Here is a 104,672-nt window from a genome sequence, read left to right as displayed (position 1 = left end):
GGTGCCCGGGAGCGGGTTGAACGGGTGCACGGCGTCGGCCTTGATCATTCTTCGCCGTCCGTTCGGGGGCTGCTCCGGGGACGGAGCCGGACGGCCGTGATGGCGTGGTGGTCGACGCCGGTGACCTCTATGGTCCATTCGCCCAGGTCGACCCGGTCTCCGGGGCGGTCGGGGATGCGGCCGAGAGCGGCCAGGGTGAGCCCGGCGATCGTGGCGTACTCGCCCTGGGGCCGATCGACGAGCTCCACCCCGAGATCAGGCAGATCGTGCAGCGGGAACGTGCCCTGCAGCAGCAGCGATCCGTCGGAGAACCGCTGAGCTTTCACGAGGTCGCGGTCGGTCTCGTCGTAGAACTCTCCGACGATCTCTTCCAGCAGGTCTTCCATGGTGACGATGCCGCTCACCGCGCTGCCCTCGTCGACGACGAGCGCGAACTGCTGCCCCTCCGCCTTGAACCTGCGCAGGGCCTCGGCGATCGGGAGGGTGTCGGGGAACATGACGGCCGGCCGTGCGGCGTCCTCCACGGTTCCCTCCTGGGTGAGCAGGTCGCGCAGGTGGACCACGCCGACGACGTCCTCCGGGCTCGGCGACGCCAGCACCGGGGCGCGCGAGTGCCCGGAGGCGGCCAGCGCCGTGCGGGCCGCGGCGGCCGGGGCGTCCGCCCGGAGGGTGAAGACCGCGGTACGGGGGACCACGATCTCCCGCAGCATCCGCTCGTGCAGTTCCATGACGCCGCTGATCATCCGGCGCTGCTCCCGGCTCAGTCCGCGGTGCTCGATCACCAGGTCCTTCAGCTCTTCGAAGCCGACCTGGCCGCCGGACGCCCGCGGGTCGCCGCCGAGCACCCGCACGGTGGCATCGGTGGCTTTGCCCAGGACCCACACCGCGGGCCGGAAGATCGTCGCGAGCACGTCCAGCGGCCTGCCGGCCAGCAACGCCCACCGCTGGGCGTACTGCATGGCCAGTCTCTTCGGGGCCAGCTCCCCGAACACCAAGGTCATGAAGGTCAGGGCCGCCGTCACCAGCACGACCGCGGTCGTCTCGGCGGCCCCGCCGAGGAAGGCCAGCCGTGGCGCCAGCGGTTCGGCCAGGGACACCGCCGCCGTCGCGGAGGCCAGGAAACCGGCCAGGGTGATCCCGATCTGGATGGTGGCCAGGAAGCGGTTCGGATCCCGCTCCAGCCGGGCCAAGGCGCGGACACCCGCCGCACCGCGCCGCTCCAGCCGCCGCAGCTGGCTTTCGCGGACGGAGACCAGCGCGATCTCGCTGCCCGAGAACAGGGCGTTGAGGGCGACCAGCACACCGATCAGCACCGCACTGGACCAGTATTCGGCCACGATCATCCCCCGGCTCGCATTGGTGGGCCCGCGACCCAACGCTAACCGTGCGGGTCGGCGCACCGCCGGGCCGCCGGCGTGCACGCAATCGCGGCGGTAAGAGAAGTTCAGATCTTCTTTTGCCTTGTGTCCGCTCTCAGGCGGGACGTGGAAACTTTCATGGATGAAACCAACGTAGATCGTGACTTACTTAATCGTATGGTCACCCGCCGGTGTGGGAGCAATGGTCGACGTGCAGTGCCCAGGCTGGCGGGTATAGGGCGTCGGTATGAGCTCAGGTGCGGATTCTGAACGGGAGCGAATCATTCAGGTCGCGACCCGCCTGTTCGCCGACCTCGGCTTCGACGGCACCACAGGCGCGATGATCGCCAGCGCGGCCGGCGTGGACACCGCCGCACTGCTGGACCTGACCGGCGGCACGCTGGATCTTTATCACGAGGTGATGCGGCGTGCGCACACCCTGGAGCAGGCGATGCTCGAGGACGCGGTGGAATCCCTGCGCATGACCGCGGGAGGGCTGCGCGATTTCGCCGACGCCTACCTGGACTTCCACCTGTCCCATCCCCACGTGGCCCGCCTGTGGCTGCACCGGTGGGTGGGGGACGCGGCCGGCAGCGCCGACCTGGAGTCGAAATACGAGCGCCCGCTGACCGACATGGTCGCCGACGCCGTGCGCCCGATGGTCCCCTCGGACGTGGACATCGACTACATGCTGTGGACCGTGGCATGGGCGACGACCGGGTTCGTCACCTACGGCGTGCCCAACCACGATGATCAACCTACGCCGTGGCGCGGCACGACCGCGTGCCCGCACGGCCACCGGGACACCCTGGCCCTGCCGGAGGTCGCCCGGTTCCGGTCCCACCTGCACTTGCTGATCGACCGCGTCCTCCAGACATCGGGCTCGGGCAATCCGGCGTCTCCATGACCGCCGTGCGCTCGGATTCCGGCAAATGAAAAGGCATGACCGAACGAAGGTGGGGGAGTAGGGAAATGCGGATCAGCAACGTTTACCGCCCGATGGTCTTCGGGTGCCGAGCCGATGAGCCGCTCGGTGAGGTGGCGCGGTGGATGAAGGACAACGAGATCGGGGCCCTGGCGGTGGTCGACGGCGACCAGGTCCTCGGCATCATCACCGAACGCGACCTGGTCGGGGCACTGGCGACTTCGGCCGAACCGGCCGCGCAGCCGGCCGAGGCATACGCGTCGACGCAGATCAGGACCGCTGGGCTGGAGGAGGACGTGCAAGACGTGGCCCGGCGGATGCTGGATGACGGAATCCGCCACCTGCCGGTCCAGGACCAGGGCGGCCGCGTAGTCGGCATGGTCTCGATGCGCGATCTGCTCGCTCTGGAGATCTGGACGTCGTGACGTCCTCCGCCGACCGGGCCTGGGCCGTGCTGGGCTCACCCCGCGGATTCCCCTGTACCCCTAGGGGTATTTGTGCATCGGCTCGGGTCTCGGTTACGCTGCTCCCTGATACCTCCGGGGGTATGAAGGGGAGAGAGGGCCGGCCAGGCCGATGTCCGGTCGAGCGCCTCCTGGGGAGGCGCGGAAGGCGGCGATCCTCCCGAACCATCGACTCCCGGTTCCGGACCGGCCCGCACCGGCTCCGGAACCGGGACTCCGCTACGAAAGGCCGATATCGCCGCCTGGCCGGAAGGCCGGCCGGAACTTGGGGAGCATGGGACGACGCGGCCGGGAGCACCGGTCGGCCGGGTGTCGAGTCCACGCCCCGGCCGGGACGGGCGCGCCGATCGCCGGCGGGCTCAGCCGCGCAGGGACTCCAGCGCCGCGGTGAGCTTCTCAGCGGCCTCATCGGCGACCGGTTCGAGGCCGGGCTGCTCGCTCACCTTGGCCATGACCTGCGGGTCCAGTGCCTCGACGAGGGTGTCGCCGCCGTCGGACCGGACGACGACATTGCAGGGCAGCAGCAGGCCGATCCGCCGGTCGACCCCCAGCGCCCGGTGGGCGAGCGGTGGATTGCAGGCACCGAGGATGAGGTAGTCCTCCATCGTCTCGCCGAGCTTCTCCTGCAGCGTGGCGCGCACGTCGATCTCGGTGAGCACGCCGAATCCCTGCTCCTTGAGCGCCGCCCTGACCCGTTCGACGGCCTCGGCGAACGGTTGACGCAGTCTGATGGTCATGCCGTAATCCACGGGATCGTCCTTTCGTTGTCGTAGGCCCGAGCACCGGCCCGGCGGCCTGCGCGCCCGATGAAGCCGGTGCCGAACTCGGCGTTCAGCGCCTCGGCCACCTCCTGCGGGATCGTCCAGCCGAGGACGGGCAGGACGGCGCCCAGCCCGAAGGACTCGTCATCCGGATGGGCCACCACGGCGAGGACGGCCCGTACGCCGACGGGCGGGGCCGGATGCCTTCGTCGTCCAGCGGTCATGATCCCTCCCCGATGCTTCCACTATACCCCTACGGGTATATGGCAACGCGGAATCAAGGAGGAAGAGGCGATGTTGCAATACCCGTAGGGGTATTCAGGAAGGTGGAGGAGACCAGCATGGCCACGACCGAACTGACGCGCGAGAACTTCGAGGACGTCCTCGCCGGCGACGACATGATCCTGATCGACTTCTGGGCCGGCTGGTGCGGGCCCTGCCGCTTCTTCGCGCCCGTCTACGAGCGGGTCTCCGAGAAGTACCCGGACATCGTGTTCGGCAAGGTCGACACCGAAGCCCAGCAGGAGCTGGCCGGCGCCTTCCAGATCTCCTCGATCCCGACCCTGGTGATCATCCGCGACCGGGTCGTGCTGTACGCGCAGCCCGGCGCGCTGCGCGAGCCGGAGCTGGAGAAGCTGATCGAGGACGCCCGCGCCGTGGACATGGACGACGTGCGCCGCCGCGTCGCCGAGCACCGGCACAGCGCCTGAGAAGGGGCGGCGGCGATGGAGCTTGACAAGTACTCCCTGGCCGAGGTCGCCCTGCGGCTCCGCCGCGCGCAGGGGCAGATCGGCGGCGTCATCAGGATGATCGAGGAGGGCCGCGACTGCGCCGACCTGATCAACCAGCTCGCCGCCGCCTCCCACGCCCTGCACCGGGCCGGATTCAAGATCATCGCGACCGGCCTGGAGCAGTGCGCGGCCCGCGAGGAGGACGGCGGGTCGGAGCAGGCCGGCCTGGACCGGGCCCGGCTGGAGAGGCTGTTCCTCACGCTCGCCTGACGCGGCGAGCCCACGTGACCTGTAAAACGAGACACATATGTATCATTTTGTTCGGATGCTGATGCTCTCGGTCAAGGCGCGATGGGAGGCGGGGCGATGCCGGTTCCGGTGCCGCCCGGCGCGCCCGCGGTGAGGCGCGGCTCAGCGCGCTGCCGCGACGCCCTCGATGAGCGTGCTGTAGACCAGACCGGCGATCGCGGTGCCGGGAGTCGCGGGCGAAGTCCCGACCGCCGCGGCGAGGGTCGCCGCCATCACGGTCAGCACCCACGTGGCGGGGACATCGGCTCGGAGCGCGCCGTCCCGCTGCCCCCGTTCGATGACACGGAGCACGGGCGCGAGGAGTTCGGCGCGCTCGCGCACGAACTCCGGATCCAGGACGTTCCCCTCGGCCAGGATCGCCCGGAAGCGCAGGCCGAGAGGGACGAGGGCGTCGACGGCCCGGCGGAGGGCGTCCAGGGCGGAACCTTCGTCCAGCCGGGCGTCGATGAGCGCCAGGCGTGCGCGCTCGAGCAGTTCGGAGCGCATCGCGTCGATCAGCTCGGCGCGGTTGCCGAAGTGCCGGTACAGCGTCGCCCGCGTGAGCTTCGCGGCCCGCGCCACGTCCGTCATCGACGCGCCGGGGTTCTGCGCCAGGGCCTCGGCCGCGGCCTCCAGCAGCGCACGGCGGTTCCGCCGGACGTCGCTGCGCTCGCGCGGGATGGGCGGTCGGGTCGGCACACCTCACTTACTAGCAGAGGACGCCGGCGGCGGCGGCGACGGCGGGAAGGGGGTCCGCCATGGCACGCATCGGCAGGCGCCCGGGAGAGTCGACCACACGGGCGGCGATCCTGGCGGCCGCGCGCGACGCGTTCTCGGCGAGCGCCTACGACGCGGTGACGGTCCGGCGGATCGCAGCGGCCGCCGCCGTGGACCCCGCGCTGATCCACTACCACTTCGGCACCAAGGAACGGCTGTTCAGAGCGGTCGTCCACGACGCGCTGCCGCCGGCCGATCTGCTGGCGCGGGCCTTCGCGGACGGTCCGGAGACGTCCGGCGAAGAGCTGGTGGAACGTTTCCTCGCGCTCTGGGAGCAGGGCGACGGCGCCGCCGCGGGGACCCTGCTGCGCAGCGCCATGTCGGGCGAGCCGGGTGCGCGGCTGGCCGGGCAGATCGTCCTGCCGGTCCTGACGGACGCGCTGTCGCGGACGGCGGCGACGCCGCCCGTCGGCCTTCCCCTGCGCGCGTCCCTGATCGCGGGGCAGATCTGCGGCCTCGTCGTCGCCCGCTACGTCCTGGAGTTCGAGCCGCTGGCCGGGGCGTCCCGCGAGGAGGTGGCGCGAGCCGTCGGACCCGCCCTGGACTGGTACCTCACGGGCGATCTCCCCCGGGCCGGGTCGCCCTGCCGGGGGCGGGCCCGGCAGGGCGGGGCGGGCGCCGGTCAGGCCCCGGCCGGGGCGTAGGCGGCGGCCCAGGCGCCGTAGCCGCCGATCAGGTCGGCGACCCGGGCGCGGCCGGCCCGGCGCAGCAGGCTCGCGGCGGCCGAAGAGCGGACGCCGCCCGCGCAGTGGACGACGATCCGCCGGGCGGCCGGGACGGCGTCCAGGCGGCCGGGCAGCTCGGCCAGCGGGATGTTGACCGCTCCCTCGATGGAGCCGTCCGCCAGCTCGCCGGCGTTGCGGACGTCGATGATCAGCGGCGGCTCGGGCCCGTCGAGCTCCTCGCGCAGCTCGGCGAAGGTGATCCGCTCGGCTCGGGCGACGCTCCCCTCGGGCGCCCGCGCGAAGGCGTCCTCGGGGTCGGCCAGGTAGCCGGCCGCCGTGTCCAGGCCGATCCGGGCGAGGCGGGTGATGATCTCCTCCGCGCGGTCGCCGGGGGCGACCACGACGATCTCCCGGCCGGGCTCGATGAGCATCCCGGCCTGCTCGGCGAACCGGCCGTCGGCGGGGACGTTGATCGAGCCGGCGAGGTGCCCGGCGGCGAACTCCTGCGGGTCGCGGGCGTCGACGACGACCGCGCCGGCGTCGCGGCGCGCCAGGACGTCGCCGAGCGGCAGCTCCCGCAGGTGCTCCTCGACCTTCAGCAGCTCCCGCTCCTTGCGGTTGAGGATCGCGTCGTAGCCGAAGTAGTTCGGGGCGGGGGGCTGGCCTTCGGTGACGATGTCGACGAACTCCCGCTCGCCCATGGGCACGCAGGCGTAGTTGGTGAGCCGCTGCGCGCCGATCGTCGACTGCAGTTCGGCCGACAGGTTCTTGCCGCAGGCGGAGCCGGCCCCGTGCGCGGGGAAGAGCCTGGTCTGGTCGGGCAGCGCCATCAGCTTGCGCTGGACGGTGTCGTAGAGCATCCGGCCGAGCTCGTCGGCGCTGAAGCCGATGGAGGCCAGCAGGTCCGGGCGGCCGACGTCGCCGATGAACAGCGCGTCCCCGGTCAGGACGCCGTAGGGCGTGCTGTCGCCGGAGCGCTCGAAGACCAGGACGCTGATCGACTCGGGGGTGTGCCCCGGCGTCTCCATGATCTCCAGGGTCACGTCGCCGAGGCTGATCCGCTCGCGGTCGTGCAGCTTCCGGATCGGGAACTCGGCCTCGGCGCGCGCGCCGTAGCCGATCCACGCCCCGGTGCGCGCCGCCAGTTCGAGGTGGCCGGAGATGAAGTCGGCGTGGAAATGGGTGTTGATGACACCCTCGATGTGCAGGCCGTTGGCCGCGGCGTCGTCGAGGTACTCGGAGACGTCCCGGCGCGGGTCGACGATGACGGCGCGTCCGGTCCGCTTGTCGCCGATCAGGTAGGACGCCTGGGACAGGCACTCCAGGTAGTGCTGGGCGAAGTACATGGGCGTCTGCATCGCTACGGGTTCCTTTCGCAGATCACGGTCGGCGGCCCTGTGCCGGGACCGCCGGGCGGTCGAGGCGAGGGCCCGGACGAGGGCGGCGAGGGCGGCGAGGGCGACGGCCGCCAGGAAGAAGGGCCTGGCCCGCGCGGGAAGCTCCTGCGCGACCAGGAAGACGGACATCACCAGGACGAACCAGCCGAAGGCCTTGCGCAGCCGCTCGGGATCGACCCTTCCGGCCAGCCGGGAGCCCAGCAGGCCGCCGGCGGCCGCCAGCGCGGTGACCGACAGGGTGAGCGTCCAGTCGATGTGGACGCTCTGCAGGTACCCCGCAAGCCCCGCGAAGGACTTCAGCGCGATGACCAGTAGGGACGTGCCGACGGCGGCCGGCATCGGCAGGCCGCCCAGCAACGCGAGGGCGGGCACGACCAGGAAGCCGCCGCCCGCGCCGACCAGCCCGGTGACCAGGCCGACCGTCGCGCCCTCCAGGACGATCCTGGCCAGCGGCCTCTTACCGGCGCCGTGACCGGGCTCGATCTCCTTCCGGCCGCGGAGCATCGCCGCGGCCGTGACGGTCATCATGACCCCGAAGGCGATCAGCAGCACGTTCGCGGGGACGAACGCGGCCAGCCGCCCTCCGGCGTAGGCGCCGGCCATGCCCGCGGAGCCGAACAGCAGCCCGGTGCGCCACCGGATCCGGCCGGCCCGCGCGTGCGGGACGGCCCCCGCCACGCTCGTCACGCCCACGACGAACAGCGACATGGCGATCGCCTGCTTGGCGTCGACGCCGGCCAGGTAGATCAGCACCGGGGTGGTGAGGATCGAACCGCCCCCGCCGAGCATCCCCAGCGTGACCCCGATCAGCACCGCCGCGGCGAGCGTGAGCGCGAGGGTCATGCCGCTCGTTCCTCGCCCGCCAGCTGCGCGCTGATCGTGCCGAGGTCGCAGCTCGCGCCGCGGTTGAAAGGCAGCTTCGCCAGCAGCATCCCCATCGCGCAGGTGTTGGTGAGCGCCGCGAACGCCAGCCCGCCGCCGATGAGCGCCGCCGCCCACTTCAAGCCGGGCACGGCCGCACTGCCGAGCACCGCCGCCAGCACGATCGTCCCGGCGACGAGCCGGACCTGGCGCTCCAGATCCCAGCGGTTGCGGCCGTCCCGGTTGAGCGGCGCCCCGGCGGCCTCCCAGGCCGCGATCCCGCCCTCCAGTACACGGGTGTTGCGCAGCCCCGCCCCGGCCAGCGCCCGCTCCGCCTGCCCGGCGCGGACGCCGGAGCGGCAGATGAGCACGACGTCCTCGTCCAGGTGCCGGCACAGCTCGTCGCGGTGCTCCCGGAGCATGTCGAGCGGCACGTTGTAGGAGCCGGGGATGTGGCCGGCGGCGAACTCTCCCGGCGTTCGCACGTCGAGAAGGCGGGGCGGCGCGGGACCGTCCAGCCGGGCACGCAGGCTCGCGGCGTCCAGCCGCGCGGGCAGCTCGTTCATGGTCCTCTTTCGAGTCGGCGGAGAACGCGGCCGTCCGGCCGCGGCAGATACCCCCAGGGGTATCCACGGGCGCCAAAGTAGCCCACGAACGACTGAACTGCCAAATACCCCCGGGGGTGTCTACTCCCGCGCGACCCGGCTACAGGCCCTTCACCGGACGTCCGGCGCGCACGGCCGTCGGCCGCCGCGCCGGGGCCGGGCCCGCGGTCACGCGCCGGGACGGTCGAGGGTGATGCGGAAGACCGGGTACCGGGCCGCGACCTGCTCGAAACTCGCCAGCGGGGCATGCCGGTCCACCGGGATGTGCGGCCGGGCCCCCGGTGCCAGTTCCAGGTAGCGGCGCAGGATCGGGGCGCGGAGGCCGGGGGAGACCTCGACCAGGCGGACGGCCCGGCGGCGCCTCCTGAGCAGGACCGCGCGGCCGTCCGCCGCGCGGACGTTGCGGACCCAGTTGGTGTCGTCCCCGAGCATCGACACCAGGTAGTACTCGCCGTCGTAGTCGGCGATCACCACGGGGAACGAGATCGTGCGCCCCGTCCGGCGGCCGCGCACCTCCAGCGTCGCCCACCGGCTGGGGGCCAGCACGCCGCTGCCGAAATGCAGCGCGCCGATACGGTTCAGGACGCGTGCCAGCGCGTTCGGCCGCCCCTCCCGGTACATCCAGCGGCTGAACCGGCGGAAGGGGCTGCCCCCGGTGGCCTGAACCGGGGCGGTCATGACCGCCCCCCGTCGCGCCGCTGCTCCGCCGACCCCTTCGTCCCCGTCATCGCACGCATTGGCCATCCCTTCCACTCCACGTGAATCCAGGATGGAGACCGGCGTGAGACGGAGGCAGGGCCGAAGGTCCCGGACAGACCAGCGCGCCCATGCCGGGCTCAGTCCGCAGGCGGCTCGGCGGGTCAGCGGATTTCGGGGGGCGGGCCGCTGCGGGTCAGGTCTTCGGGGGCGATCTCTTCGGCCAGTGCCGCCAGGTCGGACCTTCGGACGTAGGCTTCGCCGCTCATGATCGGCCGCACGGTGCGGGCGAAGGCGGCGTGTTCGACGACGCACTCGCCCGCGTCCTCGCGCACCTTCGCCTCGACGCGCATGGTGCCGGACGGGTGGCCGATCAGCACGGTCCCATCCTCGTGGGGCCGCGCGGCGTAGAGGTCGTGGACGACGGTGCCGCGCGCGACGGCCGCGACGGCCGTGCAGCAGCTCGCGGTCCCCGGGTACGCCTCGTGCATGGTGTCGCGCATCGGCTGGATGCCGGCGAACCGCACCGCGAAGTCGTAGGCGCCCGCGGCGAGCTTCCCGCCGCTCACCGTGGTGTAGGACGCGGGCGGGGCGACGGCGACCGGCCACGGCGTCGTCTTCCGCGGGTCGACGCCGAGCAGGCGCTGCGCGGACTGCCGGACGGCGATGAAGGCGCCCACGACGTCCGGACCCTGGTCGAACGTCTCGTAGCCGGTCAGGCCGGCCTGCTCCGCCGGGAAGAACACGCACATGTTCGCCAGGTCGACGATGGAGCAGGTGACCGCGCCGACGCCGGGGACGTCCAGGACGTCCGAGCGGTTGCCGGTCGGGAACAGGCCACCGCCCAGGGAGGCGCCGACCGTCGCGGAGAAGTCGGTGCGGACGGGGGCGGCCGTCCCGGAGACCCCGGCGACCTCCAGATCGCCGTCCATGAGGAGGCTGCCGTCGTCGGCCGTCGGCACGTCGACGTTCAGCAGCATCCGGGTGTTCGTCTGGTTGATCCGCACCCTGGTCGTTCCCGGGCGGGCGGGGACCAGCCCTTTGAGCACCGCGTACGTGCCGACGCCGGGCGTCAGGTTGCCGCAGTTGAAATCCCAGTAGACCTTCGGCTCGCCGATGCCGACCTGGGCGAAGGTGTAGTCGACGTCGGCGCCGGGGCTGGAGCCCGGGCCGACGATGCAGCATTTGCTCGTCGTCGGCATGGCGCCGCCGAGGCCGTCGAGCTGCCGGACGTCGCGTGCCCCGAACAGCGCGATCAGGAACGGGCCCCAGAGCGCGCGGTCGGCGGGCAGATCGCTTTCGAGGAGGTAGACGCCCCGGCTGGTGCCGCCGCGGATCAGCATTGCGGGGACGGACTGCAGCTCGCCGCTCGATGTGGCTGAAAGGGTCACCATTGGGCGCTCCTTGGCTCGTGGACGCGGTCCGGCGCGCAGTGGACGACGCCGCGTTCTTCCAAGTCGTCGATCTCATCGTCGGGCATTCCGCCCAGGTCGCGCAGCACTGCCCGGGTGTGGGCGCCCAGGGCGGGCGCGGTGAGGTCCGGTTCCGCGGTGTACCCGTGGAAGATCATCGGCAGGCCCTTGACCGGCCCGCGGGCCGTGGGCAGGACGACCCGCCGCGCGGCGAAGCCGGGCTCGGCGCGCCGGTCGGCCGCGTCCAGGACGGGCACGGCGGGGACGCCCGCGGCGCGCAGCTCGGCGAGCGCCTCCCGCCTGGTCCGCCGCCGCGTCCAGGCGGTCACCTCGGTGTCGACGAGGTCCTCGTGGGACCACCACCAGGCTTCGTCGTGACCGCGGAGGGACGTGACGCAGGAGGCGAGGGCGTCGCGGTGCCGGTCGGTGAAGCATGAGACGGCGATCCACGTGCCGGGGACGGCGCAGGGATAGGTGTCGTGGGGGGTGCGGCCGGGGCGGCGGTTCCCGCGCGGCACCGCGTCGTGCCCGTTGACCAGGTAGTCCGCGATGTCGGCCGCCAGCGTCCAGCTCACCACCTCGCGCTGGGAGACGTCCAGGTGCACGCCCTTGATCCCCTGCTGCACGCAGTAGGCGAGGAAGGCGGCGCCGAACAGGGACACCAGCTGGTCGGGATAGTTGACGTCCGAGGACGACCAGAGCGGACGGCCGGCCTCGTACCCGGTGACGGACGCGAGACCGGACAGCAGATCCAGGGTGGACCCGTACGAGCTGTTCCCCGCCTCCGGACCGTCCTGGCCCTGGCTGGACAGCGACAGGTAGAGCAGATCGGGGTTGATCCCGTGGATCGTCGCGGCGTCGATGCCCAGCCGCCGTGTGACGCCGACGCGGAAGTTCTCCACGAGGACATGGCTGCGGCGGGCCAGCCGGTGGACGACCCGGCGCCCCTCGGGGGTCTTGAGGTCGACGGCGACGCCGAGCTTCCCGACGTTGTTGGACGGGAAGTACGGCGATGCCGGGGGCGCGGACCCGTCGCCGGGGTCGGGCATCTTCCAGGAGCGGAAGGTGTCGGGCCGGTCCGTCCACTCGATTTTCAGGACGGTCGCGCCGTAGTCGGCCAGGAGCCGGGTGACGGCCGCGCCCGCCGTGATCGTGCCGAAGTCGAGCACGACGATCCCGCTGAGCGGCGCGGCGTCCCCCGCGGCGCCGGGCTCGGGGGAGGCGTCCGGCGTCCGGGACGTCCAGGTCACGGGAACCCGGCGCGCGGCCGCGGGGGCGGTGCCCGACCGCCACGGCAGCCCGGCCGTGTGGACGGGCGTCCCCACGGCGGGGGCCGCGCCGCCGGGATCCGGCTCGGGCGCGATGAATCCGCGGTGGCGCAGCTGCGGCGAGCGCACGAGGTCGGATGCTCGGGGCGTCCACCCGAACGGCAGCCCGAGCCGCTGCGCCTCCCGGTAGATCTCCTCTGCGGACCGTTCCGCCGCCCATTGCTCGACGATCGGCCACCACTCGGCCGCACGGGCCTGCCGGACGGACTCGTCCGCCAGCAGCGGGTCTTTCAGGCCGGGCGCCCCCACGAGTTCGACGACCTGAGGCCAGTGCTTCTGCTGGAAGATGAATCCCACCCAGCCGTCGCGCGCCCGGACCAGCCGCCAGTCACCGGGGTCGGCCCCCGACCTCATGGGCGGGCGGCCGGTCATGGACTGGACGATGTCGCTCTTCCAGTCCATGTACGCGACGACGTCGCACATGGCCACCTCGACCAGGTCGCCCCCGTGCCCGGCGTCCCGCCGGCGCAGCGCCAGCATGGCGCCGAGGAACCCGGTCACGCCGGCGCAGTGCGCGGCCTGCTCGCCGCCGAGGCTCAGCGGGCGGCGGTCCGGCTCGCCGATCATCGTGGCGAGGCCGCCGTAGGACTCGGCGAGGAGGCTGTCGCCGGGAATGTCGCGGTAGGCGGTGTCGCGGCCGAAGCCGGTGATCCAGACGGTGACGAGGCGGGGCCGGCGCCGCCGCACCGCGTCGGGGGTGAGGCCGAGCTCGGCGGCGGCGTCCGGGGTGAGATCGAGGATGGCGACATCGGCCAGGCCGAGCAGCCGGCGGACGGTCCGGGCGCCGTCGTCGCCGGAGCCGGCGGCGACGGCGCTCTTGCCGGCGTTGAGCGCGACGAACTCCAGGCCGGTCCCGGCGGCGTTGAGCGGAGGGCGGCGCCGGAGCGGGTCGCCGCCCTCCGGCTCGCACCGGACGACGTCGTGGCCCAGCCCGGCGAAGAGCCGGCCGCAGACCGCGCCCGCGACGCCGCCGGCGATCTCCACGACCCGCAGGCGCGTCGGCTCGGTCGTGGTCACGCCGCCCCCTGGCCCGGGTTCGGGCGGCCCGCGGTGAAGTTCTCCAGCCCTTGGCGGTGGCTGTCGGTCCGCGCGTGGATCTGGGCGTTGGTGTAGGCGCCGAATTCGAGCGCCGTCCGCCATTCGCTGACGTGCATGGGGATGTGCCAGAGGGCCTTCTTCGACCACTCCAGCGCGACGGCGTCGAACCGCGCGATGTGGCGGGCGAGCTCCAGCGCCGCGCCGTCGACCTCGTCGGCGCCGACCGCCAGGTTGGCCATCCCCCAGTCGACGGCCGTGCGGCCGTCGATCCGCTTCGCCGTCAGGATCATCCAGGCGGCGCGCTTCGGGGCCAGCCTGAGCTGAGCGGCCGGGCCGGCCAGGCCCGGGTAGAAGCCGAAGCCGATCTCCGGCATGCCGATCTGCGCGTCCTCCGCCACCACCGCGAGGTCGCTCGCGTTGATCAGCGTGGAGCCACCGCCCAGCGCGTATCCGCGCGCCGCGGCGATGACGATCGCGGGATGGTGCCGGATGTCCTCCTGCACCCGCAGCCAGGAGGCGTTCAGCTCGTCCTCCTGGTCCGTGCCGCCCTCGGCGAGCTGGTTGAGGTCCATGCCGGCGCAGAACGCGGTCCCGGCGCCGGCCAGGATGATCACTTTCGCCGTGGCCCTGGCGGCGTCCAGGGCGGCGATGAGGGCCTGCCGCGCCGCCGCGTCGAGGGCGTTGCGCTTCTCGGGCCGGTTGAGGGTGATGCGGACGATCCCCTCCCCGGCCTCCGAGACGAGGATGCTCGGGGAGGTCTCCTGGTCTGGTTCCGCCACGCCGTGCCCCTCCGATGCCTCAGAATATTGTCTGACAGTCAGACGAAGTTCCTTCATTTTGCCTCGCGGGACGGCACCCGTCAAGGCTGCCGTGGACACGGTGGCGCCGAGGCCCGCGAAAGACGGGAAATGGGAAGTTCAACGCCCATGAGCTGCGGATGGGCGCCGCTCGGTGCTGGGTGTCCGCGGGGTCGGGCCGGCCGTCGTGGGCCCATCGACACCCGTCGACACCGCGGGGCGGATGTCAGACACTTTGCCGTCCCGGAAGCGGATGTACGCGTGCAGGACGCTGTCATGCGGCGGCCCGAAGGAGCGGTTACGCGACCGTCCGGCTCGGGTGCGGTGCCGCGGGAGCCGTCACGCGCCGCCCTGCGCCTCGCCTGCGCCGTCCGCCGTGCCGTCGGCCTCCGCCATCCGCGCCAGCGCGATCGCCGCGGCGTTGCGGACGTGGATGTCCGAGGCGGCCATGGCCCGGCTGACGTCCCGCTCCTCGATCGCCTCGACCAGGATGCGCATCTCGGCGATGGTCCGCTCGAGCCGCCCGGGAGCGGACAGGGACGTCCAGCGGAGCCGCCGCAGCCGCCCCTGCAGGCTGCCCAGCATCTGGGTCAGCGGGGGGCTCGCGGCGCCCTCGAACAGGGCCTTGTAGAACTCGTCCTTGGCGATGAGCTGCGCGAGCTCCTCGCCGCTGCCGCCGTCCTTGAGCGCCTCGAGCTGGTCGAAGGCGGCCCGCAGCCGCGCCATGTGCTCCTCGGTGGCCCGCTCCACGAACCGCCGGACGGCCAGGGCCTCCAGGGCGACGCGCATCTCGTAGATGTCGGCTGCCTCGTCGGTCGTCAGGACGCTGACGATGGCGCCGCGCTGCGGGATGTTGGTGACGAGGCCCTCGGACGCCAGCTGCGCGAGCACCTCGCGCACGGTCGCGCGGGACACGCTGAGCTGCTCCATCAGCTCCCGCTCGATGAGCCGCTGCCCGGGCCGGAGCCGGAAGTCGAGGATGGCCTCGCGGACGACCTCGAGCACCTGGTCGCGCAGCGGCGCCGCCACCCGGCCGATCGGCGCGCGCAGCCCCATTCCGGTCGCGGACGGCGAACTCCCGCCCCCCGGCTTGTTCTGCTCCGCCATGACCGGACTCCTCCTGCGCGATGCGGAACGCCGCCGCGCGGGCCGTGAGGCCCATCTGTCGGACGGCCAGACCAACTCCTGTTTCTTGGACGATATCGGAAGAGAGAGCGCCGTGCGGACGACGGGTGCCGGAAGTCCCGCGGCTCGCGGGCCTGTGGCCGATCACCCGGCGGCGGGATTGCACTTCCCGGACATAGCGCATAATGTCTGATGGTCAGACAATCCATGCCGGACGGCTGGGGACCGGTTCACCCGGAGAGCGATGGGAGACGGCAGGTGGGAACGCGCGCACGCACCGCGATCGTAGGGGTGGGCGCCACGGAGCAGGGCGAGATCCCCGGGGAGTCGCCCGAGGAGATCGCCGTGCGCGCGGCGGTGCTCGCGCTGGCCGACGCGGGGCTCGACAAGCTCGCGGTCGACGGGCTGATCACCTGCAAGGCGCCGCTCACCGCGCACGGCACGGACGAGAGCATGGGGCCTCTGCTCGGGATCAATCCCGCGTTCAGCACCACCCTCGACTACGGGATGGGCGGCTTCTCCCTCCATCTGGCCTCGATGGCCATCCAGGCGGGGCTCGCCACGACCGTACTGCTCACCTTCGGGACCAACGCGCGCAGCGCGAGAATCGGCTTCTCCCGCCCGATCGGCGGTGCCGCCGACTGGCTCCGCCTCGCCGGGCTGGTGCACGTGGCCGGTCCGGCCGCGCTGGCCTTCCGGCGGCACATGCACCTGTACGGGACCACGGAGGAGCAGCTCGGGTGGGTGGCGGTCGCGCAGCGCGAGTGGGCGCGGCTGAATCCGCGGGCCGTCTTCCGCGACCCGATGACGATCGACGACTACCTCCGCCACCCGTACATCGTGGAGCCGCTCCGCCGCCCCGACCTGACGCTGATCTCCGACGGCGGCGCCGCGGTCGTCGTCACGTCCGCGGAGCGGGCCCGGGACTGCCGCGCCGCCCCCGTGCACCTGCTCTCGACGGCCCAGCAGTCGGCCATCCGGAACGAGCAGAACGAGGACAAGCTCATGCGCCCCTGGCTCGGCGACATCGCCGAGCGGCTGTACGCCGCGGCCGGTGTCGGCCCCGCCGACATCGACGTGGCGTACCTCCAGGACGGCACATCGGTCTGGGTGCTGCAGATGCTGGAGTGGTACGGCTTCTGCGGTGTCGGGGAGGCCGGCCCGTTCCTCGCCGAGGGGCGCACCAGGCCGGGCGGGTCGCTGCCGGTCAACACGCACGGCGGGCAGCTCTCGGAGAGCTACACGCACAACTGGATGCATCTGTACGAGGCCGTCCGCCAGCTCCGGGGAGAGTGCGGAGACCGTCAGGTGGACGGTGCCACGCTGGCCCTTCACGCACAGACACATGACTTCTGGAAGGGCGCGGCGACACTCCTCTCCACCCGGGACTCCGCATGACCGACACCGCCGAGACGCATCCCGTCCACGCCAAGCCGCTTCCCGACGTCGACGATCCGCTCACGGCGCCGTTCTGGGCGGCGACCCGTGAGTCGCGGCTCGTCCTGCCGCGCTGCACGAACTGCTCCTACCTGCAGTGGCCGCCCGAACCCGTCTGCCCCGAGTGCCAGCACACCGGGCGCGAATGGCGCGAGTTCCCCGCCCGGGGGCGGCTGTGGAGCTTCGCCGTCTACCACCGGGCGCTCGACCCCGCCTTCGCCGCGGACGTCCCCTACGCGGTCGGCCTCGTCGAGCTGGACGCCGGCCGGAAGATGTACGGGCTGATGGAGGGGGACGCGGAGGCCCTCCGCGTCGGCGCCCGCGTCCGAGGCGTGTTCGACGCGGTGAACGAGGACGTGACGTTCATCCGCTGGCGCATCGACGACCGGGATTGACCCCCCGGGGGGCGCATCGCCGCCCGAGGGCGCGGGTGATCTCGCGGCGGCTCGGCGTTCACGCCCTCTTGGCGAGCCAGAGGGCGCACCTCAGCAGCGCGTCGTCCCGGTCCGGTCCGGCGACCAGCTGCCAGCCGATCGGCAACCGGGTCGCGCCGACCGCGCCGGGGAGGTTCATCGCGGGGAAGCCGACGGCCGTCCACGGCGAGCAGAACACCGGATCGCCCGTCGACGCGAGCCCGCTCGGCGCCTCACCCGTCGCGGACGGCAGCAGCAGCGCGTCCACCGCCTCCAGCTCCGCGGCGAGCTTCGCGCCGAGCTCCCGCAGCGCCGCGTGCGCCGCATCCCGGTCCGCCGCGCCGACCGCCGCGCCTTCGGCCAGGAAGTCCCGTAGCGGCGCGGAGAGCAGTTCGCGGTGGTGCTCCAGTTCCGGCCGCAGGCTCTCCGCGATCTCGGCGGACGCCGCCGTGTGATGCGCCTCTCCCGTGCGCAGGAGCAGGTCCGAGAGGTCGAGGTCGACCACGGTGGCGCCGCGCAGCGACACCACTTCCCGCAGCCTCGCCAGGCTCGCGGGGACCTCCGGTTCCAGCCCCGGCCAGGACGACACGTCCAGGAAGCCGAGACGCGGCGGCGACGAGGCGGACCGGACCGGCGGCGCGCCGGTGACCAGGCGGTTCACCACCACGAGGAGCGCCGGCGACCCGGCGTACCAGCCGACCTGGTCGAAGCTCGGCGCGAGCGGCTTCACCCCGCCGGCCGGAACCCTGCCCCGGGACGGCTTGAACGCCCACACCCCGCAGAAGCCGGCCGGCCGGATGAGCGACCCGTAGGTCTGGGTCCCGACCGCCACGTCCGCCATGCCGCACGCGACGGCGGCCGCGGAGCCGCTGGACGAGCCCCCCGGCGTGTGCGTCAGCCGCCACGGATTCCTGGTCGGGCCGGGGGTCATGAGCGCGAACTCGGTCGTCACCGTCTTGCCGAGGACGAAGCCCCCGGCGTCCCCGAGCAGGGTCACGATGTCGGCGTCGGCGGACGGGCGGTGGTCCGCGTAGATCGCCGACCCGTACGACGTCGGCATGCCGGCGGTGTCCACGAGGTCCTTCACTCCGACCACCACGCCGGTCAGCGGCCCGGCCGGCCGCCGGTCGGCCAGGGCGGCCCGCTCCAGGGCGCCCCGCTCGTCGAGATGCGCCCACGCCCGGACCCTCGGCTCCAGGCGGCGGACGACCCGCAGCGAGCGGGCCACCGACCGCGTCACCGGCCCCTCGCCGCCGGGGACCCCCCGGGCTCCCCGCGGGGAAGCTTCCTTCTCCATGTCAGTCGAAGTACGCCGAGGCGGCCTCGGGCGCGGCTCTCCACGGCTCGACGCGCCCGTCCTTGAGCAGGAACATCCGGTCGCAGTGCTCCTCCAGCATCCGGCTGTTCTGGTCGACGATCAGCATGCCGACCCGTTCCGCCCGCCCGAACGCGACCAGCGTCTCGATCGCGGTGCGCAGCGCCCGCGGCGACAGCCCGAGGCTCATCTCGTCGACCAGCAGGATCTTCGGCCGGCTGACCAGGCCGCGGACGAGCGCCAGCATCTGCTGCTCGCCGCCGCTCAGCCGCCCGGCCTTCTGGTCCCGCAGCCGGGCCACGGCGGGGAACGCCTCCTCCAGCCTGCGCCGCAGCCCCTCGTCTCGCCCGCGGCCGGCGAGCATGCCCAGCCGGATGTTCTCGTCCACGGTCAGGTCGGCGAAAACGCCCCGCCCCTCCGGGACGTGGGCGACGCCGGCGCGGGCGACGTTCTCCGGCCTGGTGGACAGCGGCCGCCCGTCCAGCCGGACCGACCCGCCGCTGCGGCCGGCCATCCCGGAGATGGCGCGGAGCGTGGTGGTCTTGCCGGCGCCGTTGCGCCCGGCCAGCCCCACGATCTCCCCGACCGGCACCGACAGCGACAGCCCCTCGATGATGCGCGCTCCCGAGATCCTGACGTACAGGTCCTCGACGACCAGTCCCGACGACGTCACCGCCTGCTCCCCGTTCCCATGAAGACCTCCTTGACCCGCGGGTCCTGGAGCACCTGCCCGGGTGTCTCGCAGACCAGCACCTTCCCGAAGTCCAGGACGGTGCACCGGTCGGCCACCTGCCGGACGAACCCGACATGGTGGGCGATCACCAGGATGGACACCCCCGAGTCGCGGACCGTTCTGATCGCCTTCGCGACCGACGCGATCTCCTCCGTCCCTAGGCCGGCCGTCGGTTCGTCGAGGAGCAGCAGGGTCGGCTCGCCGCCCATGGCGCGGGCGATGTCGACGTGCTTCTGCTCGCCCATCGTGATGTCGTCGGCGAGGACGTGCCACCGCGCGCGTGGGAACTCCAGCCTTTCGAGCGCCGCCACGGCCCGCGCCCGCGCCCGCCGCTGCAGGCGCCGCTTCCGCCGGGTGCCCGCCAGCTCCGTCCAGACGGTGCCGTCGTGGCTCTCGTAGGCGCCGATCGCGACGTTGCCCAGCACGTCGAGGTCCCCGACCAGCGAGGGGTGCTGGAACGTCCGGGAGATGCCGAGCTTGCGCCGGGACGAGACCGACAGGTTCCCGAGCGGGCGCCCGTTGAGGACGATCGTTCCGGACGAGGGCGCCTGGACCCCGCTGATGCTGTTGAGCAGGGTGGTCTTGCCCGCGCCGTTGGGCCCGATGATCGCGTGCACCTCGCCGCGGCGCACGTCGAGGGAGACGCCGTCCAGCGCCTTGACGCCGCCGAACTGCACGGTGAGGTCCTCCAGCCGCAGGAGCACGTCGTCGCTCGCACCGCGGATGACCTTCGCCCCGTCCGGCCCGCCGGACGCCTGCGGCTCGCCCGCGCCCCGGGCGTGCCGCCCGGCCGCCGCCCCGGCCGGTGAACCGGGTCCGCCTCCCGCCCGCCCGGCCCGGGACGGCAGGGACGGGCCCGCAAGGGTCCGGACGAGCCGCGCCACCCGCTCGCCGAGGTCGTACAGCCCGCCGTTGAAGAAGATCACGATCGCCAGCAGGATCAGCGCGAAGAACAGCTCCGACACCCCGTCGTACATGAGGGACAGCGCGTACGTCGCGACGAAGAAGAACACCGAGCCGACGATCGGGCCGCCGATGCTGCCGAGCCCGCCGACCACGACGATGCCGAACAGCATGATCGAGTGGGTGACGTGGAAGGTCTCGGGCGACAGGTAGCCCAGGTTGATCGCGAGCATGCAGCCGCCGAGGCCCGCGACCGATCCGGCGAGGACGTGCGCCCGCACCTTCTCCCGGACGACCCGGATCCCCATCACCGCGGCGACGACCTCGTTCTGCTTGATCACCCGGGAGGCGATTCCGGCCCTCGTCCTGGTGTAGCGGAGGCAGACCAGTGCGGACGCGGTCAGCGCGAGCAGCGCGCCGAAGTACAGGCCCATCCCCGAGCTCAGGTCGATGCCGCCGAGCGACACCGGCGGCGCCACCAGCCCGTTGGAGCCGCCGGTCCACTGCTCCAGCCGCTTCCCGCTCAGCAGGTCGACCGCGACGGCGCCGAGGAAGAAGGTGCCGACGGCGGAGCCGAAGAACCGCAGCCGGACCAGGGCGGACGCCACCAGCGCGGCCACCGCCCCGGCGGCGGTGACGCCGATCACCAGCGCGGCGGGCCAGGGCACCCCGCCGAACTCGCGGAGCGAGCTCATGACGTACGCGCCGATGGCGAAGTAGACGAACTGCCCGAAGGAGAACTGGCCGGAGTAGCCGGTCAGCACGTCCAGCCCGACGGCGCCGATCGCGTAGATCATGGCGACCACGAGCACGGACCGCATGCTCACCTCGGTGACGACCAGGGGCGCGAGGCCCAGCAGGACCAGGATGCCCAGCAGGGGCCATCCCACGTTCTCGCGTGCGCGTGCCAGCATCAGAGCCTCGCCACCTGAGCGGTCCCGAACAGCCCGTTCGGCCGGACGGCCAGCGTGACCAGCATGATCGCCAGCGCGCTGGCGAGCGCCAGGTCGCCGCCGAGGTAGGTGGAGACCAGGTTGGTGACCACCCCGATGACGATCCCGCCGGCGAAGGTGCCGAGCAGGCTGGTGAAGCCGCCGACGACGGCCGCCGCGAACGCGTACAGCAGGATCGGGTCCATCATCTGGGAGAACAGCAGCTGCTTCGGCGCCATGAGCAGGCCGATGAGCAGCGCCAGCGGGCCCGCGATCATGTAGGCGATGGCCGACAACCGCCCCACGCGGACGCCGAGCAGCCGCGCGATCGGCGCCTGCTGCGCGACGGCGAGGAACTGCAGCCCCAGGTCGGTGAAGCGGAACATCGCCACGAACAGGGCGCCGATGGCGACGACCAGGCCCACGCTGATCAGGTCGGACCAGGCGATGACGATACCGCCGAGGGACGCCCCGCCCTTGGGCAGCAGCGTGGGGAACGTGTACGGCTGCTGCTTTCCGAAGAACACGTTCGCCATCGCCGCGAGCAGCAGGTACAGCGCCACGGTCCGGACCAGGATGTTGGCCGTGCCCGCGCTGCTGAACGGCCGCAGCACCACCAGGTAGAGCAGGGCGCCGAAGAGCACGCTCAGCGCGAGCCCGAGCCCTGCCGCCACGTACGCGTCTCCCTGGTAGAGGTAGATCCGGTAGACGATGAACGTCTCGAACATTCCGATGTTGCCGGCGGCGAAGTTCGCGACACCGGTCGTCTTGTTCAGGAAGACGAGGACGAACGACAGCAGTCCGATCACCAGGCCGAACGCGATCCCGCTGATGATCACTGATAGTGCGAGCACGGTGACTCACCGACTCCTTGCGGTGGGGGACATGATCATTCGCCGAGCTGCCCGATCTGCTCGAACTCGCCGTCCTTGACCCCGAGGACGTACAGCGAGCTGACGCCGACGTGGTTGGTCTTGGAGAAGGTCAGCTCGGGGTAGATCTCCGACGCCTTCACGTTCTTCCAGGACTCCAGCTCCGAGACGATGGCGGGACCCGTCACCTTGTCCCCGACCCGCTTCAGCACCTCGGTGACGACCTGGGCCGTCCCGCAGCCGCGCAGCGTGACGCCCTCCACCTCGAGGCCGGCGGCCTTGACGACCTTCGTGCACTCGGTGTTCTCCGCCGCGGACGGCGCCAGCGTGTCGGAGGTGACCACCAGCTTCGGCATGACGGCCGGGTCGACGGTGGACAGGAAGGTGGCCTGCGAGACGGCGGAGCTTCCGAGCAGCTTCTTGGTCGGCGCGAGCTTCTGCGCCGTCATCGCCTTGGTGAAGCGCGCCGCGTCCTGCGGGATCTGGTTGAGCACGATGTAGTCGGGGTGCAGCCCCTTCATCTTGAGCACGTAGGGGGAGAAGTCGGCGGTCCCCGGCGGGGCGGTGAACGTTCCCGCGACGGTGCCGCCGGCCTTCTTCACCGCCTCCGACACCGAGCTCGCGGTGTGCTCGGAGTCGGGCGTGGTCGTGCTCATGATCGCCACGCTGCCGGTGCCGTGGTGCTGGAAAATCCACGGCACCGCGGCGACCAGCTGGTCGCCGTAGGTCGGCATGAGGTTGAAGTACATGGGGTTCAGCGGGTCCAGCAGTTTCGTGGACGCGCCGAACACGAACAGGAAGGGGATCTTCGCCGCGCCGAGCAGCGGCACCTGCGCCGGCGGCTGGAGGCTCCCGCACTGGCCGGTCACCGCGACGACCTTCTTGGCGATGAACGCCTTGGTGTTCGTGACCGCCCGCGCGGCATCGTAGCCGTCGTCCCGGTTGTCGATCTTGATCTGTCGCCCGTTGACGCCGCCGGAGTCGTTCACGTGCTTGAACCAGGCGAGCATGGCCTTGTTCATCGGGGTGCAGCTCGACCCGACGGCGCCGCTCAGCGGTACGGAGATGCCGAGCTCGATCGGGTCGTCCGACCCGGCCGAGGCGCTGTCGCCGGTTCCCGAGCCGCAGGCGCTCACCAGGAGCGCGAGCGTCGCGCCGACGGCGCCGGCGCCGAGCAGGGCGCGGGACCTCGGGCGGCCGCCGGGGCGGCGGCGGATCGTGCGGGCCCGCGGTTCATACGACATGGTCGTCTCCTGTCATCGCTTCTGACGGGGATTTCGTGGGGTTGCCGTGCTGGTGCGACATGGATCCGTCGGCCGCCGGATGCGGCCCGTCCGGCCCGTGGGGGAGGCGCCGGAGTCCGTGGCCGCAGAACCGGTTCCTCGGCCCTGCCTGACCGCGCAACGACCGCACCGGGGCCTCCGAGCGTTTCGTTGGACTGTCGGCTCGTCTGACAATTAATGCGTGCAGTGTAGCCCTCGGCCCCACGCAGCGGCAATAGCCTCTTCGCGAGATCGGCGAAGGGGCCGTCCAATGACGCTGGCCAGGAACTTCGGCCTCAGCGGGGGTGTGGTGGCGCCGCCGTCGCTCCGGCCCTGACCCTGCCCCGGGGTCCTGCGAGCGGGCAGAGATGGCCCTTGAATTTCTTCGTCAGACGATCGTATTGTCTGACATCACGGACGGCTCCGGCGGAACAACCGCCGCCGGCCCGCCGGCGCCGCACCGGCGCCGCGATCCCGAAGGAGTCACGCCATGGCGCTCAGCGCCCGTCAGGAAGAGATCAAGGACGAGTTCATCCGGGTGCGCGGAACCTGGGGCGACGCCTGGCAGGCCATGCTGGAGCTCGACCCCGAGTTCGTGAGGGCCTACACCGGCTTCTCCGCCGTCCCGTGGCAGAAGAACCACCTGGACGGCAAGGTCAAGGAGCTCGTCTACATCGCCGTGGACGCCGCGGCCACGCATATGTACCTCCCGGGCGTCCGGCAGCACGTCCGGGCCGCGCTGCGGCTCGGCGCGGCCCCCAGGGAGATCATGGAGGTGCTCGAACTGACCTCCACGCTGGGCATCCACGCGATGAACATCGGCGTGCCGACCTTGGTGGAGGTCCTGGAGGAGAAGGGCCTGCGCGACGGACCGGCGCCCCTCACCGAGCACCAGGAGAAGCTCAAGGCCGAGTTCACCGAGACGCGCGGCTACTGGCACTCCTTCTGGGACGAGATGCTCGAACTCGACCCCGAACTGTTCGCGGCCTACACCGAGTTCTCCTCCGTGCCGTGGCGGACCGGCACCCTTGAACCGAAGGTCAAGGAGCTCATCTACATCGCCTTCGACACCGCCGCGACCCACTTGTACGTCAAGGGTCTCAAGCTGCACATCGAGAACGCCCTGGGCCACGGAGCGACCGCGCAGGAGATCCTCGAGGTCATGGAGATCGCCAGCGTCATCGGCATCCATGCGGCCACGTCCGCCGCCCCCATCCTGGTGGAGGAGATGGCCGACCCGGAGAACCGGCCCGTGAGCCGGCGATGAGCGGCGCCGCCTACGAAGTGGTCGCGCTCCGGTACGGCACGCGAGCCGGGGCGAAGGCAGAGATCTACCTCAACTACGCCATATACGGCGAGCCGGACGAGCCACTCGGGATGGACTACTACTGCTGGATCGCCCGCGCCCCAGGCCGCACGGTCGTGATCGACACCGGCTTCGGCCCGGAGGGCGGGGCCCGCAGGGGCCGGACCACCCTGGCCGACCCCGTCGAGGCGCTGGCCCGCGCCGGGGTGGACGCCGCGGCGGTGCCGCAGGTGATCGTCACCCACGCGCACTACGACCACATCGGCAACCTCGCGCGGTTCCCGGCCGCGGAGGTGATCATGGCCCGGCGGGAGTTCGACTTCTGGACCGGTCCCTACGCCCGGCGCGCGCAGTTCGCATGGTCGGCGGAGGCGCGGGAGACGGCGCACCTCGCCGAGGTGCGGGCGCAGGGCCGGATGACCCTGGTCGACAAGCCGTACACGGCCGCCCCCGGCATCGAGGTGATCCCCGTCGGGGGCCACACACCGGGGCAGGCGATCGTCGTCGTGGAGACGGCCGGCGGGCAGGCGGTGCTCGCCTCCGACTCCGTCCACTACTACGAGGAGATCGAGCGGGACCGGCCCTTCGCCTTCGTCGCCGACCTGGAGGCGATGTACCGCGGCTTCGACATGCTCAAGGAGATCGCCGCGGAACCCGGCAGGGTCCTCGTGCCCGGTCACGACCCGGAAGTGATGCGCAGGTTCCCCCCGCTCGGCGGGCTCGACCCGGGCATGGCGGTCCGCATCGGCTGACCTCCTCCGCCCTCCGCCGGAGAACGGCTCCCGCCGGACGACCAGCCGGGCCGCGCGAGCGGCACCGGCCGACACGAAAGAAAGCAGGCCATGGCTCTGAACGGACTCGACGGCAAGGTCGCGGTCGTCACCGGCGCGGGCGGCGGCATCGGCGCCGCGAGCGCCCGGCGCCTGGCCGGGGAGGGAGCGCGGGTCGTCGTCGTGGACATCGACGGCGCGGCGGCGGAGGCCACCGCCGCGGCTCTGCCCGGCGAGGCGATCGCGGTCCAGGGCGACGTGTCGCGGGAGGCGGACGTCGACCGCTACGTCCGCGCCGCGGTCGACCGCTACGGGCGGATCGACCTGCACCACCTGAACGCCGGGATCTTCGGGACCTTCGCCCGCCTCCCCGACCTGCCGGCCGAGGACTTCGACCGGGTGATCGCGGTCAACCTGCGCGGCCCGTTCCTCGGCCTGCGCGCCGCCTTCCGCCGGTACGAGGAGCAGGGCGGCGGCGGTGCGGTGGTCGTCACCGGGTCCATCGCCGGGCTGCGCGGCAGCTCCGACCTGCTGCCGTACCAGGCGTCCAAGCACGGCGTCGCCGGGCTCGTGCACGGCGCGGCCGTGTACGGCGGGCCGCGGGGCGTGCGGGTGAACGCGGTCGCCCCCGGGCTCGTCCCGACCGGGCTGTTCGCGGCGGGCGGGGCCGCCAGGGGCGGCGGCGGGGACATGGAGCAGCGCGGCACCACGACCCCCATGCGCCGCGTCGGTACGCCCGAGGAGATCGCCGGGGTGGTCGCCTTCCTGCTCAGCGCCGACGCGGGCTACGTCACCGGCGAGATCGTCTCCGCGGACGGAGGGGCGTCCGTGGTGAACACCGTCCGGCCGTCCGGGGGCGCCGGCGCCTGGGTCCCGGAGGACGGCGCATGACGAGGACACGGCATGTTCCCCGCGGGGGCCGCGCGCCCACCGCGGGGGGAGAGGAGGCGGGGAACGTGACCGGACAGCGCATCGGGTTCATCGGGCTCGGGAACATGGGGGGCCGCATCACGCGGCGCATCGTCGACGCCGGGCATCCCGTGCTCGGGTTCGACCTGGACGCCTCGCGGGCCGCGGCGGCGGGCGCGGCCGCCGCGGCGAGCGCCGCCGAGGTCGCCGAAGGCAGCGACGTCGTCCTGCTGTCGCTTCCCGACAGCAGGGCCGTCGAAGCGGCCGTCCTCGGCGGCGACGGGATCCTGGCGTCCAGCCGACCGGGCCAGATCGTGGTGGACCTCAGCACCGCCGCCCCGTCCTCGACCGTCAGGCTGCACGCGGCGTTCGCCGAGCGCTCCGTCGAATACCTGGACGCGGGCGTCACCGGCGGCGCCGCGGCCGCGGAGAAGGGCACGCTGACGCTCATGGTCGGCGGCTCGGCGGAGGCCCTGGCGTCGCTCGACCGGCTGTTCCGCCTGTTCGCCGCCAAGGTGTTCCCCATGGGCGGCAGCGGCGCGGGCCACACCGCCAAGCTCCTCAACAACTTCCTCAACGCGGTGGCGCTCTCGGCGACCGCCGAGGTGATGGTCGCCGGCCGCAAGGCGGGACTGGACCTGCGGACGCTGCTGGAGGTGTTCAACGCCGGCAGCGGCGTCAACTTCGCGACGCTCAACCGCTTCCCCCGCATCGTCGAGGGCGACTACCTCGAAGGCGGCCTCACCAGCGCGCTGATGATGAAGGACGTCGTCCTGTACGTCGACCACCTGCGCGAGCTGGGCGTCCCCAGCCTCAACGCCCCCGGGCCGCTGGCGAGCTTCGGCCTGGCCGGCGGCACCGGGTACGCCGACGCGATCAGCAACCGCGTCGTGGACGCGATCGGCGACATCGCCGGCGGGGTCCGGTTGTACGACGCACCGGCCCCGGCCGAGACGGACTGAACGCCGCGCACCCGCGGCACGGCGACGAAAGGGCTCACCATGAAGATCATCCGCGGCCGCGCCCCGGACGGGGTCTCCGGCCCGCGCACGGCCACCTTCACCGGGACCGTCTGGGCGGATCCCGTGCTCCCGGCGACCGACGGCACCACGATCAACAACGTCTTCTTCGCCCCGCGCTCGCGCACGCACTGGCACAGCCACGAGCGCGGCCAGGTCCTGCACGTCACCGCCGGAAGCGGCCTGGTGTGCACCCGCGGCGAGGCGCCGCAGCCGCTGCGCGCCGGCGACACCGTCTGGGTCCCGCCCGGTGAGGTCCACTGGCACGGCGGGAGTCCCGTGAGCTGCCTCCTGCACCTGGCCGTCTCCCTCGGGACGACGAGCTGGCTCGAACCGGTCGGCGACGACGAGTACGGCGCCGCGTCATGACCGGGCGGGTCCGCCGGCGGGCACCGGCCGGGCGGCGAGGGAGTCGGCAGCGAACACCACAGGAGATGGGGACATGGGCATGACGGAGCAGCAGGCCGACGGTCGTTTCGAGCGCGGTCTCCGGACGCGCCGCGAGGTTCTGGGCAGCGAGCACGTCGACCGGTCGATGGCTCAGGTGACCGATTTCGCGCGACCCGTCCAGGAACTGGTCACCGAGTACTGCTGGGGGGAGATCTGGACGCGCGACGGCCTTGACCGCAGGACGCGCAGCCTCCTGAACCTTGCCATGCTCACCGCGCTCGGCCGGATGCACGAGCTCGCCGTCCATGTGCGCGGCGCGGTCGCGAACGGCTGCACGGAAGAGGAGATCCAGGAGGCGCTGCTGCAGACGCTCGTCTACTGCGGCGCTCCCGCCGCCCTGGAGTCCTTCCGCGTCGCCGAGAAGGCGCTGGCGGAGGTCCGCTCGCATGGCTGACGTGCGGATCCTCGCGCCCGGCGCCGCCGTGGGCTTCGTCGGGCTGGGCAACATGGGCTCGCCGATGGCCGGCCGCCTCGCCCGCGCGGGCTACGCCGTGCGCGGGTTCGACGCCGACCCCGCGGCCCGCGCCAGGTTCGCCGAGACCGCCGCGGCGTCCGTCACCGGGACGGCGGCGGAGGCGGCGGACGGCGCGGAAGCCGTGGTGATGATGCTGCCGGACTCGGCGATCGTCCACTCCGTGGCCGTCGGGGACGGCCTGCTCGCCCGCATGGCGGAGGGCGCCGTCCTGATCGACATGGGGTCCTCGGACCCCGTGCGCACGCGGGAGCTGGCCTCGGCGGCCGCAGACCGGGGCGTCCCCCTGGTCGACGCACCGGTCTCCGGCGGAGTGACCGGCGCCCGGCAGGGCACTCTGACGATCATGGCCGGCGGCTCACCGGAAGCGGTGGCGGGCGTCCGGGGCCTGCTGGAGGCCTTCGGCAGGGTGCTGCACGTCGGCCCGGTCGGCGCCGGCCACGCCCTCAAGGCGCTCAACAACCTGCTGTCGGCGACCCATCTCCTGGTCAGCTCCGAGGCGATCCTGGCCGGCCGGGAGTTCGGGCTGGACCCCGAGGTGATGCTCGATGCGATCAACGGTTCGAGCGGTCGCAGCGGTTCCACGGAGACCAAGTGGCCGCGTTTCATCCTCAACGGCGGCTTCGACTCCGGTTTCGCGCTGCGCCTCATGCTCAAGGACATGCGCATCGCCGTCGGTCTCGCGGAGGCGGCCGGGCGGCCGTCGCGTCTCGGGGAGGCGGCCACCGGGCTGTGGGCACGCGCCGCCGAGCTGCTGCCGGAGGACGCCGACCACACCGAGATCGTGCGCTGGCTCGAAGCCCAGCATGATCCGTCCGCCCCGGGATCCTGACATGGCGAGCGGCGAGAACTCGCTGACGGGCGCGCTGAGCGGCATCCGGGTGGGCCGTGTGGCCGCCCCGCTCCGCGAACAGGTCCTGGACGGGCTGCGGGACGCCATCCTCAACTTCGAGCTGAAACCGGGCGAGCGCCTCGTCGAGCGTGAGCTGATCGAGCGGATCGGCGTCTCGCGGACGACCATCCGGGAGGTCCTCCGGGAGCTCACCGCCGAGGGGCTGGTCGTCGTGGTCCCGAAGAAGGGCGCGGTGGTCTACGCCCCTTCCACGGAGGAGGCGAAGGACCTCTACGCGGTCCGGGCGTCCCTTGAGGCGCTGGCCGTCCGGCGCTTCATCGAGCGCGCCCCCGCGGACGCGGTGGAGGCGCTCCGCGAGACCGTCGACGAGATGGAGAAGGTGGTCGCCGAGGGCGGGGACATGCTCGCGCTGCTCCACGCGAAGGACCGCTTCTACAACGTCCTGCTCGCGGGGGCCGCGAGCCCCACCATCCAGGACATCCTCGGCCGCGTGCAGGCCCGGGTGCGGCTCCTGCGCGCCACCTCGCTGTCCCAGCCGGGCCGCCCGCGGCAGGTCGTACAGGAGATCCGAGCCCTCGTCGAGGCCGTGGCGTCCCGTGACGCCGCGAGCGCGACCATGCTCTGCGACGCACATCTGGACAAGGCGGCCGCGACGGGCATCAAGGCTCTGGACGCCGACCCCACCACGTGACCGACCGGGCGCTCTCACTACCGAGGCCGGGTCCAGGCCCGGCGGCAGGAGGCTGCCCGAGTGGTTCGGCGACGACGTCGGGGGGCATGCTTGTCCGAGCCGCGGCGGGCATGTGCGGCGAGGCGGTGTGCGGTGCCGTTCTGGAGGTGTTCAGTGTCAGTGGTCTTCATGGACGGGAGCGCCGCCGCGCCGGCTGATCGCACGGCCCCGCAGGCGTCTCGCCGGCTTCGGGGCTCCTGCCTGCGCCGCCTTCGCTGAACCATGCCGGCCAGACGCCACCACGCGGGCGACGCGGCCGGCGCGGCCGGGATCAGCGCCGATCCGCGGGAGCCGTTGCCGCTGCTCCGGAAGGAACTGGGCACAGGTGAGCGGGGTCTGTCGGGGCGCGAGGCAGCCCGCCGGCTGGCGGTGTACGGGCCCAACCAGGTCCGCAGACGCGAGAAGCGGTCTCTGGTCCGGCTGCTCTCCACCCAGCTCCTGCATCCGTTGGCGCTGCTTCTGTGGGGCGCGGGCGCTCTGGCCTTCGTGGCCGGGATGTCGGTGCTGGGCTGGGCGATCCTGGCCGTGATCCTGGTGAACGCCGTCTTCGCCCTGCTGCAAGAGCATCAGGCGGAGCGGGCGGTCGAGGCGCTTGCGGCATACCTCCCCGAACAGGCTCATGTCGTTCGGGACGGGCGGCGGCAGGCGGTGGATGCGGCCGAACTCGTTCCGGGAGACCTGATCCTCCTGGAAGAGGGCGACAAGGTTCCCGCCGATGCCCGGCTGACCGACGGGGCGCTGGAAGTGGACCTGTCCATGCTGACCGGTGAGTCGGCGCCGGTGGAGCGCATGGCGGCTCCCGCCGAGGAAGGCGTCGGGCTGCTGCGCGAACCGAACCTGGTGTTCTCCGGGACGACGTGCACCGGGGGAGAGGCGCGGGCGATCGTGTTCGCGACCGGCGGGCACACCGAGCTGGGCCGGATCGCCGCGCTCAGCCAGCGCGCCCCTCGCGGCGACAGCCCGCTGGAGACCCAGGTCAAGAAGGTCGCCTGGCTGATCGCCGCGGTCGCCGTCGGGATGGGCGCGGTGTTCCTTCTCATCGGCGCGCTGGTCGGCCTGCCGCTGACCGACGCGCTGATGTTCGCCATCGGGCTGCTGGTCGCCAACGTCCCCGAGGGTCTCCTGCCGACAATCACACTCGCCCTGGCGGCCGGGGTGCGGGTCCTCGCCCGGCAGGGCGCCGTCGTCAAACGGCTCAGCGCGGTCGAGACCCTCGGCTCCACGAACGTCATCTGCACCGACAAGACCGGCACCCTTACGCAGAACCGGATGCGGCTGCAGGCGTATTGGACGCCGCAGCACGGCGTGACGGCGTCCGGGGGCACGCCGCCTCCCGAACTCGTGCGGGCGATGACCGAATGCACCACGGTCTCCTACGACCAGGGCGGCGACCTGCAAGGCGACCCGACCGAGATCGCCCTCGTCCTGGGCAGCGGTCCGGACCTGCCGGCACGCCTCGCGGCTCGCGACCACCGGCGCCGTGCCGTCCTCTCGTTCGATGCGCGCCTGCGGCTGATGTCCGTCATCGCCCAGAGCGGTGATCACCTCGCCGTGTACGTGAAAGGCGCGCCCGAGGCGGTGCTGGCTCGCTGTTCCGGTATCGATCGTCCCGCGGTGATGGCCGTCGTCGGCGAACTCGCGCGGAAAGGGCTCCGGGTTCTCGCGGTCGGGACCCGGGACCTGCCGCCCGATGCCGCGACGCCGAGACGCAGGGAGGACGCGGAGACCGGCCTCCGGCTCGTCGGGCTCGTCGGGCTGTACGACCCGCCTCGTCCGGAAGTCGCCGGCGCCGTGCGCCGCTGCCACGACGCGGGCCTGCGCGTGCACATCGTCACCGGTGACAACGGCGCCACCGCCGCGGCGGTGGCCGGGGAGGTCGGCATCGGCGTCCCGCGCCTGCACGTCGTCCCCGAGTCGGAGAAGGTCCACGACCACGAGCTGGACGGGATGCTGACCGGCGACGCGGAAATCGTGTTCGCCCGATCGTCACCCGAGACCAAGCTCAAGGTCGCCGACGCCCTGCGCGCTCATGGCCAGATCGTGGCCATGACCGGGGACGGCGCCAACGACGCCCCTGCACTGCACCAGGCCCACATCGGCGTCGCGATGGGACGCTCGGGCACCGACGTGGCCCGCGAGGCGTCCACGATGGTGCTGACCGACGACAACTTCGCCACGATCGTCACCGCGGTCGAATCCGGCCGACGCGTCTACGACAACGTCCGCAAGTTCATCCTCTACATCTTCGCCCACACCGTCCCGGAGATCGTCCCGTTCCTCGTGTTCGCGCTCAGCGGCGGCCTGGTACCGCTGCCCCTCACCGTGCTGCAGATCCTCGCGATCGACCTCGGCACCGAGACCCTCCCCGCGCTGGCACTCGGCCGCGAACCCGCGGAACCCGGCATCATGAACCGCCCGCCCCGCCCCTCCTCCCGGGGAGTCATCACCCGCGACATGCTGATTCGCGCCTGGGGTTACCTCGGGCTGGTCTCCGCCGCGCTGGTCATGGGGGTGTTCTTCTACGTGCTGTGGCGAGCGGGCTGGCATCCGGGCGATCCCACCGGTGACGGCGCCGCCCTGCACCACGCCTACCTGACCGCCACCACCGCCACCTTCGCGGGCCTCGTCACCTGCCAGATCGGCACCGCCATGGCCGCCCGCACCGAGCACGCCTCCCTCCGCCAGGTCGGGCTCACCACGAACCCGCTCCTGCTCGCCGGCATCGCCTTCGAAGTGCTCTTCGCCGCCGCCCTGATCTACGTGCCGCCCCTCCAGCGCCTCTTCGGCACCGCCGCCCTGCCCTGGGACGTCCTGGCCGTCATCGCCGCCTTCCCGGTCATCGTCTGGGGCACCGACGAACTCCGCCGCCGGCGCGCTCGCCTTTCCAGGGACGTCACGGGGCCGTGATGATCGGCCGCCGGCGAGGGTTCCGATGGGACGGCTCACCGATCCCGAGGCCGTCAAGGAGCGGTCACGATGTCCCCGAAGCGTTCCGGGTCGGCTTCTCCCGGCGTCAGGTGGCGTTCCGTAGCAGCTCGTGGGGATCCCGGTCGGCGAGAGCGGGGACGCCGGGAAGGCCGTTGGGGACCGGGGTCAGCCGAGTTTCGGGGTTGCTCGGTCGATGATCGGGGCGAGGTCCAGCCCCGGAGGGAGGGTGCCGTAGGCGGTGCCCCAGTCGCCGGCCAGGCGGGTGGTGCAGAAGGCGGCGGCGACCGCCGGGTGGCCGTGCCGGAGCAGGAGGGACGCCTGCAGGGCGAGCGCCATGCGTTCGACGATGCGGCGGGCGCGGAGTTCGATGGTGTCCAGGTCGGCCAGGGAGGTCTTGATCTCCCGGACGGCGGCGTCGAGGCGGGGGTCGGCTCCGGCGGCCCGGCCGACCTCGGCGAAGTACGCCTCGATGGTCTGCGGCTCCTTCGCCATCGCGCGCAGCACGTCGAGCGCCGCGACGTTGCCGGAGCCCTCCCAGATGGAGTTCAGCGGGGACTCGCGGAACAGGCGGGGCATGCCGGACTCTTCGACGTAGCCGTTGCCGCCGAGGCATTCGAGGGACTCGGCGGCGTGCGCGGGCCAGCGCTTGCAGATCCAGTACTTGCTGACCGCGAGGGCGAGGCGCTTGAACGCCGTCTCCGACTCGTCGCCGCGCACCGAGCGGTCGGTGGCGCCGGCCAGGCGGAGCATCGTGATCGTGGCCGCCTCCGACTCGATCGCGAGGTCGGCGAGGACGTTGCGCATCAGCGGCTGGTCGATCAGGTACTTCCCGAACGCCTTGCGGTGGGCGGCGTGGTGCGCGGCGGACGTGACGCCGTGCCGCATCCCGGACGCCGCGCCGATCACGCAGTCGAGCCGGGTCATGTTGACCATTTCGATGATGGTGCGGACCCCGCGGCCCTCGTCCCCGACCCGCCAGGCGACCGCGTTCTCGTACTCCACCTCGGAGGACGCGTTCGACTTGTTGCCGAGCTTGTCCTTCAGGCGCATCAGGCGGACCGGGTTGAGGGTGCCGTCGGGCAGGACGCGGGGGACGAGGAAGCAGGTCAGGCCGCCGGGGGCCTGGGCGAGGGTGAGGAACACGTCGCACATCGGGGCGCTGGTGAACCACTTGTGGCCGACGAGCCGGTACGTCCCGTCGGGCTGCGCCGCGGCCTGGGTGGTGTTGGCGCGGACGTCCGAGCCGCCCTGCTTCTCCGTCATCGACATGCCCGCGAGCAGCGCGTTCTTGGTGAGCGGGGCGCGCAGGCCGAAGTCGTACTCGGGCTTGGTGAGGAGCGGCTCGTACTGGGCGGCGAGCCCGGGGGACTGGCGCAGCGCGGGGACGGCCGCGTACGTCATGGAGATGGGGCAGCCGTGGCCCGCGTCGACGCGCCAGGCGTAGAACTTCGCGGCGCGTGCGACGTGGGCGCCCTCGCGGGAGTCGGCCCACGGCGAGGCGTGCAGGCCGTGCGTCACCGCGACCGTCATCAGCTCGTGCCAGGCGGGATGGAACTCGACCTCGTCGATGCGGTGCCCGTAGCGGTCGTGGGTGCGCAGGACGGGCGGGTTCTCGTTGGCGAGGCGGCCCCACTCCTGGGCCTCCTCGGTGCCCGCCAGGCGGCCCAGCTCGCGCACCTCGGCCTCGGCCCAGCCGGCGCCCTCGCGCGCCAGCCCGTCCAGCAGGACGGCCTCGTCCGCCACGTCGTGCCCGGTGAGCGGGGGAACCTGATTGACCACCTCGTGCGTCACGGCGCCGCCCTCCACGTTCGCTCCCGATGTCCGCGCCCTCGCGGTGAAGGATACAGAACCTCGTTCGGGCAACGGACGATCTTGCCCGGACCGGGGCGGGACGTCCATCCTCCTGAAGTGGTGGGACGATCTCGTCCCCCCGGCGGATTGTCGTGCAGCGGCGGGGGCATACCTTCGGAATATGAGTCAGTCCAGTCCGCAGCCCGAGCGGTCCCGCCCCGGCCGCCCGGCGGCGCGGCGGCAGGACGCCCAGCCCGCCCGGCCGGTGCCCGAACCCCTCGACGTCACGAGCGCGCCTGACACGGTCCGCGCGTCGGACGCCGAGCGGGAGGCCGTCGTGGAGCGGCTGCGGATCGCCTCCGTCGAGGGACGGCTCACCTTCGAGGAGCTGACCGAGCGCACGGAGGCCGCCTACGCGGCCGTGAGCCGCGGCGACCTCGAGCACATCACCGCCGACCTGCCCGGGATGGGCGCCCCCGGCGCCTGCCCCGCGCCCATCCAGGTGAAGCGCCGGTTCAGCGCGGTCATGGGCGACTGCAAGGAGCGCATCGCCGGGCGCATCGACGGGCCGCTGGAGGCCGTGTCGGTGATGGGCGACGTCGAGCTCGACCTGCGCGGCGCGCAGGTGACCACCGGCGAGGTGCTCATCACCGCGACCGCCGTGATGGGCGACGTCAAGATCATCGTCCCGGACGGGGTGAGCGTCGAGCTGTCCGGCCACAACTTCCTCGGCGACCGGAAGGTCAACGTCCGGGACCCGCTCCCCGGCGCCCGCGTCCCCGTCGTCCGGGTCAACGCGACCGCCGTGATGGGCGACATCAAGATCGTCGACGATGAGCACCACGCGCCCGTCCGCCGCGCCATCGCCGAATGGTGGAAGGGCCGCGACGGCCGGCGCTGAGCGCCGCGTCAGCGGGAGTCGTCGCCCCGCTCCGCCTCCTCGACGCCCGCCTCGTCGGGCGGCAGCGCGTCGGGATGCCCGGACCGCACGCCGGGCGTCCCCGTCCCGCCGGTCCCCGTGCCGCCGGGGCCGCGCGTGCGGCCCCGGGCGTCGGAGCCCTCGTTCACCGGGGCGAACTGGCGGTCGTGCGTCTCTTCGGGCTCGTGCCCGGGATCGTCGCGTTCCATGGCGGTCCGCATACCCGCGGACGCCCCGGCTAGACCGCTCTGGCCGTGCGGGGCGCCTCCAGGGCCTCCTCGTAGCGCTGGACGATCAGGTCGGCCAGCTCCGGGGCGGCGCCGAGGGCGGGGGAGACGGCGGATGCCCCGGCGGCCAGGGCCTCGCCGCGGACCTTGTCGGCGAAGTATCCGGGCGCCAGGAAGTAGGACGCCACCGCGACGCGCGGCGCGCCCGACTCCAGCAGCGCCGCCACCGCCTCGCCCGGCTTCGGGCCGGCGGCCGACGCGTACGCCGGGACGGCGTCCCGCCAGCCGCGGGCGCGCCACTCGCCGGCGAGCCGCGCGATCACGGCGTTGGCGGACGCGTCGCTGGACCCCGCCGAGACCAGCACGACCGCCGTGCCCGGGTCGCCGGGCTCGACGCCCGCGTCCGACAGCCGGCGCTCCAGCGCGGCCATGAGGAGCGGGTGCGGGCCCAGCGTGTCCGCCGTGCGGAGGCGCAGCCGAGGATGCCGGGCGCGCACCCGGTTCAGGACGCCCGGGACGTCGGTCTTGCTGTGGTACGCCGCGGTGAGCAGCAGCGGCAGCACGACCGCCTCGTCCGCGCCGTCCCGCGCCAGGCCGTCCAGCACCCGGTCGGGCGCCGGCGGCGCGTGGTCGAGGAACGCGGCGTGCACGGGCACGTCCGGGCGGCGCGCCCGGACGGCGCCGAGCAGCCCGGCGACGGTCGCGGCGGCGCGCGGGTCCCGGCTCCCGTGCGCCACGGCCACGGCGGGGGGAGCGCTCACAGGTGGATGCCGCACTCGGTCTTGCCCATCCCGGCCCACCGGCCGCTGCGGGGGTCCTCGCCGGGCGCGACCGGGCGGGTGCACGGCGCGCAGCCGATCGAGGGGTATCCGTCGTAGTGCAGCGGGTTGACCAGCACCCCGTTGTCCTCGATGTAGTTGTCCATGTCCTCCTGGGACCAGTCCAGGATCGGGTTGACCTTGACCATGCCGCGCTTGCGGTCCCACTCGACGACCTTCCGGTCGCGGCGGCTGGCGGTCTCGTCCCGGCGGATGCCGCTGAACCAGGCCATGTAGCCCTCTAGGGCGCGGCCGAGCGGCTCCACCTTGCGCAGGTGGCAGCACAGGTCGGGGTTGCGGCCGAACAGCCGGGGGCCGAGCGCGGCCTCCTGCTCCTCGACCGTCCGGGACGGGGTGACGTTGATGACGTTCACCGGGTAGACGGCCTCGACGGCGTCCCGGGTGCCGATCGTCTCGGCGAAGTGGTAGCCGGTGTCGACGAACAGGACGTCGATGCCGGGCTTCACCTTCGACACCAGGTGGATGAGCGCCGCGTCCGACATGGACGAGGTGAGGCAGATGCGGTCGCCGAACGTGGCCACGGCCCACCGGATGATCTCCAGCGTGGGCGCGCCCTCCAGCGCGGCGGCGGCCGACTCGACGACGTCTTCGAGATCGAGGGCAGGTCTGTCGGTCTCCAGCAGGGTCACCGAGGGATCTCCTTGCTCGCGGTGCGGGGAGCTCCGACACCGAGGAACTTCAACGTGAAGGAACGAAGGCAGTCGGGGCAGAACCAGGAGCCGTGCTCCTCGCGGGGCTCCAGGTTCTCCTCGCCGCAGTACGGGCAGTAGAACGGCGCCATGCGCTCGCTCATGAGCGGCCGCCCCCGCTACTTGAGGTCGGCGTCGTCGGCGCGCTGCACCCAGTCGGCGAAGGTCTCGCCCTCGGCGCGCTGCTCGTCGAACCTGCGGACGACCCGTTCGATGTAGTCGGTCAGCCCGGCCGACGTCGTCTTCAGCCCGCGGACCTTCTTGCCGAACGACTGGCCGAGCCGCCCGCCGAGGTGGACCTGGAAGCCCTCCACCTGGTCGCCGTTCTCGTCCACGACCAGCTGGCCCTTGAGGCCGATGTCGGCGACCTGGACGCGGGCGCAGGAGTTCGGGCAGCCGTTGACGTTGACGGTGAGCGGCTGGTCGAAGTCCGGGAGGCGCTTCTCCAGCTCGTCCATCAGGTCCATCGCGCGCTGCTTGGTGTCGACGATCGCGAGCTTGCAGTACTCGATGCCGGTGCAGGCCATCATGTGCCGCCGGAACGTGGACGGCCGGGCGTGCAGGTCGTGCTCGGCGAGCGCCTCGACGAGCGCCTCGGTGTTCTCCTCCGGCACGTCCAGGATGATCATCTTCTGTTCGAGCGTCGTGCGGACCCGGCCCGAGCCGTAGCGGTCGGCCAGCTCGCCGATGACGCCGAGCAGCTCCCCGTTCAGCCGGCCCACGCGGGGCGCGAACCCCACGTAGAAGCCGCCGCCCTTCTGCGGGTGGACGCCCAGGTGGTCGCGGTGGACGTCCGGGGCGGCCGGCTCCGGGCCGTCGGGCAGCGCGTACCCGAGGTACTCCTTCTCCAGCACCTCGCGGAACTTCTCCGCGCCCCAGTCCTTCATCAGGAACTTCAGCCGGGCGCGGCTGCGCAGCCGCCGGTACCCGTAGTCGCGGAAGATCGAGGTGACGCCGTGCCACACCTCGTGGGCCTGCTCGGGCTTCACGAACACGCCGAGGCTCCGCGAGAACATCGGGTTGGTGGACAGCCCGCCGCCGACGAACAGCTGGTAGCCGGTCTCGCCCTGCTCGTTCACCACGCCGACGAACGCGATGTCGTTGATCTCGTGGACGGTGCAGTGCGAGGCGCACCCCGACAGCGCGGTCTTGTACTTGCGCGGCAGGTTGGAGAACTCGGGGGAGCCGATGTAGCGGTCGTGGATCTCGCGCAGCTGCGGCGTCGCGTCGATCACCTCGTCGGCGGCGATCCCGGCCAGCGGACACCCGATGATCGTGCGGGGCACGTCGCCGCACGCCTCGGTGGTGTGCAGCCCGACGGCGGCGAGCGCGTCCCAGATCGCGGGGACGTCCTCGATGCCGACCCAGTGCAGCTGGATGTTGTGCCGGTTGGTGATGTCGGCGGTGCCGCGCGCGTAGTTGCGGGAGATGTCGGCGATGGTCCGCAGCTGCGGGCCGCTGAGCTGCCCGCCGTCGATGCGGATCCGCATCATGAAGTAGCGGTCCTCGATCTCCTCGTCCTCCAGCGCGCCGGTCCTGCCGCCGTCGATGCCGGGCCGCCGCTGGGTGTACAGGCCCATCCAGCGGAACCTGCCGCGCAGGTCGGACGGGTCGATCGAGTCGAACCCGCGCTTGGAGTAGATGTCGATGATGCGGCGGCGGACGTTCAGCCCGTCGTCGTTCTTCTTGTTCTCCTCGGTGGCGTTCAGGGGTTCCCGGTAGCCGAGGGCCCACTGGCCCTCGCCCTTCTTGCGCTTGATCGCGGGTGGCACGGCGCGCGTCCTCATCTGTTGGTCGTGAGGGACGCGTAGCGCACCGGCAGTCGAAGACGGCCGGCTCAACGCTGAGCAGGTTCAAATCAAAGGCGACACCGATGCACCACGCGCCCGCTGAGCAGGGGGCGTGGTCGGGGCGTCACCGACAGATCGCGCTGCGGACGCGCAGAAAGTCCACGTGGCGGCGCTTGGCCAGCAACGGGTCCGCAGCAGTCATGATTGAACTGTTACATGACGCCTCGGGGGCTGTCCAGTCACGTCCGGCATGCGGACGCGTGAGATGCGTCATCCCTGCCGCCTCCAGTTCACCCCGGGCTCGGCGTTCTCGCCGGCCGCCGGCCCGGCCCCCGGCTCGGACGGGCGCCCGGAACGGCGCCGCCCCTCCGGCGTGGCGGGCGGCGGGAGGTGCTGGCAGTCGCACCAGGAGCCGCCGCGGCACTCCTCGTGGCGGCGCTCTCGGCACGACGGGCAGATCATGCCTCCATTGTCGCCCATGGAGGCAAACGCAACTGATGATCATGGTCCGGGCGACGTTCCGGCCCGTCCAACCGGGTATGGGCAAGGAGATGGACGGGGATGCGGGCCGGTGGGGAGACGATCGAACGGGGGAGGCGATCGCCACGCGACGCGCGGAGTGGACCACTGAAATGGGCGATGCGGCATGTTCCGGGCGCGTAACGCTCTACGGTGGGGCGGTGTGACGACCGTCTCCGACGCCGAGGGCGTCCCCTCGGCCGGGGACTCCGACTCCGAGCGGGACCCGCGGGGCCCCCGCCCGACCCTGCGCCGCCGGGTGCTCGCGCGGGGCGGGGCGGCGGCGCGCACCGGCGGCCGCGTCTGCTGGCTGCTGACCAAGGGCACCGCGGTCGGCGCGTTCCGCTACCGGGTCACCGGCCTGGCTGCCGAGGCCGCGTTCTTCGCGCTGCTGTCGCTGCCGCCCCTCGTCATCGGGCTCATCGGCACGATGGGCCACCTGCGCGGCCTGTTCGGCGCGGACACCGTCGGCGAGATCCGCTCCTGGGTGATCGAGCAGGCGCGGACGGTGCTGACCGGCCCGGCGGTCGACTCGGTCGTCGTCCCGCTGATCGACGACGTGATCCGCGGCGGCAGCCCCGACATCGTGTCCGTCAGCTACCTGATCTCGCTGTGGGCGGGCTCCCGGGCGACGAACGTCTACGTCGACACGATCACCATCTCCTACGGGCTGTCCGGCGTCCGCGGGGTGATCCGCACCCGGACGCGCGCCTTCGTGCTCTACCTCATCGGCCTGCTGGTCATGATCGTCGTCATCCCGATGCTGGTGGCCGGGCCCGCGCTGGTGCGGCAGGCGCTGCCGGAGAGCGCCGAGGCCGTCCAGCTGCTGTACTGGCCGGTGGTGGTGACCCTGTCGATCGTCTTCCTGGCGCTGCTGTACCACGTGAGCGTCCCGGTGCGGACGTCCTGGTGGCGCGAGGTGCCCGGCGCCGTGCTGGCGCTGCTGATCTGGATCGGCGGCAGCGCCGGCCTGCGGTTCTACCTGGCCGGGTCGCTGAGCGGCGTGTCGGTGTACGGGTCGCTCTCCGCCTCGATCGCGGTGCTCGCCTGGCTGTACGTGGCGGCGCTCGCGGTGCTGATCGGGGCCGCGCTGAACGCCGAGATCGACCGGCTGTGGCCGAGCGGCGACACCGCCCGTGCGCGCGCCGTGCGGGAGAAGCAGGGCGAGCAGGTGCCGCGCGACCTCGGGGCCACGGGTAAAAACAAACCCGAATCCGGCTCTGAATAGGTCAAACATGTCGTAACCTCGCGTGGCATGACCCCCAGTGAGGAGCCGCGCAGGCTGCGCACCGTCACCGGCACGATCGCGACGTCGGACGTCACCGGGCCCGTGCTCTCCCACGAGCACCTGCAGATGGACCTCCGCTGGCCCGCGCGCCCGCGGCTGGTCGACTCCGACCCGGGCCGCTGGCTGGACGAGGAGAAGCCCGTCCAGCGCGAGCTGTCCGCGCTGCGCAAGGAGCACGGCCTCGGCCTGGTCGTCGACCTGACGTGCTCGGGCATGGGCCGCAACGCCGCCGCGCTCGCCCGGATCAGCGCCGGCTCCCGGGTGGCCGTGGTCGCCGGGACGGGCGTGTTCACCGAGCCGTTCCACCCGGCGTTCGTCCGCGAGACCCTCGCCGCCGGGGCCGGCCCGGACGGGCCGTCGGGCGTCGAGCGGCTCGCGGAGCGGCTGCTCGCCGAGGTCGGCTTCGGCATGGACGGCACCAACTGCCTCCCCGGCGTCATCGGCGAGATCGGCACCTGGGGCGAGGCGCCGACGGAGACCGAGGAGCTGTGCCTGCGCGCCGCCGCGCGGGCGGCCCGCTACTCGGGGCTGTCGGTGGCGACGTACGGCCGGGCGGGGCTCGCCCAGCTGGAGATCCTCACCGCCGCGGGGCTGCCCCCGGAGCGGGTCGCGGTCGGCCAGCAGGACCGGGTGGACGACCCCGGCCAGCACCGCAAGATCGCCGAGACGGGCGGCTACGTGTCGTTCGGCACCCTCGGCCGCGCCGGCGAGGACCACGCCGCCATCGGGCGCCGCGTCCGCTGCGTGCTGGACCTGCTGGAGGCCGGGCACGCCGACCGGGTGCTGCTGAGCACCGGCGTCTCCCGGATGGCGCAGCTCGGCCGGTACGGCGGCGCCGGCTTCGGCTACCTCTTCGAGACGTTCCTGCCCGCGCTGCGCGCCGCCGGGGCCGACGACGCGACCCTGGACGCGATCCTGCGCGACAACCCGCTGAGGTGGCTCGCCGGGGCGTGATTGGGTAGGGGAGACCCCGGAAGGGGGTGCTCCCCATGTCCCGGAACAGATCCGCGCCGGAGGACTTCCAGCGGGCGGAGACCGTCCGGCTTCCCTACACCGACCGCAGCGAGGCGGGCCGCGTGCTCGCCGAGCGCCTCGTCCCCCTGGGGCTGGAGGGCGCGGTGGTCCTCGCGCTGCCGCGCGGCGGCGTCCCCGTCGGCTACGAGATCGCGCGGCGGCTCGGCTCGGTGCTCGACGTCCTGGTGACCCGCAAGATCGGGTATCCGCCGCAGCCCGAGCTCGGCGTCGGGGCCATCGCCGAGGGCGGCTCGCCGGTGTTCGACGAGGAGCTGCTGCTCCGGCTCGGCCTGCGCGAGGAGGACCTGGCCGCCACGGTGCGGGCCGAGCGCGCCGAGCTGGACCGGCGCGTGGCGGTGTACCGGCGCGGCCGCCCGCTGCCGGAGGTCGCGGGGCGCCGGGTGGTCGTGGTGGACGACGGGCTGGCGACCGGCGGCACCGCCCGCGCGGCGGTGCGGGCGGTGCGCGAGCGCGGCCCGGCCCGGCTGGTGCTCGCGGTGCCGGTGGGCGCCGCGGAGACCGTCCGCGCGCTGGAACCGGAGGTGGACGTCCTGGTCGTCCCGGCGGCGCCGTGGGAGTTCCGCGCGGTGGGCCAGTGGTACCGCGACTTCGACCAGCTCACCGACGAGGACGTGACGGCCTGGCTGGACCGCGCCCGGCGCGCCGGCGCCGGCGGCGGACCGGGCGCCGGGGGCCGGCCCGGCGGCCCGCTGTGAAGCGGCCCACATGAAAATGGCGGGAGCGAATTTCGGTGAATGGGGTACATCGCCGAGTCGTTTGCGCTAAAGAGCGTGCCCGGCGGAATGTCGTGGTGCGATGTAACCCGTCCGCGGCGCCGATGTGACTCCGCGCCCTGACCCGGCCGTGATGCGGCGGCCCCGGGCACGCAAACGGCCCCGCGGGGCGGGGCCGTGTCGTTTTTCAGGGTGGCGTGCCGGGGATCGCGATGGGAGCGTTTCGGCGCCTCCGTGCTCGCCTAGGCGGCGTTGGCGCGGCGCATCCGGCGACGGCGCTCGGAAGCGCGCTCGTCCTCGTTGAGGCCGCCCCACGTGCCGTACTTCTCGGGCCGGGACACCGCGTAGTCCAGGCACTCCGTGCGGACCGGGCAGCCCATGCAGATCTGCTTGGCCTTGCGCTCGCGGATCTCGCGCTCGGGCTGGCGCTCGCCGTCGGGACCGAAGAAGAGGACGAGGTCTTCCCCCCGGCACGCCGCGGCGTCCTGCCAGCCCCAGCTGGGACGAGGGAGGTTTGCCTGCCGACGTACCTGAGCCATGGAACACCCACCTTGATTGGTTTCGAACAAAAATCGGGACATGGACGCTCGACGTACTTCGGGTGACATGAGTCAGAAGCGCCGAATGTTCCAACGTCTGGAGTTGCCGCTCTGTTCCCCGCCCGGTTACTCCGGAAACCTGGGGACGTGCGACAGGGAGACCCTCGAATGGGGCCTCAGAGAGATTACACGAGGGCCGCCTCGTTGAGAAGGGTGAGTTCCCTAACAACATGGGTTCGCAGGTTCTCCCCGCAGTCCGGGCCGCAGGGATCCGACTGCTGGACGGTCTCGAAGGTGACCCGGTAACGGCTCTGCCGCGCGACAACGACTGCTTCGTACCGAGATGTCCCGGTGATCGATTCCACCGTCACCTCGTCCACTCCGAGGGCGCCGGTGTGCGCCCGGACGAAGTGCTCGGCGGCCTGCGCCGGCTCGGGCGTCCCGGCCCGCCCGCGGAACCGGTCGAGGGCCACCTCGCCGCGCAGGTAGGCGTCCGCGGCCCGCACGGCCTCGGTCTCGCCGAGGTCGCCGTAGTAGAGCCCGTGGGGAAGACACACCAAATTCGCCGCAAATCGGTCACCGCCGACATGGGTGGTTTCCCATACGAGGCGGTCGAAACGCCCGGCGAGGGCGCGGGCCAGCGGCGCTCCGGTGCGCGCGCAGCAGGCGTTGTGCCGCCCGTGCGTGCAGGCCAGCAGCAGCGGCCCGGCCACCCGGTCGCCGAGGCCCGGCGACCGGCCCGCGGCCAGCGCGGCGAGGTCGAGCGAGGCCAGCTCCGCCGGGTCGGCCAGCTCGCGCCCCTCCGCCCAGACCTCGGCGCCCCGCGAGAACGCCGCGTAGACCTGGATCGGCGGGGTGCCGCGGCGGCGCCCCGGCCGCCGGATCAGCTGCGGCCGGACGCCGGCCTTCTTCGCGGCGCGCACCGCGCCGCCCACCGCGTCCGCGGCGGGCAGGTCGGTGACGTTCTCCGGCCAGGGGCCGGGGTGCTCGACGAGCAGCCAGGCGCGCGCCTTCGCCGTCGCGCTCGCCAGGCACGGCCGCTCGCCCGTGTGGCTGCCCGGGCAGTGCCCGCAGCCCTTGCCGCGCGTCAAATGGTCCCCCCGGTCGATCTTCAATCGATTAGGTAAGGGTAACCTAACGGTTCGCGATCAAACCAGAAGGGGCGATGCGGAAGGGGTGACGGAGGTCTCAGTTGCCCCGGGTCTCAGTGCAGGGCCGCGCGGGGCAGCAGGGCCTCCGCGGCCGGCAGCGCGGCCTCCCGGTCGGCGGCCACCAGCCCGATCCGGGTGCGGCGGTCCAGCAGGTCGCCCGCGTCGAGGGCGCCCTCGTGCCGCACGGCCCAGGCCAGCTCCGCCCCCGTCACCGGCAGGCCCGGGACGACCCGCTCCAGCAGGGCCGGGTCCTCCCTGCCCAGCGCGGTCAGCAGCGGCGCCTCGGTGCCGTACCGGTGGACGAGGCGGGACGGCGCGTCCAGCGCGTCCAGCCGGGCCCGCGGCGCCGCCCCCACCAGCGGGAGCCGGGCGGTGCGGCTCGGCCCGGCGGCGAGGCCGCGGGCGCGCACGGCCGCGTCGACGGCGTCCTGCGCCATCCGCCGGTAGGTGGTGAGCTTGCCGCCGACGACCGTGACGACGCCGTCCGGCGAGGTGAGCACCGCGTGGCGGCGGGAGATGTCGGCCGTCTCGCGGCCGCGGCCCCGGTCGAGCAGGGGGCGCAGCCCGGCGTACGCGCCGATCACGTCCGCGCGGCGCACCGGCGTGTCCAGCGCCGAGCCGAGCACGTCGAGCAGGAACCCGATCTCGCCCTCCGTCGGCTCCGGCACGTCCGGGATCGGGCCGTCCGCCGGCTCGTCGGTGAGCCCGACGTAGACGCGGCCGTCGCCCTGCGGGAGCACCAGCATGAACCGGGCGCCGCCGCCCGGGATCGGCACGTGCAGCCCGGCCTGCAGCCCGCGCAGCGTCTCGGCCCGCAGCACCAGGTGGGTGCCGCGCGACGGGCGCAGCCGCACGCCGTCCACGAGCCCGCCCGCCCAGACGCCGGCCGCGTTCAGCACCGCCCGCGCCCGGACGGTGATCTCCCGTCCGGTCAGCTCGTCCCGGACGAGGGCGCCGTCGCCGGCCAGCTCGACGGCGCGGCACCGGGTGAGGATGCGGGCGCCGTGCCCGGCGGCGGTCCGGGCGATCGCGGTGACCAGGCGCGCGTCGTCGCACAGCTGCCCGTCCCAGGACAGCAGCCCGCCGCGCAGGCCGTGCGGGCGCAGCGCGGGCGCGAGCCGCAGCGTCTCGACCGCGGACAGCCGGCGCGGGCCGGGCAGCACCGAGCGCGGGGTGCGCGCGGCGAGCCGCAGCAGGTCCCCGGCGCGCATCCCGCCGCGCGAGGCGAACTCCTGCGCGCGCGGCACCAGCGGGGTCAGCGGCAGTACGAACGGTAGCGCCCGCACCAGGTGCGGCGCGGTCCGGCGCATCAGCACGCCGCGCTCCACGGCGCTCTCGTGCGCCACGTCCACCTGCCCGGACGCGAGGTAGCGCAGCCCGCCGTGGATCAGCTTGGAGCTCCACCGGGACGTGCCGAACGCCAGGTCGTGCGCGTCGATCGCGGCGACCGACAGCCCGCGCGAGGCGGCCTCCAGCGCGGCGCCCGCGCCGGTCGCGCCGAGGCCGACGACCAGCACGTCCACCACCTCGTCCGGCAGGGCGGCGAGCTCGCGCTCGCGGCGCGCCGCGTTGAGCGACGTCCGCGGTTCCGGTCCGGTCATGAGAGTTCCTCCGTAGGCGCGCCCCCGTCGTCCGGCGAAGGCGGTGGCGGGGCGGTCAGGGCGCGAGCATCCGGTCCAGGACGTGCCGGAGCTCGGCGTCGAAGGCGTCGGAGCCGAGGTCGGGGTCGGCCTCGTCGAGCATCGTCGGCGCGGACAGGGCGTAGGACTGGACGACCAGCAGCAGCGCCCGCGCCTGCCGCGGCGGGTGGCCGGCGCGGACCGTGCCGTCCCGCTGCCCGGCCCTGATCGCCTCCTCGAACCACGCCAGGAACGCCCGCTGGCTGGCGCCGCAGCGGTCCAGGACGTAGGGCAGCAGCAGCTCCGGGTCCACCTCGATGATCTTGCGGAGCAGCGGGTGCTCGCGGAACGTGCGGACGCCGGTGACCAGGCCGTCCACCATCCGGGGCCGGACGGGGCGGCCGTCGTCCGGGGGCTGCAGCGCCTCGCCGATGTCCGTCCATTCGCGGGTCATCAGGTCGGCCACGATCGTGCGGACGTCCGGCCAGCGGCGGTAGAGCGTCATCCGGGAGACGCCCGCGCGGCGGGCGATGTCGGTCAGCGTCGTCCGGCGCACCCCGACGGCCAGCACGCAGTCGCGCGCGGCGTCCAGCACGGTGTCGTCGGCGGTCCGCGCCGCCGCCCTGTTGTGACGATTCGACGTCATGTGTCACAGTGTAAGCCCAAGCGACGGGACCGGGGCGGAGAGGGAGGCCGGCGTGGAGACGCGGGACATGCTGTGGAGCGGCTGGGGGGATCCGGCCGAGGCCGCGCCGCTGCCCGAGCCGACGGTCGCGCTGCTGCGCGACATGCTCGGCGTGCGGCCGGCCGCGGCGCCGCCGGTCGCGCTGGCGGCGATGAAGGTCGCCGAGCCCCGGCTGCCCGGGGAGGACCTGACCGCGCTCGCCGGGGTCGTCGGGGACGGGAACGTCCGCGCCGACGCCGAGTCGCGGATCCGGCACACGCGCGGCAAGTCGACGCCCGACCTGCTGCGCATCCGCGCCGGCGAGACCTCCGACGCCCCCGACGCGGTCGTCCTGCCCGGCTCGCACGACGAGGTCCTCGCGGTGCTGCGGATCTGCGCGGCGCGGCGGATCGCGGTGGTGCCGTTCGGCGGCGGCACGTCGGTCGTCGGCGGGCTGGCGCCGCGGGGCGCGGACGTGTTCGTCGCCCTCGACCTGCGGCGCATGGACCGCCTCGTCGCGGTCGACGAGGTCTCCCGCACCGCCGTCCTGGAGCCGGGCCTGCGCGCCCCGGCCGCCGAGGCGCTGCTCGCCGAGCGCGGCTTCACGCTCGGGCACTTCCCGCAGTCGTTCGAGTGGGCGACGATCGGCGGGTTCGCGGCGGCGCGGTCCAGCGGCCAGGCGTCCGCCGGGTACGGCCGGTTCGACGACATGGTGGTCGGGCTGACCGCGGCGACCCCCGAGGGCGCGCTCGACCTCGGCCGCGCGCCGAAGTCGGCGGCCGGCCCCGACCTGCGGCAGCTCGTCCTCGGCTCGGAGGGCGCGTTCGGCGTGATCACGTCGGTGACCGTGCGGATCCGGCCCGTCCCGGAGGCGCGGGAGTACGAGGGCTGGCGGTTCGCCTCGTTCGGCGAGGGCGCCGCCGCGCTCCGCCGGCTCGCGCAGGACGGCCCGCTGCCCACCGTGCTCCGGCTGTCGGACGAGGCCGAGACCATGGTCGGCCTGGCCGACCCGTCGGCCGTCGGGGCGTCGGGCTCCTCCGCGGGGTGCCTCGCCGTGGCCGGCTTCGAGGGCGCGCCGGACGACGTGGCCGCACGGCGCGCGAAGGCGGCGGAGGCGCTGTCCGCGGCCGGCGGCGAGCCGCTCGGCGCCGCGCCGGGCGAGAAATGGGAGCGCGGCCGCTTCAGCGCGCCCTACCTGCGCGACTCCCTGCTGGACGTGGGCGCGTTCGCCGAGACGCTGGAGACCGCGACGTTCTGGTCCAACGTCCCGCGGCTCTACGAGGCCGTGCGGCTCGCGCTGATCGGGGCGCTCTCCGGTGCGGGGACGCCGCCGCTGGTCATGTGCCACATCTCGCACGTCTACCCGTCCGGCGCGTCCCTGTACTTCACGGTGGTGTCCGCGCAGGGCGAGGACCCGGTCGGGCACTGGGCGAAGGCGAAGCGCGCGGCCTGCGACGCGATCGTCGAGGCGGGCGGGACGATCAGCCACCACCACGGGGTGGGCACCGACCACCGCGACTGGTACGCCGCGGAGATCGGGCCGCTGGGCGCCGCCGTGCTGCGCGCCGTGAAGGACCGGGTCGATCCCGCGGGGATCCTCAACCCGGGCGTCCTCGTCCCGCCGGCCCCGGAGGAGTAGCCGCCATGAGCACCCCGCGCGCGTTCACCGCGATCGTCAACCCGGCGGCGGGCGGCCCGGCGCCGGCGTCCTGCCTGATGCCGCTCGGCCGGCTGCTGCGCGAGGCGGGCGCCGAGCTCGACGTCGAGTACAGCCGGAGCATGGAGCACGCCGCCGGCGTGGCCCGCGACGCGGCCCGGGCCGGGCGGGTCGTGCTCGGCGTCGGCGGCGACGGCCTGGTCGGCTGCGTGGGCGGCGCGCTGGCGGGCACCGGCGCGCTCTTCGGCATCGTCCCGGCCGGGCGCGGCAACGACTTCGCCCGGCAGCTCGGCGTCCCGTCCGGCGCGGCGGAGCTCGCCCCGCTGCTGCTGGAGGGGGAGCCCCGCGCGGTGGACGCCGTCGAGGCCAACGGGACGGCCGTCCTCGGCAGCGTCTACGCGGGCATCGACGCGATCGCCAACGCCAACGCCAACAGGACGCGGCTGCTGCGCGGCTCGGCCGCCTACTACGTCGGCGCGCTGCGGGCGGTCGTCTCGTGGCGGCACGCCGACTACCGGATCACCGTGGACGGAGAGGAGCACCGGCGGGAGGGCTACACGGTCGTCGCGGCGAACTCCGGCTACTACGGGTTCGGCAAGCACATCGCCCCGGACGCGCGCGTGGACGACGGCCTGCTCGACGTCGTCGTCATCCGCAGGGCGCCGCGGACGCTGTTCTTCGCCGTGATGCGCGAGCTGGCGGACGGGACGCACGTCCGGCGCCCGGAGGTGGAGGTCATGCGCGGCCGGGAGGTGCGGATCGAGCTGGCCGGGCCGCCCGGCCGGACGCTGCCGTACGGGGCGGACGGCGAGCTGCCCGGGGTGCTTCCGGTCACCGCGCGGATCCTGCCGGGCGCCCTGCGGGTCCTGGCCCCCTGAGGTTTTGGCCCCTCGTTTGGGCCGATTTACGCGAGCATTACGGCCCTCCGTATAGCGTCGGTTACGTCCCGCTTTCGGGACCTTGGGGCCGTCCAAGGAGGCATCATGAGAGGCGACTGCACGCTCGCCGTTCTGGGGGGACTCATGATGACCGCGGCGGCCCCCGACGTGGTGGCGCCGGCGTCCTTGGGGGTGGCGCCGGCGTCCACCACGCGCACGCGCGCATCCGCCTGACGGCGGGGCCGCGCCGCATCCCGCGCCGCACCCGATGCCGCGCTTGACGCCGGGATCGCCTCCGGACAGTCTGTGAGGATTCCCTCACCGCTGCCGGAGGCGTTCTGTGTCCGAGGTTTCCCCCGCACCCGACAACTCACGCACCTCGGAGGAGGGCGCGGGGTGGGTGTGCGGAAGACCCGGCACGTTCAACGACCTGCTCCCGGCCCGCGTCCCCGACTTCTCCTGGCGCCGCCCGGCGGTGCTGTGGCGGTCCCGCAACGACGTGATCGCGCGGCTGTTCGGCGACCCGACCGACGCGATCCGCCGGCGCTGCGTCGCCGCGCTGCGCGAGCGCGGCACCCCGGCCGCGTTCACCGTGCACCGCTCGTCCCCGGAGTTCTCGTTCGCGCTGCTCGGCGACACCGGGGAGGGCGACCGGTCGCAGTACGCGGTGGTGCCGCCGCTGCTGCACGCCGCCGCGGACACCGACTTCATGATCATCGCCAGCGACGTGATCTACCCGACGGGGGACGGGAGCCAGTACCCGGAGAAGTTCTTCCGCCCCTACAAGGACTATCCGGCGCCCATCTACGCGGTCCCCGGCAACCACGACTGGTACGACGGGCTGCGCGGCTTCCTGCGCGTCTTCTGCGACCTCGACGCGGACTGCTCGCCGCCGCCGTGGCGCGGCCCGCTCGCGTTCATCCCCAGGCTGCTGTGGCGGCGCCCCGGCACGATCGACCCGGAGGTCCTCGCGGAGGCGCGCCGCACCCTGCGGGGCGCGCCCGGCCAGCAGGCCGTCCAGCCGGGGCCGTACTGGGCGATCGACACGCCGCCGCTGCGCATCATCGGCATCGACACCGGCATCACCGGCGGCCTCGACCGCGAGCAGGGCCGGTGGCTGCGCGAGGTGTCCGCCGGGCCCAAGCCCAAGCTCCTGGTGACCGGCAAGCCCCTGTACGTGGACGACGACCACCGGCCGGGGCGCATCGAGGGCGGCGGGACGGTCGACGAGATCGTCCGGGACCCGGCGCACAACTACGTGGCCGCGATCGGCGGCGACATCCACAACTACCAGCGCTACCCGGTGCGGACCGGCGACGGCCGGACGATCCAGTACATCGTGTCGGGCGGCGGCGGCGCGTTCATGCACGCGACCCACACCATCCCCCGGACGAGCACGGTGGACGAGAACGAGTTCCGCTGCTACCCGCTGCGCGGCGACTCGCTGTCCCGGTACAGCAAGCTGTACGGGCGGTGGCTGCGGCTGCCGAAGCTGTTCGAGCTGACCCCCGAGGAGGCCACCGCCGCCGTCCGCTACCGGCTCGGCATCAGGCCGGGGCGCGGCTACAAGGCGCCCGAGGGGGACCGGCCGCCCCTGCGCGCGCGGTTCGTCGCGTCCGTCCTCGGCGTCCCGCGCGACGACCGCGCCCGCCCCGGGTTCATGCGGCTGGCGGTGCACCGGCTCCCGCAGCGCTTCCGCTCGGAGCTGGCCGACTGGGACCGGCCGCCGTTCTTCAAGAGCTTCCTGCGGCTGGACGTGACCGGGTCGCGGCTCCGGATCCGCTGCTACGCCGCCACGGGCTGCGGCGACCAGGAGACCGCGCCGCCGTGCGAGGACGAGGTCACGATCCCGCTGCGCTAACCGGTCACCGCGGCCAATGTCGCGCAGAACTGGCCACAACCGGCGTTTCGCGGTCCCGACGTGCTCGGACGCCGTTACAGTCTTGGGTCAATCACACGGGTGAACGGTCATGCGGTCGGCCGTCAATCGACCGCGTCCCACAGGAAGAGCATTCGGATGAGTTACCCCCAGCAGGGTCAGGGCCAGGGCCAGCAGCAGGCCCACCAGGGCGGCTACGCGCCCGCCCCAGCGCAGCAGCACGCCCCCGTCGCCGTCGGCGCGGGCTACAACATGAAGCGCCGCAACCCGCTCGGCGCCTGGCTAGGTCTCCCCATCATCACCTTCGGCATCTACGGCCTGGTGTGGTTCTACAAGGTCCACGCCGAACTGCACGAGTACGACCGCCGCATCGACAACGCCGCGACCAACGCGCTGCTGTCCATGCTGTTCGGCTGGATCACGCTCGGCATCTGGCCCCTGGTCATGTTCGTCAAGCTCGGCGGGCGCATCGCCCAGGCCCAGCGCGCCGCCGGCCTCCAGCCGACCTCCAGCGGCGGCCTGGGCTTCCTGCTCGGCATCCTCGGCTTCGGGGTGCTGTACTACCAGATCCAGCTGAACAAGGTCGTCGACCGCTACGGCGACACCCCGGCGGGCCAGCAGGTCTCGCTGGTCGCCTGACCGTCCGACCGAACGTCTGAGTCTTTACTGGGGCTGCGGCCCTGGCCCCCGCTGAAGACCACGCCGGACCCCTCCGCGGATCACCCGCCGCGGAGGGGTTTCGCGTGCCGGGGCTCCGCCGGGTTCTGTCGGACGGCGCGGCCACAATGGACGGGTGAGGATCGCGGTGGCCGCCGGCCCCGGCGGCGGGGGAACGCTGCGGACGCTCGCCGACGACGGCACGCCCGCCGCCCCCGCGCGCGCCGTCCCCGACCTGGTCGCCGCGATCGCCGAGCAGGAGCGCGCCGCCGCGCCGCGCTGGGTGTGGCCGTCCACCGCGCGGCTCTACCCGCGGCTGCTCGCCGCCGGCGTGCGGGTCGGCCGCTGCCACGACCTCGAACTCGTGGAGAGCCTGCTGCTCGGCCACGCCGGGCGGCACGGGGAGCCGCGCTCGGTGCGGGCGGCGTGGGCGCGGCTGCGCGGCGAGCCGGTGCCGCCCGACCGCCCGCCGCACGAGGAGCGGCCGGCGCAGGCGTCGCTGTTCGACGACGACGCGGGCCGGGACGCCGCCGCCGACGACGACATCGAGCAGGTCGTCGCGGTGCACGCCGCGCAGCGGCGCGCCATGGCCGGGCTGGACGGCTTCGCGCTGCTCGCCGCGGCCGAGTCGGCGGGCGCGCTGGTCGCAGCCGAGCTCGGCCACGACGGGCTGCCCTGGTCGGCCGAGGAGCACGACGCGCTGCTCACCGAGCTGCTCGGCCCCCGCCCCACCGGCGGCCTGCGCCCGCGCAGGCTCCAGGACCTCGCCGACCGCATCAGCGCCGCGTTCAACCCCTCTCCCGCCCCCGCCGGCGGCCCGGCGGAGCACGGGCCGCGACCGGCGCCCCGCGTGCACGTCAACCCCGACTCGCCCGCGCAGGTCGTCAAGGCGTTCGCGGCGGCGGGGCTGCCGATCCCGTCCACCCGCGCGCACGTCCTCAAGGGGCTCGACCATCCGGCCGTCCCGCTCCTGCTGGAGTACAAGGAGCTGTCGCGCCTGCACACCGCGCACGGCTGGTCGTGGCTCGACACGTGGGTGAGCGGCGGCCGGTTCCGCCCCGAGTACGTGGTCGGGGGAGTGGCGTCCGGGCGCTGGGCCACCAGCGGCGGCGGCGCCCTGCAGATCCCGCGCGTGCTGCGCCGGGCGGTCGTCGCCGACCCCGGCTGGTCGCTGGTCGTCGCGGACGCGGCCCAGCTCGAACCCCGCGTGCTCGCCGCCCTCGCCGGCGACCGCGCGTTCGCCGAGGCCGCCGCGCACGGCGACCTCTACGCGGCCCTGTCCGACGCCTTCCGCGACGGCGGCGACGGCGGCCGCAGCGCCCGCGACAAGGCCAAGATCGCCCTGCTCTCCGCCATGTACGGGGGCGGGACGGCCGAGGCCGTGCAGCTGCTCGCCGTGCTGAGGAACCGGTTCCCCGCCGCGTTCGAGTACGTGGAGGCCGCCGCGCGGGAGGGGGAGCGGGGCGGGCTCGTCCGGTCCCGGCTCGGCCGCACCTGCCCGCCGCCGTCCGCCGGGTGGCGCGAGCTGACCGCGGCCGGCGAGGGCGACGCGCCCGACCCGGCGGCCGCGCGGGCGCTGCGCAGCCGGGGCCGGTTCACCCGCAACTTCGTCGTCCAGGCGACCGCCGCCGACTGGGCGCTCGCCCTGCTCGGCTCCCTGCGCCGCCGCCTCGCCGCCCTCCCCCCGGCGGACGGCGGCGGGCGGCCCCACCTGGTGTTCTTCCAGCACGACGAGGTCATCGTGCACACGCCCGCCGGCCTGGCCGACGACGTCGCCGCCGCCGTCCGCGCCTCGGCCGATGAGGCGCGCCGGCTGCTGTTCGGCGACACCCCCGTCGTGTTCCCGATGGAGATCGCCGTGGTCGGCCGCTACTCCGACGCCAAGTGAGCCGCGAGCGCGCGGATCGTGTTGGCGGCGGCGAACGCGTGGCCCCGCGCGTTCAGGTGCAGCTGATCGGCGCTGTAGATGCCGGGGTCGGCGGCCAGCGGGTGGTCCGGCGGGTTGCGGACGTGGCAGGCCCCGAACTCGGCGGCGACGTCGGCGGTGAGGGCGGCCAGCCGCCGCGTCCGCGCCGACAGGACGTCCCGGTGGCGTGCCGGGCCCAGGCCGGCGACGGTGATGTCGAACAGCCCGATCGTGACGACGTCGGCGCCGGCGGCGCGGAACGCGGAGATCATCGAGGCCAGCTCGCGCCGCACCCCCTCGGCGTCGAACTCGCGGCGCAGCATGTCGTTGCCGCCCGCCACGACGAACGCCAGGTCGGGCCCGAACTCCAGCGCGGGCCGCAGCTGCCCCGCCGCCACCTCGGCGGCGACGAGGTCGCGGCGGCCGAGGTTCAGCGCGGTGAACCCCGGCACCGCGCGGCGCAGCGCCTCCTCGACGCGGTCGGTCCACGACAGGTCCCGGTACCCGGGCGCCGGGTCGCGGACGCCCGCCGCGACGCTGTCCCCGATCGTCACCATCCGGCGCCAGGGCGCGCCCGCCAGGAGCGCGGCGGCCTCGGCGGCGGGCAGGACGGCCGGGTCGGTCCGTTCGGACAGGGTCGTTTCGGTCATGGTCGGCTCCTTCACGCGGTGATGCGCCGGACGGCCGGCAGCAGGCCCGCGATGCCCGTGCCGGCGGCGGCCAGCGTGCAGAACAGGTAGACGGCGGTGTAGTCGTCGTGCGCGGCCCCGGCGGGCAGCAGCGCGGCGAGGACGGCGATGCCGAACGCGCCGCCGATCTGGCGCGCCGTGGTGTTCAGGCCGGTGGCGCCGGCGAACCGCAGCGGCCCGGCGGAGAGGGCGGCGGCGGAGGCGGTGCCGGTGGTGACCATGCCCATGCCCGTCCCGACGAGGAGGCCGACCGGGAGCCAGAACGTGCTGAAGTGCGGGTCGGCCGGCAGCGCCGCGATCGTCCAGACTCCCGCGGCGACCATGATCAGCGCTCCGCCGGCCAGCGCGGGCCGGACGCCGATACGGCCGGTCAGCCGGCCCATCGCGATCGCCGCCGCGGTGGCGGTGAACGCGCCGGGCGTCGAGGCGAAGCCGGCCTTGAGGATCGAGTAGTCCCATTCGCTGGTCAGGTAGAGGACGCCGAGCAGCAGCCACGAGTACAGGGCCGTCCCGTACAGGAACGACGCGGCGTTCGCGGCGGCGAACCCGCGGTTGCGCCACAGCGAGATCTCCAGCGCGGGCACCGGGTGCCGCGCCGACCGGCGGAGGGCGGCGGCGACCAGGAGGACGCCGCCGAGCAGCAGGGCGAGGGTGCGGGCGTCGGTCCAGGCCCAGTCCTGCGTCTGGGTCACGCCGAGGACGACGCCGCCCACGCCGGCGCCGAGCAGGACCGTCCCCGCGAGGTCGGGCAGCCGTCCCGCCCCGCCCGCCGCGCGCGGCAGCCGCAGCCCGCCGAGCAGCATCGCCAGGCCGACCGGGAGGTTGATGGCGAACAGGGACCGCCAGCCGAACTGGTCCACCAGCACCCCGCCGACGCCGGGGCCGATGGCGGCGGCGAACGCGCCCGCGGCGCTCCACAGCCCGATGGCGCTCGCCCGCCGCTCGGCGGGCGTGTCGTGCAGCAGCAGGGCCAGCGACGCGGGGATCAGCGCGGCGGCCGCGGCGCCCTGCACGCCGCGCATCGCGAGCAGGACGGGCACGTTCGGCGCCAGCGCGCAGGCCAGCGACGCCAGCGTGAACAGCCCGGCGCCGCACAGGTACAGCGCCCGCCGCCCGACCAGGTCGGCGAGCCGCCCGGCGGGCGCGAGCAGCGCCGCGAACGGCACCGCGTACAGGGTGATCACCCAGGTCAGCCGGGACAGCGGGCTGCCCGGGAAGTCGGCGTGCAGGTCGGGGACGGCCAGGTTCGCCACGGTGGCGTCCAGCATGGCCAGGAACGTCGCCCCGGCCGCCAGCCAGGGCACGTCCCGCCGCGCGGCCGCCCGGAGCGGCGGCGCGGCGGTGGTCTCGGTGGTCATCGGCGGAGCCTCTCGGAGAAAAATAAACGAACGATCGTACTTTCTTCTCCGAACCGGCCCGCCGTCAAGGGGGTGGGCGCTTTGACTTTGCACGAACGGTCGTGCACATTAGTGGGCGTGAGCACCGACGGACGGCTCCTCAAGGGCGAGCAGACCCGCAACGTCATCCTGTGCCGGGCCGCCGACATCGCCTCGGCGGAGGGCCTGGAGGGCCTGTCGATCGGCCGGCTGGCCACCGAGCTGCGGATCAGCAAGAGCGGCGTGTTCACGCACTTCGGCTCGAAGGAGGAGCTGCAGCTCGCGACCGTCCGCAAGGCGGCCGCCGTGTTCCGCGAGCACGTCGTCGAGCCCGCCCTCGCCGTCCCGGCGGGGCTGGGCCGCGTCCGCGCGCTGCTGGACGCCTGGCAGCGCTACCAGCGCGCCCCCGTCTTCCCCGGCGGCTGCTTCTTCCACTCCACGATGGCCGAGTTCGACGCCCGCCCCGGCCGCGTCCGCGACGCCATCGCCGGGTCGCAGGGCGACTGGCGGGCCTTCATGGAGCGCTGCCTCCGCGAGGCGCAGGAGAGCGGCGAGATCGACCCGTCCGCCGACCTCCCGCAGCTCGTCTTCGAGCTGGACGCCGTGTGCCGCACCGGCGCGGCCAACGCCCTCCTGCACGACGACCCGGCCTTCTACGACCGCGCCGCCCGCGCGATGGACGCCCGGCTCGCCGCCGTCACGGCGCGCGGCGGGCCGCGCGGTGCCGGCTGAGGGCCCGCCGCTCCACCGCGAGCAGCAGCGCGTTCAGCCTTGGACGCGTCGACGCCGCCGGTCTCACGTGATGAAAAGATCACGGGCGCGGTGGGGCGGAACCCCACCGCGCCCGTGGAAGGCCCGGCCCGGACGCCGCGCGTCAGCTCGCGGTCGTGTACGAGGGACGAGAGTTGAGCGCCTCGACGTCGGAGAACGACGTCTTGCGGTAGGCGCCCGTGATGGCGGTCAGCTCGTCCGGGGACAGGACGTCCTCGATGCGCTCGAACCCCCGCGGCGCCCGCTCGCTCACCATGTGCAGAATGCGGTCCGCCGGCATGTCGCGGCACGCCAGGACGATCGCGTTGGCCTTCTCCCGGCGCTCCGCCTCGTACGCGAGCAGCCCCTCGGCGGGGTCGGCGGCCCGGGCCAGCTCGTGCGCCAGGACCCGCGCGTCCAGGACGGCCTGGGAGCCGCCGTTCGACCCGATCGGGTACATCGGGTGCGCGGCGTCGCCGAGCAGGGTGACGCGGCCGAACGTCCACCGGTCGAGCGGGTCCCGGTCGACCATCGGGTACTCCAGGATCTCCGCGGAGCCGGACAGCAGCGCCGGGACGTCCAGCCAGTCGAACGTCCAGTCCGCGAAGTGGGGGAGCACGTCGTCGAGCCGGCCGGTGCGGTTCCAGTCCGCGGAGGCGGTCTGCGGGCCGGCCGGGAGCTTGACCTCGGCGACCCAGTTGAGCAGGGCCTTCCCGCGGCGCTCGGCGCGCATCGAGATCGGGTAGACGACGATCTTGGCCGCGGTGTTGCTGCCCGCCACGGCGAGCGTCCGCCCGGTCAGGAACGGCTCGCCCTCGGTGAGGCCGCGCCACATGCGGATGCCGTTCCACAGCGGCGCCGGCTCGCCGGGGTACAGCTGCGCGCGGACCGCCGAGTGCAGGCCGTCCGCGCCGACCAGCACGTCCGCCTCGACGGTCTCCGCGGTCCCGGACGCGCGGTCGAGCAGCCGCGCCCGCACCCGCGTCCCGTCCTGCTCGAAGCCCTCGAAGACGGTGCCGGTGCGGACGGACTCCTTGCCGAGCCGCGACAGCACCGCGTCCAGCAGCGCCATCTGCAGCTCGCCGCGGTGGATCGAGTACTGCGGCCAGCGGTAGCCGAGCGCCCGGCCGCGCGGCTCGCCCCAGATCCGGCCGCCGTACCGGTCGAAGTGCACCATCTCGGCGGTGGGGATGCCGAGGTCCGCCAGCTCGCCGCCGAGCCCCAGCTCGGTCAGCTCGCGGACGGCGTGCGGGAGCAGGTTGATGCCGACGCCGAGCGGCCGCAGCCGCTCCGCCGAGTCGACGACGAGCGACTCGACGCCGGCCTCGTGCAGGCTCAGCGCCGTGGTGAGCCCGCCTATGCCCGCTCCCACGATGAGTACGCGCATGCCGCGCACGCTCATGTAAACGCCCCTTCGTTCGTAGGGGCGGACCCGGCACCCAGCGTGCCCGGTCCGCCCCGGTGACGGTCGTGCGCCGCCTCTGGGCGGCCGTCCTCACTGCGAAGGCTTCGACCCCAGCGCGGGCCCCGCGGCGGCCGGCGCCGCGCCCGCGACCTTGGCGCCGCCGCGGACCAGCCGGCCCACCTCCGCGCGCAGCCGGACGAACTCCGGCAGCCCCCGCGTCTCGATCTGGTCGCGGGCGGACGGCAGGCCGACCGGCAGGTCGGCGTGCACCCGGGCGGGGGAGCGGTTCAGCACCACGACCCGGTCGCCGACGTAGACGCTCTCGTCGATGTCGTGCGTGACGAGCAGGATCGTCATCTTCTCGTGCCGGTGCACCTGCAGGACCAGGTCCTCCAGGTCCTCACGGGTCTGCGCGTCCACGGACCCGAACGGCTCGTCCATCAGCATCAGCGACGGGCGGTACGCCAGCGCCCGCGCGATCGAGACGCGCTGCTGCATGCCGCCGGACAGCTGCCACGGGTACTTGCGTCCCGCGTCCGGGAGGCCCACCGACTCCAGCGCCTCCTGCGCGGCGGCGCGCCGCTCCGACTTGGACTTGCCGCGCCGGCGCAGCGGCAGCGCGACGTTGTCGCGGACGGTCAGCCAGGGGAACAGCGAGCGGCTGTAGTCCTGGAAGACGACGGCGAGGTCGTCGGGCACCCCGTCGATCGGCTTGCCGTCCAGCGTGAGCGTCCCGCCCGTGGGGCGGATCAGCCCCGCGATGCAGCGCAGCAGCGTGGACTTGCCGCAGCCGGACGGGCCGACGATGCTGACCAGCTGCCCGTCCGGGACCTGCAGGTCGAGCCCGTCGAGCGCCAGGTGCCCGTCGGCGTAGGAGTGGGTGAGGCCGGTTATCTGAAGCATCACGGCCGCCTTTTCTCGTGTGTACGTCTTGAGGTTCGTCTGCGCGGCGGTCATCGTCAACTCGCGAGCCGCTGGGCGCCCGTGTGCCACGCCAGCAGCCGCCGCTCCAGCAGCATGAACACGGCGTTGAACAGGAACCCGAGGATGCCCAGCATCACGATCCCGGCCCACATCCGCGGCAGCTCGAAGGTGCGCTGCGCGATGAGGAGCTCGGAGCCGATGCCCGACGTGCTGCCGAACAGCTCGGAGATGACCATCAGGATCAGCGCGAACGACAGCGCCACCCGCAGCCCGGCGAAGATCTTCGGGGCCGCGGCGGGCAGGATGATCGTCAGCAGCCTGCGCAGCGGGCCGACGCCGAACACCCGGGCCGTCTCCAGCTGGAGCGGGTCCACGGTGCGGACGCCGTCGGCGGTGTTGAGCAGCACCGGCCACACCACGCCGAACGCGATCGTGACGATCTGCATGGTCGCGCCGAGCTGGAACACCATGATGAAGAACGGCACCAGGGTCGGCGGCGGCACGGCGCGCAGGAACTGCAGCACCGGGTCGAACAGGTCGTTCATCGTCCGCGACCGGCCGATGGACGCCCCGATCACGACACCGGCCACGCCGGCGGCGGCCCAGCCGACGAACAGGTGCGCCAGGCTGGTGGAGAAGTCGTCCACCGCGTCGTCGGTGAGGAACAGCTGCGACGCCGGACCGGAGAACCACAGCCCGTGCAGCGTCTTGATGATCGTGGTCGGCGGCGGGAAGTAGGTCTCCTTCACCGCGCGGGTGACGAGCTCCCACAGGACGAACCCGAGCGCGACGAGCCACGCGCGCTCGGCGAACCCGCGGAGCCCCTTCAGGACCTTCATGTGATCCCCTCCACCCGTGCGCTCTGCCACCGGAAGGCCACGCGCTCCAGCCCGAGCAGGGCGAGGTTGGCCAGCAGCCCGAGGACCCCGGCCCACACCGCGCCGGCGAGCATGAGGTCGGTCTGGCCGCCGCCGGACTGGGTGTCGGCGAGGTAGATGCCGACGCCGTTGAACCCGCCGGCGATCAGCTCGGTGCTGATCACGACGATGAGGGCGACGGAGGCGGCGATCCGGATGCCGGTGGCGATGAACGGCGCGGCGCTCGGCAGGGAGACCCGCCACAGCACCGCCGGCCCCCCGAACCCGAAGGCGCGCAGGCTCTCCTTGGCCACCGGGTCGACGTCGCGGAGCGCGTACAGGGTGTTGATGAGGATCGGCCACGTGCAGGCATAGAAGATCAAGGACATCTTCATCTGCGTGGGGCTGGCGAACAGGATGATGGCGAGCGGGATCAGCGCGACCGAGGGGATGGGGCGCAGCAGCTCGACCAGGGCCCGCGCGGCGGTGCCGAGGAAGGGCACCGAGCCGAGCAGGACGCCCAGCGGCACCGCCACGAGCACCGCCAGCGCGAGCCCGCCGAACCACGCCTTCAGGGTCGCCCCGACGTCGGTGAGGAACTCCTGGTCGACGGCCAGCTTGCCGGCCTCCCGGAGAACGACCGACGCCGGGGGCAGGGCGGTCGCGTCGACGAGGCCGGCACGGCTCACGGCCTCGAAGACGGCGACCACCCCGGCAGCCCCGGCGGCGCCGAAAGCGATACGGCGAAGGTTCATGAAGACGACGGTGCGGCGATGAACTGCTTGACGTCGATCCGCTTGTCAACGTAGCCGAACTGCTGCATGACGTCCGCGACCCGCTGCAGGCGGGTGGCGTTCAGCGAGGTCGGGTACGTGCCGTAGCTCATCGTGGACGCGACCTTGGCGTCGATGCCCTTGGCGTAGGTCGGCAGGATGTCCTGGACGACCTTGCGGTCGGCGCACTCGCCCTGCGCCTTGGTCAGCGCGCGCTGGAAGGCGGCGACCGTCTTCGGGTTCTCCTTGACGAACTTCTCCGTGGCGGCGTAGCCCGCGATCGGGAAGTCGGCGGTGGGGCCGCTGGACAGGTCGGCGACCATGCGGGCGCCCATGCTCTCCTGCATCTGGGTGCCGAACGGCTCGATCGCCTGGACGGCCTCGACGCTCTTGGACTTCAGCGCCTGCTCCATGGCGGGCGGCGGCACTTCGACGAAGTTCTTGTCCTCGTCGAACTCGACGCCCTCCGGCTTGCCGGCGGCGCGGACCAGCAGCGTGCTGATGTTGCGCTTGGTGTTGACGCCGATCTTCTTGCCGGCCAGGTCCTTGATCGTGTGGTACGGGGAATCCTTGCGCACCATCAGCGTGTGCGTCTTCGGACCGCTCTGGAAGCCCTCGGCGACGATCTTCGGCTTGAAGCCGGGGTCCTTGATCCCGGCGGTCAGCAGCGAGACGTAGTTGCCGAAGCTGAAGTCCAGCCGGCCGCTCTTCAGCAGCGGGATGCCGGCGGCGCCGCCCGGGATGACCTGCGTCTTCACGCTGAGGCCCTCGGCCTTGAAGTAGCCCTTGCTGATCGCGAGCTGGACCGGCGCGGTGTCGGCCACGGTCATGGTCCCCAAGGTGATCTGGGACTTCTCCAGCCCATTCGAGGACTTGCTGTCATCGGAGTCGCCACAGGCGACCGCCGTGAGCGCTACCGCGATGGCGAGGGCGCCACAGACGGTCGCGCGGCGGTGGGAAGCAGACATGAACAACGCTCCATTTTGCGGGGGAAGCTGGTCGAAAGCTGATCTTTCGACGAGCGGGGAGCGTAGCGCACTGGGACGCCACCATGGGGGAGATGCGAGCTTTACATGCATAAACGTGAACACAGGTCAACAGGCAGTGACATTCGTATCCTCTGCATCACAAGTCCAGACCTGTGTGATCATTCGGGTTGGCCATGATGGTGGCTCTGTGTTGCAATGTTCGGCGCTTGCCCGCAGTCGTGCGGGGAGGTGACGCGACCCGAATCTCGTTCAGGTCACTGTGCGCCGCGAGCGGTCGATCCATGGAGAGGTAGCGGAGGGCAGTGCGGAAAGCCGAAGGGGCCGAGCCGGCCCCGCAGTCCCCCCAGCCAGCCCCGCCTGCCAGGGAAGACGCCCCGAAGAGAGGCTCTCTGGGAGGCCGGTTCAAGCTGCGCAACTGGCGCGTGCGCACGCGTCTGTTCGCCCTCATCGCGGTGCCCACGATCGTGGCCGCGCTGCTCGCGGGCTACCGCGTATCGGTGTCGATGGACAACGCCGACGCCTATGCGCGGACAGGTCAGTTGGCTACTCTGGGTAATCAACTGACTGCGCTCGCGCACGAAGTCGAGAATGAACGCGACGCGATGGCGGAAAGGGCGGCCGGCGGTTCGCGGGCCGTCAGCGCCGAAGCGCTCCAATCGCGCCAGGAATCGGTCGACGCCGCCGCGCGGAAGGTGCGCGACGCCGCCGCTGCCGTCCATACCGACTCGCCCGCGGTCGAGCTTCAGCTCAAGAACGTCGTGAACCGCGTCACCGAGCTCCGGTCGCTGCGCCAGCTGGCCGCGCGCCTGGCGCCCGGCCCGATCATCGACAAGTACAGCGAGTTCATCGACGACTTCACCGACTTCCACCTGCTGGTGTCCCAGGACGCGCCGACGCCCGAGCTCGCGCAGACCGCGCTGTCCCTCGCCGACCTCGCGAGGGCCAAGGACGCCGCGTCCCGCGAGCGGGCGCTCATCTCCGCCGCGTTGTGGGACGGGCGGTTCGAGCCGATCGACCGCGCCTCCGTCGAGGACGCCCGCTCGGACCAGAACACCAGCATCAACTCGTTCCGCAACTCCGCCACCCCGGCCCAGCTGCAGCTCTTCGAGGACACCGTCACCGGCCCCGAGCTGGACCGCGCGGAGTTCACCCGGCTGCGCACCCTCGCCGTCGCCGACGCGTCCCCGCTGCTGCGGGTCAGGCTCGGCGCGAAGGTCGCGCGCAGCTGGACCGCCGACGCCGGCGCGCGGGTCGACAAGCTCCGCGCGGTGGAGCAGAGCATCGCCACCGACCTCGCGGTGTCCGCGCACGACGCCGAGTCCGACGCGCGGACCGACGCGATCCGGGACGGGATCCTGCTGTTCCTCGTCCTCGCGATCGTGCTGGCGACCGTCATCGTCGTGGCCCGCTCGCTGGTGCGGCCGCTGCGCCGGCTGCAGGCCGGCGCGCTCGACGTCGCCAGCACCCGGCTGCCCGGCCTGGTCGACCGGCTGCGCGACCCGGAGGCCGCGGCCGGCGGCATCGAGGTCGAGCCGATCGACATCGACTCCACGGACGAGATCGGCCAGGTCGCGCGGGCCTTCGACGAGGTCCACCGCGAGGCGGTCCGGCTGGCGGCCGACGAGGCGGTCCTGCGCGGCAACATCAACGCGATGTTCGTCAACCTCTCCCGGCGCAGCCAGTCGCTCATCGAGCGCCAGCTGCGGCTGATCGAGGAGCTGGAGCAGAGCGAGCGCGACGAGGAGCAGCTCGCCAACCTGTTCCGGCTGGACCACCTGGCCACCCGTATGCGGCGCAATTCGGAGAACCTCCTCGTCCTCGGCGGTCAGGAGCAGGTGCGGCGCTGGAACAAGCCGGTCCCGCTCATCGACGTCGTCCGCGCGTCGCTGTCCGAGGTTGAGCAATACGAACGGGTGGCGCTGCGGGTTCAAGGCGACATGGCGGTCGCCGGCCCCGTCGTCAACGACCTCGTCCACCTGCTGGCCGAGCTGGTCGAGAACGCCACCGCGTTCTCCTCCGAGCACACCAAGGTCACCGTCTCCGGGCAGATGCTCAGCGGCGGCGGCTGCATGCTGCAGATCACCGACAACGGCGTGGGCATGTCGCCGGAGGAGCTGGAGCAGGCCAACTGGCGGCTCGCGAACCCGCCCGTCATCGACTTCTCCGCCGCCCGCCGCATGGGCCTGTTCGTGGTCGGCCGCCTCGCCGTCCGGCACGGCATCCGGGTCGAGCTGCGGGCCGCCCAGGGCGGCGGCCTCACCGCGTTCGTGGTGCTCCCGGACGCGGTCGTCACGCCCGGCGGCTCCGGCGGCCTCGCCGCCCGCGGCCTCGGCCCGCGCGAGTCCGGCTCGCACGGCCAGCTCGCCGCGCTCACGACGACCGGGGAGCAGGGGTTCCGCCAGGACGACTACGGCCCCGCCGGGCAGCCGATGGGCGCCTCCGCGGGCGGCACCGGCGCGCACCCCATGGTCGGCGGCACCGGGCCGCTGCGGCAGGTCCGCGGCGGCACCGACGCCCAGCCGGTCGTCAACGAGACGGGGCCGATCCCGGTCGGCGGCTACTCCGGCACCGGACCGCAGCCGGCGGTGTCGCCCATGGACCGCCGCCCGCTGCGGGACCGCCGCCGCGCCTCCGACGACCCGTACCAGTCCGGCGACCGGCAGCCGCCGCGCCGGCCGGGCGAGCTGCCCGTCCGCGAGCCGGGCGCGCACCTGCCGGGCCGCCCGTCCGACGACGGCGCGCCGAACGGGCTGTTCCAGCCGCGCGAGGAGCGCCCGCAGGAGCCCGCCGAGCACGGCTCCGCCGGGGGCAACGGCGTCTACCGGCGGGGCGGCCGCACCGGGCCGCAGTCCGTCGTCCCGGAGGCGCAGCCGGTGGTGCCCGAGCCCGGCGCCGCGCGGCAGATCCCGTGGGAGACCGGGCCGATCCCGGTCGGCGACTCCGGCCAGGCGCCGGCGGACCCCTACGCCGACGGCGCGGCGCCCGCCGAGGAGTACGCCCCGGAACCGCCCGCCCCCGAGCCCGCCATGCGGGCCGCGGCGCCGCAGCCCGAGCCGAAGGCGCCGCGGGTGCCCGAGCGGTCGCCCATCTTCGACGCGATGCAGTCCGAATGGTTCCAGCGCAGGTCCGGAAGCACATCCGGGGAGGATCCGGTGAAGGGTTGGGAGTCGCCCGCCGACGCGGGGTTCCGCGCCGCCGAGGCCGCCCGGCAGCCGGTGGCGACGTCCCGCACGAGCGTGGGGCTGCCCAAGCGGGTGCCCGGCAAGAACCGCGTTCCCGGCGCGGTCGGCCGGGCCGCGGCGGGCGCCTCCGCGGGCGCCGGGACGCAGCCTCCGGCGGGGCCGCCTCCGGGCAGACCATTGCCGAGCGGTGCCGGTCAAGGGCAGTCTGTGCAGGGACGACAGCCCCAGGGGCAGCAGCCGCCCGGCCAGCAGCCGCAGGTTCAGCAGGGACACGGCCAGTCGGCCGACTTTGTACGCAACCGTTTCGCGAGCCTGCAGCGCGGCGTCCACCGCGGGCGCAACGAGGCTCGCGGCGGAGGCACGTCAGGTGAGGCGTCGTCACAGGGTGACGGCGAGACAGGAGGCACCCGGTGAGCGGGCAGGATCTCAACTGGTTGGTGACGAACTTCGCGGACCGTGTCGCGAAGGTCGCGCACGCCGTCGTGGTCTCCTCGGACGGACTTCCGATGGCGTACTCGTCCGGCTTTCCGCCCGAGCGGGCGGACCAGCTCTCGGCGATCGCCTCGGGGCTGATGAGCCTGACCCAGGGCGCGGCGAAGATCTTCGACGCGGGCGGCGTGAACCAGACCGTCGTGGAGATGGACCGCGGGCTGCTGTTCGTGATGTCCATCACGAACGGGTCGGTGTTCGCGGTGCTCGCGGCGCCCGACTGCGATCTCGGGCTGGTGGCGTACGAGATGACGCTGCTGGTGGAGCGGGTGGGCCGGGTGCTGACCCCCGCGCTGCGCGCCCAGGAGCAGCAGCCTCCGTACTCCGGGCCGCCGGTGACCGAGATGGGTGCCGGCCCGGCCCGCTATTGACCGTGACTGACTCTGACGGAGGTCGGCGACATGGATCGAGGCAGTCACTACGGAGGCGGTCCGGGCGGGCCCGGACGCTGGTCCGGTGACCAGGGCCGGGTCCCGGCGCAGGGGCGGCCGCCCGAACGCGAGGAGAGCGAGTCCAGCTCGCTGGTGCGGCCCTACGCGGTGACCGGGGGGCGCACGAAGCCCCGCTACGACCTTGCCATCGAGGCGCTGGTCACCGCGGCGCCCTACCCGCCGCGGGACGTGGCCGTGCTGACCCCGGAGTACCGGGCGATCATGGACCTGTGCCGGTCCGCCCGCTCGGTCGCCGAGGTGTCGGCGCTGCTGCGCCTGCCGCTCGGCGTGGCGCGCGTGCTCGTCGCCGACATGGCCGTCGAGGGGCTGCTGCGCCTGCACCAGTCGCAGTCCCCCACCACCGCCGGCGGACAGCCGGACCTCCGCTTGCTAGAAAGGGTGCTCAGTGGCCTTCGGAAGCTCTGACCAGGTCCCGGCCCCAGGGCCGCACGGCGGAGAGGCCGAGCTGACCTCGGTCAAGATCGTCGTCGGTGGCGGCTTCGGCGTCGGGAAGACCACGTTCGTCGGCTCGGTCTCGGAGATCATGCCGCTCACCACCGAGGCGGTGATGACCGCGGCCAGCGCCGACGTGGACGACCTGTCGGCCGTGCCGGACAAGACGACCACCACGGTCGCGATGGACTTCGGGCGCGTGTCGCTCGACAGCGAGCTGATCCTGTACCTGTTCGGCACGCCCGGGCAGCACCGGTTCTGGTTCATGTGGGACGATTTGGTGCGCGGCGCGATCGGCGCCGTCGTGCTGGTCGACACGCGCCGGCTGGAGGACTGCTTCGCCGCGGTGGACTACTTCGAGGAGCTCGGCCTGCCGTTCGTGGTGGGCGTCAACGGGTTCCACGGCGAGTTCCAGTACGCCGTCGAGGACATCCGCGAGGCCCTGTCGATCAGCGCGCACGTGCCGATCGTCCAGTGCGACGCGCGCAGCCGGGAATCCACGAAGCAGGTGCTGATCACGCTGGTCAAGCACGCGATGTCGGTGCACTCCGCCGGTGCGCACGCCGCCGCGCCCGCGCAGCAGCCGGGCAGCACCTCGCCGAGCTGGACCTAGCCGCCGCGGGGTTACGGTCGCGTAGGTCGTGTGCACGATGCATGATTAATCTTCGTGATCGACCATGAATCCGTGCTGGGGGTCGCGATGAGCGAAATGGAGCAGATCCAGACGTACGTGGCAATCGGCGACAGCTTCACCGAGGGCCTCAACGACCCCTACCCGGGCGAGGACGACATGTTCCGCGGCTGGGCCGACCGGCTCGCCGAGCACATCGCCGCGCGGAACCCCGGGCTGCGCTACGCCAACCTCGCCGTGCGCGGCAAGCTCGTCCGGCAGATCGTGGAGGAGCAGGTGCCGCGCGCGGTCGAGCTCGCGCCCGACCTGGTCACGCTGTGCGCGGGCGGCAACGACATGATCCGCCCGGGCGCCGACCCGGACGCGCTCGCCGTCGTCTTCGACGACGCGGTCCGCCGGCTGCGCGGCACCGGCGCCCGCGTGGTGATCTTCACGGGCTTCGACACCCGCGGCCTGCGCTCCGGCGCGCGGATCCGCGGCAAGGCGGCGACCTACAACATGCACCTGCGCGCGATCGCCGACCGCCGCGGCTGCGACGTCGTCGACCTGTGGCCGCAGCGCGCCTTCGACGACCCGCGCGCCTGGCACGAGGACCGCCTCCACCTGTCGCCCGAGGGCCACCGCCGCATGGCGCTCCTCGTCGCGAGCGTCATCGGGGTCCCCGTCGAGGGCGACTGGCGCGAGCCCTGGCCGCCCCTCGACCGCGCCGACTGGCTCACCATGCGCCGCGAGGACGTCCGCTGGGCCCGCACCTACCTGGTGCCGTGGATCGGCCGCCGGGCGACCGGCCGGTCCTCCGGCGACGGGCGCAGCCCCAAGCGCCCCACCCCCCTGCCCCTGTGAGGGGCCGGGTGAGGGGCCGGGCCGTGTGACGCGCCCCGGGACGTGCGGACCCGGGACGCGGGGGCCTCAGGGCGTGGCGGCCTCAGGGCGTGAGGGCCTCCTGCAGGGTCGCCTTCACGGGGATCCTGCGGTGGAGGCCGGTGATCTCCAGTGCCCGGCGGACGATGGGCCGGGGGCCGGCGAGGGTGAGGCTGCCGCCGGCGGCGGTCGCGGCCTTGTAGCAGGCGACGATGACGGACAGGCCGCCGGAGTCCATGAACTCCAGGTCGGCGAGGTCGAGCACGAGGTCCTCGCCGTGCTCGCGGCGCGCCGCGTCGAGGCCCCTGCGCAGGTCCTCGGTGCAGGCGATATCGAGTTCTCCGCACAGCCGGACGACGGTCCGCCCGCCGTCCGACCGCGCGGTCACTTGCAAAGGTGGCACGGGGGGATCCCCTCCTGTGAGCCCAGCGCCGCCCGGAGGGCCGTCCGGGAAACGCTTTCCGTCCGACAACTATCGCCGACGGGGGGCCGCCTGCCAACCCGCCGCGACGGGGTGTGCCCGATCCCGCCGGGTCATAGGGTGCTGTCGGACGTGTACGCCCCGCCGCTGCGTAGGAGACGGACTCAGTGAGTGCCCCCCGGCTGCCCGACCATCTCGAACTGCTCCTCACCGAGGAGCCCGTGCTGGACGTCTACGCGCACGGGCCGTGGCGGGTGCCGGACGGCCTGTACGAGGAGATCCGCGAGCGGGCGGTCGCCTACAACACCGACGAGCGCGCGGTCGTGCTGACCCGGCGGCTGAGCGACTTCTACGGGGACCGCACCAGCGCGGCGGGCGCCGAGCAGTGGTCGCTGCTGACGTTCCTGCTGGGCGCGTCGGCGGTCCGCGGCGGGTCGCGCGGCGACGTCGACTACGAGCTCCTGTCGGACTTCCTGGCGACGCCCGAGTCGGCCGTGCGGGACCCGTCGGCGTGGTTCACGCAGGGCGGCCGGTGGCGCCCGCCCGGGCTGTGGCTGCCCGAGCCGGCCGGGGACGACCCCGAGCGGCGCGCGGTGATGTTCGAGCTGGCGCGGGCCGGGCTGGACGTCTTCGAGGGGCTGGAGCCGGTGGAGCGGCGCCGCCGGGCGCTCATCGGCCTGTTCGACCGGCGGGCCGCCGACCCGGCGCTGCGCGAGCTGGACATGGCCGTCCCCAACGGGCGGCTGGAGGCCGCGTGGGCCTCCGGGCTGACCGAGGAGGAGCTGGCCGTCCTGCCGGAGCTGGCGGGGCCGGTCGGGTACCTGGGATGGGCGTGCGAGGGCCTGGACGCGGCGCACGAGCGGCTGTCCGGCGCCGTGGCCGACGGGGACCACCCCGACGTCGCGCTCGCCCGGCTGCTGCTGGCGGCCGACGCGCGGGTCGTCCCGGCCGAGCTGGCGGTCGTGCTCGGCACCGCGCGGTACGAGAACGTGGAGGAGCGGTTCCGTGCGGCGCGCGAGGGCTTCTCCGCCGAGGCGTGGCAGCACGCCGTGCGCGCGTGGCTCGCGCGGGGACTGGTCGCGGGGGAGGCCGACGCGGCCCGCGCCTGGGTGGACATGGCCGTCCGCATCACCGGCGCGGTGCAGGGGCTGCCCGAGGCGCCGGTCAGCCCGAAGTGCCGCGTGCCGGTGCGCCCGTTCCAGACCGACCTGCGGCGGCTGTTCACCGCCAAGCGGGTCTTCAACACGCTGAAGTTCGAGCCCGGGCGGCCGGGCGGGGAGGCCGGCGAAGAGGGCGGCGCGGAGGCCGGGAAGGAGCGCCCCGGGCGGGCCGCGATCCCGGAGCCGGGGCTCGTCGGGCAGCCCGAGCTGGCCCGCGCGCTGCGGGACGCGGTGGCCGCGCGGCTCGCGGGGGAGCGGGCCGTCCGGCTGCTCATCGCCGGCCCGGAGGGCACCGGGAAGGGCACCGCCGCCGAGATCGCCGAGGCGATGCTCGCCGACGGCGGCGCCGTCCGCGAGGCGCAGTGGATCTCCGACCAGGTGTTCGCGTCGCTGGGCGTCAGCGACGCCGTCCTGTGGCTGCAGGCCCGCGTCCGCGACTGCCTGGAGGGGCGGATGCTCCTCGTCGTGGACGACCTGGAGAAGCTCGCCGCCAACGAGCGCTGCGGGGCGGCCGCCGCGGAGGAGCTGCGCCGGCTCATGGCCCGCGCGCCGTCCCTCAACGTCATCGCGCTGTGCCGGCCCGGCGGCGACCGGCGGCTGTTCGACGCCAACCCGGCGCTGGTCCGGGCGTTCGACGTCGCCCGCACCCGCGACTTCACCGAGGACGACTTCGCCGAGCTGTTCACCCTCGCCGTCGCGCGGCGCGGCGCGCGCGTCGCCCCGGCGGTCGCGGCGGCGGCCGGCGGGATGCTGCGCCGCACCCCGCCGCTGCTGAACCTGCGCGGCGCCCGGCTCGCCGAGCACATGGCGGGCGAGGCCGTCGCCGCCGCCCGCGCCCGCGCGGACGGCGCCCCCGAGGTCGTCGACGCGGACCTGCCGCAGCGCCTCATCGCCGGCCGCCCCGCCGACAGCGACCCGCTCGCCGAGCTGGCCGCCTGCATCGGCATCGAGCCCGTCAAGCGGGAGGTCGACGCGCTCATCGCCGAGGCCAGGGCGGCGCGGCTGCGCCGGGAGGCCGGCATGACCGCGCGGACGCGCCCCCGGCACCTGGTGTTCACCGGCAGCACCGGCACCGGCAAGGGCAAGATCGCGCGGATCCTCGGCCGCATCTACGCCGACCTCGGCGTGCTGTCGTCCGGCCACCTGGTCGAGGTGGAGCGCGCCGACCTGCTCGGCGAGTACGCCACGGAGAGCGTGCTGCGGGTGCGGCGCGCGGTGGAGGAGGCGCACGGCGGCGTCCTGCTGGTGCGGGACGCGCACGCCCTGGTCTCGGCGGCGCCGGACGCCGCGCGCGGCCGGGAGGTGCTGGACGTCCTGCTGACCAGCGTCCAGGCGCACACCGAGGACCTCGTCGTCGTGCTGACCGGCCCGCACGCGGAGATGAACGGGCTGCTGAAGGCCCACCCCGACCTGGCCGAGTTCTTCCCCCGCACGATCCGGTTCCCCGACCTGACCGACGACGAGCTGGTGCAGGTCTTCGCGGCCAAGGCCGCCGACTCGGGGTTCGCGCTGGCGCCCGGCGTGCTCGACAAGGTCCGCGCGCTGGTCGAGGCCGCGCCGCGCGAACGCGGGCTCGGCAACGTCCGCATCATGACGAACCTGCTCGACCGCGCCGTCGCGATGCAGGGCCGCCGCGTCCTCGCCGACGGGATCGTGGACGAGGGCGAGTCCCTCGACGAGATCCTGCTGGAGGACGTCCCCGACACCCTCACCCGGGGCCGCGAGGACGTCCCCGGCGACCCGCTCGCCGAGGTGGAGCGGCTCATCGGGCTGGCCGACATCAAGCGGGAGGTGGCCGCGCTGGTCGCCGAGGTCCGCGCCGAGCAGCTGCGGCGCGACGCCAAGGTGTCCCCGTCGCCCCCCGCCCGGCACATGGTGTTCATGGGCAACCCCGGCACCGCCAAGACGACGATCGCGCGGCTGATCGCCGCCGTGTTCGCCCGGCTGGGCCTGCTGTCGTCCGGGCACCTGGTGGAGGTCACCCGCGCCGACCTCGTCGCCGAGTTCGTCGGGCAGACCGCGCCGCGGGTGCGCGGTGCGGTCGAGCGCGCCCTCGGCGGCGTGCTGTTCGTGGACGAGGCGTACGCGCTGTCGTCCTCCGGCGGCGACCGGCGCGACTTCGGCCACGAGGCGATCGCCGAGCTGCTGCGGCTGATGGAGGAGCACCGCGGCGACCTGGTGGTGATCGTCGCCGGCTACGACGCCGAGATGGAGCGGTTCCTGGAGGCCAACCCGGGGCTGAAGTCCCGTTTCCCGAAGCGGCTGCGGTTCCCCGACTACACCGACGACGAGCTCGTCACGATCTTCGAGTTCATGGCGGCGGAGGCCGGGTTCGCGCTCGCCCCCGGCCTGCTGGACGCGCTGCGCGACCGCATCGCCGCGCACCCGCGCGGCGCCTCGTTCGGCAACGCCCGGCTGGTCCGCAACCTGCTGGAGGCGGCGATCTCCCGGCAGGCCCAGCGCATCACCGCCCGGGACGACGCGGGCCGCGACGTCGGCGCGGGCGAGGTGGTCCTGCTGCGCCCCGAGGACCTCCCCGACGCCCCGCCCCGCGACGAGGACGCGGGCTACGGCCTCTACATCTAGCCCGCCCGGCTAGCCGGCCTGCGCCCGCGGGCCGTCCGCGCCGTACGCGGCCGCCTGCAGGGAGTACAGGTCGGCGTAGAGGCCGCCGCGCGCCATCAGGGCCTCGTGGTCGCCCTCCTCGATCACCCGGCCGCGCTCCAGGACGTAGATCCGGTCGGCGTAACGCACACTGGCGAGCCGATGCGTGATCAGCAAAACAGTACGCCGAGCGGAGCTCGTCGGTTGGTCGGTGGTGGGTGGGGGCTGGAGGACGGTGCGCCGAGCGGAGCTGCCGTCGGCGTGGGTGCGGATGCGCTCGAACAGCTGGTGCTCGGTCCGCGCGTCCAGGGCGGCGGTCGGCTCGTCGCAGATCAGCAGCGGGGCGTCGCGGAAGAAGCCGCGCGCCACCGCGAACCGCTGCCACTGGCCGCCGGACAGGTCGGCGCCGCCCTTGAACCGGCGGTCCAGCAGCGTCCCGTAGCCGAGGGAGAGCTCCGCGACGACCTCGTCGGCGCCGGACGCGCGGGCGGCGGCCAGCATCTCCGGGTCCTCGGCGCCGCCGGAGTGGTCGCGGCCGCGCCCCATCGTGATGTTCTGCCGCGCGGTCATCGGCCAGTGCGTGTACTCCTGCGCGATGACGGCGATGCGCTCCCACACGTCCTGCGGCGGGACGGTGCTCAGCGGTACGTCGTCCCACCGCACGTCGCCGGAGTCCGGGTCGTACAGTCCGGCGATGATCTTCGCGAGGGTGGTCTTGCCGGAGCCGTTCTCGCCGACGAGCGCGACCACCTCGCCCTTGCGCAGGTCCAGCGACACGCCGTTGAGGGACGGCGCGTCCGCGCCGGGGTAGGTGAACACGACGTCGCGCACCCGGATGCGGGAGAAGTCGTCCGGCAGGCTCCCGCCCGCCCGCGCCGGCGCGAGGGCGCGGCTCGGGATCCGCTGCTGCGCGGCCTCGCAGAAGTTCAGGTAGTCGCCGAAGTACAGGCCCTCCTCGTAGCACTGGTTGACCGCGTAGACCAGGTTCGCCAGGGACGACTGGCCGGAGCGGATCGCCAGCACCGCGGTGCCCGCCACCGCGAGCGGCACCGCGCCCTTCCACAGCATGACCCCGAGGGCGATGTAGACGGCCGCGGTGGCGACGCCCTTCAGCATGTCGCCGGTGACCCGCGCGACCGTCTGCCGGCGCGCCAGGTCCAGCTCGACGCTCCGCTGGCGGGCGGCCGACACGTCGTACTGGTCGAGCAGGAACTTCCGCATGGTGAACGAGCGCACCTCGGCGGCGTGCTTCCGCTCGACCATCAGGTCCGACAGGATCCACTTCCGGCGCATGACCTCGACCAGGGACAGCATCGTCAGGTACTGCATCCGGGCGCTGCGGACGGACGCCCACCCCTCCGGGACGGCGGTGAGCAGGAGCAGCGGCAGCAGCAGCGGATGCAGCACGCCGAGCGTGCCCGCCGCCGCGACCATGCCCACGAGCCCGGTGAGGACGTCCACCGCCTGCTGGACGACCCGCGGGGCCGACGTCATGCCGCGGGTCTGCGCGCGCTGGAGGTCGTCGAGGAAGTCGGAGTCGTCCAGCGCGGTCAGGTGCACGGCGGTCGTCGTCTCGTACAGCCGCAGCTCGGCGAGCCGCTGCACCTGCGGGTTGAGCCGCGACTGGGACCAGCCGGCGGCCGCCTGCAGCGCGGCCCGCAGCGCCACGGCGCCCGCGACCAGCGCCAGCGACGGCAGCGCGTCCCGGACCCGGCCGGGCGTCGGGCCGGCGCTGAACAGCGCGGTGAGCACGCCGGTCGTCGCCAGCAGCCAGAACGCCGTGAAGACGCCTGCGACGAGGTTGAGGGACACCGTCGCGACCGTGTCGACCCGGCTCGCCCGCCAGGCCAGCCCGGCCGCCTGCGCGATCACCGCCGGCAGCCGCCGCGCGACCGTGCCGAGGCCGGTTTCGGCGAGCTCCTTGTCCTTCTCGTGCCACCGGGGCGCGGTGAGCTCCGGGAGGCCGGACGAGGCGGAGCCTTCGCCGCGCCGCCCGCCGCCCTTCCGGCGGCGGGTCCACCTGGAAGAACGCGGTCGTCCGCCCATATGCCACCCTCCCTGCGTGCACCTGCCCAGGGGCAGTGTGCGCCGTAAGGGGGACGGTGTCCGCTTCATAAGTCACATAGCGCGGTGATTTGTCCGAGCCGACAATCATGCGAGGGATGGACGCGCGGCACCCTCCGCGTTGTCTAAGGTCTACCCATGAACGAGGGCCGGGCGCATCAGCACGCCGCCTACGGGCGGGACCCGTACGGAGACGGGTACGACCCGTACGACGACCCGTACGCGGGGGACCAGCTCGCCGGGGCGCGGTACGACCGGGGCGGGCCGCGCGGCGGGGCGCCGGTCCGGCGCCGCCGGCGGCGGTGGCCGCGGGTGCTCGGCGCCGTCGCGGTCGTGCTGCTGCTGATCGTCGTGGGCGGCTACTTCTACCTGGACTCGCGGCTCAAGCGGGAGTCGGTCCTCGTCGACTACCCGGGGCGCGTCGCCGACACCCCGGGGACGAACTGGCTGATCGTCGGGTCCGACAGCCGGGAGGGCCTGTCGAAGGCCGACCGGAAGCGGCTCGCGACCGGGTTCGCGAGGGGCCGCCGCACCGACTCGATGATGCTGCTGCACTACGGCTCCGGCGGGACGTCCCTCATCAGCCTGCCGCGCGACTCGTACCTGCCGATCCCGGGCCGCGGGTCGAACAAGCTGAACGCGGCGTTCGCGTTCGGCGGCCCCAAGCTGCTCGTGCAGACCGTGGAGAAGGCCACCGGGGTCCACATCGACCACTACGCCGAGATCGGCTTCGGCGGCTTCGTGGGCGTGGTGGACGCCGTCGGAGGCGTCGACATCTGTGTCAAGGACGACATCAAGGACCCCAAGGCGGGCCTCAACCTCAAGGCCGGCTGCCAGACGCTGGACGGCGGGCAGGCGCTCGGCTACGTCCGCACCCGCGCGTTCGCCCGCGCCGACCTCGAGCGCGTGGAGCACCAGCGCCAGTTCTTCGCCGCGCTGATGAAGAAGGCGACCAGCCCGGGGACGATGTTCAACCCGTTCCGCAGCGTGCCGCTGGCGATGAACGCCACGAGCAACTTCCTGGTGGACGAGAACGACCACCTGTACGACCTCGTCCGCATGATGTGGGCGATGAAGGGCGTCAGCGGCGGCGGGGGCGTCACGACGACCGTCCCGATCGGCGGCGGCGGGAGCTCGGCGACGGCCGGGTCGTACATCACGTGGGACAAGGCCAAGGCGGCCAAGCTGTTCGACGCGCTCAAGCAGGACCGGCCGATTCCGCAGGACGTCGTCACCAAGTGACCGCCGCCGGGTGACCGCCGCCGGGTGACGCGGGCGGCGTCCGCGCGGTTACAGTCGGATCATGCCGGAAGAGACGCCGAACGCCGCGAAGCTGGACGAGCTGTCGTCCAAGGAGCTGCACCGCCGCGCGATGGACCTCGCCAGGGAGCGGCGGGACATCGGCTTCCTGTGGGAGCTGCTGCGCGCGATCCCGGCCGCGGCGGCGGTCACCGGCGAGGTCGGCCGCGCCGAGTTCGACCTCCTCCACGGCCTGTCGCTGCTGGAGGAGTTCACCCACGCGGGGGAGGGCGAGGTCGGGGAGGCGCTCAGGCCCCTGTACATCGGGTACATCGCCGAGCACTCCAACGGGACCTGACCCTCTCTTTGCCTGTCGTTGATCTCTGTCCGGCCGCCCCTGGGAAACACTCTGCGTAGGCAGTCGACCGCAGAGGGTGGTTGAAGTGAACAAGAAGCATATGAAGATCGCCGCCATCGCCTTCGTGGCGTGGTACGTCATCAGCAGGCCCGAGGGGGCGGCGCATCTGGTCAACAACGCCCTGAGCGGGCTCGGCAGCGCGGCGGAGTCGTTGTCGCAGTTCATGAGCGCGATCCCGAGCTGACGGACGGCTCGCGGGCCCCGTACCCCCTGCGGTGCGGGGCTTCTTGGCGTCCGGGGCATCAAGCGGTGGCGCGCGCGTCACAGTAAAATCGCGCTTTGCGGGCAGACGCGCCTGGGCACAATTGGATCGGGTCAGTTGTGTCGCGCGCTACGAACCAGGGACGGCGTACGGATGAAGAAGAACCTCCGCTATGTGGCGATCGCCTTCGTCATCTTCTATTTGCTGAGCTCACCGACGGACGCGGCCGGAGTGGTGAACAACGCCTTCGACCAGCTGGGCCAGGCGGGCAACCAGCTCGCCGCCTTCGTGAACGCCTTGGGCAAGTGACCGGCGGGGGCCGATCGGTGGAGTGACGTTCTAGTATCGGCCTCATGTCTGTCTTCGACGTAGAGATCAACGGTCTGCGGGGCGGCTCCGCGGACCTCGCGCAGTACCGGGGCAAGGCCGTGCTCGTCGTCAACGTCGCCTCCAAGTGCGGCCTGACCCCGCAGTACTCCGGCCTGGAGCGGCTGCAGGAGCGGTACGCGGGACGCGGCTTCACCGTCCTCGGCGTCCCCTGCAACCAGTTCATGGGCCAGGAGCCCGGCAGCGCCGAGGAGATCGCCGAGTTCTGCTCGGCGACGTACGGCGTCACGTTCCCGATGACCGAGAAGATCGAGGTCAACGGCGACGGCCGGCACCCCCTCTACCAGGGCCTCGTCGGCGTCCCGGACGCCGGGGGCTACACCGGCGACATCCGGTGGAACTTCGAGAAGTTCCTCATCGCCCCGGACGGCGCGGTCGCGGCCCGGTTCGCGCCGCAGACCGAACCGGAGTCCGCCGAGGTCGTCGCCGCCATCGAGAAGAACCTCCCCGCCTGAGCGCGGCCGCGCCCTCCGCTGCGGCGCGGTGCGGGCCAGGTGTGAATCGCGCCACAGCGGAGCGCGTTTGCGCTCTATTCGATGCCCCGTCTAGCTTGTGATGTCCGACAGGACGCGGAGGTGCCCATGGGCGGCTGGACGGCGAACGACATCCCCGACCTCTCCGGCCGGCGGGCGGTCGTCACCGGGGCCAACAGCGGGATCGGCTACCACACCGCGCTGCAGCTCGCGCGGCACGGCGCGTCCGTCGTGCTGGCCTGCCGCAGCGCCGAGCGCGGCCAGGCCGCCCACGACCGGATCAGGGCCGCCGCGCCCGGCAGCGACCTCACGCTCGGCTCGCTCGACCTCGCCGACCTGTCGTCCGTCCGCGGTTTCGCGGCCCGGTACGGCGCCGACCCGCTGCACATCCTCGTCAACAACGCGGGCGTCATGGCCATCCCGCGCCGCTCCACCGCCGACGGCTTCGAGATGCAGTTCGGCACCAACCACCTCGGCCACTTCGCGCTGACCGGCCTGCTCCTGCCCGCGCTGCGCGCCGCGTCCGCCCGCGTCGTCACGGTGACGTCCGGCTTCGCCTGGACGGGCCGGCTGAACTTCGACGACCTGCAGGGCGAGCGCCGGTACCGCAAGTGGACCGCCTACAGCCAGGCCAAGCTCGCGAACCTCGTCTTCGCCAAGGAGCTGGACCGCCGGGTCCCCGAGCTGACCAGCGTCGCCGCCCACCCGGGCTACGCCGCGACGAACCTCCAGCAGACCGGCCCGAAGATGCAGGGCAGCGCGCTGCTGGAGAAGGCCATGGGCATCGGCAACGCGCTGATGGCCCAGTCCGCGGCCGCGGGCGCGCTGCCGTCCCTGTACGCCGCGACGGCGGACGTCGAGGGCGGCGCCTGCTACGGCCCCAGGCTGCTCCAGTACCGCGGCGCCCCCGCGAAGGTGCCCGCGCCCCCGCAGGCGAACCGCCACGGCGAGCGCCTCTGGGAGGTCTCCGAGGCGCTCACGGGCGTCACCTGCGCCCCCGACCCGAGCGCCCGCGCCTGACCCGACCGCCGGCGGGCGGGTTCACGGGGCGCGGGTGATGTCCCAGTCGAGGGTGGCGGGCAGGGAGCCCTCCAGCATGAGGAGCCAGCGTTTGATCTCGACGCCGGAGCCGCCGCTGTAGCCGCCCAGGCCGTTCGAGGCGACGACGCGGTGGCACGGGACGATCAGGGGGATCGGGTTGCTGCCCATGATCTGCCCGACGACCTGCGCGTGGACGCCGGTGCCGCTGCGGTCGCCCAGCTCTCCGTAGGTGACGACCTTCCCGTACGGGACGGACTCGTACAGCGTCGTGAGGACCTGCCGCTGGGCGTCGGAGGTCAGCCGCCAGTCGATCGGGACGTCGAAGGACTTCAGGTCCCCGGCGAAGTAGTCGCGCAGGGCGGAGAGCGCGGGGGCCAGGCGGCCGGGCGCGTCCACCACCGGCAGGCCGGTGGCCTTCGCCGCGCGGGCGCGCGCCGCCGGGGTGTCGCGGAAGTCGAGCGAGACGACTCCGGTCTCGGTCTCCGCGACGAGCAGGCGGCCGAGCACGGTGTCGACGGTGCCGAACGCGAGGGTCTCGGTCATGGTGCGGCGCTCCTTCCCGGTGTGTCCAGCGTCCCATGCGGGACCGACATCTTCGTGGACACCGGCACACGTCCTCAGGTTGCGGTGAGGACGCGGTGGAGGCGGGCGGCCTCCTCGACCAGGCGGCTGGATCCGCCGCGCGCCGCCGCGTCCGCGACCTCCGGGACGGGGCCCCCGGCGCCGGTGACCTCCGCCAGGCGGGCCGCCAGGGTGATCACGGCCGGGAGGCCCGCCGGGGCGCGCTCGCCCGGTGCGGGCAGGGCGTGCGGGAGGGCGGCGGCGAGGATCGCCCAGACGCCTGCGCAGGCGCCCGCGTCGGCGGCGGCCGTGAGGGCCTTGAGGGTGCGGGGGAGCGGGATGCGGCCCAGCGCGGCGAGCCTGCCGAGGGCGGCGCCCGTCTCGGCCGCCGGGAGCGCGTCCCGGGCGGCGAGGACGAGGAGCGCCTCGACGGCCTTCGCCCGCTGGTCCTGGCCGCGGTGGGCCAGCGTGTACGCGAGGAGGGTCCCGGTGGCGGAGCCCGCGGGGCCGTCGGCCTCGGCCAGGCCCAGCATGACGCCGCCCTGGTTCCAGTCCTCGTCCTGCGTGCCGGCCAGGCACGCGACGAGGTGCGCGGCGACGATGTCGCGGTGGGACGGCAGGACGGCCGGCCAGTGGTCCATGTGGGGCCGGGGGCCCCGCCGGCCGGGTTCGGGGAAAGCGCACAGGCGGCCGATCGCGGAGTCGCCGGGCATCTCCACGATGGACCGGACCTGGGGAGGGAACCGGAGTGCGCGCTCGGCGGCCGTCGCGGCCGGGGCGTCGCGGACGGTGCAGCTGACGACGGGGTCGGCGAGCCCGCCCGCGGCGAGCCAGGACGCGACCGCCCGGCCGGCGTCGGAGGCCAGTCCCTTGGCGCGCACCGCGGCCGCCGGGTCGATCTCGCGCGGGACGCGGAGCATCGCCTGCAGCAGGTCGGCCGGTCCCGGCGCGCGGCCCGCCGCCTCAAGGCGTTCGAGGCGGCCGACCAGGACGTCCGGGTCGATGTGGCCGCTCGCCTCGGTCGGGGTCGCGAGGAGGAGCGGCGCCGTCCCCACGGCCGATGCGATCTCGTGCAGCCTCCAGCTGAGGAACCCTTTCAGCTGCGGGTCGTTCAGCGACCCGGCCGGGTGGGAGCGGCGCATGGCCAGGGCCGCGAAGACGCCGGCGAGGTTGTGCGTCCTGCCAGGGAGCAGCAGGGCCTGCACCGGGAACTGGATCCAGCTCTCCGCGACGTAGCCGCGCATGTAGACGTGATCGTCGGGTCTCGTGATCCACGGCGCCAGGGCGTCGGCGTGCTTGCGGAGCGCCTCGCGGGTGCCGGCGAAATCGCGGTGGGCGAACCCGACCAACGCGGCCACGAAGCGTTCGGTCGCGGGCCAGTCCTCCTCCGTGTGCAGCAGGACGGCGAACTCCTCCGCCAGTTCGCCGAGCGAGCCGATGGGCGCGGGCGCCGCGCGCGGGACGAACGGCGGCGGACCCGCCGGCGGCTCCGCTTCGGCGGCGGCCGTGACCTCGCCGAACGCCGCCGCGATCGCCGCGCGCCGGTCGGCGGGCAGGCCGCCGGCGGCGTCCCGGACCTCCTCGCGGACGGGTTCGCTCGTGCGCGCCGCGTGCCGGATCGCGATCTTCACGGCGCGGTCCCGCAGGTCGACCGCGTCGGAGGTGAAGGCGGCGGTGAGGGCGCGGACCGTGGCGTCGGCCCGGTCGCGCTTGCGGGCCGTCCGGTCGAGCCAGGTCAGCGCGGCCCGGACGAGCTTCCTCTCGGGGCGGAACAGCAGCGCGCCGGCGGCTTCCTCGAACAGGGCCGCGTCCAGGCGCCCCAGGTCGTCGGCCTGCCGGACGTGCCGCAGCGCCAGGTCGGCCACGGTCGGCGGCGCGGCCGGCAGCAGGCGCACGTAGTCGCGGACCCGGGCGGCCGCCTCCTCGCCGGTGGGCGCGAGGGCGTCGTGGAGCCGGACGAACCAGCGCAGGCCGTGGGGGGTGCCGCCGCGCAGGAACCGGCTGACGCAGCCGTCCAGGAGGACCGCGCGTTCGATCCGCCCCGCGCGGGCCAGGCCGGACAGCGAGTCGGCCCAGGTGCATTCGCGGGTCGCGTCCCACCGCGCCCGTGTCGCGTCGGCGGCGAGGGCGGCTCCCACGCCGTCCGCCTCGAACAGCTTCGGCAGGAGCGCGCCGAGGAACGGGTCTTCGCCGAGCGCCTCGGGGCGGGCGCCGATGCTCGCCCAGCCGACCACGAAGCCGTCGGTGGCCGGGGGAGCCGCACCCGCCGCCCTGCAGAGGGCCGCCGCCGCGTGCCAGAGCATCCCGTCGACGTCCGGCACGCGGATCCGCGCGGCGATGCGGTGCGCGACGTCGGCCCGCCACGCGTCCGTCCGGCCGGCCGTGACCGCGGTGAGCGCCCTGCGGAGGGCCGCGTAGCCGTCCGCGCTCCACCACGGGCGCAGCTCCCTGCGGCATATCCACGAGGCCGCGGCGGCGGGCCCGCCGATGGCGCCCGCGCCGGCCACGACGAGGGGCTCGATCATCCTCTGGTCCAGGATTCCGTAGGGCGATGCCGCGCGCATCTCCTTCAGCCGGGCGGGGAGCTCCTCGGCGAGGGCGCGCCGACCGTCGTCGTCGAGGGCGGCGACCAGGCGTGCGACCCGCTCCGGGTCGGCGGCGGCGACCGCCTCGCGGACGCCCTCCCACGCGCTCATCGCCCGGCCTCGGCGGCCCGCGCGGTGTCCATGCCCTGCCCGCCCTGCCCGACCGGCCCGCCCTGCCCGACCGGCCCGCCCTGCCCGACCGGCCCGCCCTGCCCGGTCTCGCGGCGGACGATGCGGGCGGCGAGGACGTGCTTGCACGGCCCGCGCTCACCGCGATGGTCGAACCACCACGGGCACGTGCAGGTGGCGCGGTCGCCGTCGAAGCGGACCTCCCGTTCGCCGCCGTCGGTGAGCACCGTCGCCCTGTCGCCGGAGGTGAACCGCACGGCACCGTCCTCGACGAGCGCCCGCGCAGAGCGCAGCCGCGGGTTGAGCGCGGCGACGCGCGCCGGGTCGTACGGCAGCTCCCGGTGGAAGAACGCGGCCTCGGCGGTGTCGAAGCCGACGCGGCCGGACGTGCCGAGCTGGGTCAGCGCCGCCCTCGTCCGGGCGAGGCCGAGTCCGGAGCGTTCGGACAGGAGGCCGGGTTCCACGCGCGGCTCGAACGACAGCAGCGCGCCGAGCAGGTCGGCGTCTCCGGCGGCCTGGTCGGTGGAGATGTCCTCCAGGACGGCGCCTTCACCGGAGAAGCCGCGCGAATGCCGGGGAGACAGGGTGAGGACGTAGCGCATCCCAGGAAGTTCGAGCTCCCACACGCTCGACACGGGGCCGCTGCCGTTGGAGACGGCCGGCCCGTACGCGCGCATGGCCTTGGCGAAGCGCAGCAGCGGCAGCATCGTCCGCAGACGGTCGGGCCCCGCCAGGCACACCGCGCCCGGCACCGGACGGGACGACATCCGCATCGTCCGCCCGGCGGGCACCACCCACAGCGCCTCCCGCGCGCGCTTGGGCAGCGACCGCAGGAACCGCACCGCGTCCGGACCCTTGAGTTCGCCCCTGAGGTCGAACCCCGCCGTGATGACCTGGACCTCGGCGAACCCGCGGAGCCACCGGTCGGGCAGCGGCACCTTCTTCTCCACGACCGCGCCGTCCATCGTGGTCACGGCGAGTTCCTCGGCGCCGACCGCCAGGTGCAGCGGATCGGACCCGCCGACGCGGGCGAGGGCCTCGCGCAAGGGGCCGTTGACGTCGACGTTGGTCGTGCCGCGCTCGTGGACCTCGCCGTCCAGCGCCGGTTCCAGCACGTCCAGCCTGGCGTAGACGCCGCCGCACGCGGAGAACGACTCCATCCGGATCCGGTCGCCGTTGCAGGTGACGACCGGGTCGCGGAAGGACGTCGGCCGCGGCTGGAAGTACCGGGTCTGGGCGACGTCGGCCAGCGCGAGCAGCGCCGCCGCGGCCGGGGCCGCCTGGGTGAGCACGCCGCTGAAGAAGTGCGGGTGCGCCTGCGGCCCGCTGCTCGTCGTCCCGCCGGACGTGGACAGGCCGAGAAGGCCCGAGTCCAGCCCGGACGGCCGCGTGTAGGTGTACGACTGCGCGGCTCCGGCCGCCACTGTGCTGCTCGCCATGCCGCAGAACGTAGAGCGCCCCTCGGACAAATCCCGCGATCAGCCGAGCTGCCCCGGGAAGAGCAGCGACAACTCCCGCGGGTAGGCGCCGATCAGGCGGAGTTCGTCGTCGGTGAGCGGCCGGCCCGTCTGGGCGTTGCACAGCTGGACGAGCTTGAACGAGAGGTCCTCGTCCACCGGCTCGACGCCGAGGCCGTCCATGACGTGCCTGAAACCGGCCTTGCCGCCGTACTCGCCGGTGAGGACGACGCGTCCGCGGCGGGTGTGCCAGTCGTCCGGGAACGGGCCGAGGGTCTCCTCGTCGTACAGCTCGTAGTTGCCGTGGTCCTTCAGCGCGCCGTCCGCGTGGATGCCGGACTCGTGCGCGAACGCGTTCCGCCCCACGCCGACCTGGTTGTAGGGGAGCGGCTGGCCGAACGCGTAGCTCGCCCACAGCGCGAACCGCCGCGCCCACGACAGGTCGATCGGGTCGCCGATCTCGATGCCGCGGTCCTGCAGCCCGAACCCGTGCCGGAACGCGAGGATGGTGGACAGCAGGTCGGCGTTGCCCGACCGCTCGCCGATCCCGTTCACGCACGTGTTGATCCACGCGTCCTGGCCCGCGTCCAGGTCGCCCAGCGCCCCGCTCACCGAGTTGGCGACCGCCAGGCCGAGGTCGTTGTGGCAGTGGGTCTCGACCGGCATCCCCACGGCCGAAGCCAGCTCGGCGAAGCGCTCCCTGATCCGGTCCGGCGTGTCGCCCCCGATGGTGTCGCAGTACCGGACGCGGTCGGCGCCGGCCTCCTTCGCGGCCAGCGCGAACTCCTTGAGGAAGCCGTCGTCGGTGCGGGAGCCGTCCTCGGCGTTGACCCCGACGGTCCGCGCCCCGCCCGCCTTGGCCGCGCGGACCGCCGCGACCATCTCCCGGATGATCGCGTCCCGGTCCAGCCTGCCCCGGAACTTGTTCGCGATCATGTAGTCGGACGTCGAGATCGACAGGTTGTAGTGGGCCAGGCCGGCGCCGCCGGCGCGCACGGCGGCGGCCTTCTCCACGTCCTGCGCGACGCCCCGGCACCAGCCGGACAGCCGCAGCCCGCCGAACGCGCCCGCCTCCGCCAGCGCGATCTGCGCCCGCACGTAGGGCGCCTCGTGGAACAGGAACGGGAACCCGATCTCCGACTGCGCCGCGCCGAGCCGTCCCAGGTAGAAGTTGACCATCGTCTTGCCGAACTTGGACAGCCCTGTCCGGGCCGTCTGGACGCCGTCGCGGTTGGTGACGTCCAGGAAGTGAATCTGAGGCATGCCTTCAGATTGACACCGTCATCTACATGTATCAATATTGACGATAATCAATATGAAGAGCCGGTGAACATGGAGAACGACCAGGTCAGCGGGTGGATCGACGCGAAGACCGCCGCCGAGCGGCTCGGTGTGAAGCCCGCCACGCTGTACGCGTACGTGAGCCGGGGCGTGCTGCGCCGCAGGCGCGCCCCGGACGGGCGGCGCAGCCTCTTCGACGCCGCCCAGGTGGAGGAGCTGGCCCGGCGCGGGAAGCCGCGCCGCCCGCCCGGCCCGGGGGAGCAGGCGATCGAGTCGGCGGTCACCGCGCTCGGTGCGGACCGCCACTTCTACCGGGGACGCGACGCCCTGGGCATGGCGGAGACCGGCACCTTCGAGGACGCCGCCGCCTGGCTCTGGACCGGCGAGGACGCGGACGCCGGGCCCTGGCGGCCCCGCGCGGACGGCGTCGCGGCGGCCGTCGCCGCCCAGTCGGGCCTGCCCGCCGGCCTCCTCCCGCTCGACCGCCTCCAGCTGATCGTCACGGCGCTCGCCGTCGCCGACCCGCTGCGCCACCACCTCGACCCCGAGGGCGTCACCGCGACCGGGCGGGCGCTGATCTCCGGCCTCGTCGAGGCGCTGCCGCCGGCCGCCGGGCGCCCCGCCGCGGGCGGCGGGATCGCCGAGCGGCTCTGGACCCGCCTGTGCCCGCACCCGCCGGAACCCGGCCTGCTGCGCGCCTTCGAGGCCGCCATGATCCTGCTCGCCGACCACGAGCTCGCCGCGTCCACGGTCGCCGCGCGCGTCGCCGCCTCGGTGCGCGCCGACCCGTACGCGGTCGTCGCCTCCGGGCTCGGCGTCCTGAGCGGCCCGCTGCACGGCGGCGCGTCCTACGGCGCGGAGCGGCTGATCGCCGAGGCCGCCGACCCGGCGGCGGCGCCCCGGGTGGTCGGGGAGCGGCTGCGCGCGGGCGAACGCGTCCCCGGCTTCGGGCACGGCGTCTACAAGTCGGGCGACGCCCGCTTCACCCTGCTGATGGGCATGGTCCGCGCCGCGGCGCCCGGGCACGAGCGGCTGGCCGCGGCCGACGCGGTCCTCGCCGAGGCCGCGCGCCGCCGCCTGCCCGAGCCCAACGTCGACTTCGCGCTGGCGGCGCTCGGCGCGGTCGCCGGCCTCGTCCCCGGCGCCGGGGAGGCGGTCTTCGCCGTCGCGCGCACCGCCGGATGGCTCGCGCACGCGCTGGAGGAGTACGGCCGGCGGGGCCCGCTGCGCCCCCGCGCCGTCTACGTGGGTCCGCCGCCCGGCTGACCTCCCGCCCTGGCACGGGGTCGGGGCGGCATCACGCGGAGGCGGGGGTAGGCTCGGTGCCGTGCGACGCTTCCTCACCCCGGGCTGGCTAGGGCTGCACGCCCTGGCCATCGTGCTGTGCGGCGCGTTCCTCGGGTTCGGCTGGTGGCAGTTCGACCGCGCCCAGGCGGGCAACGACCGCAGCTGGGCCTACACCTTCGAATGGCCGATCTTCGCGATCTTCGTGATCGTGATGTGGGTCAAGATGATCCGGGACGAGCGGGCCGGCTCCGAGCCCGCCCCCAAGGTGGTCGAGGAGCCCGCCGAGGCCGAGGTCAAGCGGGAGATCATCAAGCGGCACGAGGAAGAGGACCCCGCCCTCGCGGCCTACAACCGCTACCTCGCCCGGCTCAACTCCGAGGGCCGCGGGCGCCGCTGACCCCTCGCGCGGGCCCGCTCGGCGCGCCGGCCCGCTGAACGAAAGGTGTGCTCCTGTGGAAGGCGCGGTCACCAGGTACCGGATCCTGGCGCTGATCGTCGGCACGCTGCTGGTGCTGCTGACGATCGGGATGGTCCTCAAGTACGGGCCGACCGACATGCCGGAGATGGTGGCGATCGTGTCGCCGATCCACGGCCTCTTCTACATGGTCTACGTGGCGCTGGCCTTCGACCTGTGGCGGCGCACCGGCTGGCGGGCCGGCCGGATGGTGCTGATCGTGCTGGGCGGCGTCGTGCCGCTGATGACCTTCTTCGTCGAGCGCAAGATCGTCCGCGAGGCGCGCGCGCTGCCGGCCGCCAAGGACGGGGCCGAGGCCGGCAAGGGAGCCGAGGCGGGCGTCTGATCCGCCCCGGGGGGCTGGTGCCCGGCGGCCTCTCTCACATACGTTTGACTCAGTCAAACGTTAGGAGGGTCGCAGCATGGAGGTGACCGCCGAGGACATCGGAACGGTCCGCGCGTTCAACCGCTTCTACACCGGCGTCATGGGGGTGCTCGGCGAGGGGCTCGTCCGGTCCCCCTACTCGCTGACCGAGGCCCGGGTGATCTTCGAGCTGGCCCAGCGGGAGGACGCCGAGGTCCTCGCGCTGCGCCGCGCGCTCGATCTCGACGCCGGCTACCTCAGCCGGATGCTGGCCCGGTTCGAGGCCGACGGCCTGGTCGTGCGCGAGCGCGCCGCGGGCGACGCCCGCCGCCAGATCGCCCGGCTCACGCCCCGCGGCCGCGAGGTGTTCGCCATGCTGGACGAGCGGACCGCCGCCGAGATCCGCGGGCTGCTGGACGGGCTGCCCGCCGCCGACCGCGGCCGCCTGCTCGCCGCGATGCGCACCGTCCACGGCATCCTCGGCGACCGCGCGCGACCGGAGGACGGCCCGGTCCTGCGCCCGCTGCGCCCCGGCGACCTCGGCTGGGTCGTCGAGCGCAACGGCGCGCTCTACGACGAGGAATGCGGCTGGGACCGCACCTACGAGGCCCTGGTCGCCTCGGTCGTCGCCGACTACGTGCGCGACCACGACCCGGAGCGGGAGAACGCCTGGATCGCCGAGTCGGGCGGCGTCCGCGTGGGCGCGGTGTTCTGCGTCAAGCGTGAGGAGGACGTCGCGCAGCTCCGGCTGCTGCACGTCGAGCCGGACGCCCGCGGCACGGGGGTGGGGGCCGCGCTCGTCGACGCGTGCGTCCGCTTCGCCGCCGAGGCCGGCTACGCGGAGATCATGCTGTGGACGACGGCGCTGCAGCGCGCGGCGCACCGGCTCTACGAGCGGGCCGGGTTCGTCCTGGAGGACGAGGAGCCGCCCGTGGAGCGCTTCGGGGACGTCGTCCACGGGCAGGTCTGGCGCAAGAAGCTGTGAGCCGGGCCCGTGGAGGCGGTGCGCCCCCACGGGCCGGTTCCGCAGCGATCCCTTACTGCGTCGGCGGCCGGGACGGGGGTCGGACGGAGTTCCGGCCGCCTGTGCACTACCGGCGTGCCGCCGGTTCCTCTGGGGGCTGATTCCCACCTCCCTTCCGGTGCGGCCGGGCGGGCGTGACTCCGCCCGGCGGCGGGGGGAGGGCGCCGTGCGGCGCCCGTGAGCCGGTCGCCGGACCGGTCCGGTACGGCCGAGGACCCGAGGTGTGTCGCCGCGCGCCGCCGTCCCCGCGCCCGCTGGGGGACGGGTGGCGGGGCGGTGCGCCGGGAACGCCCTCGGCCGCACGGACCGGGCCGCGAGGGGAGGGGGAGGCGGGGACGGCCGGCCGGACCTCGCGCTCTGTGCGCCGCATCGCCAGCCTCCTCGCTCTCGACCTGGGGCTTTGCCGCCCCGAGTACCTCTCGTTCACCGTGTGTCACGATCTCATTGCGTTAAGTACCCGCGCGTCATGCGCGCGTAAACGCGCGCCGCGCAAAGAATCAAGATCACGAAGCGGACTTTGCCCGCGCATTGCCCGCGCGGCGGTCACCCGCGGGGGCTGAGGTCCTCGGCGGCCATCGCCAGCAGCACCAGGGCGTCGTGCTCGGCGGTGCCGGGCTCGGCCTGGTAGACCAGCATCCGCTGCCCGCCGCCGGCGATGCCCAGCACCTCGTTGGCCAGGGTCAGCGACCCGATCACCGGGTGCCGGAACGCGGTCTCCCCGCCGCGTTTGACGAGCACCTCGTGCCGGCGCCACAGCTCGGCGAACTCCGCGCTCGCCGCGGACAGCTCGGCGACCAGCGCCGCGGCCGGCCCGGCGGCGGTCAGCTCGGCGGTGCGCAGGTGCGCGACGCTGTTGCGGGCCACCCGGTCCCAGTCGGCGAACAGCGTCCGCGCGGCCGGATGCAGGAAGGTGTAGCGGATCGTGTTGCGCTGCCCGGGCGGCCAGTCGCCGAGCCCGCTCATCAGAGCGAGGCCCTCGGGGTTCGCCGCGAGCACGTCGTTGACCTCGTCGAGCACGTAGGCGGGGCTGGGCCGCAGCGAGTCCAGCATCAGCAGCGTGCCGGGGCGGACGGGCCGGGGCGCCGCGGGCCGGCGGCGGGGCGTCCGCCCGGCGACCCTGTCCGCGAGGCCGAGCAGGTGGGCGTGCTCGTCGTCGCTGAGGCGCAGCGCGCGGGCCAGCGCGTCCAGCACCGAGTCGCTGGGCGAGGTCTCGCGTCCCTGCTCGATCCGGGTGTAGTAGTCGACGCTCACCCCGGCGAGCGCGGCCAGTTCCTCGCGGCGCAGCCCGGGGTTGCGCCGGGGGCGCGGCCCGATGGGCAGCCCGACGTCGGCGGGGCCGATCCGCCCCCGCCGGACCCGCAGGAACTCGGCCATCGCGTTCATGCCTCCGAGTCTGCCACCGGAGGCCGCCGTCCTGGGTGGCCGTGTCGCACCCAGGTATCGCGCGGCCTTCCGGACCCCCGGAGCGGCGGCGCAGACTCGGCGCATGACCGACGCAATGATCATCGGAGGCGGTTCCGGCATGGGCCTGGCCCTCGCCCGGACGCTGCTCGCCGAAGGCAGGGAAGTGACCATCGTGGGCCGGTCCGAGGACCGCCTCGCCGCCGCCGCAGCGGAACTGGGGCAAGAGGACGGGAAGCTCGGCGCGATGCGCGCCGACATCGGCCGCGAGGAGGACGTGGCCGAGTTGTTCGCCCGCGTGGGGAAGGTGGAGCACGTGGCCGTCACGGCCGCGGACGCGACCGGCGTGTACGGCCCCACCGCCGACGTCCCCACGCAGACCGCCCGATCCTTCGTGGACGCCAAGCTCCTGGGCGCCTGGCTGGTCGCCAAGCACGGAGCCGGCCGCGTGACCGGGTCGATCACCTACACCTCGGGCATCAACGCCTACCGTCCGAACGGCTCGAACACGATCGTGGCCGCCGCCAACGGAGCGCTCGCTTCCCTGGCGTACGGCCTGGCGGTCGAACTGGCCCCCGTCCGGGTGAACGTCATCTCGCCCGGCTGGGTCGACACCCCCATCTGGGAGCAGCTCGCCATGGACAAGCGGGCGGCCTTCACCGACCTGGCCGCCCGCCTCCCCGCCCGCCGCATCGGCACCCCCCAGGACATCGCCCAGGCGTTCACATCGGTGATGGCCAACACCTTCATGACCGGCGCCGTCCTGCACGTGGACGGCGGCCACCGCCTCACCTGACCGCCCGCCCCCGGCTCCCGGCCGCCCGCGCGGGGTGATCGCTCAGAGCGAACGTTGCTGCGGAAACAAATTCGTGCTCCGTTTTCTTGAGTGTGTATGACTCAACTTGAGGTTGGGTCGTCGACGGACTTGGAGCTGAGCATGAGCGAAACCCTGACGCTGCCGGTGCTGCCCCTGGAGGACGGGGTCGTTCTGCCCGGCATGGTGGTTCCCCTCGACCTGTCCGAGAACGCGGAGGTCAGGGCGGCCATCGAGGCCGCGCGGGCGGCGGCCCAGTCCCGGGGACCGGGCATCCGGTCGGCGAGCAAGCCGCGGGTGCTGCTGGTGCCCCGGCTGAACGGGCGGTACGCCGCGGTCGGCACGCTCGGCGTGATCGAGCAGGAGGGGCGGCTGCCGACCGGCGAGCCGGGGGCGGTCGTCCGCGGCGTGTCGCGCGTGCGGATCGGGACCGGGACCACCGGGCCCGGCGCGGCCCTGTGGGTCGAGGGCACCGTGGTCGAGGCGCCGCCGGCGTCCGGGCGGGCCCAGGAGCTGGCCAAGGAGTACAAGGGCCTGGTCAGCGCGATCCTGCAGAAGCGGGGCGCCTGGCAGGTCGTGGACGTCGTGCAGAAGATCGACGACCCGTCCACGCTGGCGGACAACGCCGGGTACGCGCCGTACCTGACCGACGAGCAGAAGATCGAGGTCCTGGAGACCCTCGACGTGGCCGAGCGGCTGGAGCTGCTCATCGGCTGGACGCGCGACCACCTCGCCGAGCTGGACGTGGCGGAGACGATCCGCAAGGACGTCCAGGAGGGCATGGAGAAGACGCAGCGGGAGTTCCTGCTGCGGCAGCAGCAGGAGGCCATCCGCAAGGAGCTGGCCGAGCTGAACGGCGACCCCGCCGACGAGGAGGACGACTACCGGGCCCGGATCGAGGCCGCGAACCTCCCCGAGAAGGTGCGCGAGGCCGCGCTGAAGGAGGTCGACAAGCTGGAGCGGTCGTCCGACGCCTCGCCGGAGGGCGGCTGGATCCGCACGTGGCTCGACACGGTGCTCGACATCCCGTGGAACGAGCGCACGGAGGACGCCTACGACATCGCCGGCGCCCGGGAGATCCTGGACGCCGACCACGCCGGGCTGGACGACGTCAAGGAGCGCATCGTCGAGTACCTCGCCGTGCGCAAGCGGCGCGAGGAGCGCGGCCTCGGCGTCATCGGCGGGCGCCGCAGCGGCGCCGTCCTGGCCCTGACCGGGCCTCCCGGGGTCGGCAAGACCTCGCTCGGCGAGTCGGTCGCGCGGGCCATGGGACGCAAGTTCGTCCGTGTCGCGCTGGGCGGCGTCAGGGACGAGGCCGAGATCCGCGGCCACCGCCGCACCTACGTCGGCGCGCTGCCCGGACGCATCGTCCGCGCCATCCGCGAGGCCGGCTCGATGAACCCGGTCGTCCTGCTGGACGAGGTCGACAAGGTCGGCGCCGACTACCGGGGCGACCCGACGGCGGCGCTGCTGGAGGTCCTCGACCCCGAGCAGAACCACACCTTCCGGGACCACTACCTGGAGGTCGAGCTCGACCTGAGCGATGTGCTGTTCCTCGCCACGGCGAACGTGGTCGAGGCCATCCCCGGCCCGCTGCTGGACCGGATGGAGCTGGTCGAGCTCGACGGCTACACCGAGCACGAGAAGGTCACCATCGCCCGCGACCACCTGCTGCCGCGCCAGCTCGACAAGGCCGGGCTGGAGGCGTCCGAGGTGACGTTCGGCGACGACGCGCTGCGGCTGCTGGCGGCCGAGTACACCCGGGAGGCCGGCGTCCGGTCCCTGGACCGCTCGATCGCGCGCGTGCTGCGGAAGATCGCCGCGAACGTGGCGCTGGAGAAGGCGACCCTGCCGGTCCACGTCGGCGCGGCCGACCTCAAGGACTACCTGGGCCGCCCCAGGTTCACCCCGGAGGTCGAGCTGAGCCGGAACGAGCGCCGCACCGGCGTGCCGGGGGTGGCGACGGGCCTCGCGGTCACCGGCGCGGGCGGCGACGTCCTCTACATCGAGGCGTCGCTGGCCGACAAGGAGACCGGCGACACCGGCGTGACGCTCACCGGGCAGCTCGGCGACGTCATGAAGGAGTCGGCCCGGATCGCGCTGTCCTACCTGCGCTCGCGCGGCGCGGAGCTGGAGCTGCCGGTCGGCGACCTGAAGGACCGCGGCGTGCACGTCCACGTGCCCGCCGGCGCGATCCCGAAGGACGGCCCGAGCGCCGGCATCACGATGACGACGGCCCTGGCGTCGCTGCTGTCGGGGCGGCCGGTCCGCGCGGACGTGGCGATGACCGGCGAGGTGTCGCTGACCGGGCGGGTCCTGCCGATCGGCGGCCTGAAGCAGAAGCTGCTGGCCGCGTCCCGGCTCGGCATCACGACCGCGATCGTGCCGAAGCGCAACGAGCCCGACCTCGAGGACGTCCCGGCGGAGGTGCTGGAGAACATGACGGTCTTCACCGTCAGCGACGTCCGCGAGGTGCTGGACCTGGCCCTGGAGCCGGCCACCACCGCGGTGGCGGCCTGACGGAGCCGGACGCCCGCGCCGATCCGGCGCGTGCGTTCGCATGCCCGGATTCGGTCCTGCCCGTAATCCCGGGCCGCGCATAGTCCGGGACCGGGCGGGGACCTGCCGCCGGGTGTTGGTGGAAATGTGGCAGCCCGCGGCGCCGGGCGAACGGGTCCCGTGGTACATCGTCGCCCTGCGCGTGCTCGTCGTCCTGGTGGCGCTGGGCCTGCTCGGCGTCTTCTTCTACTTCGCGTTCAGGCTCACCCTGACGCCCGTGCACGACAACGGCCAGGCGGGCGGCAACACCGATCCGGGCCGCTCGCTGCGCTTCTACCTGGACCGCCCCACCAAGGAGGCCGCCCTCCAGATAGGCGGCAACCTCCTGCTCCTCGCCCCCCTCGGCGTGCTCCTCCCGGTCGTCTGGACGACCCTGCGCGGCCCCATACGCCTGGCCCTCCTCACCGGGATGCTCTCCCTGGCCATCGAGACCGTGCAGGGCTTCCTGGTGATGGGCCGGGCCTTCGACATAGACGACGTCATCCTCAACGTCGCCGGCGTGGTGATCGCCTACGTCTTCGTTGGCCGCCGCCTCTCAAAATCCCTCCGCGGCTCCTAGCGCGGGGTCAGGTGGAAGACTCTCAGTTCGCGGTGGGCTCGTTCCACGTAGCTGTCGTAGACGGGCCAGACGGCTGTTAGGCGGGGCCAGATCTCCTTGCGTTCCGCGTCGTCCAGGAGGTGGGCGGTCACCGGGGTGGTGCGGCCCTGGAAGCTGACCTCGGCCTCGGGGGTCTTGATGAGGTTGCCGGTCCAGGCCGGGTGCTTCTCGCGGCCGAAGTTGGAGCCGACGACGTACCAGCCGCCGACCGGGTCGGGCAGGCAGGCGAGCGGGGTCCGGCGGGGGAGGCCGGTCACGGCGCCGGTCGTGGTCAGCACGAGGCTCGGGACGAGGAGCTGGCCGAGCAGGAGCCTGCCGCCGGTCATCCTGTGCAGCATCCGGTCGATCGGCGGGACGACCCTGGGTCCCACCTTGGCGAACCACGCGGCGCCCGAGACCCGGTGGAACACGGGCCCGAGGGTGCGCTGGACCAGGGTCGGCGCCGACGCGCCCTCGGGGGCGAGCCGCCCGGCCCGGCGCGGGTTCAGGTGGCCGTTGGCGGCCAGCCAGCGCAGCGCGTCGGCGACGGTCTCCTCGACGGGGCGGAGGGTGAGGTCGAGCGCCTCCAGGATGGGGCGGTCGTCGGTCGGGACGAGCGTGACCATGAACTCGGCGGCGTCGCGGGTGAGCGGGTAGTCGAAACGGCGGACGCGCTTGGCCGCGTCCAAGGCGGAGCCCAGCCCGAGCATCACGCGGGACGGGACGCGGACGCGGCGGCACCGCACGCCGGTGAGGCGGTCGCACAGGTCGGCGTACTGCGGCCAGGTCAGGTAGTGGCCGCCGAGAACCCAGCGGCTCGGTCCCTGGCGGGCCTCCACGGAACGTGCCAGCGCCTCGCCGAGGTCGCGGACGTCGATGACCGAGACCCCGCCGCCCGGCAGCGGCCACACCTTGCCGAGCGCGGCGGCGAGGCCCTCCATCAGCGCGTCGAGCGCCGGCTGGTCCGGCCCGCACACGCCGCCCGGATACACGATCGTGACCGGCGCGCCGTCCGCCTGGAGGCCGCGCACGTAGCGCTCGGCCGCGAGCTTCGACCTGCCGTAGGCGGTGCGCGGGCTCGCCAGGGCGTCGTTCGCCGTGATGACCGTGCCGGACGGCGGCACGAACACCGCGACCGTCGACACGTGGACCACCGGGGACAGGCCCTGCGCGACGGCGCCGCCGACCACGTTGCGCGTGCCCCGGACGTTCACCTCGACCAGGTCGCGGTCGCCTCCGGTCACGTCGATCGCGGCGGCGGCGTGGATCGCGGCGTCGCAGCCGGCGAGCGCCGCCGAGACCGCGTCCGCGTCCAGCATGTCGCCGGTGACGAGTTCGACGTCCGCGGCGGCCGCTCCGACCGAGGCCAGGACCCCGGCGGCCCTGCCGGGGTCGCGGACGAGGGCGCGCGGCCGGTGCCCGGCGGCCAGGAGGGCGCGGACGGTGTGGGACCCGACGAACCCCGAGGCGCCGCTGACGAAGATCCGCATGGGGCAAAACTAGCGCTTGGTATTGGCGGTGCGACAGCCCGGGCCCCGGGTGGCCGCGGCATTTTCGGACGCCTCGATTACCCGCGGCCGGACGGTTCGTCATTGACGCTCTCTGGAACGGTCCATCACACTCGTGACTCACCTGTCCGGCGACCGGGAGGAGATCGATGAGGATCGGACTGGCCGGCGCGGGGCGCATCGGTGCGCGCCACGCCGCCGCCCTCTGCGCACTGCCCGAGGTGGACGCCCTGGTCATCGCCGACGCGGACGCCGCCCGCGCGCGCGATCTCGCGGCCCGCCTCCCGTCCCCGGCGCGGGCGGCCGGCGCGGTCGCCGAACTGTTCGCCTGCGGCCTCGACGGGCTGGTCGTCGCCGCGGCCACCGACGCGCACGCGGCCCTGGTGGAGCGGGCCGTCGCCGCGCGGATCCCCGTCTTCTGCGAGAAGCCGCTCGCCTCGGATATTGATGGAACGTTCCAAGTCGTGGCGGCGGCGGCCGCGGCCGGCGTCCCGGTGCAGGTCGGCTTCCAGCGCAGGTTCGACGCGGGGAACGCGGCGGCGCGCGAAGCCCTCGCGTCCGGGCGGCTCGGCTGGCTGCACACGATCCGGTCCTGCAGCTTCGACCCGTCGCCGCCGCCCGCCGAGTACGTCCCGACGTCCGGCGGGCTCTTCCGTGACTGCGTCATCCACGACCTGGACCTCATCCGGTTCGTCACCGGGCGCGAGATCGTCCGCGTGATGGCCTCCGGCGCCAACCGGGGCGAGGACTTCTTCCGCGAGTGCGGCGACATCGACACCGGGTCCGCGCTGCTCGTCCTGGACGACGGGACGCTCGGCGTCGTCTCCGCCACCCGCTACAACGCCGCCGGCTACGACGCGCGGCTGGAGCTGTTCGGCTCCAAGGACAGCGTCGTCACCGGCATGGACGACCGGACGCCCGCGACCCCGCTGCCCGAGCGGGACGCCGAGCCGAAGCACGCCTACAGCGGTTTCATGGAGCGCTTCTCCGACGCCTACGACGCCGAGATCCGGGCGTTCGTGGACGTGGCGGCGGGCCGCCGCGCCAACCCCTGCCCGCCGGAGGACGCCCTGGAGGCGTTCTACCTCGCCGAGGCGTGCGAGCTGTCCATGCGCGAGGGCCGGGTCGTCGGCGCCGAGGAAGTGCGGCGATGAGCTTCGACCTCATCACGATGGGGCGGGTGAGCGTCGACGTCTACCCGGACCAGGTCGGCGTCCCGCTGGAGGACGTCGAGTCGTTCGGCAAGTACCTCGGCGGCAGCCCCACCAACGTCGCCGTGGCGGCGGCCAGGTACGGCCGCCGGGCCGCCGTCGTCACCCGCACCGGCGACGACCCCTTCGGGCGGTTCGTCCGCAAGGCGCTCCGGGGGTACGGCGTGGACGACCGGTACGTCACGGCCGTCCCCGGCCTGCCGACACCGCTGGCCTTCTGCGAGATCTTCCCGCCGGACGAGTTCCCGCTGTACTTCTACCGCTATCCCAAGGCCCCCGACCTGGAGATCCGTCCGGACGAGCTGGACCTGGAGGCGATCCGTGAGGCCCGCATCGTGTGGGCCACCGTCACGGGCCTGTCCCAGGAGCCCAGCCGCGCCGCGACCCTGGCGGCGATGACCGAGCACCCCGGGCAGACCGTCATCGACCTCGATTACAGGCCGATGCTCTGGGACGACCCAGGGGAGGCGCCGCACTGGGCCGGGCTCGCCTTGGCGCAGGCCGAGGTCGCCGTGGGCAACCTCGACGAATGCGAGGTCGCGGTAGGGGAGAGGGAGCCGCTGGCCGCCGCCCGCGCGATCCTCGAACGAGGCCCCGAACTCGCCATCGTGAAGATGGGCCCGGACGGCGTCCTCGCCGCGACCGCCGGCGAGACCGTGCGGGTGCCCCCCGTCGAGGTCGACGTCGTCAACGGGCTCGGTGCGGGCGACGCGTTCGGCGGCGCGATCTGCCACGGCCTCCTCGCCGGATGGGACCTGCCGCGCCTGATCGGGTTCGCGGGCGCCGCCGGGGCGATCGTCGCGTCCCGCATCGCCTGCTCCGCCGCGATGCCCGCGCAGGACGAGGTCGAAGCACTTCTCAAGGAGACCGGATGAAGTACCACCTGCCCGCCGGCACCGCCGCGGAAGGCCCGTACGGGCTCGTCGTCACCCCCGAGTCGGCCGGCTGGACGCATTCGTCGCTGCGCGTCCTCGACCTGCCGGACGGCGGCGAGCACACTTTCGCCACCGGCGAGTTCGAGACGATCGTGCTGCCGCTGGCCGGATCGTGCGCCGTCGAATGCGACGGCTCCCGGTTCGAGCTGGCGGGACGCGACGACGTGTTCAGCCGGGTCAGCGACTTCGCCTACGTCCCGCGCGACGCGCGGGTCACCGTGCGGGGGCGCGGCCGGTTCGCGCTGGCCGGCGCCCGCTGCGCGACGCGGCTGGAGCCGCGCTACGGGCCCGCCGAGAAGGTGCCCGTGGAACTGCGCGGGGCGGGGCCGGCGAGCCGCCAGGTCAACAACTTCGGGACGCCCGAGGGGTTCCCGTTCGCCGAGAAGCTCATCGCCTGCGAGGTGCTGACGCCGGGCGGCTGCTGGTCGTCGTTCCCGCCGCACAAGCACGACGAGGACCGGCCCGGCGAATCGGTGCTGGAGGAGATCTACTACTTCGAGGTCGCCCGGGACGGCATGGGCTACCAGCGCGTCTACGGCTCGCCCGGCCGCCCCATCGACGTGCTCGCGGAGGTCCGCAGCGGGGACGCCGTGCTGATCCCGCACGGCTGGCACGGCCCGTCGATGGCCCCGCCGGGGCACGACCTCTACTACCTGAACGTGATGGCGGGCCCGTCCCCGGAACGGGCCTGGAAGATCTGCGACGACCCGGCGCACGCGTGGATCCGCGGCACCTGGGCCGGTCAGGAGGTCGACGCCCGCCTCCCGCTGACCTCGGCGGACGGGCGCCCCTGACGCACCGCGGTCCGGCCGCTGCCGAATTGTGAGCGGCACGGGATCCCAGACCGCCGCGATCTATGGTCAACTCCTCAGAACGAACATCAGGGGAGAAACGGAGTGCAGCCGATGAGAGGCGTTGTCGCGCGCGGGTCGTCCAGGGGCCTCGCGGTGCTCGCCGCCGCGGCCCTGCTGGCGCTGAGCGCCTGCAGCAGCTCGGGCGGGAAGAAGTCCGAGGAGGCGCCCGAGGGCGCCGGCCCCCGGATGAAGATCGCGATGGTGACCCACTCGGGCGCCGGCGACACGTTCTGGGACATCGTGCAGAAGGGCGCCAAGGCCGCCGCCGCCAAGGACAACGTCGAGTTCCTGTACTCGGCGGACCCGGACGGCGGCAAGCAGGCCCAGCTCGTCCAGGCCGCGATCGACAAGAAGGTCGACGGCATCATCGTGACGCTGGCCAAGCCGGACGCGATGAAGGACGTGCTGGCCCGCGCCGCCGCCGCGAAGATCCCGGTCGTGTCGATCAACTCCGGCGCGGAGGAGTCGGCGAAGCTCGGCGCGATCGCGCACTTCGGGCAGGACGAGTCCGTCGCCGGCGAGGCGGCCGGGACCGAGCTCGGCGAGATCGGCGCGAAGAAGGCGCTGTGCGTCATCCACGAGCAGGGCAACGTCGGCCTGGAGGCCCGCTGCGCCGGCGCGAAGAAGACGTTCGGCGGCGACCTGGAGAACCTGTTCGTCCAGGGCACCAACATGCCGGACGTCAAGTCGTCCATCACCGCCAAGCTCCAGTCGGACAAGAGCATCGACGGGATCCTGACGCTCGGCGCCCCGTTCGCGGCGACCGCCGTCGACTCGGTCAAGGAGACCGGCAGCAAGGCCAGGATCGGCACGTTCGACCTGAACAAGGACCTCATCGCCTCGCTCAAGGCGGGCGACATCGAGTTCGCCGTCGACCAGCAGCCCTACCTGCAGGGCTACGAGGCCGTCGACGAGCTGTGGCTGCTGAAGAACAACGGCAACGTCCTCGGCGGCGGGCGCCCGGTCCTGACCGGTCCCGCGATCGTCACCAAGGAGAACGCGAGCGGACTGGAGGCGTTCGCGAACCGGGGGACGCGATGACGCAGGCGGTCACCGAGCCGCCCCCGGTGGCCGGTCCCGGCTCCGACGAGCGCCTGGCCCGGCGGTCGCCGCTGCGGCGGCTGCTGGGCCGCCCGGAGCTGGGCGCGCTGCTCGGCGCGGTCGCCCTGTTCGTGTTCTTCTCGGTCGTCGCGGACGCGTTCCTGCGCGCCGGGTCGTTCTCGACCGTGCTGTACGCCAGCTCCACGTTCGGGATCATGGCGGTCGGGGTGTCGCTGCTGATGATCGGCGGCGAGTTCGACCTGTCCGCCGGGGTGATGGTGACGTCCTCGGCGCTGATCGCCGCGCTCACCGCCTACCAGTTCACGCTGAACGTGTGGGCGGGCGTCGTCGTCTCGCTCGTCCTGACGCTGGCGCTCGGCATGGTCAACGGCGTCCTCTGCGTCAGGACCAGGCTGCCGAGCTTCATCATCACGCTCGCGACGTTCTTCATGCTCGCCGGGCTCAACCTCGGCGTGACGAAGGCGCTCACCGGCAACGTCGCCAGCGACTCGGTCCGCGACATGGACGGCTTCGGCGCCGCCCGCGCGATCTTCGCGTCCGACGTCGACGTGCTCGGCGTCAACGTGAAGATCACCGTGTTCTGGTGGCTGCTGTTCACGGCGGTCGCGACCTGGATCCTGCTGCGCACCCGCGTCGGCAACTGGATCTTCGCGGTGGGCGGCTCCGCCGCCAGCGCCCGCGCGGTCGGCGTCCCCGTCGACCGCGTCAAGATCGGCCTGTTCATGGGCGTGGCGTTCTGCGCCTGGTTCTCCGGGATGCACCTGGTGTTCGCGTTCGCGACCATCCAGTCGGGCGAGGGCGTCGGCAACGAGTTCCTGTACATCATCTGCGCGGTCATCGGCGGCTGCCTGCTGACCGGCGGCTACGGGTCGGCGATCGGCGCGGCGATCGGCGCGTTCATCTTCGGCATGACGAACAAGGGCATCGTGTACGCGGAGTGGAACCCCGACTGGTTCCGGTTCTTCCTCGGCGCGATGCTGCTGATCGCGACCGTGGTGAACCTGGTCGTGCGGCGCAGAGTGGAGCGCTCGTCATGACGGCCGCGAAGGGGAGCGCCGGCGGTGCGCCGCTGATCAGGCTGACCGGCGTCGGCAAGGGCTACGGCAACGTCATCGCGCTGCGGGACGTGGACATGGAGGCGTCCGCCGGCGAGGTCACCTGCGTGCTCGGCGACAACGGGGCGGGCAAGTCCACCCTCATCAAGATCGTCTCGGGCCTGCACCGGCACGACACCGGCACGTACGAGGTCGGCGGCGAGGAGGTCGCGTTCGACTCGCCCCGCGAGGCGCTCGACCGCGGCATCGCCACCGTGTACCAGGACCTCGCGGTCGTCCCGCTGATGCCGGTGTGGCGGAACTTCTTCCTCGGCTCGGAGAAGCGCAAGGGCTTCGGCCGCATGGACATCGACTTCATGCGGCGGACCACCCGCGACGAGATGGCCGCGATGGGCATCGACCTGCGGGACGTCGACCAGCCCATCGGGACGCTGTCGGGCGGCGAGCGCCAGTGCGTGGCGATCGCCCGCGCCGTCTACTTCGGCGCGAAGGCCCTCGTGCTGGACGAGCCCACCGCCGCGCTCGGCGTGAAGCAGGCCGGGGTGGTGCTGCGCTACATCGTCCAGGCGCGGGAGCGCGGCCTCGCGGTCGTGTTCATCACCCACAACCCGCACCACGCCTACCCGGTGGGGGACCGCTTCCTCATCCTCAACCGGGGCCGCAGCATCGGCTACCACACCAAGGACGGGATCACCCGGGAGGAGCTGACCGGCCTCATGGCGGGCGGCAGCGAGCTGGAGGAGCTCGCCCACGAACTGGACGCCGCCGCGTCCAAGACCGACGACACCTGAGCCGGCCGGCGCGCACGCCCGGGACCGCCGCTAGGCCGGGGCCAGCCAGGCGCGGCACAGCCACCAGGCGTTGACGCCGCCGAACGTGTCGGACGCGTCGACGCCGGTGACCTCGGTGAACCGCTGGACCCTGTTCCGCACCGTGTTGGGGTGCACGAACAGGCGTCCGGCGGCCGCGGCGACGTCGCGGCCCTCCTCCAGCCAGGCGCACACGGCGCGGGCGACCGGCTCGGCGTTCGCGCCGAGCTCCGCGCGGGCCGCCCGGTACCGGTCGAGCAGGATCGCGGTGAGGTCGGTGCGGTCGGCCGCCGCCGCGACGACGGCCACCTCGGCGACGTGCACGACGCCGGTGCGCCCGGTCGCCTCGGCGGCGGCGAGCGCTGACACCGCGAGGCGCCGCGCGGCGGCCAGGTTCTCCGCCTCGGCCGGCCCCGCGAGCCCCGCCGGGGCGCCGCCGGGCGACACCGGCGGGCGGGCCGCCACCGCGAACCGCAGCCCGTCCAGCAGCGCCGACAGCGCCGGCGGCCGGACGGGCGGCGGGCCGTCCCGGTCCGCGCCGGACGGGCGGGCGGCCAGCACCCACAGCGCGCCGCCGGCCGGCAGGCCCGCCTCGGCGGCGGCGAGCGCGGCGGCCGAACCGCCGTCGAGCAGGCGCCGCAGCAGCGCCGCGTCCCGCGCCTCCCGCTCCGGCCCGGCCCCCGCCGCCCGCAGCGCGTCCCGGTGCGCCCGGATCAGCCGGGTCCGGACGGCCTCGGCCCAGTCGTCGTACAGCTCCCGCGCGTCCAGCAGCAGCCCCTCCCCGACGCCCGCGGCGGCGGCGGCCTCCCGGGCCCGCGACCAGATCGCCCGCTCGGCGACGTGGATCGCGCTCAGCACCGCCTCGACGGGCACGCCCTGCCGGGCGCGGGTCACGCCGAGCTCCGCGACGAACGCCAGCTCGGCCTCCGTCGGCCCGCGCCGCGCCGCGATCGCGCGGGTCGCCGCGGCGAGCAGCGCGCGGGTGTGCCCGGCGATGTCGGCGGGCGGCAGCACGGAGACCTCACGCACCAGGGACGCCACCCCGGCGACCACGGAGGGCAGCAGGTCCTCCTGGCCGGAGATCCGCTCGATGAGGTCGATCACCGGCGTCCAGTCGGCGTCCTTCTGCTCCATGGGCCCGATTGTGGTGCGCCACAACCCGGGCCGCCAAACGCGTGACGCACTCCATGTCCGCGGCACCCGGCGATCCCTATGGTTGGAGGCCACCACAAGACCGACGCCGTCTCCGGGAGCGCGCCCATGACCTCTGCCCGCCGTGTCGCCGTGATCGGCGCCGGGCCGGCCGGCCTCGCCGCCGGGAAGGCCCTGCGCGACGCGGGCGTGGAGGCCGTCCTCTACGAGCGGGGCGACCGCCCCGGCGGGCTGTGGGTGCGGGGGAGCGGGCTGTCGCCCGCCTACGCGTCCCTGCACCTCAACACCAGCAAGGGGCGCACCGAGTTCGCCGACTTCCCGATGCCCCGGCACTGGCCCGACTACCCGTCCGCCGACATGATCGCCCGATATCTGGCGGACTACGCGGAGCGCTTCGGCGTCACGCCGCACATCCGCTTCAACAGCACCGTCGTGTCGGTGGAGCGGGACGGGACGGGCGGCCCGTGGACGGTGGCCGCCGAGTCCGGCGAGACCGGCCGGTACGACGCCGTCGTCGTCGCCAACGGCCACAACTGGGACCCCCGGTGGCCCGACCCCGCGCCGCCCGGCGAGTTCGCCGGCGAGCAGATGCACGCGCACGCCTACCGCGACCCCGGGATCTTCCGCGGCAGGCGCGTCCTCGTCGTCGGCATGGGGAACTCCGCCATGGACATCGCCGTGGACGCCTCCCACGTCGCGCGCGGCCCGGTGCTGCTGTCGGCGCGGCGCGGCGTCCACATCGTCCCGAAGTACCTGTTCGGGCGGCCGTCCGACGCGACCGGCGGCGCCCTCGCCGCGCTGCCGTGGCGGATCAGGCAGCGCGTCGCCGAGACGATGCTGCGGCTCGCCGTCGGCCGCCCGCAGGACTACGGCCTGCCCGCGCCGGCGGGCGGGCTGTTCCAGAACCATCCGACGATCAGCGACACGATCCTGCACCGGCTGACCCACGGCGAGGTCGCGGCGCGCCCCGGCATCGAGCGCCTGGACGGCGACCGGGTCGTGTTCGCCGGCGGCGCCGCCGACCCCGTCGACCTGATCGTCTGGGCGACCGGCTACCGGGTCAGCATCCCGTTCCTGCCCCGCGGCCTGGTGGGCGGCGACCCGGAGCGGCTCCCGCTCTACAAGCGCGTCTTCCACCTGGACGACCCGAGCCTGGCCTTCGTCGGGCTGATGCAGTCGACGGGCGCGGCGCTGCCGGTCGTGGAGGCCCAGGCGAAACTGGCGGCGGCCTACTTCTCCGGCGCCTACGCCCTGCCGCCCCCGGCCGAGCAGCGCCGGGCCGTCGCCCGCGCCCTGCGCGCCGCGACCGCGCGGTGGGGCGACCGGCGCCCGGTGATGCGCGTCGACTTCGACGAGTACGTGGCCGAGCTGCCCCGCGAGGCGAAGGCGGGCCGGGCGCGGCTCGCGCGCGGCTCCGGCCGGACGTTCGCCTCGGCGCACCGCGAGGAGACCACCGCATGAGCACACCCCGCCCGTCCCGCGGCCGCGACCCGCGCGGCATGCGCGTGATCGTCACCGGCGCGTCCGGCACGTTCGGCCGCGCGATCGGCGCCCGGCTGTCCGGCCTCGGCGCCCGCGTCGCCGGCCTCGACGTCGCGCCCCGGCCCGACGACCCGGTCGACGTCATCGCGTGCGACATCACCGACGACGCCGCCGTGCCCGCCGCCGTCGCCGAGGCGGTGGGGCGGCTCGGCGGCCTCGACCTGCTGATCAACAACGCCGGGATCGGCGGGCCCGCCCCGGCCGAGCTGCCGCCCGGCGAGGAGGTCCGCCGCCAGCTCGACATCAACCTGCTCGGCGCGTGGCGGGTGACGTCGGCGTGCGTGGACGCCCTCGTCGAGTCGCGGGGCAGGGTCGTCATGCTGTCGTCCCGCATGGCCGTGCTGCAGCTGCCGCTTGCCGCCGCGTACGGCGCGTCGAAGCGGGCGCTCGTGGCGTACGCCGACGCGCTCCGCATGGAGATCGGCACCCACGTCGGCGTGACCTGCGTGTACCCGTCCGCAGTGCGCAGCCCGATCCACGACTCGACCGCCGCGGCGGGCCTCTCCCTGGAGGGCATGAGCCGCTACGAGCCGCTGGACGGCGTGGTCGACGCGGTGCTGTCCGCCGCGCTGTCGCGCCGCCCCCGCCGGGACGTGACGACGACGCGGCGCGGCGCCGTCGAGTTCTTCCTCGCCCGGCACCTGCCCGCGCTGACCGACCGGATCGTCGCCCGGACGTTCGGCGCGCGCGTCCGCTCGGGCGCGTTCGCGGGCGCCGAACTGGCCGCCGGCGCGGTGCGCCGCCACGCGGACCGCCCGTGAGCGCCGTCGCGCCGGCGCGGCCCGGGACCGGGGCCCGGCCCCGCGCCCGCGACCTCACCGGCTATGCGGCGGGTTCGCTCGGGATGGGCGTGTGGGTGACCGTCCCCGGCCTGCTGCTGCTCTACTTCATGACGCACACGCTCGGCGTCTCGCCCTTCCTCGCCGGGCTCACGCTGCTGCTGCCGAAGATCGTCGACGCGGTCGCGCACCCGCTCTTCGGGACGCTGTCGGACCGGCAGGCGCGCCGCGCCGGGCACCGCCGCGGCATGCTGCGCTGGGGCCTGCTGCTGGCGCTCGCCTGGATCGGGCTGTTCTCGGTGCCGCCCGGCGTCTCCGGCTGGCCGGCGGCGCTGTGGGTCGGCGCGTTCTACATCGCGGGGAACGTCCTGTACGCGTGCTTCCAGGTGCCGTACCTGACGACGCCGTCCGACCTGCGGATCGGCTACCACGAGCGCACCCGCGTGTTCATGTACCGGATGCTGCTGCTCACCGTGGGCCTGCTCGGCGCCGGGGTCGCGGCACCGGCGCTGGTGTCGTCGGGCGAGCGCGGCGCCTACGCGCGGATGGCCGTCCTGCTCGCGGCCGTCCTGGTCGCCACGGGCGCCGCCGCCGTCGTCTTCGTCCGGCGGCTCACCGACCGCTGCGGCTTCCGGGTCCCGGACGGGAGGGCGCACTCCGTGTCCGCGGACGTCCGCATCGCGTGGCGGGACCGCGACTTCCGGACGCTGGTGCTGTCGTACCTGTTCACGAGCGTCACGACGCACCTGTTCCTCGCCGCGGTGCCCTTCTACGCCGAGTACGGGCTGGACGACGAGGGCCTGACGGCGGTGCTGATGGGCGCGTTCCTCGTTCCCGCCGTGGTCGCCGGGCCCGTGTGGAAGAGGGTGTCGCGGCGGACCGGCAAGCAGCGCGCGCTGCTGATGTGCCAGGGCGCGTTCGTCGTCGGTCCGCTCGCCCTGTGGCCCGGCGACGCGATGGGCCTGCCCGCGACCGTCGCGGTGATCGCGGTGCTGGGCACCGCGTTCGCCGGGCTCCAGCTCTTCGCGTTCTCCCTCGTCCCGGACGTGGTCGCCGCCGCCGAGTCGCGCGGCACGGCCCGCGCGGGCGCCTACACCGGCGTGTGGACGGCGACCGAGGCGACGGGCACCGCCATCGGCCCGTACGTGTACTCCGCCGCCCTCGCGATCGGCGGCTTCGTCTCCACCACCGACGGCCGCGCCGTCGCCCAGCCGGACTCGGCGCTGCTGGCCCTGCTCATCGGCGTGACCGTCGTCCCCGCCGCGCTGATGGCGGTCGCCGCCGGCTTCCAGGCCCGCTTCTCCCTGGACCGCGCCCGCTCGCCGGCCGGTCCTGACGCCGGCTAGGCGTCAGGACCGGCCGGCGTCAGGACCAGGTCGCCTTCGCGAGGATCTTGTCGAGGTCCGGCGTGTCCCACTCGTCCACGATGAGGAGCCTGGGGTTCGTCAGGTACCAGTACCGCTGGACGTAGGAGGGGCCCGCGGGCCGGAACTGGGTGGCGCCGTTCAGGAAGACGCAGTTGAGCTTCCATTCGCGGTACTGCGCCCGACGCGTCCCGACGGAGGCGGTGCCGGCGCGCGCGGGCTTCTCCCGGTCGTCGGGGGTGCCGATGCCGTTGAGGTCGCCCCGGTGCGGGCAGGAGCGGAACGCCTCGGTCTCCGGCCCCCAGGGGCCGGCGACGCGGAAGCTCCGCCAGCCGGTCGAGCCGTCGTTGAACCACGGCTCGCGGATCACCAGGAACCCCGGGCAGTTGTTGTCGTACGCCTTGCGGTCCTCGTCCCGTTCCGACGCGGGGATCAGCGTGGACGGGTAGCACTTGCCGGGCGTGTTCACCCAGTAGTTGCCCTGGGGGTCGCCCGGCAGGCCGGTCATCCGGACGAGCCGCCAGCTCTCCGGGACCGTGATCGAGAACGCGCCGAACGACATGCGCTTCCCGGCCGGCGAGGGGGTGGCGGCGACGGTGACGCGGTCGCGGTCGGGGCGGTTCGCGGCGTAGACGCCGACGCCGGCCGCGGCGGCGCCCGCGACGGCCGCGCCCGCGATGGCGACGCCCGCCTTGCCGCCGACCGCGGAGAGGAGCCCGCCGGAACCGGTCGCCGCGCCGCCCGTCCCCGCGGCGCCGGCCGTGCCTGCCGTGCCCGCGGTGCCGGCCGCGGTGCCC

97 protein-coding genes are annotated in these 104,672 nt (G+C 73.7%); 54 read left to right on the top strand and 43 right to left on the bottom strand.

Features of this window, described 5'->3' with window-relative positions; all coding sequences use genetic code 11:
- Positions 1–44 precede the first annotated feature (44 nt).
- Positions 45–1,337, bottom strand: coding sequence for a hemolysin family protein (locus tag ACIWVC_RS06480; protein WP_396453912.1), 1,293 nt, complete (start codon positions 1,335–1,337; stop codon positions 45–47).
- A 268-nt stretch (positions 1,338–1,605) separates the two neighbouring features.
- Between ACIWVC_RS06480 and ACIWVC_RS06475 the strand changes: the two genes are divergently transcribed.
- A complete protein-coding gene (locus ACIWVC_RS06475; protein ID WP_396446147.1) occupies positions 1,606–2,265 on the top strand; it encodes a TetR/AcrR family transcriptional regulator in 660 nt (219 codons plus the stop codon).
- A gap of 65 nt (positions 2,266–2,330) precedes the next feature.
- A complete protein-coding gene (locus ACIWVC_RS06470) occupies positions 2,331–2,708 on the top strand; it encodes a CBS domain-containing protein (protein WP_396446146.1) in 378 nt (125 codons plus the stop codon).
- Positions 2,709–3,106: 398 nt separating this feature from the next.
- On the opposite strand, the gene ACIWVC_RS06465 is transcribed toward ACIWVC_RS06470, so the two are convergent.
- A complete protein-coding gene (locus tag ACIWVC_RS06465) occupies positions 3,107–3,484 on the bottom strand; it encodes a DUF302 domain-containing protein (protein WP_396446145.1) in 378 nt (125 codons plus the stop codon).
- Entirely contained in the window at positions 3,481–3,732 is a 252-nt protein-coding gene (locus ACIWVC_RS06460; protein WP_396446144.1) for a hypothetical protein, read from the bottom strand. The genes ACIWVC_RS06465 and ACIWVC_RS06460 overlap by 4 nt, the downstream gene beginning before the upstream one ends.
- A 117-nt stretch (positions 3,733–3,849) precedes the next feature.
- On the opposite strand from ACIWVC_RS06460, the gene ACIWVC_RS06455 reads away from it, so the two are divergent.
- Positions 3,850–4,218: a thioredoxin family protein gene (locus ACIWVC_RS06455; protein ID WP_396446143.1), complete on the top strand. Its 369-nt coding sequence runs from the start codon at positions 3,850–3,852 to the stop codon at positions 4,216–4,218.
- Positions 4,219–4,233: 15 nt separating this feature from the next.
- The gene (locus ACIWVC_RS06450) at positions 4,234–4,509 is read left to right on the top strand and encodes a metal-sensitive transcriptional regulator (protein ID WP_396446142.1); all 276 of its coding nucleotides are present in this window, start codon (positions 4,234–4,236) and stop codon (positions 4,507–4,509) included.
- Between the two features lie 141 nt (positions 4,510–4,650).
- On the opposite strand, the gene ACIWVC_RS06445 is transcribed toward ACIWVC_RS06450, so the two are convergent.
- Positions 4,651–5,226, bottom strand: a complete 576-nt coding sequence (locus tag ACIWVC_RS06445; RefSeq protein WP_396446141.1) for a TetR/AcrR family transcriptional regulator — start codon at positions 5,224–5,226, stop codon at positions 4,651–4,653.
- A gap of 59 nt (positions 5,227–5,285) precedes the next feature.
- Between ACIWVC_RS06445 and ACIWVC_RS06440 the strand changes: the two genes are divergently transcribed.
- Positions 5,286–5,948: a TetR family transcriptional regulator gene (locus ACIWVC_RS06440; protein ID WP_396446140.1), complete on the top strand. Its 663-nt coding sequence runs from the start codon at positions 5,286–5,288 to the stop codon at positions 5,946–5,948.
- Here the strand turns inward: ACIWVC_RS06440 and ACIWVC_RS06435 are convergent.
- The 7 genes from ACIWVC_RS06435 to ACIWVC_RS06405 form a co-directional block, all read right to left on the bottom strand.
- Positions 5,927–8,209, bottom strand: a complete 2,283-nt coding sequence (locus tag ACIWVC_RS06435; RefSeq protein ID WP_396446139.1) for a TSUP family transporter — start codon at positions 8,207–8,209, stop codon at positions 5,927–5,929. The two genes, ACIWVC_RS06440 and ACIWVC_RS06435, sit on opposite strands and share 22 nt — an antisense overlap.
- Positions 8,206–8,793 carry a rhodanese-like domain-containing protein gene (locus ACIWVC_RS06430; RefSeq protein WP_396446138.1) on the bottom strand — a complete coding sequence of 196 codons (588 nt, stop codon included), beginning with the start codon at positions 8,791–8,793 and terminating at the stop codon, positions 8,206–8,208. Before ACIWVC_RS06430 ends, ACIWVC_RS06435 begins: the two co-directional genes overlap by 4 nt.
- 207 nt (positions 8,794–9,000) lie before the next feature.
- Complete coding sequence (locus ACIWVC_RS06425; RefSeq protein WP_396446137.1) at positions 9,001–9,510, bottom strand: nitroreductase/quinone reductase family protein; 510 nt, start codon at positions 9,508–9,510, stop codon at positions 9,001–9,003.
- Positions 9,511–9,692: 182 nt separating this feature from the next.
- On the bottom strand, positions 9,693–10,922 hold the full coding sequence (locus ACIWVC_RS06420) for a PrpF domain-containing protein (RefSeq protein WP_396446136.1): 1,230 nt from the start codon (positions 10,920–10,922) through the stop codon (positions 9,693–9,695).
- On the bottom strand, positions 10,916–13,285 hold the full coding sequence (locus ACIWVC_RS06415) for a CoA transferase (RefSeq protein ID WP_396453911.1): 2,370 nt from the start codon (positions 13,283–13,285) through the stop codon (positions 10,916–10,918). Before ACIWVC_RS06415 ends, ACIWVC_RS06420 begins: the two co-directional genes overlap by 7 nt.
- Positions 13,282–14,085: an enoyl-CoA hydratase/isomerase family protein gene (locus ACIWVC_RS06410; protein WP_396446134.1), complete on the bottom strand. Its 804-nt coding sequence runs from the start codon at positions 14,083–14,085 to the stop codon at positions 13,282–13,284. The genes ACIWVC_RS06415 and ACIWVC_RS06410 overlap by 4 nt, the downstream gene beginning before the upstream one ends.
- Before the next feature lie 357 nt (positions 14,086–14,442).
- On the bottom strand, positions 14,443–15,210 hold the full coding sequence (locus ACIWVC_RS06405) for a GntR family transcriptional regulator (RefSeq protein ID WP_396446133.1): 768 nt from the start codon (positions 15,208–15,210) through the stop codon (positions 14,443–14,445).
- A gap of 276 nt (positions 15,211–15,486) precedes the next feature.
- Between ACIWVC_RS06405 and ACIWVC_RS06400 the strand changes: the two genes are divergently transcribed.
- Both ACIWVC_RS06400 and ACIWVC_RS06395 read left to right on the top strand, forming a co-directional pair.
- Positions 15,487–16,626, top strand: coding sequence for a thiolase C-terminal domain-containing protein (locus tag ACIWVC_RS06400; RefSeq protein WP_396453909.1), 1,140 nt, complete (start codon positions 15,487–15,489; stop codon positions 16,624–16,626).
- Entirely contained in the window at positions 16,623–17,060 is a 438-nt protein-coding gene (locus ACIWVC_RS06395) for a Zn-ribbon domain-containing OB-fold protein (protein WP_396446131.1), read from the top strand. Before ACIWVC_RS06400 ends, ACIWVC_RS06395 begins: the two co-directional genes overlap by 4 nt.
- Positions 17,061–17,118: 58 nt before the next feature.
- On the opposite strand, the gene ACIWVC_RS06390 is transcribed toward ACIWVC_RS06395, so the two are convergent.
- Genes ACIWVC_RS06390 through ACIWVC_RS06370 form a run of 5 tightly spaced genes read right to left on the bottom strand, consistent with a single transcriptional unit; the run spans position 17,119 to position 23,077 of the window.
- On the bottom strand, positions 17,119–18,375 hold the full coding sequence (locus ACIWVC_RS06390; protein WP_396446130.1) for an amidase: 1,257 nt from the start codon (positions 18,373–18,375) through the stop codon (positions 17,119–17,121).
- 1 nt (position 18,376) lies between these two features.
- Positions 18,377–19,066, bottom strand: a complete 690-nt coding sequence (locus ACIWVC_RS06385; protein ID WP_396446129.1) for an ABC transporter ATP-binding protein — start codon at positions 19,064–19,066, stop codon at positions 18,377–18,379.
- Positions 19,063–20,943, bottom strand: coding sequence for a branched-chain amino acid ABC transporter ATP-binding protein/permease (locus ACIWVC_RS06380; RefSeq protein ID WP_396453908.1), 1,881 nt, complete (start codon positions 20,941–20,943; stop codon positions 19,063–19,065). Before ACIWVC_RS06380 ends, ACIWVC_RS06385 begins: the two co-directional genes overlap by 4 nt.
- The gene (locus tag ACIWVC_RS06375) at positions 20,943–21,815 is read right to left on the bottom strand and encodes a branched-chain amino acid ABC transporter permease (RefSeq protein WP_396446127.1); all 873 of its coding nucleotides are present in this window, start codon (positions 21,813–21,815) and stop codon (positions 20,943–20,945) included. The genes ACIWVC_RS06380 and ACIWVC_RS06375 overlap by 1 nt, the downstream gene beginning before the upstream one ends.
- A 35-nt stretch (positions 21,816–21,850) precedes the next feature.
- Positions 21,851–23,077 carry an ABC transporter substrate-binding protein gene (locus ACIWVC_RS06370; RefSeq protein WP_396446126.1) on the bottom strand — a complete coding sequence of 409 codons (1,227 nt, stop codon included), beginning with the start codon at positions 23,075–23,077 and terminating at the stop codon, positions 21,851–21,853.
- Positions 23,078–23,585: 508 nt separating this feature from the next.
- Between ACIWVC_RS06370 and ACIWVC_RS06365 the strand changes: the two genes are divergently transcribed.
- From ACIWVC_RS06365 to ACIWVC_RS06325, 9 genes are all read left to right on the top strand, one after another.
- Positions 23,586–24,362 (top strand): carboxymuconolactone decarboxylase family protein, encoded by a 777-nt coding sequence (locus ACIWVC_RS06365; protein ID WP_396446125.1) that lies wholly within the window; start codon positions 23,586–23,588, stop codon positions 24,360–24,362.
- Positions 24,359–25,153 carry an N-acyl homoserine lactonase family protein gene (locus ACIWVC_RS06360; protein ID WP_396446124.1) on the top strand — a complete coding sequence of 265 codons (795 nt, stop codon included), beginning with the start codon at positions 24,359–24,361 and terminating at the stop codon, positions 25,151–25,153. The genes ACIWVC_RS06365 and ACIWVC_RS06360 overlap by 4 nt, the downstream gene beginning before the upstream one ends.
- 90 nt (positions 25,154–25,243) lie before the next feature.
- Positions 25,244–26,062, top strand: coding sequence for an SDR family NAD(P)-dependent oxidoreductase (locus ACIWVC_RS06355; RefSeq protein WP_396446122.1), 819 nt, complete (start codon positions 25,244–25,246; stop codon positions 26,060–26,062).
- Complete coding sequence (locus tag ACIWVC_RS06350) at positions 26,059–27,042, top strand: NAD(P)-dependent oxidoreductase (protein ID WP_396453907.1); 984 nt, start codon at positions 26,059–26,061, stop codon at positions 27,040–27,042. The genes ACIWVC_RS06355 and ACIWVC_RS06350 overlap by 4 nt, the downstream gene beginning before the upstream one ends.
- 39 nt (positions 27,043–27,081) lie before the next feature.
- Complete coding sequence (locus ACIWVC_RS06345) at positions 27,082–27,468, top strand: cupin domain-containing protein (protein WP_396446120.1); 387 nt, start codon at positions 27,082–27,084, stop codon at positions 27,466–27,468.
- A 79-nt stretch (positions 27,469–27,547) separates the two neighbouring features.
- A complete protein-coding gene (gene pcaC / locus ACIWVC_RS06340) occupies positions 27,548–27,943 on the top strand; it encodes a 4-carboxymuconolactone decarboxylase (protein ID WP_396446119.1) in 396 nt (131 codons plus the stop codon).
- Positions 27,936–28,853 carry an NAD(P)-dependent oxidoreductase gene (locus ACIWVC_RS06335; protein WP_396446118.1) on the top strand — a complete coding sequence of 306 codons (918 nt, stop codon included), beginning with the start codon at positions 27,936–27,938 and terminating at the stop codon, positions 28,851–28,853. The genes pcaC and ACIWVC_RS06335 overlap by 8 nt, the downstream gene beginning before the upstream one ends.
- Position 28,854: 1 nt before the next feature.
- The gene (locus ACIWVC_RS06330; protein ID WP_396446117.1) at positions 28,855–29,565 is read left to right on the top strand and encodes a GntR family transcriptional regulator; all 711 of its coding nucleotides are present in this window, start codon (positions 28,855–28,857) and stop codon (positions 29,563–29,565) included.
- A gap of 261 nt (positions 29,566–29,826) precedes the next feature.
- Complete coding sequence (locus tag ACIWVC_RS06325; protein WP_396453906.1) at positions 29,827–32,511, top strand: cation-translocating P-type ATPase; 2,685 nt, start codon at positions 29,827–29,829, stop codon at positions 32,509–32,511.
- Between the two features lie 186 nt (positions 32,512–32,697).
- Here the strand turns inward: ACIWVC_RS06325 and ACIWVC_RS06320 are convergent, their stop codons facing one another.
- Positions 32,698–34,323 (bottom strand): acyl-CoA dehydrogenase family protein, encoded by a 1,626-nt coding sequence (locus ACIWVC_RS06320; protein ID WP_396446115.1) that lies wholly within the window; start codon positions 34,321–34,323, stop codon positions 32,698–32,700.
- Between the two features lie 181 nt (positions 34,324–34,504).
- Between ACIWVC_RS06320 and ACIWVC_RS06315 the strand changes: the two genes are divergently transcribed.
- Positions 34,505–35,224 carry a DUF1707 domain-containing protein gene (locus ACIWVC_RS06315; protein WP_396446114.1) on the top strand — a complete coding sequence of 240 codons (720 nt, stop codon included), beginning with the start codon at positions 34,505–34,507 and terminating at the stop codon, positions 35,222–35,224.
- Positions 35,225–35,232: 8 nt separating this feature from the next.
- On the opposite strand, the gene ACIWVC_RS06310 is transcribed toward ACIWVC_RS06315, so the two are convergent.
- Genes ACIWVC_RS06310 through ACIWVC_RS06290 form a run of 5 tightly spaced genes read right to left on the bottom strand, consistent with a single transcriptional unit; the run spans position 35,233 to position 38,784 of the window.
- Positions 35,233–35,451, bottom strand: coding sequence for a hypothetical protein (locus ACIWVC_RS06310; RefSeq protein ID WP_396446113.1), 219 nt, complete (start codon positions 35,449–35,451; stop codon positions 35,233–35,235).
- Positions 35,452–35,480: 29 nt separating this feature from the next.
- Positions 35,481–36,230, bottom strand: coding sequence for a sirohydrochlorin chelatase (locus tag ACIWVC_RS06305; RefSeq protein ID WP_396453905.1), 750 nt, complete (start codon positions 36,228–36,230; stop codon positions 35,481–35,483).
- The gene (locus ACIWVC_RS06300) at positions 36,227–36,937 is read right to left on the bottom strand and encodes a phosphoadenylyl-sulfate reductase (RefSeq protein WP_396446110.1); all 711 of its coding nucleotides are present in this window, start codon (positions 36,935–36,937) and stop codon (positions 36,227–36,229) included. Before ACIWVC_RS06300 ends, ACIWVC_RS06305 begins: the two co-directional genes overlap by 4 nt.
- Entirely contained in the window at positions 36,934–37,101 is a 168-nt protein-coding gene (locus tag ACIWVC_RS06295; protein WP_021599342.1) for a hypothetical protein, read from the bottom strand. The genes ACIWVC_RS06300 and ACIWVC_RS06295 overlap by 4 nt, the downstream gene beginning before the upstream one ends.
- 15 nt (positions 37,102–37,116) lie before the next feature.
- Positions 37,117–38,784, bottom strand: a complete 1,668-nt coding sequence (locus ACIWVC_RS06290; RefSeq protein ID WP_396453904.1) for a nitrite/sulfite reductase — start codon at positions 38,782–38,784, stop codon at positions 37,117–37,119.
- Positions 38,785–39,469: 685 nt separating this feature from the next.
- On the opposite strand from ACIWVC_RS06290, the gene ACIWVC_RS06285 reads away from it, so the two are divergent.
- Genes ACIWVC_RS06285 through ACIWVC_RS06275 form a run of 3 tightly spaced genes read left to right on the top strand, consistent with a single transcriptional unit; the run spans position 39,470 to position 42,324 of the window.
- Entirely contained in the window at positions 39,470–40,534 is a 1,065-nt protein-coding gene (locus ACIWVC_RS06285; protein ID WP_396446107.1) for a YihY/virulence factor BrkB family protein, read from the top strand.
- 27 nt (positions 40,535–40,561) lie between these two features.
- Positions 40,562–41,548, top strand: a complete 987-nt coding sequence (locus ACIWVC_RS06280) for a phosphotriesterase (RefSeq protein ID WP_396446106.1) — start codon at positions 40,562–40,564, stop codon at positions 41,546–41,548.
- Positions 41,549–41,583: 35 nt separating this feature from the next.
- Positions 41,584–42,324, top strand: a complete 741-nt coding sequence (locus tag ACIWVC_RS06275) for a phosphoribosyltransferase (protein ID WP_396446105.1) — start codon at positions 41,584–41,586, stop codon at positions 42,322–42,324.
- A gap of 260 nt (positions 42,325–42,584) precedes the next feature.
- On the opposite strand, the gene ACIWVC_RS06270 is transcribed toward ACIWVC_RS06275, so the two are convergent.
- From ACIWVC_RS06270 to ACIWVC_RS06255, 4 genes are all read right to left on the bottom strand, one after another.
- On the bottom strand, positions 42,585–42,881 hold the full coding sequence (locus ACIWVC_RS06270; RefSeq protein WP_021600082.1) for a WhiB family transcriptional regulator: 297 nt from the start codon (positions 42,879–42,881) through the stop codon (positions 42,585–42,587).
- Between the two features lie 185 nt (positions 42,882–43,066).
- Entirely contained in the window at positions 43,067–43,996 is a 930-nt protein-coding gene (locus tag ACIWVC_RS06265; protein WP_396453903.1) for a sucrase ferredoxin, read from the bottom strand.
- Positions 43,997–44,085: 89 nt separating this feature from the next.
- The gene (locus ACIWVC_RS06260) at positions 44,086–45,633 is read right to left on the bottom strand and encodes a glycerol-3-phosphate dehydrogenase/oxidase (protein ID WP_396446103.1); all 1,548 of its coding nucleotides are present in this window, start codon (positions 45,631–45,633) and stop codon (positions 44,086–44,088) included.
- Between the two features lie 55 nt (positions 45,634–45,688).
- Positions 45,689–46,297 carry a TetR/AcrR family transcriptional regulator gene (locus ACIWVC_RS06255; RefSeq protein WP_396446102.1) on the bottom strand — a complete coding sequence of 203 codons (609 nt, stop codon included), beginning with the start codon at positions 46,295–46,297 and terminating at the stop codon, positions 45,689–45,691.
- A gap of 67 nt (positions 46,298–46,364) precedes the next feature.
- Here ACIWVC_RS06255 and ACIWVC_RS06250 point away from each other — a divergent pair, with 67 nt between their 5' ends.
- The 5 genes from ACIWVC_RS06250 (at position 46,365) to ACIWVC_RS06230 (ending at position 53,274) form a co-directional block, all read left to right on the top strand.
- Positions 46,365–47,954, top strand: a complete 1,590-nt coding sequence (locus tag ACIWVC_RS06250; RefSeq protein ID WP_396446161.1) for an FAD-binding oxidoreductase — start codon at positions 46,365–46,367, stop codon at positions 47,952–47,954.
- A 5-nt stretch (positions 47,955–47,959) separates the two neighbouring features.
- On the top strand, positions 47,960–48,850 hold the full coding sequence (locus ACIWVC_RS06245) for a diacylglycerol/lipid kinase family protein (protein WP_396446101.1): 891 nt from the start codon (positions 47,960–47,962) through the stop codon (positions 48,848–48,850).
- 400 nt (positions 48,851–49,250) lie between these two features.
- On the top strand, positions 49,251–50,711 hold the full coding sequence (locus ACIWVC_RS06240; protein WP_396446100.1) for a metallophosphoesterase family protein: 1,461 nt from the start codon (positions 49,251–49,253) through the stop codon (positions 50,709–50,711).
- A gap of 156 nt (positions 50,712–50,867) precedes the next feature.
- Positions 50,868–51,368, top strand: a complete 501-nt coding sequence (locus ACIWVC_RS06235; protein ID WP_396446099.1) for a DUF4234 domain-containing protein — start codon at positions 50,868–50,870, stop codon at positions 51,366–51,368.
- Positions 51,369–51,522: 154 nt separating this feature from the next.
- Positions 51,523–53,274, top strand: a complete 1,752-nt coding sequence (locus tag ACIWVC_RS06230) for a bifunctional 3'-5' exonuclease/DNA polymerase (protein ID WP_396446098.1) — start codon at positions 51,523–51,525, stop codon at positions 53,272–53,274.
- Here ACIWVC_RS06230 and ACIWVC_RS06225 read toward each other — a convergent pair.
- Together ACIWVC_RS06225 and ACIWVC_RS06220 are read right to left on the bottom strand one after the other, a co-directional pair.
- Positions 53,256–53,942 carry an SGNH/GDSL hydrolase family protein gene (locus ACIWVC_RS06225; protein WP_396446097.1) on the bottom strand — a complete coding sequence of 229 codons (687 nt, stop codon included), beginning with the start codon at positions 53,940–53,942 and terminating at the stop codon, positions 53,256–53,258. The genes ACIWVC_RS06230 and ACIWVC_RS06225 overlap by 19 nt on opposite strands.
- An 11-nt stretch (positions 53,943–53,953) precedes the next feature.
- On the bottom strand, positions 53,954–55,339 hold the full coding sequence (locus ACIWVC_RS06220; protein ID WP_396446096.1) for an MFS transporter: 1,386 nt from the start codon (positions 55,337–55,339) through the stop codon (positions 53,954–53,956).
- A 117-nt stretch (positions 55,340–55,456) separates the two neighbouring features.
- Here ACIWVC_RS06220 and ACIWVC_RS06215 point away from each other — a divergent pair, with 117 nt between their 5' ends.
- The gene (locus ACIWVC_RS06215) at positions 55,457–56,089 is read left to right on the top strand and encodes a TetR/AcrR family transcriptional regulator (protein ID WP_396446094.1); all 633 of its coding nucleotides are present in this window, start codon (positions 55,457–55,459) and stop codon (positions 56,087–56,089) included.
- A 142-nt stretch (positions 56,090–56,231) separates the two neighbouring features.
- Here ACIWVC_RS06215 and ACIWVC_RS06210 read toward each other — a convergent pair whose 3' ends face one another.
- The 5 genes from ACIWVC_RS06210 to ACIWVC_RS06190 all read right to left on the bottom strand — a co-directional run bounded on the left by ACIWVC_RS06210 (position 56,232) and on the right by ACIWVC_RS06190 (position 61,034).
- Positions 56,232–57,494, bottom strand: a complete 1,263-nt coding sequence (locus tag ACIWVC_RS06210; protein ID WP_396446093.1) for a flavin-dependent oxidoreductase — start codon at positions 57,492–57,494, stop codon at positions 56,232–56,234.
- 108 nt (positions 57,495–57,602) lie between these two features.
- Positions 57,603–58,415 carry an ABC transporter ATP-binding protein gene (locus ACIWVC_RS06205; RefSeq protein WP_396446092.1) on the bottom strand — a complete coding sequence of 271 codons (813 nt, stop codon included), beginning with the start codon at positions 58,413–58,415 and terminating at the stop codon, positions 57,603–57,605.
- Between the two features lie 56 nt (positions 58,416–58,471).
- Positions 58,472–59,275, bottom strand: coding sequence for an ABC transporter permease (locus tag ACIWVC_RS06200; protein ID WP_396446091.1), 804 nt, complete (start codon positions 59,273–59,275; stop codon positions 58,472–58,474).
- On the bottom strand, positions 59,272–60,048 hold the full coding sequence (locus ACIWVC_RS06195; protein WP_396446090.1) for an ABC transporter permease: 777 nt from the start codon (positions 60,046–60,048) through the stop codon (positions 59,272–59,274). The genes ACIWVC_RS06200 and ACIWVC_RS06195 overlap by 4 nt, the downstream gene beginning before the upstream one ends.
- On the bottom strand, positions 60,045–61,034 hold the full coding sequence (locus tag ACIWVC_RS06190; RefSeq protein WP_396446089.1) for an ABC transporter substrate-binding protein: 990 nt from the start codon (positions 61,032–61,034) through the stop codon (positions 60,045–60,047). Before ACIWVC_RS06190 ends, ACIWVC_RS06195 begins: the two co-directional genes overlap by 4 nt.
- A gap of 443 nt (positions 61,035–61,477) precedes the next feature.
- Here ACIWVC_RS06190 and ACIWVC_RS06185 point away from each other — a divergent pair, with 443 nt between their 5' ends.
- The 5 genes from ACIWVC_RS06185 to ACIWVC_RS06165 all read left to right on the top strand — a co-directional run bounded on the left by ACIWVC_RS06185 (position 61,478) and on the right by ACIWVC_RS06165 (position 67,084).
- A complete protein-coding gene (locus ACIWVC_RS06185; RefSeq protein ID WP_396446088.1) occupies positions 61,478–64,651 on the top strand; it encodes a nitrate- and nitrite sensing domain-containing protein in 3,174 nt (1,057 codons plus the stop codon).
- Entirely contained in the window at positions 64,648–65,097 is a 450-nt protein-coding gene (locus ACIWVC_RS06180; protein ID WP_358451981.1) for a roadblock/LC7 domain-containing protein, read from the top strand. The genes ACIWVC_RS06185 and ACIWVC_RS06180 overlap by 4 nt, the downstream gene beginning before the upstream one ends.
- A gap of 30 nt (positions 65,098–65,127) precedes the next feature.
- Positions 65,128–65,583 carry a DUF742 domain-containing protein gene (locus tag ACIWVC_RS06175; RefSeq protein ID WP_396446087.1) on the top strand — a complete coding sequence of 152 codons (456 nt, stop codon included), beginning with the start codon at positions 65,128–65,130 and terminating at the stop codon, positions 65,581–65,583.
- Positions 65,584–65,623: 40 nt separating this feature from the next.
- Positions 65,624–66,223 carry a GTP-binding protein gene (locus ACIWVC_RS06170; RefSeq protein ID WP_396446160.1) on the top strand — a complete coding sequence of 200 codons (600 nt, stop codon included), beginning with the start codon at positions 65,624–65,626 and terminating at the stop codon, positions 66,221–66,223.
- A gap of 87 nt (positions 66,224–66,310) precedes the next feature.
- On the top strand, positions 66,311–67,084 hold the full coding sequence (locus ACIWVC_RS06165) for an SGNH/GDSL hydrolase family protein (RefSeq protein WP_396446159.1): 774 nt from the start codon (positions 66,311–66,313) through the stop codon (positions 67,082–67,084).
- A gap of 82 nt (positions 67,085–67,166) precedes the next feature.
- Here ACIWVC_RS06165 and ACIWVC_RS06160 read toward each other — a convergent pair whose 3' ends face one another.
- Positions 67,167–67,505 (bottom strand): STAS domain-containing protein, encoded by a 339-nt coding sequence (locus ACIWVC_RS06160; RefSeq protein ID WP_396446085.1) that lies wholly within the window; start codon positions 67,503–67,505, stop codon positions 67,167–67,169.
- 185 nt (positions 67,506–67,690) lie between these two features.
- Here ACIWVC_RS06160 and ACIWVC_RS06155 point away from each other — a divergent pair, with 185 nt between their 5' ends.
- Positions 67,691–71,269, top strand: coding sequence for an AAA family ATPase (locus ACIWVC_RS06155; protein WP_396446084.1), 3,579 nt, complete (start codon positions 67,691–67,693; stop codon positions 71,267–71,269).
- 9 nt (positions 71,270–71,278) lie between these two features.
- On the opposite strand, the gene ACIWVC_RS06150 is transcribed toward ACIWVC_RS06155, so the two are convergent.
- Positions 71,279–73,333: an ABC transporter ATP-binding protein gene (locus ACIWVC_RS06150; protein WP_396453902.1), complete on the bottom strand. Its 2,055-nt coding sequence runs from the start codon at positions 73,331–73,333 to the stop codon at positions 71,279–71,281.
- A 156-nt stretch (positions 73,334–73,489) separates the two neighbouring features.
- On the opposite strand from ACIWVC_RS06150, the gene ACIWVC_RS06145 reads away from it, so the two are divergent.
- From ACIWVC_RS06145 to ACIWVC_RS06120, 6 genes are all read left to right on the top strand, one after another.
- Positions 73,490–74,593 (top strand): LCP family protein, encoded by a 1,104-nt coding sequence (locus ACIWVC_RS06145; RefSeq protein WP_396446082.1) that lies wholly within the window; start codon positions 73,490–73,492, stop codon positions 74,591–74,593.
- Between the two features lie 61 nt (positions 74,594–74,654).
- Positions 74,655–74,948 (top strand): hypothetical protein, encoded by a 294-nt coding sequence (locus ACIWVC_RS06140; protein ID WP_396446081.1) that lies wholly within the window; start codon positions 74,655–74,657, stop codon positions 74,946–74,948.
- Positions 74,949–75,033: 85 nt separating this feature from the next.
- The gene (locus ACIWVC_RS06135) at positions 75,034–75,192 is read left to right on the top strand and encodes a hypothetical protein (RefSeq protein WP_396446080.1); all 159 of its coding nucleotides are present in this window, start codon (positions 75,034–75,036) and stop codon (positions 75,190–75,192) included.
- A gap of 171 nt (positions 75,193–75,363) precedes the next feature.
- A complete protein-coding gene (locus tag ACIWVC_RS06130; RefSeq protein ID WP_168444831.1) occupies positions 75,364–75,519 on the top strand; it encodes a hypothetical protein in 156 nt (51 codons plus the stop codon).
- 44 nt (positions 75,520–75,563) lie between these two features.
- On the top strand, positions 75,564–76,052 hold the full coding sequence (locus ACIWVC_RS06125; RefSeq protein ID WP_396446079.1) for a glutathione peroxidase: 489 nt from the start codon (positions 75,564–75,566) through the stop codon (positions 76,050–76,052).
- Positions 76,053–76,178: 126 nt separating this feature from the next.
- Positions 76,179–77,090: an oxidoreductase gene (locus tag ACIWVC_RS06120; RefSeq protein WP_396446078.1), complete on the top strand. Its 912-nt coding sequence runs from the start codon at positions 76,179–76,181 to the stop codon at positions 77,088–77,090.
- Between the two features lie 21 nt (positions 77,091–77,111).
- Here ACIWVC_RS06120 and ACIWVC_RS06115 read toward each other — a convergent pair whose 3' ends face one another.
- The 4 genes from ACIWVC_RS06115 to ACIWVC_RS06100 all read right to left on the bottom strand — a co-directional run bounded on the left by ACIWVC_RS06115 (position 77,112) and on the right by ACIWVC_RS06100 (position 83,106).
- The gene (locus ACIWVC_RS06115) at positions 77,112–77,654 is read right to left on the bottom strand and encodes a methylated-DNA--[protein]-cysteine S-methyltransferase (RefSeq protein ID WP_396446077.1); all 543 of its coding nucleotides are present in this window, start codon (positions 77,652–77,654) and stop codon (positions 77,112–77,114) included.
- Between the two features lie 74 nt (positions 77,655–77,728).
- Positions 77,729–80,368 (bottom strand): DUF6493 family protein, encoded by a 2,640-nt coding sequence (locus tag ACIWVC_RS06110; protein WP_396446076.1) that lies wholly within the window; start codon positions 80,366–80,368, stop codon positions 77,729–77,731.
- Positions 80,365–81,825 carry an SWIM zinc finger family protein gene (locus tag ACIWVC_RS06105; RefSeq protein WP_396446075.1) on the bottom strand — a complete coding sequence of 487 codons (1,461 nt, stop codon included), beginning with the start codon at positions 81,823–81,825 and terminating at the stop codon, positions 80,365–80,367. Before ACIWVC_RS06105 ends, ACIWVC_RS06110 begins: the two co-directional genes overlap by 4 nt.
- Before the next feature lie 39 nt (positions 81,826–81,864).
- Entirely contained in the window at positions 81,865–83,106 is a 1,242-nt protein-coding gene (locus ACIWVC_RS06100) for a hypothetical protein (protein WP_396446074.1), read from the bottom strand.
- Between the two features lie 69 nt (positions 83,107–83,175).
- Here ACIWVC_RS06100 and ACIWVC_RS06095 point away from each other — a divergent pair, with 69 nt between their 5' ends.
- From ACIWVC_RS06095 to ACIWVC_RS06080, 4 genes are all read left to right on the top strand, one after another.
- A complete protein-coding gene (locus ACIWVC_RS06095; RefSeq protein ID WP_396446158.1) occupies positions 83,176–84,390 on the top strand; it encodes a citrate/2-methylcitrate synthase in 1,215 nt (404 codons plus the stop codon).
- 61 nt (positions 84,391–84,451) lie between these two features.
- Positions 84,452–84,808: a hypothetical protein gene (locus ACIWVC_RS06090; protein ID WP_396446073.1), complete on the top strand. Its 357-nt coding sequence runs from the start codon at positions 84,452–84,454 to the stop codon at positions 84,806–84,808.
- 55 nt (positions 84,809–84,863) lie between these two features.
- A complete protein-coding gene (locus ACIWVC_RS06085; protein ID WP_396446072.1) occupies positions 84,864–85,211 on the top strand; it encodes a DUF3817 domain-containing protein in 348 nt (115 codons plus the stop codon).
- A gap of 76 nt (positions 85,212–85,287) precedes the next feature.
- On the top strand, positions 85,288–86,214 hold the full coding sequence (locus ACIWVC_RS06080) for a GNAT family N-acetyltransferase (RefSeq protein ID WP_396446071.1): 927 nt from the start codon (positions 85,288–85,290) through the stop codon (positions 86,212–86,214).
- Positions 86,215–86,796: 582 nt separating this feature from the next.
- On the opposite strand, the gene ACIWVC_RS06075 is transcribed toward ACIWVC_RS06080, so the two are convergent.
- On the bottom strand, positions 86,797–87,636 hold the full coding sequence (locus ACIWVC_RS06075) for a helix-turn-helix transcriptional regulator (RefSeq protein ID WP_396446070.1): 840 nt from the start codon (positions 87,634–87,636) through the stop codon (positions 86,797–86,799).
- A gap of 103 nt (positions 87,637–87,739) precedes the next feature.
- Here ACIWVC_RS06075 and ACIWVC_RS06070 point away from each other — a divergent pair, with 103 nt between their 5' ends.
- The 3 genes from ACIWVC_RS06070 (at position 87,740) to ACIWVC_RS06060 (ending at position 91,586) form a co-directional block, all read left to right on the top strand.
- Positions 87,740–88,450, top strand: coding sequence for an SDR family oxidoreductase (locus tag ACIWVC_RS06070; RefSeq protein ID WP_396446069.1), 711 nt, complete (start codon positions 87,740–87,742; stop codon positions 88,448–88,450).
- A gap of 141 nt (positions 88,451–88,591) precedes the next feature.
- Positions 88,592–90,988, top strand: coding sequence for an endopeptidase La (gene lon / locus ACIWVC_RS06065; RefSeq protein ID WP_396446068.1), 2,397 nt, complete (start codon positions 88,592–88,594; stop codon positions 90,986–90,988).
- Between the two features lie 124 nt (positions 90,989–91,112).
- On the top strand, positions 91,113–91,586 hold the full coding sequence (locus ACIWVC_RS06060) for a VanZ family protein (RefSeq protein WP_396453901.1): 474 nt from the start codon (positions 91,113–91,115) through the stop codon (positions 91,584–91,586).
- Here the strand turns inward: ACIWVC_RS06060 and ACIWVC_RS06055 are convergent.
- Positions 91,583–93,094, bottom strand: a complete 1,512-nt coding sequence (locus tag ACIWVC_RS06055; protein ID WP_396446066.1) for a nitroreductase family deazaflavin-dependent oxidoreductase — start codon at positions 93,092–93,094, stop codon at positions 91,583–91,585. The two genes, ACIWVC_RS06060 and ACIWVC_RS06055, sit on opposite strands and share 4 nt — an antisense overlap.
- Positions 93,095–93,261: 167 nt before the next feature.
- On the opposite strand from ACIWVC_RS06055, the gene ACIWVC_RS06050 reads away from it, so the two are divergent.
- The 6 genes from ACIWVC_RS06050 (at position 93,262) to ACIWVC_RS06025 (ending at position 99,020) form a co-directional block, all read left to right on the top strand.
- Positions 93,262–94,266 (top strand): Gfo/Idh/MocA family oxidoreductase, encoded by a 1,005-nt coding sequence (locus ACIWVC_RS06050; protein ID WP_396446065.1) that lies wholly within the window; start codon positions 93,262–93,264, stop codon positions 94,264–94,266.
- Positions 94,263–95,198: a 5-dehydro-2-deoxygluconokinase gene (iolC, locus tag ACIWVC_RS06045; protein WP_396446064.1), complete on the top strand. Its 936-nt coding sequence runs from the start codon at positions 94,263–94,265 to the stop codon at positions 95,196–95,198. The genes ACIWVC_RS06050 and iolC overlap by 4 nt, the downstream gene beginning before the upstream one ends.
- Positions 95,195–96,052: a 5-deoxy-glucuronate isomerase gene (gene iolB / locus ACIWVC_RS06040; protein WP_396446063.1), complete on the top strand. Its 858-nt coding sequence runs from the start codon at positions 95,195–95,197 to the stop codon at positions 96,050–96,052. Before iolC ends, iolB begins: the two co-directional genes overlap by 4 nt.
- Before the next feature lie 111 nt (positions 96,053–96,163).
- On the top strand, positions 96,164–97,153 hold the full coding sequence (locus ACIWVC_RS06035; protein ID WP_396446062.1) for a sugar ABC transporter substrate-binding protein: 990 nt from the start codon (positions 96,164–96,166) through the stop codon (positions 97,151–97,153).
- Positions 97,150–98,211: an ABC transporter permease gene (locus ACIWVC_RS06030; RefSeq protein ID WP_396446061.1), complete on the top strand. Its 1,062-nt coding sequence runs from the start codon at positions 97,150–97,152 to the stop codon at positions 98,209–98,211. The genes ACIWVC_RS06035 and ACIWVC_RS06030 overlap by 4 nt, the downstream gene beginning before the upstream one ends.
- Positions 98,208–99,020 carry an ATP-binding cassette domain-containing protein gene (locus ACIWVC_RS06025; RefSeq protein ID WP_396446060.1) on the top strand — a complete coding sequence of 271 codons (813 nt, stop codon included), beginning with the start codon at positions 98,208–98,210 and terminating at the stop codon, positions 99,018–99,020. Before ACIWVC_RS06030 ends, ACIWVC_RS06025 begins: the two co-directional genes overlap by 4 nt.
- A gap of 30 nt (positions 99,021–99,050) precedes the next feature.
- On the opposite strand, the gene ACIWVC_RS06020 is transcribed toward ACIWVC_RS06025, so the two are convergent.
- Complete coding sequence (locus tag ACIWVC_RS06020; protein WP_396453900.1) at positions 99,051–100,172, bottom strand: helix-turn-helix domain-containing protein; 1,122 nt, start codon at positions 100,170–100,172, stop codon at positions 99,051–99,053.
- Between the two features lie 126 nt (positions 100,173–100,298).
- Between ACIWVC_RS06020 and ACIWVC_RS06015 the strand changes: the two genes are divergently transcribed.
- The 3 genes from ACIWVC_RS06015 to ACIWVC_RS06005 are packed head-to-tail and all read left to right on the top strand — an operon-like array spanning position 100,299 to position 103,857.
- Complete coding sequence (locus tag ACIWVC_RS06015; RefSeq protein WP_396453102.1) at positions 100,299–101,651, top strand: flavin-containing monooxygenase; 1,353 nt, start codon at positions 100,299–100,301, stop codon at positions 101,649–101,651.
- Positions 101,648–102,493, top strand: coding sequence for an SDR family NAD(P)-dependent oxidoreductase (locus ACIWVC_RS06010; RefSeq protein ID WP_396453100.1), 846 nt, complete (start codon positions 101,648–101,650; stop codon positions 102,491–102,493). The genes ACIWVC_RS06015 and ACIWVC_RS06010 overlap by 4 nt, the downstream gene beginning before the upstream one ends.
- Positions 102,490–103,857, top strand: coding sequence for an MFS transporter (locus tag ACIWVC_RS06005; protein WP_396453098.1), 1,368 nt, complete (start codon positions 102,490–102,492; stop codon positions 103,855–103,857). The genes ACIWVC_RS06010 and ACIWVC_RS06005 overlap by 4 nt, the downstream gene beginning before the upstream one ends.
- 19 nt (positions 103,858–103,876) lie before the next feature.
- Here the strand turns inward: ACIWVC_RS06005 and ACIWVC_RS06000 are convergent.
- Positions 103,877–104,672, bottom strand: a 796-nt coding sequence (locus ACIWVC_RS06000; RefSeq protein ID WP_396453899.1) for a hypothetical protein, incomplete at its 5' end; no start/stop codon positions are given.

The organism is Actinomadura sp., assembly GCF_044508335.1.
Lineage (GTDB): Bacteria > Actinomycetota > Actinomycetes > Streptosporangiales > Streptosporangiaceae > Spirillospora.
This window is presented reverse-complemented; position numbering and strand designations above follow the sequence as displayed.

Bases quoted from the DNA above. Each gene is read 5' to 3' on its own strand.
- ACIWVC_RS06405 (WP_396446133.1), bottom strand. From the start codon at position 15,210: ATGGCGGAGCAGAACAAGCCGGGGGGCGGGAGTTCGCCGTCCGCGACC.
- ACIWVC_RS06390 (WP_396446130.1), bottom strand. From the start codon at position 18,375: ATGGAGAAGGAAGCTTCCCCGCGGGGAGCCCGGGGGGTCCCCGGCGGC.
- ACIWVC_RS06360 (WP_396446124.1), top strand. From the start codon at position 24,359: ATGAGCGGCGCCGCCTACGAAGTGGTCGCGCTCCGGTACGGCACGCGA.
- ACIWVC_RS06115 (WP_396446077.1), bottom strand. From the start codon at position 77,654: ATGACCGAGACCCTCGCGTTCGGCACCGTCGACACCGTGCTCGGCCGC.
- ACIWVC_RS06100 (WP_396446074.1), bottom strand. From the start codon at position 83,106: ATGCCTCAGATTCACTTCCTGGACGTCACCAACCGCGACGGCGTCCAG.
- ACIWVC_RS06335 (WP_396446118.1), top strand. From the start codon at position 27,936: ATGGCTGACGTGCGGATCCTCGCGCCCGGCGCCGCCGTGGGCTTCGTC.
- ACIWVC_RS06315 (WP_396446114.1), top strand. From the start codon at position 34,505: ATGAGTCAGTCCAGTCCGCAGCCCGAGCGGTCCCGCCCCGGCCGCCCG.
- ACIWVC_RS06325 (WP_396453906.1), top strand. From the start codon at position 29,827: ATGCCGGCCAGACGCCACCACGCGGGCGACGCGGCCGGCGCGGCCGGG.
- ACIWVC_RS06080 (WP_396446071.1), top strand. From the start codon at position 85,288: ATGGAGGTGACCGCCGAGGACATCGGAACGGTCCGCGCGTTCAACCGC.
- ACIWVC_RS06025 (WP_396446060.1), top strand. From the start codon at position 98,208: ATGACGGCCGCGAAGGGGAGCGCCGGCGGTGCGCCGCTGATCAGGCTG.
- ACIWVC_RS06350 (WP_396453907.1), top strand. From the start codon at position 26,059: ATGACGAGGACACGGCATGTTCCCCGCGGGGGCCGCGCGCCCACCGCG.
- ACIWVC_RS06030 (WP_396446061.1), top strand. From the start codon at position 97,150: ATGACGCAGGCGGTCACCGAGCCGCCCCCGGTGGCCGGTCCCGGCTCC.
- ACIWVC_RS06365 (WP_396446125.1), top strand. From the start codon at position 23,586: ATGGCGCTCAGCGCCCGTCAGGAAGAGATCAAGGACGAGTTCATCCGG.
- ACIWVC_RS06295 (WP_021599342.1), bottom strand. From the start codon at position 37,101: ATGAGCGAGCGCATGGCGCCGTTCTACTGCCCGTACTGCGGCGAGGAG.
- pcaC (WP_396446119.1), top strand. From the start codon at position 27,548: ATGACGGAGCAGCAGGCCGACGGTCGTTTCGAGCGCGGTCTCCGGACG.
- ACIWVC_RS06430 (WP_396446138.1), bottom strand. From the start codon at position 8,793: ATGAACGAGCTGCCCGCGCGGCTGGACGCCGCGAGCCTGCGTGCCCGG.
- ACIWVC_RS06055 (WP_396446066.1), bottom strand. From the start codon at position 93,094: ATGCGGATCTTCGTCAGCGGCGCCTCGGGGTTCGTCGGGTCCCACACC.
- ACIWVC_RS06200 (WP_396446091.1), bottom strand. From the start codon at position 59,275: ATGAAGGTCCTGAAGGGGCTCCGCGGGTTCGCCGAGCGCGCGTGGCTC.
- ACIWVC_RS06205 (WP_396446092.1), bottom strand. From the start codon at position 58,415: ATGCTTCAGATAACCGGCCTCACCCACTCCTACGCCGACGGGCACCTG.
- ACIWVC_RS06130 (WP_168444831.1), top strand. From the start codon at position 75,364: ATGAAGAAGAACCTCCGCTATGTGGCGATCGCCTTCGTCATCTTCTAT.
- ACIWVC_RS06195 (WP_396446090.1), bottom strand. From the start codon at position 60,048: ATGAACCTTCGCCGTATCGCTTTCGGCGCCGCCGGGGCTGCCGGGGTG.
- ACIWVC_RS06275 (WP_396446105.1), top strand. From the start codon at position 41,584: ATGTCCCGGAACAGATCCGCGCCGGAGGACTTCCAGCGGGCGGAGACC.
- iolB (WP_396446063.1), top strand. From the start codon at position 95,195: ATGAAGTACCACCTGCCCGCCGGCACCGCCGCGGAAGGCCCGTACGGG.
- ACIWVC_RS06395 (WP_396446131.1), top strand. From the start codon at position 16,623: ATGACCGACACCGCCGAGACGCATCCCGTCCACGCCAAGCCGCTTCCC.
- ACIWVC_RS06150 (WP_396453902.1), bottom strand. From the start codon at position 73,333: ATGGGCGGACGACCGCGTTCTTCCAGGTGGACCCGCCGCCGGAAGGGC.
- ACIWVC_RS06015 (WP_396453102.1), top strand. From the start codon at position 100,299: ATGACCTCTGCCCGCCGTGTCGCCGTGATCGGCGCCGGGCCGGCCGGC.
- ACIWVC_RS06425 (WP_396446137.1), bottom strand. From the start codon at position 9,510: ATGACCGCCCCGGTTCAGGCCACCGGGGGCAGCCCCTTCCGCCGGTTC.
- ACIWVC_RS06110 (WP_396446076.1), bottom strand. From the start codon at position 80,368: ATGAGCGCGTGGGAGGGCGTCCGCGAGGCGGTCGCCGCCGCCGACCCG.
- ACIWVC_RS06140 (WP_396446081.1), top strand. From the start codon at position 74,655: ATGCCGGAAGAGACGCCGAACGCCGCGAAGCTGGACGAGCTGTCGTCC.
- ACIWVC_RS06250 (WP_396446161.1), top strand. From the start codon at position 46,365: ATGCTGTGGAGCGGCTGGGGGGATCCGGCCGAGGCCGCGCCGCTGCCC.
- ACIWVC_RS06060 (WP_396453901.1), top strand. From the start codon at position 91,113: ATGTGGCAGCCCGCGGCGCCGGGCGAACGGGTCCCGTGGTACATCGTC.
- ACIWVC_RS06190 (WP_396446089.1), bottom strand. From the start codon at position 61,034: ATGTCTGCTTCCCACCGCCGCGCGACCGTCTGTGGCGCCCTCGCCATC.
- ACIWVC_RS06095 (WP_396446158.1), top strand. From the start codon at position 83,176: ATGGAGAACGACCAGGTCAGCGGGTGGATCGACGCGAAGACCGCCGCC.
- lon (WP_396446068.1), top strand. From the start codon at position 88,592: ATGAGCGAAACCCTGACGCTGCCGGTGCTGCCCCTGGAGGACGGGGTC.
- ACIWVC_RS06165 (WP_396446159.1), top strand. From the start codon at position 66,311: ATGAGCGAAATGGAGCAGATCCAGACGTACGTGGCAATCGGCGACAGC.
- ACIWVC_RS06290 (WP_396453904.1), bottom strand. From the start codon at position 38,784: ATGAGGACGCGCGCCGTGCCACCCGCGATCAAGCGCAAGAAGGGCGAG.
- ACIWVC_RS06225 (WP_396446097.1), bottom strand. From the start codon at position 53,942: ATGACCGAAACGACCCTGTCCGAACGGACCGACCCGGCCGTCCTGCCC.
- ACIWVC_RS06420 (WP_396446136.1), bottom strand. From the start codon at position 10,922: ATGGTGACCCTTTCAGCCACATCGAGCGGCGAGCTGCAGTCCGTCCCC.
- ACIWVC_RS06450 (WP_396446142.1), top strand. From the start codon at position 4,234: ATGGAGCTTGACAAGTACTCCCTGGCCGAGGTCGCCCTGCGGCTCCGC.
- ACIWVC_RS06175 (WP_396446087.1), top strand. From the start codon at position 65,128: ATGGATCGAGGCAGTCACTACGGAGGCGGTCCGGGCGGGCCCGGACGC.
- ACIWVC_RS06310 (WP_396446113.1), bottom strand. From the start codon at position 35,451: ATGGAACGCGACGATCCCGGGCACGAGCCCGAAGAGACGCACGACCGC.
- iolC (WP_396446064.1), top strand. From the start codon at position 94,263: ATGAGCTTCGACCTCATCACGATGGGGCGGGTGAGCGTCGACGTCTAC.
- ACIWVC_RS06465 (WP_396446145.1), bottom strand. From the start codon at position 3,484: ATGACCATCAGACTGCGTCAACCGTTCGCCGAGGCCGTCGAACGGGTC.
- ACIWVC_RS06035 (WP_396446062.1), top strand. From the start codon at position 96,164: ATGAGAGGCGTTGTCGCGCGCGGGTCGTCCAGGGGCCTCGCGGTGCTC.
- ACIWVC_RS06380 (WP_396453908.1), bottom strand. From the start codon at position 20,943: ATGCTGGCACGCGCACGCGAGAACGTGGGATGGCCCCTGCTGGGCATC.
- ACIWVC_RS06370 (WP_396446126.1), bottom strand. From the start codon at position 23,077: ATGTCGTATGAACCGCGGGCCCGCACGATCCGCCGCCGCCCCGGCGGC.
- ACIWVC_RS06010 (WP_396453100.1), top strand. From the start codon at position 101,648: ATGAGCACACCCCGCCCGTCCCGCGGCCGCGACCCGCGCGGCATGCGC.
- ACIWVC_RS06245 (WP_396446101.1), top strand. From the start codon at position 47,960: ATGAGCACCCCGCGCGCGTTCACCGCGATCGTCAACCCGGCGGCGGGC.
- ACIWVC_RS06475 (WP_396446147.1), top strand. From the start codon at position 1,606: ATGAGCTCAGGTGCGGATTCTGAACGGGAGCGAATCATTCAGGTCGCG.
- ACIWVC_RS06460 (WP_396446144.1), bottom strand. From the start codon at position 3,732: ATGACCGCTGGACGACGAAGGCATCCGGCCCCGCCCGTCGGCGTACGG.
- ACIWVC_RS06105 (WP_396446075.1), bottom strand. From the start codon at position 81,825: ATGGCGAGCAGCACAGTGGCGGCCGGAGCCGCGCAGTCGTACACCTAC.
- ACIWVC_RS06470 (WP_396446146.1), top strand. From the start codon at position 2,331: ATGCGGATCAGCAACGTTTACCGCCCGATGGTCTTCGGGTGCCGAGCC.
- ACIWVC_RS06330 (WP_396446117.1), top strand. From the start codon at position 28,855: ATGGCGAGCGGCGAGAACTCGCTGACGGGCGCGCTGAGCGGCATCCGG.
- ACIWVC_RS06020 (WP_396453900.1), bottom strand. From the start codon at position 100,172: ATGGAGCAGAAGGACGCCGACTGGACGCCGGTGATCGACCTCATCGAG.
- ACIWVC_RS06070 (WP_396446069.1), top strand. From the start codon at position 87,740: ATGACCGACGCAATGATCATCGGAGGCGGTTCCGGCATGGGCCTGGCC.
- ACIWVC_RS06440 (WP_396446140.1), top strand. From the start codon at position 5,286: ATGGCACGCATCGGCAGGCGCCCGGGAGAGTCGACCACACGGGCGGCG.
- ACIWVC_RS06435 (WP_396446139.1), bottom strand. From the start codon at position 8,209: ATGACCCTCGCGCTCACGCTCGCCGCGGCGGTGCTGATCGGGGTCACG.
- ACIWVC_RS06120 (WP_396446078.1), top strand. From the start codon at position 76,179: ATGGGCGGCTGGACGGCGAACGACATCCCCGACCTCTCCGGCCGGCGG.
- ACIWVC_RS06220 (WP_396446096.1), bottom strand. From the start codon at position 55,339: ATGACCACCGAGACCACCGCCGCGCCGCCGCTCCGGGCGGCCGCGCGG.
- ACIWVC_RS06050 (WP_396446065.1), top strand. From the start codon at position 93,262: ATGAGGATCGGACTGGCCGGCGCGGGGCGCATCGGTGCGCGCCACGCC.
- ACIWVC_RS06355 (WP_396446122.1), top strand. From the start codon at position 25,244: ATGGCTCTGAACGGACTCGACGGCAAGGTCGCGGTCGTCACCGGCGCG.
- ACIWVC_RS06125 (WP_396446079.1), top strand. From the start codon at position 75,564: ATGTCTGTCTTCGACGTAGAGATCAACGGTCTGCGGGGCGGCTCCGCG.
- ACIWVC_RS06255 (WP_396446102.1), bottom strand. From the start codon at position 46,297: ATGACGTCGAATCGTCACAACAGGGCGGCGGCGCGGACCGCCGACGAC.
- ACIWVC_RS06280 (WP_396446106.1), top strand. From the start codon at position 40,562: ATGACCCCCAGTGAGGAGCCGCGCAGGCTGCGCACCGTCACCGGCACG.
- ACIWVC_RS06345 (WP_396446120.1), top strand. From the start codon at position 27,082: ATGAAGATCATCCGCGGCCGCGCCCCGGACGGGGTCTCCGGCCCGCGC.
- ACIWVC_RS06075 (WP_396446070.1), bottom strand. From the start codon at position 87,636: ATGAACGCGATGGCCGAGTTCCTGCGGGTCCGGCGGGGGCGGATCGGC.
- ACIWVC_RS06270 (WP_021600082.1), bottom strand. From the start codon at position 42,881: ATGGCTCAGGTACGTCGGCAGGCAAACCTCCCTCGTCCCAGCTGGGGC.
- ACIWVC_RS06210 (WP_396446093.1), bottom strand. From the start codon at position 57,494: ATGCGCGTACTCATCGTGGGAGCGGGCATAGGCGGGCTCACCACGGCG.
- ACIWVC_RS06145 (WP_396446082.1), top strand. From the start codon at position 73,490: ATGAACGAGGGCCGGGCGCATCAGCACGCCGCCTACGGGCGGGACCCG.
- ACIWVC_RS06260 (WP_396446103.1), bottom strand. From the start codon at position 45,633: ATGACCGGACCGGAACCGCGGACGTCGCTCAACGCGGCGCGCCGCGAG.
- ACIWVC_RS06235 (WP_396446099.1), top strand. From the start codon at position 50,868: ATGAGTTACCCCCAGCAGGGTCAGGGCCAGGGCCAGCAGCAGGCCCAC.
- ACIWVC_RS06455 (WP_396446143.1), top strand. From the start codon at position 3,850: ATGGCCACGACCGAACTGACGCGCGAGAACTTCGAGGACGTCCTCGCC.